Annotated in this window: 76 protein-coding genes and 5 pseudogenes (2 of these 81 cut by a window edge); 33 read left to right on the top strand and 48 right to left on the bottom strand. The window is 48.9% G+C overall.

Features of this window, described 5'->3' with window-relative positions:
- The 4 genes and pseudogenes from E5355_RS00890 to E5355_RS00875 form a co-directional block, all read left to right on the top strand.
- A protein-coding gene (locus E5355_RS00890) for a SusE domain-containing protein (protein ID WP_136008782.1) crosses the window boundary here: on the top strand, positions 1-407 show its 3' end. The gene continues 742 nt to the left of window position 1, outside the view; the window shows 407 of its 1149 coding nt (coding positions 743-1149); the start codon falls outside the window, past its left edge; it ends in the stop codon at positions 405-407.
- A 14-nt stretch (positions 408-421) separates the two neighbouring features.
- Positions 422-1555: a glycoside hydrolase family 76 protein gene (locus E5355_RS00885; protein ID WP_136008781.1), complete on the top strand. Its 1134-nt coding sequence runs from the start codon at positions 422-424 to the stop codon at positions 1553-1555.
- Between the two features lie 223 nt (positions 1556-1778).
- Positions 1779-3929: a GH92 family glycosyl hydrolase gene (locus E5355_RS00880; RefSeq protein ID WP_136008780.1), complete on the top strand. Its 2151-nt coding sequence runs from the start codon at positions 1779-1781 to the stop codon at positions 3927-3929.
- Between the two features lie 15 nt (positions 3930-3944).
- Positions 3945-6444, top strand: a pseudogene (locus tag E5355_RS00875) (glycoside hydrolase family 78 protein).
- 205 nt (positions 6445-6649) lie between these two features.
- Here E5355_RS00875 and lgt read toward each other — a convergent pair.
- From lgt to E5355_RS00845, 5 genes are all read right to left on the bottom strand, one after another.
- Positions 6650-7552: a prolipoprotein diacylglyceryl transferase gene (gene lgt, locus E5355_RS00870; protein WP_136008779.1), complete on the bottom strand. Its 903-nt coding sequence runs from the start codon at positions 7550-7552 to the stop codon at positions 6650-6652.
- 87 nt (positions 7553-7639) lie between these two features.
- On the bottom strand, positions 7640-8560 hold the full coding sequence (locus E5355_RS00865) for a ketopantoate reductase family protein (protein ID WP_136008778.1): 921 nt from the start codon (positions 8558-8560) through the stop codon (positions 7640-7642).
- 15 nt (positions 8561-8575) lie between these two features.
- Positions 8576-9679, bottom strand: a complete 1104-nt coding sequence (gene ychF / locus E5355_RS00860) for a redox-regulated ATPase YchF (RefSeq protein WP_136008777.1) — start codon at positions 9677-9679, stop codon at positions 8576-8578.
- Between the two features lie 131 nt (positions 9680-9810).
- The gene (locus E5355_RS00850; RefSeq protein WP_136008775.1) at positions 9811-10878 is read right to left on the bottom strand and encodes a sensor histidine kinase; all 1068 of its coding nucleotides are present in this window, start codon (positions 10876-10878) and stop codon (positions 9811-9813) included.
- Positions 10879-10884: 6 nt separating this feature from the next.
- Positions 10885-12219 carry a sigma-54-dependent transcriptional regulator gene (locus E5355_RS00845; RefSeq protein ID WP_136008774.1) on the bottom strand — a complete coding sequence of 445 codons (1335 nt, stop codon included), beginning with the start codon at positions 12217-12219 and terminating at the stop codon, positions 10885-10887.
- Positions 12220-12694: 475 nt separating this feature from the next.
- On the opposite strand from E5355_RS00845, the gene E5355_RS00840 reads away from it, so the two are divergent.
- From E5355_RS00840 to E5355_RS00825, 4 genes are all read left to right on the top strand, one after another.
- A complete protein-coding gene (locus E5355_RS00840; RefSeq protein ID WP_136008773.1) occupies positions 12695-14050 on the top strand; it encodes a TolC family protein in 1356 nt (451 codons plus the stop codon).
- 122 nt (positions 14051-14172) lie between these two features.
- Positions 14173-15411, top strand: a complete 1239-nt coding sequence (locus tag E5355_RS00835) for an efflux RND transporter periplasmic adaptor subunit (RefSeq protein ID WP_136008818.1) — start codon at positions 14173-14175, stop codon at positions 15409-15411.
- On the top strand, positions 15411-17816 hold the full coding sequence (locus E5355_RS00830; protein ID WP_136008772.1) for an ABC transporter permease: 2406 nt from the start codon (positions 15411-15413) through the stop codon (positions 17814-17816). The genes E5355_RS00835 and E5355_RS00830 overlap by 1 nt, the downstream gene beginning before the upstream one ends.
- A gap of 17 nt (positions 17817-17833) precedes the next feature.
- Entirely contained in the window at positions 17834-18502 is a 669-nt protein-coding gene (locus tag E5355_RS00825) for an ABC transporter ATP-binding protein (RefSeq protein WP_136008771.1), read from the top strand.
- A gap of 11 nt (positions 18503-18513) precedes the next feature.
- Here E5355_RS00825 and E5355_RS20200 read toward each other — a convergent pair.
- Positions 18514-18714 (bottom strand): annotated as a pseudogene (locus E5355_RS20200) (phosphohydrolase); the annotation flags it as partial.
- A gap of 188 nt (positions 18715-18902) precedes the next feature.
- Between E5355_RS20200 and E5355_RS00815 the strand changes: the two are divergent.
- Positions 18903-20483: a sulfatase gene (locus E5355_RS00815; RefSeq protein WP_136008770.1), complete on the top strand. Its 1581-nt coding sequence runs from the start codon at positions 18903-18905 to the stop codon at positions 20481-20483.
- Positions 20484-20614: 131 nt separating this feature from the next.
- Here E5355_RS00815 and E5355_RS00810 read toward each other — a convergent pair whose 3' ends face one another.
- Both E5355_RS00810 and polA read right to left on the bottom strand, forming a co-directional pair.
- Positions 20615-21007, bottom strand: coding sequence for a DUF3836 domain-containing protein (locus E5355_RS00810; RefSeq protein ID WP_136008769.1), 393 nt, complete (start codon positions 21005-21007; stop codon positions 20615-20617).
- A 278-nt stretch (positions 21008-21285) separates the two neighbouring features.
- A complete protein-coding gene (gene polA / locus E5355_RS00805) occupies positions 21286-24141 on the bottom strand; it encodes a DNA polymerase I (protein WP_136008768.1) in 2856 nt (951 codons plus the stop codon).
- A gap of 88 nt (positions 24142-24229) precedes the next feature.
- On the opposite strand from polA, the gene E5355_RS00800 reads away from it, so the two are divergent.
- Positions 24230-25204 carry a polyprenyl synthetase family protein gene (locus tag E5355_RS00800; protein WP_136008767.1) on the top strand — a complete coding sequence of 325 codons (975 nt, stop codon included), beginning with the start codon at positions 24230-24232 and terminating at the stop codon, positions 25202-25204.
- A gap of 86 nt (positions 25205-25290) precedes the next feature.
- Here E5355_RS00800 and deoC read toward each other — a convergent pair whose 3' ends face one another.
- The 7 genes from deoC to E5355_RS00765 all read right to left on the bottom strand — a co-directional run bounded on the left by deoC (position 25291) and on the right by E5355_RS00765 (position 32235).
- Positions 25291-26193: a deoxyribose-phosphate aldolase gene (gene deoC / locus E5355_RS00795; RefSeq protein WP_136008766.1), complete on the bottom strand. Its 903-nt coding sequence runs from the start codon at positions 26191-26193 to the stop codon at positions 25291-25293.
- Positions 26180-26518 (bottom strand): nucleotide pyrophosphohydrolase, encoded by a 339-nt coding sequence (locus E5355_RS00790; RefSeq protein ID WP_136008765.1) that lies wholly within the window; start codon positions 26516-26518, stop codon positions 26180-26182. Before E5355_RS00790 ends, deoC begins: the two co-directional genes overlap by 14 nt.
- Positions 26518-26970 carry a D-aminoacyl-tRNA deacylase gene (gene dtd, locus E5355_RS00785; RefSeq protein WP_136008764.1) on the bottom strand — a complete coding sequence of 151 codons (453 nt, stop codon included), beginning with the start codon at positions 26968-26970 and terminating at the stop codon, positions 26518-26520. Before dtd ends, E5355_RS00790 begins: the two co-directional genes overlap by 1 nt.
- A gap of 381 nt (positions 26971-27351) precedes the next feature.
- Positions 27352-29181, bottom strand: a complete 1830-nt coding sequence (gene uvrC, locus E5355_RS00780) for an excinuclease ABC subunit UvrC (protein ID WP_136008763.1) — start codon at positions 29179-29181, stop codon at positions 27352-27354.
- A gap of 123 nt (positions 29182-29304) precedes the next feature.
- The gene (locus E5355_RS00775; RefSeq protein WP_168354252.1) at positions 29305-29829 is read right to left on the bottom strand and encodes an adenine phosphoribosyltransferase; all 525 of its coding nucleotides are present in this window, start codon (positions 29827-29829) and stop codon (positions 29305-29307) included.
- Between the two features lie 56 nt (positions 29830-29885).
- Positions 29886-31760: a tRNA uridine-5-carboxymethylaminomethyl(34) synthesis enzyme MnmG gene (gene mnmG / locus E5355_RS00770; RefSeq protein ID WP_136008762.1), complete on the bottom strand. Its 1875-nt coding sequence runs from the start codon at positions 31758-31760 to the stop codon at positions 29886-29888.
- 262 nt (positions 31761-32022) lie between these two features.
- The gene (locus E5355_RS00765; protein WP_136008761.1) at positions 32023-32235 is read right to left on the bottom strand and encodes a hypothetical protein; all 213 of its coding nucleotides are present in this window, start codon (positions 32233-32235) and stop codon (positions 32023-32025) included.
- 363 nt (positions 32236-32598) lie between these two features.
- Here E5355_RS00765 and E5355_RS00760 point away from each other — a divergent pair, with 363 nt between their 5' ends.
- The 10 genes from E5355_RS00760 (at position 32599) to E5355_RS00715 (ending at position 52603) form a co-directional block, all read left to right on the top strand.
- Complete coding sequence (locus E5355_RS00760) at positions 32599-34416, top strand: glycoside hydrolase family 2 protein (protein WP_136008760.1); 1818 nt, start codon at positions 32599-32601, stop codon at positions 34414-34416.
- Between the two features lie 86 nt (positions 34417-34502).
- Positions 34503-38456, top strand: a complete 3954-nt coding sequence (locus E5355_RS00755) for a hybrid sensor histidine kinase/response regulator transcription factor (protein ID WP_136008759.1) — start codon at positions 34503-34505, stop codon at positions 38454-38456.
- A 302-nt stretch (positions 38457-38758) separates the two neighbouring features.
- Positions 38759-41809 carry a SusC/RagA family TonB-linked outer membrane protein gene (locus E5355_RS00750; RefSeq protein ID WP_136008758.1) on the top strand — a complete coding sequence of 1017 codons (3051 nt, stop codon included), beginning with the start codon at positions 38759-38761 and terminating at the stop codon, positions 41807-41809.
- Positions 41810-41832: 23 nt separating this feature from the next.
- Positions 41833-43407: a RagB/SusD family nutrient uptake outer membrane protein gene (locus tag E5355_RS00745; RefSeq protein ID WP_136008757.1), complete on the top strand. Its 1575-nt coding sequence runs from the start codon at positions 41833-41835 to the stop codon at positions 43405-43407.
- Positions 43408-43491: 84 nt separating this feature from the next.
- Positions 43492-46134 (top strand): family 43 glycosylhydrolase, encoded by a 2643-nt coding sequence (locus tag E5355_RS00740; RefSeq protein WP_136008756.1) that lies wholly within the window; start codon positions 43492-43494, stop codon positions 46132-46134.
- Positions 46135-46357: 223 nt separating this feature from the next.
- A complete protein-coding gene (locus E5355_RS00735; protein WP_005826146.1) occupies positions 46358-47326 on the top strand; it encodes a glycoside hydrolase family 43 protein in 969 nt (322 codons plus the stop codon).
- A 3-nt stretch (positions 47327-47329) separates the two neighbouring features.
- On the top strand, positions 47330-48304 hold the full coding sequence (locus E5355_RS00730) for a glycoside hydrolase family 43 protein (RefSeq protein ID WP_136008755.1): 975 nt from the start codon (positions 47330-47332) through the stop codon (positions 48302-48304).
- Between the two features lie 14 nt (positions 48305-48318).
- Entirely contained in the window at positions 48319-49335 is a 1017-nt protein-coding gene (locus E5355_RS00725; RefSeq protein ID WP_136008754.1) for a family 43 glycosylhydrolase, read from the top strand.
- A gap of 71 nt (positions 49336-49406) precedes the next feature.
- Positions 49407-51437 (top strand): hypothetical protein, encoded by a 2031-nt coding sequence (locus tag E5355_RS00720; protein ID WP_136008753.1) that lies wholly within the window; start codon positions 49407-49409, stop codon positions 51435-51437.
- A 29-nt stretch (positions 51438-51466) separates the two neighbouring features.
- Positions 51467-52603: an aldose epimerase family protein gene (locus E5355_RS00715; protein ID WP_136008752.1), complete on the top strand. Its 1137-nt coding sequence runs from the start codon at positions 51467-51469 to the stop codon at positions 52601-52603.
- A gap of 133 nt (positions 52604-52736) precedes the next feature.
- Here the strand turns inward: E5355_RS00715 and ybeY are convergent, their stop codons facing one another.
- From ybeY to E5355_RS00685, 6 genes are all read right to left on the bottom strand, one after another.
- Positions 52737-53150 carry an rRNA maturation RNase YbeY gene (gene ybeY, locus E5355_RS00710; RefSeq protein ID WP_005826129.1) on the bottom strand — a complete coding sequence of 138 codons (414 nt, stop codon included), beginning with the start codon at positions 53148-53150 and terminating at the stop codon, positions 52737-52739.
- Positions 53151-53210: 60 nt separating this feature from the next.
- Complete coding sequence (locus tag E5355_RS00705; RefSeq protein WP_136008751.1) at positions 53211-54443, bottom strand: nucleoside recognition domain-containing protein; 1233 nt, start codon at positions 54441-54443, stop codon at positions 53211-53213.
- A gap of 84 nt (positions 54444-54527) precedes the next feature.
- Complete coding sequence (locus E5355_RS00700; RefSeq protein WP_136008750.1) at positions 54528-55532, bottom strand: M20/M25/M40 family metallo-hydrolase; 1005 nt, start codon at positions 55530-55532, stop codon at positions 54528-54530.
- Positions 55533-55601: 69 nt separating this feature from the next.
- Complete coding sequence (locus tag E5355_RS00695) at positions 55602-57818, bottom strand: beta-N-acetylglucosaminidase (protein ID WP_136008749.1); 2217 nt, start codon at positions 57816-57818, stop codon at positions 55602-55604.
- 4 nt (positions 57819-57822) lie between these two features.
- Complete coding sequence (locus tag E5355_RS00690) at positions 57823-58236, bottom strand: hypothetical protein (RefSeq protein ID WP_136008748.1); 414 nt, start codon at positions 58234-58236, stop codon at positions 57823-57825.
- Positions 58230-58664, bottom strand: coding sequence for a DUF6078 family protein (locus tag E5355_RS00685; RefSeq protein WP_136008747.1), 435 nt, complete (start codon positions 58662-58664; stop codon positions 58230-58232). Before E5355_RS00685 ends, E5355_RS00690 begins: the two co-directional genes overlap by 7 nt.
- A 279-nt stretch (positions 58665-58943) precedes the next feature.
- Here E5355_RS00685 and ruvB point away from each other — a divergent pair, with 279 nt between their 5' ends.
- The 4 genes from ruvB to E5355_RS00665 all read left to right on the top strand — a co-directional run bounded on the left by ruvB (position 58944) and on the right by E5355_RS00665 (position 65108).
- On the top strand, positions 58944-59981 hold the full coding sequence (gene ruvB / locus E5355_RS00680) for a Holliday junction branch migration DNA helicase RuvB (protein ID WP_136008746.1): 1038 nt from the start codon (positions 58944-58946) through the stop codon (positions 59979-59981).
- A gap of 111 nt (positions 59982-60092) precedes the next feature.
- Positions 60093-61541 carry a lipopolysaccharide biosynthesis protein gene (locus tag E5355_RS00675; RefSeq protein WP_136008745.1) on the top strand — a complete coding sequence of 483 codons (1449 nt, stop codon included), beginning with the start codon at positions 60093-60095 and terminating at the stop codon, positions 61539-61541.
- 32 nt (positions 61542-61573) lie between these two features.
- The gene (locus E5355_RS00670) at positions 61574-62935 is read left to right on the top strand and encodes a TIGR00341 family protein (RefSeq protein ID WP_136008744.1); all 1362 of its coding nucleotides are present in this window, start codon (positions 61574-61576) and stop codon (positions 62933-62935) included.
- A gap of 37 nt (positions 62936-62972) precedes the next feature.
- Positions 62973-65108: a S46 family peptidase gene (locus E5355_RS00665; RefSeq protein ID WP_136008743.1), complete on the top strand. Its 2136-nt coding sequence runs from the start codon at positions 62973-62975 to the stop codon at positions 65106-65108.
- Between the two features lie 103 nt (positions 65109-65211).
- Here E5355_RS00665 and E5355_RS19615 read toward each other — a convergent pair.
- Positions 65212-66276, bottom strand: a pseudogene (locus tag E5355_RS19615) (glycoside hydrolase family 2 TIM barrel-domain containing protein); the annotation flags it as partial.
- A pseudogene (locus E5355_RS00650) lies at positions 66255-66554 on the bottom strand (alpha-L-fucosidase 1); the annotation flags it as partial. The pseudogenes E5355_RS00650 and E5355_RS19615, both read right to left, overlap by 22 nt.
- Before the next feature lie 261 nt (positions 66555-66815).
- On the opposite strand from E5355_RS00650, the gene E5355_RS00640 reads away from it, so the two are divergent.
- On the top strand, positions 66816-67115 hold the full coding sequence (locus E5355_RS00640; RefSeq protein ID WP_148356337.1) for a hypothetical protein: 300 nt from the start codon (positions 66816-66818) through the stop codon (positions 67113-67115).
- A 368-nt stretch (positions 67116-67483) separates the two neighbouring features.
- Positions 67484-69133 (top strand): B12-binding domain-containing radical SAM protein, encoded by a 1650-nt coding sequence (locus E5355_RS00630; protein ID WP_136008737.1) that lies wholly within the window; start codon positions 67484-67486, stop codon positions 69131-69133.
- Positions 69134-69974: 841 nt separating this feature from the next.
- On the opposite strand, the gene E5355_RS00625 is transcribed toward E5355_RS00630, so the two are convergent.
- The 6 genes from E5355_RS00625 to E5355_RS00600 all read right to left on the bottom strand — a co-directional run bounded on the left by E5355_RS00625 (position 69975) and on the right by E5355_RS00600 (position 75311).
- Positions 69975-71852, bottom strand: a complete 1878-nt coding sequence (locus E5355_RS00625) for a DEAD/DEAH box helicase (RefSeq protein ID WP_136008736.1) — start codon at positions 71850-71852, stop codon at positions 69975-69977.
- Positions 71853-71964: 112 nt separating this feature from the next.
- A complete protein-coding gene (locus E5355_RS00620; RefSeq protein WP_136008735.1) occupies positions 71965-72579 on the bottom strand; it encodes a DUF5043 domain-containing protein in 615 nt (204 codons plus the stop codon).
- Between the two features lie 36 nt (positions 72580-72615).
- A complete protein-coding gene (locus E5355_RS00615) occupies positions 72616-73233 on the bottom strand; it encodes a DUF5043 domain-containing protein (RefSeq protein WP_117878322.1) in 618 nt (205 codons plus the stop codon).
- Positions 73230-73622, bottom strand: a complete 393-nt coding sequence (locus E5355_RS19735) for a hypothetical protein (protein ID WP_246866854.1) — start codon at positions 73620-73622, stop codon at positions 73230-73232. The genes E5355_RS00615 and E5355_RS19735 overlap by 4 nt, the downstream gene beginning before the upstream one ends.
- Before the next feature lie 166 nt (positions 73623-73788).
- Positions 73789-74718 carry a carbohydrate kinase family protein gene (locus E5355_RS00605; protein ID WP_136008734.1) on the bottom strand — a complete coding sequence of 310 codons (930 nt, stop codon included), beginning with the start codon at positions 74716-74718 and terminating at the stop codon, positions 73789-73791.
- Positions 74706-75311 carry an SIS domain-containing protein gene (locus tag E5355_RS00600; protein WP_136008733.1) on the bottom strand — a complete coding sequence of 202 codons (606 nt, stop codon included), beginning with the start codon at positions 75309-75311 and terminating at the stop codon, positions 74706-74708. Before E5355_RS00600 ends, E5355_RS00605 begins: the two co-directional genes overlap by 13 nt.
- A 127-nt stretch (positions 75312-75438) precedes the next feature.
- Here E5355_RS00600 and E5355_RS00595 point away from each other — a divergent pair, with 127 nt between their 5' ends.
- The gene (locus E5355_RS00595) at positions 75439-76686 is read left to right on the top strand and encodes a M16 family metallopeptidase (protein ID WP_136008732.1); all 1248 of its coding nucleotides are present in this window, start codon (positions 75439-75441) and stop codon (positions 76684-76686) included.
- Positions 76687-76696: 10 nt separating this feature from the next.
- Here the strand turns inward: E5355_RS00595 and E5355_RS00590 are convergent.
- From E5355_RS00590 to E5355_RS00580, 3 genes and pseudogenes are all read right to left on the bottom strand, one after another.
- Positions 76697-77600 (bottom strand): annotated as a pseudogene (locus E5355_RS00590) (alkaline phosphatase).
- Positions 77601-77624: 24 nt separating this feature from the next.
- Positions 77625-78206: an epoxyqueuosine reductase QueH gene (locus tag E5355_RS00585; protein ID WP_136008731.1), complete on the bottom strand. Its 582-nt coding sequence runs from the start codon at positions 78204-78206 to the stop codon at positions 77625-77627.
- A complete protein-coding gene (locus tag E5355_RS00580; RefSeq protein ID WP_136008730.1) occupies positions 78206-79393 on the bottom strand; it encodes a DUF5009 domain-containing protein in 1188 nt (395 codons plus the stop codon). Before E5355_RS00580 ends, E5355_RS00585 begins: the two co-directional genes overlap by 1 nt.
- A gap of 56 nt (positions 79394-79449) precedes the next feature.
- Between E5355_RS00580 and E5355_RS00575 the strand changes: the two genes are divergently transcribed.
- The 5 genes from E5355_RS00575 to dcm all read left to right on the top strand — a co-directional run bounded on the left by E5355_RS00575 (position 79450) and on the right by dcm (position 88520).
- Positions 79450-81093 (top strand): DUF6377 domain-containing protein, encoded by a 1644-nt coding sequence (locus tag E5355_RS00575; RefSeq protein WP_136008729.1) that lies wholly within the window; start codon positions 79450-79452, stop codon positions 81091-81093.
- A 208-nt stretch (positions 81094-81301) separates the two neighbouring features.
- On the top strand, positions 81302-82552 hold the full coding sequence (locus E5355_RS00570; RefSeq protein ID WP_136008728.1) for a glycoside hydrolase family 5 protein: 1251 nt from the start codon (positions 81302-81304) through the stop codon (positions 82550-82552).
- Between the two features lie 331 nt (positions 82553-82883).
- Positions 82884-85109, top strand: a complete 2226-nt coding sequence (locus E5355_RS00565; RefSeq protein WP_136008727.1) for a glycoside hydrolase family 3 C-terminal domain-containing protein — start codon at positions 82884-82886, stop codon at positions 85107-85109.
- 259 nt (positions 85110-85368) lie between these two features.
- Positions 85369-86799 (top strand): Sau3AI family type II restriction endonuclease, encoded by a 1431-nt coding sequence (locus tag E5355_RS00560; RefSeq protein WP_136008726.1) that lies wholly within the window; start codon positions 85369-85371, stop codon positions 86797-86799.
- A gap of 2 nt (positions 86800-86801) precedes the next feature.
- On the top strand, positions 86802-88520 hold the full coding sequence (gene dcm, locus E5355_RS00555) for a DNA (cytosine-5-)-methyltransferase (RefSeq protein WP_136008725.1): 1719 nt from the start codon (positions 86802-86804) through the stop codon (positions 88518-88520).
- Between the two features lie 349 nt (positions 88521-88869).
- On the opposite strand, the gene uxuA is transcribed toward dcm, so the two are convergent.
- The 8 genes from uxuA to E5355_RS00520 form a co-directional block, all read right to left on the bottom strand.
- On the bottom strand, positions 88870-90042 hold the full coding sequence (gene uxuA, locus E5355_RS00550; protein WP_136008724.1) for a mannonate dehydratase: 1173 nt from the start codon (positions 90040-90042) through the stop codon (positions 88870-88872).
- A 239-nt stretch (positions 90043-90281) separates the two neighbouring features.
- Positions 90282-91094, bottom strand: coding sequence for an SDR family oxidoreductase (locus E5355_RS00545; protein WP_136008723.1), 813 nt, complete (start codon positions 91092-91094; stop codon positions 90282-90284).
- Positions 91095-91170: 76 nt separating this feature from the next.
- On the bottom strand, positions 91171-93618 hold the full coding sequence (locus tag E5355_RS00540; RefSeq protein WP_136008816.1) for a glycoside hydrolase family 2 protein: 2448 nt from the start codon (positions 93616-93618) through the stop codon (positions 91171-91173).
- A gap of 97 nt (positions 93619-93715) precedes the next feature.
- On the bottom strand, positions 93716-96082 hold the full coding sequence (locus tag E5355_RS00535; protein WP_136008722.1) for an alginate lyase family protein: 2367 nt from the start codon (positions 96080-96082) through the stop codon (positions 93716-93718).
- Positions 96083-96139: 57 nt separating this feature from the next.
- Positions 96140-98797: a glycoside hydrolase family 2 TIM barrel-domain containing protein gene (locus E5355_RS00530; RefSeq protein ID WP_136008721.1), complete on the bottom strand. Its 2658-nt coding sequence runs from the start codon at positions 98795-98797 to the stop codon at positions 96140-96142.
- Between the two features lie 130 nt (positions 98798-98927).
- On the bottom strand, positions 98928-100007 hold the full coding sequence (locus E5355_RS19730) for a RagB/SusD family nutrient uptake outer membrane protein (protein ID WP_246866853.1): 1080 nt from the start codon (positions 100005-100007) through the stop codon (positions 98928-98930).
- On the bottom strand, positions 99943-100902 hold the full coding sequence (locus E5355_RS19725) for a RagB/SusD family nutrient uptake outer membrane protein (RefSeq protein ID WP_246866852.1): 960 nt from the start codon (positions 100900-100902) through the stop codon (positions 99943-99945). Before E5355_RS19725 ends, E5355_RS19730 begins: the two co-directional genes overlap by 65 nt.
- 15 nt (positions 100903-100917) lie before the next feature.
- Positions 100918-104145, bottom strand: coding sequence for a SusC/RagA family TonB-linked outer membrane protein (locus tag E5355_RS00520; protein WP_136008720.1), 3228 nt, complete (start codon positions 104143-104145; stop codon positions 100918-100920).
- Between the two features lie 288 nt (positions 104146-104433).
- Between E5355_RS00520 and E5355_RS00515 the strand changes: the two genes are divergently transcribed.
- The gene (locus E5355_RS00515; protein WP_136008719.1) at positions 104434-107310 is read left to right on the top strand and encodes a ligand-binding sensor domain-containing protein; all 2877 of its coding nucleotides are present in this window, start codon (positions 104434-104436) and stop codon (positions 107308-107310) included.
- Positions 107311-107539: 229 nt separating this feature from the next.
- On the opposite strand, the gene E5355_RS00510 is transcribed toward E5355_RS00515, so the two are convergent.
- The 8 genes from E5355_RS00510 to mobV form a co-directional block, all read right to left on the bottom strand.
- A complete protein-coding gene (locus E5355_RS00510) occupies positions 107540-108169 on the bottom strand; it encodes a WbqC family protein (RefSeq protein WP_136008718.1) in 630 nt (209 codons plus the stop codon).
- A gap of 101 nt (positions 108170-108270) precedes the next feature.
- A complete protein-coding gene (gene lepB / locus E5355_RS00505; protein ID WP_136008717.1) occupies positions 108271-109203 on the bottom strand; it encodes a signal peptidase I in 933 nt (310 codons plus the stop codon).
- A 106-nt stretch (positions 109204-109309) separates the two neighbouring features.
- The gene (lepB, locus tag E5355_RS00500) at positions 109310-110803 is read right to left on the bottom strand and encodes a signal peptidase I (protein ID WP_136008716.1); all 1494 of its coding nucleotides are present in this window, start codon (positions 110801-110803) and stop codon (positions 109310-109312) included.
- A gap of 6 nt (positions 110804-110809) precedes the next feature.
- Positions 110810-111574 carry a 4-hydroxy-tetrahydrodipicolinate reductase gene (gene dapB, locus E5355_RS00495; protein ID WP_136008715.1) on the bottom strand — a complete coding sequence of 255 codons (765 nt, stop codon included), beginning with the start codon at positions 111572-111574 and terminating at the stop codon, positions 110810-110812.
- A 407-nt stretch (positions 111575-111981) separates the two neighbouring features.
- Entirely contained in the window at positions 111982-112398 is a 417-nt protein-coding gene (locus tag E5355_RS00490; RefSeq protein ID WP_081030712.1) for a zinc ribbon domain-containing protein, read from the bottom strand.
- A 35-nt stretch (positions 112399-112433) separates the two neighbouring features.
- Positions 112434-113162, bottom strand: coding sequence for a zinc ribbon domain-containing protein (locus E5355_RS00485; RefSeq protein ID WP_057281869.1), 729 nt, complete (start codon positions 113160-113162; stop codon positions 112434-112436).
- Between the two features lie 12 nt (positions 113163-113174).
- On the bottom strand, positions 113175-114299 hold the full coding sequence (locus tag E5355_RS00480; RefSeq protein ID WP_057281870.1) for an SH3 domain-containing protein: 1125 nt from the start codon (positions 114297-114299) through the stop codon (positions 113175-113177).
- Between the two features lie 496 nt (positions 114300-114795).
- On the bottom strand, positions 114796-115343 hold the 3' end of the coding sequence (mobV, locus tag E5355_RS00475) for a MobV family relaxase (RefSeq protein ID WP_057281871.1). The gene runs 820 nt beyond the window's last position; only the last 548 of its 1368 coding nucleotides appear in the window; its start codon lies off the right edge, out of view — the gene reads right to left on this strand; the stop codon is at positions 114796-114798.

Here is a 115343-nt window from a genome sequence, read left to right as displayed (position 1 = left end):
CCGTCAAGGAGGTGAGCAAGCTGGAATTCTACTTCTGCCCGAGCGGTTCTGCTACCTTTGAGTTGCCTTATGTAGGAAACGGTGTGTTCTGCGGTCAGGATAAAATAGAGTTCAAGCAAGAAGGATGGGGGCGCGACCAACGTTACAAGTTTCTGATGACCTATGCCGACGGCAGCATACAGTTCTGGGGAACCAAGAATACCACAGACTCCAATCCGGGCGCAGCCACTCCCGAAGATCCTTATTTCTATATCATGGAGACTCCCGACAACCAGTGGGATCAGAAGTGGAAGTTGAATAACGAGTTCGACGGTGCGGCCGATGGTCACAATCCGGGTGCCATCACCAAAATCAGCGTGATATTCAATGTGGAGAACTATACTCATAAAGTGGAATTGGCCAACTAATTTAAGAAGAGATTATGAAAAGAATATTATTTTGTCTGCCCCTGCTTCTTTTGGCACTTCAGTCGTGCGAGATAGAAGATGAGTACATGTATGACAAGGGGGGGTACACCATAGACTGGGAAGCGGCTGCCGACAGTAGTTCCGTGACCCTGATAGACCGTTTCTGGAATGCGAGCGAGCACTACTTCAACTACGGAAATGATGGTTCTATCAAGGATTTCCATTACTGGCCTCAGGCGCATGCCATGGATGTGATGATAGATGCCTATAATCGTACTGCCGACAGCAAGTACAGTGATTTGTTCGATAAATGGTACACCGGCATCAAGGCAAAGAACGGTGGCAGTTATTGGAACAATTTCTACGACGACATGGAGTGGATTGCCCTCACCATGATTCGTCTGTACGAAGCTACCGACGACAGCAAGTATCTGCAAACCGCTCAAGAAATGTGGAATGAGATAAAGACCGGCTGGAACGACTACGCAGGGGGTGGCATCGCCTGGACCCACGACCAGCCTTGGAGCAAGAATGCCTGCTCCAACGGTCCTGCCAGCCTGATTGCCGCACGGCTCTACAATATCAACAAGAACGAGGAAGACCTGCAGTGGGCCCTTGAGATTTATAATTGGGAGCGTGAGCACCTGTTCAACCCTGCCACCGGTGCCATCTACGACAACATCAACGGTGAGAGTGGTGAGGTCGGCTCCTTCTCTCTCTCTTACAATCAGGGAACATTCCTGGGTACCGCCTACGAGCTGTATAAGATTACCAAGGAGGTCTCTTACTTGAAAGATGCCCGCAAGGCCGCTAATTTCGGAATCAGTAACAGTGACATGATAGATACCGGAAACAACCTGTTGCGCGATGAAGGCGACGGTGACGGCGGACTGTTTAAGGGTATTTTCATGCGCTACTATGTGCAACTGATTATGGAGCCGGGCCTGGAACCTGCATACAAGAAAAAATTCATCACCTTCTTCAACAACAATGCCGAGACGTTGTGGCGCAAGGGCATCAACAAGCTCGACCTGTTGTATAGCACCAGCTGGGCGATGAACAACAGCGGCAACAACCACCTGACCACACAGACCAGCGGTTGTACATTGATTGAAGCCAAAGCCCTTTTTGAGAAGAGTCTGAAATAATTTGTGTAATTTGGAAACTGTTCAGGTTTTCTTTCGGCTTCCTTCTGAAAGCAAGTTCGGAAGGTGCCGGTAAGATTGAGAAAAGAAAATAGAAACGGTTTCTTAAAGAAGAGGATGCGTCAAGACTCTCTTATTCAGGAGTATTTTGATGCATCCTCTTCTTTCTTTATGAGCGTTTGATAAAGTGGAAACAGTAAAACAATACTTATAAAAAATGCAAACGATGAGACAGAACCGATACCTATTCCTGCTGTTTGTCCTGATGACTTTGACGGGTTGTGGCGGCACGCAGAAGAAACTGACAAGCTATGTCAATCCTTTTTTGGGAACGGCTACCTTGTGGGAACCCGAAGACCTGGGATATGTACGCAAGATGAAAGCGCGTACCTGGGGCGCTGAAACCTATCCGGGCGCTACGTTGCCCAACGCAATGGTGCAACTCACTCCTGTGACCCAATTCCGCAGCGGTGCGGGATACCAGTACGAAGATACCGTGATTTATGGTTTCTCGCACACCGCCAAGGGACACTGGAACCTGCTGCATGTTCCCATGTTGCCCGTGGTGGGGAATATCGCTCCGGGCGATTACTGCTCCGGGTTTAGTCACGAGAACGAGTCCGCACATCCGGGGTATTACCAGGTTTATCTGGAACGCTATAAAGTGAACGCCGAGTTGACCAGTACCTTGCGTTGTGCCTACCACAAATATACCTTTGCCAAGGAAGATGACAAGTCACTGTTAGTAGATATCCGCCGTTCCAACAATCACGTTCGCGATTGGAAGATTGAGAAGGTTGACGACAATACCTTCACGGGTTATCAGGATGGCGATGGTAAAATCTACTTTTACGCTAAGACCAACTATAAAATAGGCCAGGTGGAAATGGTAAAAGACGACAAACATGAAGTGGCTGTGCTGCGTTTTGTCGGCAGTAAAGGTGTTGAACCTTTGGAAGTGAAGGCTGGTTTCTCGTTTGTGAGTGCAGAGAACGCCCAAATGAATCTGAAGGCCGAGATGTTGAACAAAAGTTTTGCACAAGTGGCAGAAGAAGCCGATGCCGCGTGGGATGCACTCCTCTCCAAGATTCAAGTCGCAGGTGGCACGGAACGTGAAAAGAGATTATTCTATTCTACTTTCTTTCATGCTTTTAAGTGGCCGGCTTTGCGTAGCGATGTGAATCATGAATATACTGATGTCCGTGGCGAGGTAGTGAATAACGGCTTCCACTATTACACTGACCCTTCTTTTTGGGATGATTACCGCAACAAACTGGTGCTTCTTGGCATAATTTCTCCCGAAGTGACTTGTGACGTCATCAAGTCCATCACCGACAAGGGCGAGAAACGCGACGGCTACATGCCCACCTTCTTCCACGGCGACCACGCTTCCACTTTCATCTCTGGTTCCTGGTTGCGAGGCTTGCGCGACTTCAATCTGGAGCGTGCTTATAAGCTGATACTGAAAAATGCTACGGTGCCCGGTAAAGGAGGACGCCGTTATTTGGACGAGTATATGGAGAGAGGCTGGATTGCCGAGAAAGACACGGTGAACGTGCCCACGTGGGATGAGTACAAGGGAGCAGTGACAAAGACCCAGGAGTATGCCTACGATGACTATGCCGTGGCATTGGTGGCCAAGGAGCTGGGAGATGAGGCCAACTACAAACTGATGATGGAACGTTCCGACAACTACAAGACGCTATTCGACCCCTCTACCGGCTTTTGGAGAGGTAAGATTGACGATGGAAGCTGGATTCAGGATTTCGATCCGTATTATCCCTATTACCAGTACATGTACCGTGAGGCTAACGCATGGAATGCCCTCTTCTTCGCACCCCATGATCCCGAAGGCATGATTAAGCTCTATCCCGGTAAAGAGGCAGTGAACGATAAGCTGGACTCCTTATTCAGTGAACCGTGGAGAGGCTACGAAGCTCATAATCTGACCGGGTTCATCGGAAACTATTGCCACGGAAACCAGCCGGGACACAGCATTCCTTACACCTATTATTTCATAGACAAACAAGAGAAAGCCCAGTGCATTCTCGACAGCCTGATGAACCACTACTATGATATGGGTGCCGATAGGCTGGCCTATGCAGGGATGGACGATGCCGGCGAGATGTCTTCGTGGTATGTGTTCAATGCTATTGGACTTTACACTTATTCGCCTGCCGATCCGGAATACATTGTTACTGTTCCCTTGTTCGATAAAGTGACGTTCAATCTGGATGGTCGTCCCTTTACCATTGTGAAGAAAGGAAGCGGCAAGAAGATTATTGACATTACTTATGACGGTAAAAAGATTGACGGTTACTTTATCACCCATGACCAACTGAGGGAGGGCAAGGAACTGGTGATTACTACGGAATAGATAAACAATGGAGTTATGAAAAGAAATATACTGCTTCTATTTACATTCTTTGCTTGCATTACTGTACAAGGGCAGAATCCGGTTCGTCTGGTTGATCTGAGGAGCGAACATCTTGACAGACCTATAGGTGTGGACAATCCCGCCCCACGCCTTTCTTGGCGGATGGAAGATGGTAGGCAAGAAACTGCAGCCTTTCACTAAATATTATTGGAAAGTAATCTGCAGTGACATGAAACATAAGGAGACTGCCTCTCCTGTCTCTTACTTTGAAACGGGCATGATGGGGATGCAACATTGGCAAGGTGCTTGGATTGGCGATGGAAAGGATATTCATTATGGGCCTGCCCCTTACTTCCGAAAAGAGTTCAAGACCGGCAAAAAGGTAAAGTCGGCGCGTGCCTATATTGCCGCTGCCGGGCTATATGAGCTTTACATCAATGGAAAGAAGATAGGAGACCACTGCCTTGCCCCTCTCTATACCCGCTTTGACCGCCGCAACCTGTATGTGGCTTATGATGTGACCTCGCAATTACAGAACGGTGACAACGCCATTGGCGTACTTTTGGGCAACGGCTGGTATAACCATCAGTCCAAAGCTGTGTGGGACTTCGACCGTGCTCCTTGGCGCAACCGTCCCGCTTTCTGTCTGGACTTGCGCATTGCCTACACCGACGGAAGCGTGGAAACTATTCCCACCGATCTCAGTTGGCGGACAGCCTCGGGTGCAATCACCTTCAACAGTATCTATACTGGCGAGCACTACGATGCACGTCTGGAGCAGAAAGGCTGGAGTACTCCGGAATTTGATGACTCCAAGTGGCGCGGAGTAGGTTATCGGAGTGCACCCTCTTCCAATGTCACTGCCCAGCAAGTACGCCCCATCCGTAATGTAAAGACTTTCCCCGCCGTCTCTTTCCGCAAAGTGGACGAGAAAACATACATCTATGATTTCGGGCAGAATATGTCCGGTGTGACTTGTATTCGTCTTTCGGGCGAAAGGGGAACGGAAGTCAGAATCAAACACGGCGAACGCTTGCATCCGAATGGTCGCCTCGACCTCTCGAATATTGATGTCTACTTCCGGGGCGATAAAGAGAAAGAGCCTTTCCAGACGGATATTCTCGTTCTGAGTGGAGAAGAGGATGAGTTCATGCCCCGATTTAACTACAAGGGATTTCGTTATGTGGAGGTAGTGGCAGACAAGCCTGTTGAGCTTCACCAAAACAGCTTGACTGCCTGCTTCGTGCACAGTGATGTGCCGGCAGTGGGTAGCTTGGAATCTTCAACCCCACTGATAGGCAAGCTGCTCCATGCCGCCAATCACTCTTACCTTTCCAACCTCATGGGCTATCCCACCGATTGCCCTCAGCGCGAGAAGAACGGTTGGACCGGTGACGGTCATTTCGCCATTGAGGCAGCATTTTATAACTTTGATGGAATTACCGTTTACGAAAAATGGCTGGCCGACCATCGTGACGAGCAGCAGCCCAACGGAGTGTTGCCCGATATCATTCCCACCGGCGGATGGGGGTATGGCACGGACAACGGGCTGGACTGGACTAGTACTATTGCCATCATCCCTTGGAATATCTACCTCTTCTACGGTGATAGCAAGCCCTTGAGCGATTGTTACGAGAACATCAAACGCTATGTAGATTATGTGGAACGTATCTCTGACAATCATCTCACTACCTGGGGGCGCGGAGACTGGGTGCCGGTAAAGTCAAAATCCAATAAGGAGCTGACTTCTTCGGTCTACTTTTATGTAGACACCAGGATTTTGGCCGCTGCTGCCAGACTCTTCGGCAAACAAGCCGATTACGAATATTATAATGCCTTGTCGGAGGAAATAAAGCAAGCTGTCAATGATAAGTTCCTGAATCGGGAAACAGGCATCTATGCCGAAGGTTCACAAACCGAATTGAGCGTTCCCTTGCAATGGAAGATTGTGCCCGAAGAGTTGATAGGAAAAGTGGCAGCTAACCTGGCACATAAGGTGGAGGAGAACGATTTCCACTTGGATGTGGGTGTATTGGGAGCTAAAGCCATTTTGAATGCACTCAGCGAAAACGGCTATGCTGAAACAGCCTATAAGGTGGCTGTACAAGACACTTATCCTTCATGGGGTTGGTGGGTGGTGAACGGTGCCACCACGCTGCTCGAAAACTGGGACCTGCAGGCTACTCGTGACATCTCGGACAATCATATGATGTTCGGTGAAATAGGTGCCTGGTTCTACAAGGGGCTGGGAGGTATTTTCCCTGATTCCGCGCAACCCGGTTTTCAGAACATTCTGCTTCGTCCCCACTTCATAAAGGAATTGAAGCGGTTTGAGGCCCGTCATCGCTCGCCTTACGGTGAAATTGTTTCTCGCTGGGAATGGAAAGGGAAATGTGTGCATTATGAAGTTACAGTGCCCGCTAACAGTACAGCTACACTCACTTTACCTGACAAGGCCGAGAATGTAAGGGTGGTGAAACTGACGGCAGGAAGATATGAGTTTATTGTAAAGTGACCTTGTACTTCATTAATGTTTGCAGATACGTAATGAAGGTGTGTCAAAACCCTCTTTTTAACAAAATCACCCACCTTTCCGGTCTGGTAGTCTATTAAAGCTATTGGAGAATCCTCGCCGGAAGGGAATTATTGCAACGCTGCTTTCACTGTTGACTGGGGAGATGATACTACGGATGTTATCGGTTTTGACACACCTTCATGTTTTATTTTGCTTTCTTCTTTCCGTAGAAACACATGAAATATACTCCGACAATCACAAACGGGATACTGAGCCATTGGCCCATGTTCAGCGTCATGCCGTCTTCAAAGTTCACTTGGTTTTCTTTCAGGAACTCGATGAAGAAGCGGAAAGTGAAAATCTCCGTCAGGCAGAGTCCGAAGAAGAAACCGCGGTGATAGGGCAGGGAAGCTTCGGCTTGCACGGCAGTTGATTTTCTGTGGGTGGTGCTGAAGTCTGTTTCAAGCTTGATTTCTTGTTTTTTCTGTCCGCGTTTGTATAGCCAGACCATCCCTAAGAAGAAGATGAAGTAGGCGATGGCTTCGTAGAGCTGTGCCGGGTGGCGAGGCAACATGTCTTCCCGCTCGAAGATGAATGCCCAAGGCACGTCGGTCGGTTTGCCGATGATTTCGGAGTTCATCAGGTTGGCAAGGCGGATACAACAGGCTGTGATGGGGGTGGCAACGGCTATCGTGTCGAGCACGTCTATGTAGTGCATCTTCGTCTTGCGGCAGTACATCCAGAGGGCGATAATCAGTCCCAGCGTGCCGCCGTGACTGGCAAGGCCGGTATAGCCTGTCATTTTCCATCCCGCGGCTGTCTGCTTGATGGGGAGAATCATCTCAACGAAGTGGTTCTGGTAGTAGGCCCAGTCATAAAATATGCAGTGACCCAGTCGAGCGCCTATCAGTATGCCGAAGAAACAATAGAAGAAAAGAGGTTCGAATTTCTTTTCGTCTATTCGGCGGTCGCGGTACTGGCGTTGCACGATAAGGTAGGCAAAAGCAAGTCCGATAATCCATAACAAACCGTAGTAGCGGATGGATATGCCGAAGAAGTTGAATAGTTCGGGATCGGGATTCCAGTTGATGGTGAGTAGTGATAACATATTTATTGAAGAATTAAATTACTGAATTACGGGGTTGTTCGGGACAAAGGTATGAAATAATCTCGTTAGGCAATTCATCGTGGCGGTTTATTTGAACTTCTCCGCCACCATCCTATACGTCGGCACCTCAATCCCTTGTTCCTCTGCAGCCGTAATCATGTCAAACAACAAGCCTTGTACCTCGCTCTGATGTCCTTTGGCCATGTCTTTCTGCATGGAGGCGGTGCTTTCGGGAGCGAGTTTGTCTATTACTTTGAGGTTATACTCTACCATGTCTTCCTTGAATTCTATACCCGATTTCTTGCCCAAGGCTGCGCTTTCTTGTGACAGTCCGATAAAGGTATCGCGCACCTTGCCCGGTTTCTGGACTTCGCCCATAGGAACGTCGTAATAGGCTCCGGTGACAGCCATTGCCGAGATGAACGACCACTTGACGAATGTATCCCGGTTGATGTCGTCGGAGATTTCGGCTTTGATGCCGCTTTCCTGCAAATCGCGTTGTACGGCTTCCAATGTTTCACGGGAAACAATCGTGTTGCGGTGTGCTCCGTAGACGAGCCGGAAAATCTTTCCCATCTGCGTGATTTCTCCCCGTCCGGATACGAAGCCTACGATGTAGATGCAGCCGTCGAGCACCGTGACGCCGGGTACCAGCCGCTGGATACGCGGACCGGTTCCGTAAACATTCAGGATGGGGATTACCACTGTACGGTCGTGTGAGGCACGTTTGATGAGTTCCGTGATGGAGTCTACGGAATAGCCTTTGACGCAGACGAAGATGATGTCTGCTTTGCCTTGGAATTCTTCTGCGGTAAATGCCGCCACTTTCAGAGAATGTTCGCCTTTCAAATCGGAGTGCAGTTGCAATCCGTTTTCGCGTATGGCGGCAAGGTGTTCGCCACGTGCAATGCAAGTGACGTCTTTGCCGGATAATGAAAGAAAGGCGGCGATGCTTCCGCCTACGCCGCCGGTACCTGCTATGAGGTATTTCAGATTACTGTTTGCCATCTGGAATGAATATCATTACACATTGAACCTGAAGTGCATGATGTCTCCGTCCTGCACCACATACTCCTTGCCTTCCACACCCAGCTTTCCTGCTTCGCGCACGGCGGCTTCGCTGCCATACTTGATATAGTCCTCATACTTGATGACCTCTGCCCGGATGAATCCTTTCTCGAAATCCGTATGGATAACGCCGGCGCATTGCGGCGCTTTCCATCCCTTGCGATAGGTCCATGCCTTTACTTCCATCTCTCCGGCAGTGATGAAGGTTTCGAGGTTCAGCAGGCTGTAGATAGCTTTAATCAGGCGGTTGCAGCCGCTCTCTTTCAGTCCCAGGTCTTCGAGGAACATCTGTTTTTCCTCGTATGTCTCCAGTTCGGCAATGTCGGCTTCGGTCTGTGCGGAGATGATGATAAGTTCGGCATCCTCGTCCTTGATGGCTTCGCGCACCTGTTCCACGTACTGGTTGCCGCTGGCGGCGCTTACATCATCCACGTTGCAGACGTAGAGCACGGGCTTCGTTGTGAGCAGGAACATCTGTTTGGCGCATTGTTCCTCGTCGTCGTTTTGCGGAATGACGGTGCGGGCGCTTTGTCCTTGTTCCAGAGCATCTTTATAGCGGAGCAGGAGTTCGTATTCTATCTTTGCTGCCTTGTCGCCACCCACCTTGGCTATTTTCTCCACGCGCTTGATGCGGTTTTCCACGGTGTCGAGGTCTTTCAGTTGCAGCTCTGTGTCGATGATTTCCTTGTCGCGCACGGGGTTCACCGAGCCGTCCACGTGGACGATGTTGCCGTTGTCGAAGCAGCGCAGCACGTGGATGATGGCATCGCACTCGCGGATGTTGCCTAGGAACTGGTTGCCGAGTCCTTCACCTTTGCTGGCGCCTTTCACCAGCCCGGCAATGTCGACAATGTCACACACGGCGGGTACGATACGCCCCGGGTGAACCAGCTCGGCGAGCTTCGTCAGCCGTTCGTCGGGTACGGACACTTGCCCCATTTGGGCGTCGATTGTGCAGAACGGGAAGTTTGCCGCTTGTGCCTTTGCGCTGCTCAAGCAGTTGAAAAGAGTGGATTTTCCTACGTTGGGAAGGCCCACGATACCAGCTTTTAATGCCATAGTGTTATCTTGTTTTTTAGTTATTGTTCAGTTAATTGGATGCAAAGATAATGCAAACCGCGGGCAGAATAAAATGAACTTGTTCATTTTTTGTGCCGAGGGGTGGCTTAGCTTCGCTTTTCGGGTGTTTTTCATCTGCCCGGGCGGCGGGTATCTATGGGTAAGGAAATCAGGAATGAAGTCTCGCAATAAGGCTGTGAGGTAACGGACAGTTCTCCGCCGTGCATGCGTATGATTTGGCGTGAGAGGCTCAGGCCGATTCCCGTTCCGGTGGTTTTGGTCGTAAAGAAAGGGATGAAAATGTCTTCTGCCAGGTTGGAGGGGATGCCGGGTCCGTTGTCCGTTACGGTTATATACAGTTGCTTTTCTTGGGTCTCCACTCTTATCCGGATTCTTCTGTCGGTTTGCTCGTCAAGGGCCTGCATCGCATTCTTTATCAGATTAATCAATACCTGCGACAGCATTTTCTCATCTGCATGAATCTGTATCTCAGGTGGAAGGCAGCATACCGAGAATCCGATATGCCGAAGTTGCATCTCTTCCTGATACAGTGTCTGAATGTCCTGTATCAAGTCTGTCAGGGAAAAGAATCTGGCTTCGGGCTGTTTCAGGCAAGCAAACTGCCTGTAAGATTCGGTGAGATACATCAGGTTTTGTCCTTGGCTTTTTATTGTCTCCAGCCCGCGTATCGTCTTTCCGATGGTGGCATCAGTCATATCCTTTGCGCATTTGCGGACATTGTCTGCCTGAAAATAAGAAAGAAGCGTATCTGAAAGTGATACGACGGGAGTGATGGAGTTCATGATTTCATGCGTCAATACGCGCATCAATTTCTTCCATGATTCATATTCTTTTTGATAGAGTTCGCGTTCGAACTCTTTTTTCTTGCAGGCTGTCATCAATGTGTATATCCTGTTGAACGAGGCATGCAGATGGCACTGTTCGCGGTTGGTTGCATGCTCTGGAAAATAGAGCGTGGATTCGTTGTCGGCTATGGAATCCAGAAACAGTCTTATTTTTCTGTTGTAGGCGTTCAGATAATGCACAAGGGCTCCGATGAGCCAGGCGGCTGTGCAAAGGGCCACTGTTCCCAGGATGACGGCCCGTCCGGAAATGATGCCGGCAAATCCCGATGTGGCTGCCAGGACAATGAGTATTACGTATGATAGAATACGTACGTATAGACGAGTGCTGAACATATACGGTCAGAGATTGAAACGTTTTATCTTGTTGTACAGCGTTTGCCTGCTTACTCCCAATTGTTCCGCTGTCGCTGTCAGGTTTCCTTCGTTCTGGGAGATGGCTGCCAGAATGGCCTGCCTTTCCACTTCTTCCAGATTGGTCACTTTGTCGAAAGAATGGGTTCTGCCGACGTGTAGGGAAAGTTCGGAGGCTCTGATTACACTCTTTTCCGTCAGAATCACCGCTTTCTCAATGGCATATTGCAATTCCCTGATGTTCCCCGGCCAAGGGTGGCTTTCCAGTTTCTGAAGGGCTTGGGGATGCAGGGTGAGTCCTGGCCGCTTATACAAGTCGGCATATTTTTTCAGGAAATGATTGGCGAAGAGAGCGATGTCCTCTTTCCGGTGCCGCAAGGGGGGGATTTCTATTTGTATCGTGTTGATGCGGTAGAACAGGTCTTCACGAAACTGCGACTGCCTGACCATTTCTTGCAGATTGCGGTTGGTGGCTGCAATCAGCCGTATGTTAATCGGGATTTTCTTGTTGCTTCCGAGGCGCATGATTTCTCTGTTCTGCAAAGCGACCAACAGCTTTGCCTGCAGTCCCAGCGACAGATTTCCTATCTCGTCCAGAAAAAGCGTGCTTCCGTTGGCTGCTTCGAATTTGCCCACCCTTTTTTCATGTGCATCTGTAAAAGCTCCTTTCTCATGCCCGAACAGCTCGCTTTCGAACAGTGACTCGCTGATGGCCCCCATGTCTATCTGATACATCTCATGCGGACTACGGAGCGAGAGGCGATGAATTTCACGCGCCAGCATTTCTTTTCCTGTTCCGTTTTCGCCATAGACTAGTATGTTGGCATCGGTCTTTGCCACTTTGGTTACTGTTTTAATCAGTTTCATCATCGCAGGCGAACGGCCGATAATCATCGCAGGTCCGTGGGCGCTTCGTACGGACTTGGTGGGCGACTTGAGCCTGCTTTCCTGTAAAGTGGTATGTATCTTATTGATCAATTGTTCGTTGTCCCAGGGCTTCAGCACAAAATCCGCGGCTCCGTTCTTCAGTGATTTCACGGCTAGGTCAATATCTCCATAAGCCGTCAACATGATGACCGGCAATTCCGGTACGGTTTCGTGGATGCGCTGGAGCCAGAATAGTCCTTCATTGCCGGTATTGACTCCCACGGAGAAATTCATATCCAGAATGACCAAATCGATGGAATGTTTGTCCAGGACAGTGATTATCTTGTTGGGGTCGGATATCGTTTCCACTCTTTCAAACTCACCTTCCAAAAGCAGTTCAAGGGAGGTCAATACGCTTTTATTGTCGTCTGCGATTAGGATTCTTCCGGGGTGCATAGGTTCTTTTTGGGAATAAAGGTATGGGTTTTGCAAGTGCCCGGCAAAAAAACGTCTAATTATTTGACACTTTTGCAATTTAAACTGGTTATGTTCTTCGTAAAGACAGAAAGGCATTCTCAATATCGGGTATTTTGTTGCTGTTTGTATAGCGGTGATAATCAATTACTTCTAACTTTACACTTCTTTATTAAGAATAAAGTGTTACTGTAATGCTGATAAAGTGGTGCTGTAACACCGGTAAAGTGGTGCTGTAACACCGATAAAGTGTTACTGTAATACCGATAAAGTAGTCTCTGATACTCGGAATGAAGTGTCGGTTAAAGAATGTGTCAAAAGATTGGACGGTGCGGCGTCAAAATGATAGACGGTTTTTTGTTTGATTGATTTGCAATCATCTATTTATTAGTATGTTGTATGTTTGGCATGTGGTTTGTATTATGGAAATAAGTCTATAAGTAGCGAGTTGTTGGATATGAATGCGAGAATAACAATCAAACGTGGTTTATGGGTTCTGTTGTCAATCGGTATTTGGATGCCGGAGGTTGGCAGGGCACAGTCCGGTTGGACCGTAGAGGAGTGCATGCGTTATGCCGTCGAACATAATTTCCGGATACGGAACCGTCGGTTGGATTCGAAGATGGCCCGCACGGATGTAGCGGCGGGCTACGGAGATTTCCTGCCGTCGATACAGATTACCGGTGCGTCGGGCAAGCGGGAGGGACGTTCGGTAGATCCTCGCACGAACCAATATACTTCCGAGTCTTTTCTTGAAAACTCCTTTGGCCTGAACCTTTCTCTCTCTTTGTTTGAAGGGTTTGCGCGCATCAATAGATTGCAGTTTTATAAGCTGAATGGAAAAATGAGTGCCTTTACGGAAAAAATGGAAGAAAATGGGGTAGCCTTCAGGGTGCTTGAAGCGTTTTATTGCTATTGTTTCGACGAGAAACTGTATGAACTCGCCATGAAACAGCGGAAACAGAGTGAACGTTATTACGAGCAAATGCTTGCCTACATTGACTTGGGGTTGCGTTCCCGCTCCGACTTGCAAGAAGTGAAGGCACGTTTGCAAGCCGACATTTATCAGGAAACGGTGAAATCAAACAATTGTCGTCTCTCTCTATTAACCCTGAAGGAGTTGATGGGGCTGAAAGATACGGATACCTTGTCAGTCTGTGTGGCAGACGGGCAGGGCACACCGGATGCTTCCCTTTCTCTAAGCTTGGATGACCTCTGTGCAAGCGCCGAGTCCTCCCTTCCGGAGTTTAATGTAATGAAGATGAGAGAGGAGGCCTCTCATGAACTGGTGGCCGTGGCATGCGGTTCTTTGTGGCCTTCCGTCCGGATGGAGTTTAACCTTGGTTCCGGATATTATGATACGGAGAAGGAAGAGTCCGGAAAAACGGTGCCGTTCTGCGAACAATGGAACAATAACAAGAGCCGGTATATCGGAGTATGCGTATCTTTACCCTTGTTTGACGGATTGTCCCGGCTCAAGAATATAAGGAAGGAGAAACTCCGCTTGCAGCAAGTGCGCAATGAGAATGAACAGCAACGCCTGTCCCTTTATAAAGAGATGCATGATGCTTATTTTTCCTTCCGGGCTACGTCCGACGAGCGCCTTCGGGCCGACGAGCAACTCCGCGCAGCTGCTATCACGTGGGAAGAAAGCGAGGAGAAATGGAAGGAAGGCATGGTGTCGGTGTTCGAGTTGCTGGAAAAGCGGAACAGGTACATGCAGGCCAAAGCAGAAGTGGTGCGAACGGGCTTGCAGCATGACTTGAAAAGCAGGATGGTACGATTCTACCAGGCAGGGACATTTTTAGAATGAGTAACAAATTTCGGAAGTTGCTTGGATTTTGTTTAAACTTGGAAAATGCTTATAAGAAAATCCAAACAGCTTCTTATATTCAATAAAAAAAACGAATGATGAATTCTAGTGATTTCAACGGAATGGATACGAAAATAGAGCGGAAGAAGCGTTTCCCGTTTCAAGTCGTCCTAGGTTCGGTTCTGGGTTGCATAGGCTTGTTGTGGATGGTTTTCCGTGACACTTCTTCTTCCATGAACGTGGATAAGGATAGTGTGACGATTGCTGCGGTGCGAGAAGATGAATTCAACGATTACATCCGTGTGGTAGGGCAAGTCATCCCCGATCATATCATCTATCTGGATGCCATAGAAGGCGGACGTGTGGAAGAGCGACCGGTCGAGGAGGGAGCACAAGTGAAGGCCGGAGACGTGATTCTTCGGCTGAGCAATCCATTGCTGAACATCGGCATCTTGCAAAGCGAGGCAGATTTGGCTTATCAGGAGAATGAACTCCGCAACACCCGTCTCAACATGGAGCAGGAACATCTCCGCCTTCGCCAGGAGCGTATTACTTTGAACAAGGAACTGGTGCGCAAGGAACGCCGTTCCGGGCAGTACGAACGATTGTACCGGAAAGAGCTGGTGTCGCGCGAGGATTATCTGCAGGCCCGGGAAGACTACCGCGCGGCTTTGGAGCAGTTGGGAGTCGTGGATGAAAGAATCAGGCAGGATTCCTTGTTACGCGACAATCAGCTGCAAAGCCTGAATGAGAATATCCGGAACATGAAGAAGAGCCTTGTGCTGGTGCGCAAACGTCTGGAGAACTTGAATGTCAAGGCTCCCGTTGACGGGCAGTTGGGAAATGTGCAAGCTCAGGTGGGGCAGTCTATTTCGCAGGGCGAGCGTATCGGACAAATCATTACTCCGGAACTGAAAGTGGAAGCGCGGATTGACGAGCATTACGTGGAGCGCATCGTGCCCGGACTCCGTGCCCGCTTCGAACGTGAAGGGAAAAGCTATGACATGGTAATGGCAAAAGTATATCCGGAAGTGCAGAACGGCCAGTTTCGTACAGACCTGCACTTTGTTGCCGACCGGCCCGGCAATATCCTTGCCGGGCAGACCTGCCATATCGACTTGCAGCTAGGCGACCCGACGCAAGCTGTTATCATTCCGCGTGGAAGCTTCTACCAGACCGGTGGAGGCGGGTACGTCTACGTGGTGGACAAAGACGGAACGGTAGCCCACCGTCGTCCGATACGCATAGGTCGCCAGAACCCTTTGTACTACGAAATACTGGACGGGCTGCATTCGGGCGAGAAAGTCATAATCTCGGGATATGACTTATTTGGTAAGAACGAACGATTAAATTTACGATAATGGACTATTTCTCTCAGATTATGAAGAGCCAGCGGGTCAGAAAATCGCTTTCTGCCCTGAATGTATTGGGCCTTTCCGTGTGCATCGGTGCGGCTTTGCTGATTTTGTTTTATGTACGGTTTGAGTTGAGCTTCGATTCGTTTCACGACGGTGAACGAATCTACCGCGTGGAAAGCCGCCTTTATGAAGGAGAGGTGTTGACGGACAATTGGGCCACAACGGCATTTGGCCATGCACCCGTGATGCACCGCGAGATTCCCGGTATCGAGCAGTATGTAAGGGTTACCGCACAAGACCGTGAGCAGGAAGTGACGTACGGTGACCGTCAGTTCATCGAAGAACGTTATTGCTATACGGAACCCTCTTTTTTTGACCTGTTCAATTTTTCTGTCATTAAAGGAAAAGAAGAGGGACAGCTGGTTCGTCCGCATACGGCCGTGATTACGGAGAGTGCTGCACGTCGCTACTTCCGCGACAGTGACCCTATAGGCAAAATTCTCTCTTTCAAGACCCCTTCGTCGGAACAGCATTTCGAAGTTACGGGAGTCATGGCAGACATGCCCTGCAACTCTCATTTGCGTTATGATTTCTTGCTTTCCTATTCGTCCATTCCCGAAGCCCGGCGCGACATCTGGTATATTCACGGGGTATATACGTACGTGCGTTTGGAGCCGGACAAGAATCCGCGGGAGGTGGAAGAAGCCTTTCGTGCCATCTCCGGGAAATATAAGACGGCGGCCTTGAAGCACAAGGATTGGCGGGTGGAGCTGATTCCTCTGAAGGACATTCACCTGACCCCTCGCAAATCGTATGAAAAAGAGGAAAAAGGAAGTCGGACAGCCGTTCGTATCCTTTCGGTGATGGCCGTGGCCTTGCTGCTGATAGGGTGGGTGAACGCGCTGAACCTGACTATTGCCCGCTATCTGGAGCGTGGCAGGGAGTTCGGGCTCCGCAAGGTCTTCGGGGCTTCGCGCCGCCAGATTGTGGTTCAGGGCTTGTTGGAGTCAGGGTTGTTGAACCTGTCGGCTTTGTTTTTGGCACTTGGCTGGTTGGAAGTCTTGCTGCCGGTTGCTTGTCGCTGGGCCGGGCGGGATTTTGCTTCCGGTGTGTCGGCATCGCCGGAGTGCTGGGCCATGACAATCCTGATATTTGCCGTCGGGGTTCTGTTCATCGGGTTCTATCCCTCCTTTTTGCTCACGCATATCAAGCCTTCGGATATTATGCGGGGAAAGCTGCTGCATAGCCGCAAAGGCAACAGGATGCGTAAGTTGCTGATTGTCGTTCAGTTCATGGCTTCTTTCATGCTGGTATCGGGTACTTTTGTCGTGGTCCGTCAGATAGACTATATGCAACAGGCGACCGCTTCTGCTTCGTTGAGCCGGATATTGGTCTTGAAACATCCTGCTTTGGCAGATGAGATGACCGTCAGGATGCAAAACTTCAAGAAAAGGCTGGAGCAGGAATCCTACATCAGCGGAGTGTCCGTGTCAGGTGCCGTGCCGGGCGTGGAGGTGGCGAATTATTTTACCAACCGTCCTTACGGAAGCGACATTTCGGAAGTGAAGCTCATACAGATGTTTGCCGTCGATTACGACTACCTGACGCTTTATGCGCCGGAATTGCTTTGTGGACGTGGATTTTCCGAGGAGTATGGTAATGAACTCAACAAGGTGGTGCTGAATGAAGAGGCTGTTCGGTTGCTGGGATATACTTCTCCCGAGGAGGCTTTGGGCAAGCAGCTGGCCATGGAAGTGCTGAAAGAGCCGCTCGAAGTGATTGGTGTGGCAAGGAATTACCATCAGCAGTCACTTGCCGAACCCTATAAGCCCATTATGTTTTTCATGAAGGAGCGTGTTCCGATTATAGCCACTCCTTATATATCGGTCAAAATGGAGGCTGGGATAACTCCGGAAAGGTTGGCCGGGATAGAACGGATTTACCGGACCTACTTTCCGTCGGCGGTCTTCTCTTATTTCAAATTAGACGATTATAACTACGAGTTGTATAAGTCGGACTGCAATTTCAGTTGGATATTCACGTGTGCGGCTTTGTTGGCGATATTCGTGGCTTGTTTGGGCCTGTGGATCATGGCTCTTTTTTCTACCCTGGCCCGTGTCCGTGAGGTGGGAATACGGAAAGTGCTGGGGGCCGACAAGAAGAGTCTTTTCAAACTCCTGACCCGTGAGTTGCTGCAACTTACCGTATGGGCCGCAGTGTTGGGGACTCCTGTTTCTGTCATACTGATGAATGAATGGCTCAAGAGCTATGCCTTCCGTGTGTCGTTGCCTTGGTGGGGCTATGCCGTTGCCTTTGCAGGGATGCTGGGTATTGCCTTGCTGACGGTCAGCTATCAAGTCTGGCGTGTAATCCGGTTGAAGCCGATGCATATTTTGCGGAATGAATAAACTAAATACATAAAAAAATGATTAAGACAGAGAATCTATCTATGGTCTTCACAACCGAAGACGTACAGACCAGAGCACTGAGCGGTGTGAACCTGGTCATCAAGCCTGGTGAGTTCGTGGCCATCATGGGGCCGTCGGGATGTGGGAAGTCCACGTTGCTGAATATTTTGGGAACCCTTGAACTTCCGACCTCCGGCCGTTATCTTTTTGACGGCAAGGAGATGACCGGAATGAGTGAAGGCCGACTGACCGATTTCCGCAAGAAGCATATCGGTTTTGTTTTCCAAAGTTTTAACTTGATAGATGAGTTGACGGTATTCGAGAATGTAGAGCTACCTTTGATTTATCTGGGGATGCGGAAAGCGGACCGGAGGCGGAAAGTGACGGACGTGCTGCAACAAATGAACATCGCTCATCGTGCCGGACACTTCCCGCAACAGCTTTCCGGAGGGCAACAGCAACGGGTGGCCATTGCCCGTGCCGTCGTGACGGACTGTCCGCTGATTCTGGCAGACGAACCGACCGGCAATCTGGACTCCGCCAATGGACTCGAGGTGATGTCCTTGCTGCAAAAGCTGAACGAAGAAGGAACGACTATCGTTATGGTCACACACTCGGAAAGGGATGCGGGCTATGCCCATCGAATCATTTATCTGCTGGATGGCAGAATTGTGGAAAGGCAGTGATTGGTTTGCATTTATTGCTTCTCTTCTTCGAACATCCGGTTGAAGATTTGCCTTAACACATCTTTGTCCGCAAGGATAGCCCGGAGTTTCTTCAGCTGTTCCGCATTCTTGCCCTCGGGAAACCGGAGCTTCAGGTAACCGCCGGGGGCGTACTTCTCCGTAAGATGCCGGCAGAACCGCCGGTAGTGCCACTCTCTGTCTGCAGTGGGATTCGGGTATCATGCTTTTTCTGATTTATATGATGTCACGACGTCTTTCATTTAAAGGAATCAGAAGAGTTACAGGAAAAAATTGTAATATACTTTGCAAAAGTATGTATTTTCAGCTGTTTTCTGTTAATTTTGCGTGGGATATTTTGTATTTCGTGTTACATTAACATTACATTAAATCTATAGATAGTATGAATAAACTGACATCAATTCTCATGTATGGCCTTACGGGAACGGTGGCAACCGCCTCATTTTCTTCCTGCAAGAACATGAAAAAAGAAGAGGTTAAGAAACCTATGAACATTGTCTACATCATGTGCGACGATCATTCGTTCCAGACAATCAGTGCCTACGACCGGCGTTATATGCAAACACCTAACATTGACCGGATAGCTAACGAGGGAGTGCGCTTCACCAACAGTTTTGTAGCCAATTCGTTGAGCGGACCTAGCCGTGCCTGCATGCTTACAGGCAAGCACAGCCATGCCAACGGTTATACCGACAATGCCGACGGAAACATGTTTGACGGTAGCCAGCAGACCTTTCCCAAGCTTCTGCAGCAGGCCGGCTACCAGACAGCCATGATTGGGAAGTGGCACTTGGGCTCCGAGCCTACGGGGTTCAACCATTGGGACATCTTGGTAGGGCAGGGAGATTACTACAATCCCACCTTCATACGCAATGGCGAGAAGCTGAAGCGCGAAGGCTATGCAACAAATATTGTTACCGATGTTGCCCTCAACTGGATGGACAGTATTCGCGATGAGAACAAGCCTTTCTGCCTCTTCATTCACCATAAGGCACCGCACCGCACCTGGATGCCCGACCTCTGCGACCTCGACCTTTATGAAGATGTGACGTATCCTATGCCCAAGAACTTCTATGACAAGTATGAGGGGCGTATTCCGGCTTCCAAGCAAGAGATGAGCATTATCGAAGACATGGATTTGGTCTATGACCTGAAAATGGCCGACAAGGAGAATGAAATACATACCAATACCGGGCTGGAAGGCTACGGTCGCTATCTGTATAACGCCTTGAACCCCGAACAGAAAGCTGTGTGGGACAAACATTACGACCCCATTATCGCCAAGTTCAAGAAAGACAAACTATCAGGAAAAGCGCTGGCAGAATGGAAGTACCAGCAATACATGCACGACTACATGCGCGTCATACATTCCGTAGACCGTAACGTGGGCCGCGTACTCGATTATCTGGAAGCACACGGTTTGCTGGAGAATACCATGATTGTCTACACTTCCGACCAAGGCTTCTATATGGGCGAACATGGATGGTTCGATAAGCGATTCATGTATGAAGAGTCATTCCGTACTCCGCTTCTGGTGCGTCTGCCCGGTGGCAAGAAGGGGGATGTTGACGAGATGGTGCAGAACATAGACTACGGTCCCACTATTCTTGACCTGGCGGGCGTACAGGTGCCCGAAGATATGCACGGAGTTTCCTTCTTGCCGTTGCTAAGGGGAGAAGAAGTGCCCGAATGGCGTAGTTCCTTGTATTATCATTTCTATGAATACCCTGCCGAGCATTCCGTTTGCCGTCATTATGGCGTGCGTACCGACCGTTATAAACTGATTCACTTCTATAATGATGTGGATTGCTGGGAACTGTATGACTTGCAGGCCGACCCGAGCGAGATGAACAATATCTTCGGAAAGCCCGGTACGGAAGAGATTACGAAGCAGTTGAAACAGGAGATGCTGAAGTTGCAGGAGCGGTATGACGACCCGATAAGGAACCAATATAAAGACTGATATCACCAGCCTTCGGGGTGAACGGAAAAGGTAGAGAGCCGGAATACTTCGCGTACTCCGGCTCTCTATGTATAAAAAGGTTTTGGTTGGTTTAGGACTCGAATATTTTACTTTAAAAGAGAATTTGTCTGTTACATGTTGGGGTTGTCCATGATTACCGTCATCTCGGGAACCAGTACATATTCACCCTTCTTGCTGTTCCATTTATAGTACGTGGTAGTCATCGTCTTGCCTTGGTAGGCATAACGGATGCATATGTCGTTACCCCATGCATTCTTGGTGCTGTTCCATTTCAAGGCTTCGCTTTCTGTCATGCGGTTCTGGTCGTCGTACTTATAATTATACTTCATATAGTTGGCGAGCGTGTTTCCGTCCATCTTGTATACGGTCTCTGCCACTTTCATGCCATTTACTTCTTCCGAATTGTAAATGAAGTTGCTCTTATTGTCGGCTGATGCATTTAATCCGCAAACTAAGAGGAGTGCTGAAATAATCACTGTTTTTAAAGATACTTTTGCTTTCATGGCCTTATGTCTTTTTCTGTTTAACTTTCTATTTTCTATCAATATGTCATTTATTTCGCTGCAAAGGTACGTATTAAATTGACATAAATATAAATATTGGACTAAATTTTATCAATATGTCAATGTTGAGGAGCCCGGTATGCTTTCCTTTTGGCAAGATAGGTGAACAAAAAATATCCGGTAGCGAGGTTACCGGATATTCTGATGAGCAAACTGTATTTGAAAAGGATTGCTTCTGTTGCTTTCTGATTGTAAGTTAAATAAAGTTATTGGGCTGTTTAGTGTGCCTGCAACCAGTTGTTTCCCCACCCGCAATCGGCTTTCAGGGGTACGTGCATGCGATATGCCTGCTCCATCTCTTCGATTACGATTTTCTGTACAAGCTCCTTTTCCGCCTCCGGAACGCTGAAATTTAATTCGTCGTGGACTTGTAAAATCATCTTTGCTTTCAGATTGTAAGCTTGGAAACGTTGATAGATGTGTGCCATGGCTACTTTTATGATGTCGGCGGCACTTCCCTGGATGGGAGCATTGATGGCATTCCGTTCGGCATAGCCTCGGACTACTCCGTTTCTTGAGTTGATGTCCGGCAGAAAGCGCTTGCGGTGGAAGATGGTTTCCACATAGCCGTTTTCGCGTGCCACCTGGATACTTTTGTCCATATACTCCTTGACTTGCGGATAGGTTTCAAAGTATCCGTCTATCAGCTCTTTGGCTTCCTGGCGGGAAACATCCATGCGCTCAGCCAGTCCGAAGACGGAGATGCCATAGATGATGCCGAAGTTTGCCGTTTTTGCCTTGCGGCGCATGTCGGCGGTTACGTTGCCGATATCTACCTTATATATCTTGGCAGCGGTGGCGGCATGGATGTCGTGCCCGCTGAGGAAGGCGTCTATCATGTTCTTGTCCTCGCTGAGATGCGCCATGATGCGCAGCTCTATCTGCGAGTAGTCGGCAGAGAAGAATTCACAGCCCTTGTCGGGGATGAACGCCTTGCGGATTTCCTTTCCGTCTTCGTCGCGGATGGGGATGTTCTGCAGGTTGGGGTTGCTGGAGCTGAGGCGTCCGGTGGCTGTCACTGCCTGGTTGAAGGAGGTGTGGATGCGTCCCGTGCGCGGATTGATGAGTTGGGGCAGGGCGTCTATGTAGGTGCTCAGCAGTTTTTTCAGTCCGCGGTACTCGAGTATCTTTCCGATGATTTCGTGCTTGCTGCGGTAGCTCTGCAGCACTTCTTCGGAAGTGACGTACTGCCCGGTTTTGGTCTTTTTGGCTTTCTCCACGATTTTCAGCTTGTCGAAGAGCACCTCGCCTACCTGCTTGGCAGAGCTGATATTGAACGTTTCTCCCGCCATCCCGTAGATTTCCTTTTCAATCTCCTGCAGGCGGACGGTGAAGTGCTGGGACGACTGCTTCAATGCTTTCGTATCGAGCAGTACTCCATTGCTCTCTATATTGACAAGTACGGGCACGAGCGGCATCTCTATTTCGTAGAACAGATGTTCGGCACTTTGCTTTTTCAGCTCCTTTTCCAGTACGTTCTTCAGTTTGAGGGTGACGTCTGCATCCTCGCAGGCATAACGGTAGACGTCTTCGGGCGGAAGGTCGCGCATGTTCTTCTGTTTTTTGCCCCGCGCTCCAATCAGCTCGTCGATGTGGATGGTCTGGTAGTGCAGATAGATTTCCGCCAGATAGTCCATGTTGTGCCGGAGTTCGGGTTGAAGCACGTAATGGGCAAGCATGGTGTCGAAAAGCTTGCCCTTCACCCGGACTCCGTAATTCTGGAGGATAATCATATCGTACTTGATATTTTGTCCTACTTTCATGGATTTTTCGTTTTCGAGGAGTGGGCGGAACTCATTTACAATTTTTAAGGCTTCCTCTCGTTCAGCAGGCACGGGTACGTAGTACGCCCGATTTTCAGCGTCGCTGAAGCTCATTCCCACGAGTTCGGCATCCATCGGTTCGGTTCCGGTGGTTTCGGTATCTATTGAGAGAATTTTGCTTGTAAGTAACTTTTGAATAATTTTCCTTCTTTTTTCTTCTGTATCAATGAGTTGATAATCCACATCGAGCATTTCTAACCGCTTCAGATTTGAATTTTCGGAAGCGCCCGTCCACTCGCCCGCCAAATTTGCAAACAAATCGCCTTGAACAGGGACACTGTTTTCGGGAGTGGAGATTTGCGGCTGGGCAAACAGAGTTCCGGCAAAGGGGTCGGGGGCCGGAGAGGTTGGGGTGGGGGAGGAAGAGTCGCCGTTTCCTTTTTTGAGTACTCGGTCGATAAGCGTACGGAATTCCAGTTCCTCGAAAATCCTGCGGAGTTCTTCTTCGTTCGGCTCTTCCCGGACAAGCGAATTCATGTCGAGTCGGATGGGGACATCCGTTTTGATGGTGGCAAGGAATTTGGAGAAGGTAATCATCTCCCGGTTTGTTTCCACTTTCGTTTTCAGTGCGCCTTTCAGTTGCCCGGTGTGTTCCAGCAGATTCTCGATACTGCCGAATTCGGCAATCAGTTTCTGTGCGGTTTTCTCGCCCACACCCGGACAGCCGGGGATGTTGTCGGAAGCATCTCCCATCAGCCCGAGCATATCGATGACCTGCTCCGTGGACTGTATATTGAACTTCGTCTTTACCTCTTCCGTGCCCATAATCTCGAATCCGCCGGTGTGCTTGGGACGGTACATGAAGACATTGGCTGATACTAGTTGTCCGTAGTCCTTGTCGGGAGTCATCATATAGGTGGTGATGCCCTGCCGTCCGGCTTCGGTGGCAAGCGTGCCTATTACGTCGTCCGCTTCATAGCCGCCCACCTCGAGGATGGGGATGCGGTAGGCGCGGATGATATCCTTTATAATAGGTACGGAAAGGCGGATGGCCTCGGGCGTCTCTTCGCGCTGTGCCTTGTATTGCTTGTAGGCTTCGTGGCGGAAGGTAGGTCCCGACGGGTCGAAGGCCACCCCTATGTGTGTGGGATTCTCTTTTTTGAGTACTTCTTCCAGGGTATTCACAAAGCCTAGAATGGCCGAAGTGTTGAGTCCTTTTGAGTTGATTCTCGGGTTCTTGATGAACGCATAATAAGCCCGATATATCAGTGCGTATGCATCGAGCAAAAACAGTTTATCGATTGAATTCATACATTTAATCCTTTTTTTTCATGGTAAAAGTACAAAAAAATACCGTATTAACCGTTTTATTACTATTTTTGTGGGCAAATAGAGATGCATGGACTACTCATCACTTATACAATCTCCGATTTCTGAGGAATTGGAGGACTTCAAGAAACTTTTTGAATGTGCCCTCACCAGTTCCAACCTTTTGCTGAACAGCGTGATTGCGCATATCCGGCAGAAGAATGGAAAGATGATGCGCCCCATTCTGGTGCTTCTGGCTGCGAAGCTTTTTGGTAGGGTATGTCCTGCAACCCTGCATGCTGCGGTTGCGCTGGAACTTCTTCATAATGCAAGCCTTGTGCACGATGATGTAGTGGACGAAAGTACTGAACGCCGTGGACAACTCTCCGTTAATGCCGTTTTCAATAATAAGGTAGCCGTGCTGGCAGGCGATTATCTGCTTGCAACAGCGTTGGTGCAAGTGGGCATGACCCGTAATCATGACATCATTGACATTGTCTCCTGTCTGGGGCAGGACTTGGCGGATGGTGAGCTTCTGCAGCTCTCCAATGTCAGCAATCTCCATTTCTCCGAGGATGTCTATTTCGACGTTATCCGCAAGAAGACGGCCGTGCTTTTTGCGGCTTGTACGAAGGCGGGAGCTCTTTCGGTGGGAGCCGGCGATGAAATGGCGGAATCTGTACGTCTGTTCGGTGAATATATCGGGCTTTGCTTTCAGATAAAGGATGATATTTTCGATTACTCCGAGAGCAAGGAGATAGGCAAGCCTACCGGAAATGATATGGTGGAAGGGAAGTTGACTCTGCCCACGCTCCATGTACTCAATACCGTGAAGGATAAAACAGCGGAAGAGATAGCCGTGAAGATAAAGAACGGGGAGGCAACGACGGATGAAATAGCCCATTTAATCGAATTTACCAAACAGCATGGTGGTATAGAGTATGCCTCGCAAGTGATGTATGAATATAAGGAAAAGGCTCTTTCTTTGCTGGCTTCTTTGCCCGATACGGAGGTGAAGGCGGCGCTTGCCGGGTATCTGGACTATGTGGTGGAGCGGGAGAAATGACGGAGCTGTTTCCGGCCGATGATAATGATAAAGCCTGATGGAATCCAATCCGTCAGGCTTTATTCATAGGTAGATGCAGCTTCTTCTTAGAAGAATTTCATCTCTTCACCCTTGATTTCCGAAAGCAGCAGGTTGGCAAGACGGCTGGTTCCCAAGCGGAACAGTTCGTTGTTCAGCCATTCTTCGCCGAGCACTTCCTTGACGATAGTGTAGTAAATCAGTGCGTCATTCACGCAGTTGATTCCTCCTGCAGGCTTAAAGCCTACCTTGATACCCGTCAGCTCGTGATATTCCTTGATGGCCTGGCACATGACCAGAGCGGCCTCCGGTGTAGCTGCAGGCTGCTGCTTGCCGGTGGAGGTTTTGATGAAATCGGCACCCGAATACATGGAAAGGATAGAGGCTTTCTTGATGTTCGAAGCCGTTTTCAAGGCTCCGGTTTCGAGGATTACCTTCATGTGGTGCTCCTTGCAGGTAGCCTTGAGCTCCTGTATCTCCTCGCACATGCTTTCGTAGTCGCCTGCCAGGAACTTGCCCACCGAAATGACGATGTCTATCTCGTCGGCGCCTTCCATCAGGGCCATGGCGGTTTCTGCCACTTTCACTTCGACGAAAGTCTGGGAGGAGGGGAACCCCGCTGATACACATGCTATTTTTACATCTTCCACTTCCAGCGTGTCTTTTACGACTTCTGCAAAATTGGGGTATACACAGATGGCTGCCACATTCTTCAGGTCGGGGAACTCTTCGTCGAATTTATTCACTTTCTGGGTGAACTTCATGACGCTTTCGTCGCTGTCCGTACTGTTCAGCGTGGTGAGGTCGATGCAGCTGAAAAGGAATTTCTTTACTTCCGGTGTATTGTTTGCCGGCACTTTCTCTGCAATGATTCTGGCAGCTTGTGCAGCTATTTCCGCATCATCCAGCTGGGTGTTGTACTTTGCCAGGGCGGCATCGTACTTGCTTTGGGTAGGCTCATTTTTCTCCATAATCTTTCAATTTCGGGTTATTGATATGTCTTGTCTGGTCACGTCCGGTTTTCTTCTCGAGGTTGCGGTGAAAGGCTTCGGTAAGGTTCACTCCGGTCTGGTTCGCAATGCAGAGAAGTACCCAGAGAACGTCTGCCATTTCATCGTCGAGGTTGTCTTTTTCTCCCTCCTTGAAGGACTGGTCTCCATACTTGCGGGCCATGACACGGGCCAGTTCGCCCACCTCTTCGGTCAGGATGGCCATGTTGGTGAGTTCGCTGAAATAGCGTACTCCGTATTCCTTTATCCAGGAATCCACTTGTTTCTGTGCTTCTTCTAGCGTCATTATTCCTTGTTTTTTGTATCCATACAGATGGTCACGGGGCCATCGTTCATCAGTTCTACCTTCATGTCGGCGCCAAATTCGCCGGTACCTATTTCTTTACCTAAAGCCAGGCTCAGTTCTCTGCAGAATTGTTCGTACAGCGGCACGGATATTTCCGGCCGTGCTGCCCGTATGTAGGAGGGACGGTTGCCTTTCCTGGTGGAGGCGTGGAGGGTGAACTGGCTGATGACCAGTATGTCGCCGCCTGTATCAAGAATGGACTTGTTCATTACGCCGTTTTCGTCATCGAAAACGCGCAGGTTGACTATCTTCTTGCAGAGCCAGTCGATATCTTCCTTTCCATCGGATTCTTCGATGCCTACGAGTATCATGAGGCCCTTTCCGATGGAGGCTTTGCAGGTTCCGTTGATGGTGACGGAAGCGTGTCCGGCACGTTGTATCACTACTCTCATGTTTTTCTTGTCTTTTTGAGGCAACAAAGTTACGAATTAATTCGTTGCGTACATGGCTTTACGGGCCGATTTATCAGGCATTATCCGCGGCTTTTTCATTTGCAGCAGTTAGAGGATCTATCACTTCGCTCCGTCAGGAGCTAAAGAAGTTAGAGCCGGTACTCTTGCGTATGTACTTGCAGAAGTATCGGCTTAACCCCTGAGCCCGAAGGGCGATAACTCCCTTTACCTCCTTTAAATGAAACAGCCTTTGAATGAAATAGCCGTGAGCATTATCAGGCGTTTTGACAGATACTGGACCTTGTCGTCTCAGACGCCAGTGTCTGTCCGCTTGAACACCAGTGTCTGATAATGGCTGCTCAATACGCTGTAAATCAGTGCTTATTTTTCCGAAAAATAGGTCTGTATGATTCTTGCCTTTGCTTCTCCCACTACGGTTGCCAGCTCTTGGGCAGATGCTTCGCGGATACGCTTCACGCTTTTGAACTCCTTGAGCAACGCACTTTTTGTCTTTTCTCCGATGCCTTTTATCTCGTCCAGTGCAGAGGCTATCTGCCGTTTGCTGCGTTTGTCGCGGTGGAAGGTGATGGCAAAGCGGTGTACTTCATCCTGAATCTGCGTCAGCAACCGGAAGAGGGGGGTGTTCTGTTTCAATCCGATGGTTTGGGGAGGGAAGCCGTACAGCAGCTCGGAAGTGCGGTGTTTGCCATCCTTGGCAAGTCCGGCGATGGGGATGTTCAGACCAAGTTCGTCCATCACCTCTTTTACGGCGCTCATTTGCCCTTTCCCGCCGTCGGTGATAAGAAGGTCGGGCAGGGGAGCTTTTTCTTCTATGGCGCGCTGATAGCGCCGTTTTACGACTTCTTTCATGGAAGCATAGTCGTCCGGCCCCTCTACGGTCTTGATATTGTACTTGCGGTAATCTTTCTTGGAAGGTTTCCCCTTGACGAAGACCACGCACCCGGCCACGGGGTCGGAACCTTGGATATTGGAGTTGTCGAAGCATTCTATCTGCATGGGCAGGCGGTCCAGGTGCAGCTCTTGCTGTATCTCTTTCAGCAGACGTACGGTCCGTTGTTCCGGATTCAATTTTTCGGCTTGTTTCAGACGGTCGGCTTTGTACTGCTTCACGTTGAGGATGGAGAGTTCCAGCAGTTTCTTTTTGTCTCCCCGTTGCGGTATGGTGAAAACGACGTCTTTCAGTTCCATATCCAGCTCAAAAGGCACGATGATTTCGCGCGAAAGGCTTTTGTACCTCTCCCGCATTTCGATGATGCCGAGTGAGAGCAGTTCTTCTTTGGTCTCGTTCAGCCGCTTCTTGTATTCGAAGGTGAAAGCCTGGTTGATGGCACCGTTCGTGATGTGCAGGTAATTGATAAAAGCAGACTTCCCGTCACTGTCTTCTTCGATGGAGAATACGTCGATATTGTGCAGCACGTTACTTACCACTTCCGATTTCGCCCGGTAGTTTTCAAGCAGCAGGTATTTCTCCTTTATCTTCTGTGCTTCTTCAAACTTCATTTCGGCTGCCAGTTCCTGCATTTGTTGGAAAAGCATCCGTTCTATCTCCTGGGTATTCCCTTTGAGTATTTCCTTGATTTCAGCGATGTTTTTCAGATACTCCTCCTGACTTTGTCTGCCGATGCAGGGTCCTGCACAGTTCTTGATGTGATATTCCAGGCAGACATTGAACTTTCCGGCACGTATGTTCTCCGGAGAGAGGTTCAGGTGGCATGTACGCAAAGGGTACAGGTGCTTGATGAGGTCGAGTAATGCGTACATGGAAGGTATATGGCTGTAAGGGCCATAATAGGAGGAGCCGTTACGGATTATCTTCCGGGTTCTGAATACGCGTGGAAAGTATTCGTTCTGCACGCAGATGCTGGGATACGTTTTGTCGTCTTTCAACAGCACGTTGTAGCGTGGCTTGTATTTCTTGATAAGATTGTTCTCCAGCAACAGCGCGTCTTCTTCCGTATTCACCACGATATACCGGATATCTGCAATCTTGCTTACCAATACCCGTGTCTTTCCCGGTTCGTGCTCGCGGTTGAAGTAGGAGGATACTCTTCGCTTCAGGTTTTTGGCCTTTCCTACGTATATGATGGTTCCTTCAGTATTCAGATATTGGTAAATACCGGGGCTTTCGGGAAGGTTGGATACAATCCCTTTGAGGTAGTCGTTGGTTCGTAATTCAGAACTGCTTTCCATAAATTATCTTGTATCTATAACCTGATTTTGATTTCTTGTTCTCCATGATTGTTCTATCCCGTCCTTTGGTTTCCCTCCTTCCGGAAGGAGGAAAATTGGAGATGGCTTAAGGAGACGATTTGCTTATAATGAAAGCACCGTCTCTACCTCTACATCCTTGCCGAACACTTCTCTCCCGTGGAGGTCTTTCAGCTCGATGATGAAGTTTACATAAGTTTTCTTGGGATTTGTCTGTTTCACCAGCTTGCAGGCTGCTTCCATTGTTCCGCCGGTTGCCAGCAAGTCGTCGTGCAGCAATACTACATCGTCTTCGGTGATGGCATCCTTGTGCATCTGTATGGTGTCTTTGCCGTATTCTTTGTCATAGCTTTCCTCAATGGTTTCTGCTGGCAGCTTTCCCGGTTTGCGGATGGGAACGAAACCTGCCCCCAGTCTGGTGGCGAGAATTGGTCCCATAATGAAACCTCTTGATTCGATACCTGCTACTTTGGTTATTCCTTTGTCCTTGTACATCTCGTACAGCGTGTCCGAAAGTTCCTGCAAGGCGGCAGGTTCCTTGAACAGGGTGGTTACATCGTAGAATAGAATTCCCGGGATGGGGAAGTCGGGTATTTCCCGAATGCTTTTGGCAAGTGTTTCTTTACTCATAATCAGTTTATTTAATACATTTGTTGAATTCTTTGTTTCACGTGGAACTTCGTGTGCTATCGTCCGCAAAGCACCAGCAGTACGTTGATGTCGCTTGGAGATACTCCCGGAATGCGGCTTGCCTGGGCTATTGTTTCCGGGTCGATCTTCATCAGTTTCTGTCTGGCTTCGGTAGAAAGGGATTGGATGGAGCTATAGTCAAATTTGCCCTTTATCTTGATGCTTTCCAGCCTTGCCAACTTATCCGCGATAATCCGTTCGCGTCCGATGTACCCCTCGTATTTGATAAGTATTTCTGCCGCTTCCAGAATCTCTTCCTTTCTGTCGGAGATCTTATCCAGTTCCCGCTTAAAGGCGTTGACGTGTTCGGCAATATTATCAATCGTTACTTGCGGCCGGTTTATCAAATCAATCAGTTTGCATCCCTGGCGGAGCGGGGTAGTGCCAAGCTGTTCCAATGCCGGATTGATTAATGCCGGCTTCATCGAGTAATTTCGTGCGAAGTCTATGATTCGGTTCACGGCTTCACGCTTTTCTGTCAGCAGTCTGTAGCGGTCTTCCTTGGCGAGTCCCAACTTCCATGCTTTTTCCGTGAGGCGCATGTCGGCATCGTCCATACGGAGGAGGATGCGATATTCGGCACGGGAAGTAAACATGCGGTAAGGCTCGTCCACGCCTTTTGTTACCAGGTCATCGATTAAAACACCGATATATGCTTCATCCCTTGCTAGGACAAACGGTTCTCCGCCGTGGCAATTGATGTGGGCGTTGATACCTGCCATGATTCCTTGTCCGGCAGCTTCCTCGTAACCGGTAGTTCCGTTTACTTGTCCGGCAAAGAACAGATTCTTTATTTTCTTCGTCTCCAGCGTATGCTTCAGTTGCGTAGGGTCAAAGAAGTCGTATTCGATGGCATAGCCGGGGCGGTAGATGACCAAATCTCTGAATGCCGGTATCTTTTTCAACGCCGCAATCTGGATGCTCATGGGCAATGAAGAAGAGAATCCGTTCAGGTAGAGTTCTTGGGTTGTTTCTCCTTCGGGCTCCAGAAAAAGCTGGTGCTGCGGTTTGTCGGGAAAGGTCACAATCTTGGTTTCTATGCTGGGACAGTAACGCGGACCGATACTTTGAATCTGTCCGTTGAAAAGGGGAGAATCGGGGAGCCCTTCGCGAAGGATGCGGTGCGATTCTTCGTTGGTGAAGCAAGTCCAGCATGGAAGCTGTTTGAGGTGGCGTATGCCGGTGTTCATGAACGAGAATTTGTGGAAGTCGCATTCTCCGTCTTGGATTTCCATATCCTCATAATGCACGCTGCGTCCGTCTATGCGTACGGGGGTTCCCGTCTTCATGCGTCCGAATGTGATGCCATGTTTGGCGATGGACTCGGTTAATTGGTAGGATGCAGGTTCTGCCATGCGTCCGCCCGGAAGCATAGTGCGCCCCACGTGCATCAGTCCGTTGAGGAAAGTGCCTGCGGTGAGTACTACACATTTGGCACGGAACGTTACTCCCCAGAGGGTCACTACTCCCGTAATCTCACCGTTTTCAACGAGGATTTCCTGCACGGTATCCTGCCAGATATGCAGATTGGGGATGTTCTCCAGAATATCTCTCCATGCCCAGATGAATTTGTTGCGGTCGCACTGTGCGCGCGGGCTCCACATGGCAGGGCCTTTGGAGCGGTTCAGTATACGGAACTGTATGGCTGTCTGGTCTGTCACCAGGCCCGTATATCCTCCCAGGGCGTCTATTTCGCGTACTATTTGTCCTTTGGCGATGCCTCCCACTGCCGGATTGCAACTCATCTGACCGATTTTGTTCATATCCATTGTGATGAGACAGGTCTTTGAACCGAGGTTTGCGGCAGCAGCTGCTGCCTCGCATCCGGCATGTCCGGCACCGATTACAATAATGTCATACTTAAACTCCATTCGTTCCGTGTAATTTAAAACTGTGCAAAGTTACTAAAAAGTTGCGGTTTCGTCATGTGTTATCTTACAGAATACTTGTCTGTTTTCAATGTGTGTGAGGGGAGACTCCGGATGAAATATCCTGTAATGGTTAAAGAATTTAAATGACGGTGGGATAATTGAGAAAGCATTTGTCTGGTAACTTTATTATCAATTTCTTTACGACAACAAAAAGAATTTATTCCTCGTTGTCACGTCCGCAAGCGTGTTACTCCGTAGCAATTCATTCCTTTGTTTGCCTTTTAATCAGTGATACATAAATTTTGAGTGGATGAAGAACAAACAGCTTTCCGTTGTCCCTGCCTGTAGTGATTACACCAGCCAAATTGTTCTCCGAAACAACATCCATCAAAATATACGCGCTTTCGGGAGAAGTAGTGTCGGGTATCGCCTTGGCAGTCTTCTTCACTCTCTTTCTCTCTAATTTGAATACCATTAGTTCACTCGCTTTTTATCTATGCATAACGACCTTGGTATTGGCTTTAATATTGTCTCTCTGTTACTTTTGGCCGAAATATATTAAGTTGTTCCGTGACTTGAATGCTATTAAAGAATAGCTGCCAATTCTTTATTGACAATCCCGATTTAAATGTTGTTCTGACGTCGACGCCGGATTCGCGGGAATGGCGGAAAAGATAGATAGGCTGTTCGGTGCAGGAACCTGCAAATTTAGGATAATCCGGAAGTTTTAAGCGTCAGAAGGGATAAATGTGGCATTTATTGGCTCGAAATTTCTATTCTTTTTTTCAGAATCGGCTTATCTTTGCTTTCGTAGAAACCAATAAAAAGTTATAATACAATGAGAAGACTTTTCCTCATATCGTCATTCTTGACGTTGTTTGCAATCGGAAGCTCGGCACAATGGAAGCCGGCAGGTGATAAAATCAAAACAGACTGGGCGTCTCGGATTAATCCCGCAAATGTGTTGCCCGAATATCCCCGTCCCATCATGGAACGGAGTGACTGGAAGAACTTGAACGGACTGTGGAATTATGCCGTTATAAATAAAGGTGAGCATCTTCCGGCAGAGTTTGAAGGACAGATACTTGTTCCTTTCGCCATCGAATCCTCCTTGTCCGGAGTCGGAAAAAGAATCAATCAAAATCAGGAACTGGTCTACCAGCGCAGTTTTGAAGTACCTTCCTCCTGGAAAGGAAAACAAGTACTGCTGCACTTTGGCGCTGTCGACTGGAAAACGGACGTGTGGGTGAACGACGTGAAAGTTGGCAGCCATACGGGTGGATTTACCCCGTTCTCCTTCGACATTACTGCCGCCCTTTCCGCCAAAGGTGCCAATCAGTTGGTTGTAAAGGTTTGGGACCCGACGGACAAAGGACCTCAACCTCGTGGAAAGCAGGTCAGTAATCCGGAAGGTATCTGGTATACTCCCGTAAGCGGCATCTGGCAGACGGTATGGATGGAGCCGGTTGCCGGAAAGCATATCGAGAACCTCCGTATCACTCCCGATATTGACCGTAACATGCTGACGGTGAAAGCTGAACTGAATGCCGGATGTCCATCAGACCTTCTGGAAGTGAATGTGTATGACGGCAATCAACTGGTAGCCACCGGCAAAAGTATCAATGCAGAGCCGGTGGAGGTGTCCATGCCCCGGAATGCCAAGTTGTGGAGTCCGGATTCCCCCTTCCTTTATACGCTGAAAGTGACTCTGAGAAGTGGAGGCAAGGTAGTGGATAAGGTGGACAGCTATGCTGCCATGCGTAAGTACTCCACCCGTCGTGACGCGGATGGCATCGTACGCCTGGAACTGAATAACGAGGCTTTGTTCCAGTTTGGACCGCTGGACCAGGGTTGGTGGCCCGACGGACTGTATACAGCTCCCACGGACGAGGCTTTGCTGTATGATGTACAGAAGACGAAAGATTTCGGTTTCAATATGATTCGCAAGCATATCAAGGTGGAACCGGCACGTTGGTACACACATTGTGACCGTTTGGGTATCATCGTATGGCAGGATATGCCGAGCGGTGACCGTAATCCGGAATGGCAGAACCGCCGCTATTTCGACGGAACAGAACTGAAACGCTCCGCCGAATCCGAAGCCTATTATCACAAGGAATGGAAGGAAATAATGGATTGTCTCTACTCTTATCCGTGTATCGGTACATGGGTACCGTTCAACGAAGCCTGGGGGCAGTTCAAGACGGTAGAGATAGCCGAATGGACAAAGCAATATGACCCGACCCGTCTGGTGAATCCGGCAAGTGGCGGTAACCATTATACTTGCGGTGACATGCTCGACCTCCACAACTATCCCCAACCGGAAATGTATCTGTATGATGCACAGCGTGCCACGGTTTTGGGTGAGTATGGCGGCATCGGCCTTGTCTTGAAAGACCATATCTGGGAACCGAACCGCAATTGGGGATATGTTCAGTTCAACTCTTCCAAAGAAGTGACTGATGAGTACGTGAAATATGCCGATATGCTGTATCAGATGATAAAAAGAGGTTTCTCGGCAGCCGTCTATACACAGACCACGGATGTGGAGGTGGAAGTGAACGGCTTGATGACTTACGACCGCAAGGTGATAAAGCTGGATGAGAAGCGTGTGAAGGAGATAAATACGCGTATTTGCAATGCGTTGAAAAAATAACCGGGCAATAATTTCATAATGATGAGTGATTGGCGTAAATTGCCGGTCACTCATCATTGTTGTTGGGCTTAAAGCATATTGTTGTTATGAAACGATTGATTATAAAGCTTTTCCTTTGTCTGTGCATGGGAGCGGTGTTACCGGTCTGTGCGCAGGATGCCGTTCATTACTATTTCAGAACGATGGATATCCGGAACGGTCTTTCGCAGAACACCGTGTATCAGATTTTGCAGGATAGGAAAGGCTTTATGTGGTTTGGGACCAAGGACGGTCTGAACCGTTATGACGGATTGTCTTTCCGTGTCTACAAGAAGGAGAATTCCGGTTTAGGAAAGAACTTCATAACTGCGCTCTATGAAGACTGCCGGGGCAATATCTGGATTGGTACCGATGGAGGAGTCTTTATTTACGATCCCGTACTGGATTTCTTTACCGCTTTCGATGAGGCCAGTGATAGCGGCAGTGTTATCAGGGATTTTGTCACCATGATTGGAAGTGACGAGGACGACAATATCTGGATATCGGTAGAAAACCAAGGGCTGTTCTGCTATAGACTGGATGAAGGGAAACTTCTGAACCGTCTGCATGATTCGGGACTGCCCAACGTCACCCGCTTCTGGCTGAATGGGAATACTTGTTGGCTGGCTTTGTATGCGGATAATCTTTACTATACGAAAGCTGATTTTGAGACTCCTCTGCAGCCTTTCAAGGATGCGGAAGGAAATGAGATTTTCAAGAACGACATTATCAATTGGCAGGTCAGCGGACCCCATAACTGCGTATATATCGCTTCGCTGAACGGGTTGACAGAGATAAACCAGACTACAGGCAAGACGCGGAAGCTGTTGGACACCTATGTGAGGACTTTGCAGTTCAAATCTGACGACGAACTGTGGGTGGGTGCAGAGTCCGGTTTGTATATTTACAATCTGACGAATGACAAGATTACCCATTTGACCGTTCCCGACCAGGATGATTCGTATGCATTGTCGGACAAAGCCATTTATTCGCTCTGCTGCGACAAGGAGAACGGTATGTGGATAGGGTCTTATTTTGGTGGAGTGAACTATTGTCCTTATCAATGGACTTATTTCGAGAAGTTCTATCCGAGAGACAATCTCAGACATTTCGGCCGTCGTGTACGGGAAATCTGTGAAAGCAATGACGGCACCTTGTGGATAGGCACCGAAGACAAAGGCTTGTTTAATTACAATCCGGAAAACGGAAAGATAGTGCCCTTTGAGCATCCGGGTATTTATCAGAATATTCACGGCCTTTGCCTGGACGGGGATGATTTGTGGGTAGGTACGTTCTCTGGTGGCTTGAACCGGGTAAATCTTCCTACCGGGCAGGTGAGACATTATGCCAAGGGTGAGAGTGAGAATTCCATGGCCGCCAATGACGCTTTCACCATTTGCAGGACTACTACGGGAGACGTGTGGATAGGCACTACATCCGGTCTGTTGAAGTACAATCGTTCCACAGACGACTTTGTCCGGATTCCTCAGTTGAAGAATCTGTTTACTTACGACATTCTGGAGGACTTCAACGGGAATCTGTGGTTTGCCACGTTCTCTAATGGAGTGTTCTGCTACAATGTAAGAAGTCGGCAGTGGAGGAACTATCTGTCTAATGAGAACGATTCGACCTCTCTTTCCTACAATAAGGTTATCAGTATCTACGAAGACAGTAAGAAGCGTTTGTGGTTCACGACGCTGGGTGAGGGCTTTTGCCGCTACAATCGGGAAACGGACAACTTTACCCGTTATGACATGTCGAAAGGTTTTCCGAGCAATACCATCTACAAGATGGTCGAGGACAAGCGGGGAAACTTATGGATTACTTCCAATTATGGCCTGGTCTGCTTCAATCCCGATACGGAGAGCAAACATGTCTATACCACGGCAAACGGGCTGCTGAGCAACCAGTTCAATTTCCAGTCCGGTTACATTGACAAGAAGGGGCGCATCTATTTAGGTAGTATCAACGGATTCATAGCCTTTGACCCGGAAACTTTTGTGGAGAACACTTTTCTCCCTCCCGTAGTGATTACAGATTTTTATCTGTTCAACAAACGGCTTTCGGTGGACAGTCCGGATTCTCCTTTGGAGAAGAGCATCACCTATGCGGATGAGTTAGAATTGGATGCCGACCAGAATTCCTTCTCTTTCCAGGTTGCGGCCCTGAGTTACCAGGCACCCGAAATGAATGGTCTTGAATGTAAGCTGGAAGGCTTTGACCGCGACTGGTATACGGTAGGACGGAATTCTATCATCAACTATTCAAACCTTCCATACGGAAGCTATACATTGCGTATAAAAGGTTCCAATAGCGATGGCAAGTGGAACGTGGCGGAACGTGTGCTCGACATCCATATCCGTCCTCCTTTCTATCTTTCCACTTGGGCGTATGTCGGTTATGCGGTATTGGTGCTGTGTTCGCTGGTTGGCATAGTTATCTATTTCAGAAAACGGACCCGGCAGAAGCACCAGCAGGCTATGGACAAGTTTGAGCGGGAAAAGGAGCGGGAGTTGTATACTGCAAAGATAGACTTCTTTACGAATGTAGCACACGAGATACGTACTCCGCTTACACTGATAAAGAGCCCGCTTGAGAATGTACTGGCTTCCCAGTCTGTTTCGGATGACATCAGGGATGATTTGGAGACCATGGAGTTGAACACCAACCGGCTGCTCGATCTGGTGAATCAGTTGCTGGACTTCCGGAAGACAGAGACACAAGGTTTCCAATTGAATTTTGTGGAATGTGACGTGTCTGAGCTCTTGCAGAAGACGTATAAGCGCTTCAATCCCCTGGCACGTGAAAGGGGGCTGGCATTGAGTATAGAGACTCCCGAAAGCTTGTATGCTTCGGTTGACAGGGAAGGGCTTACCAAGATTATCAGCAATTTGCTGACCAATGCGATAAAGTATTCGGAGACCTATATACGCATCAGGTTATATTCGGAAGGTGAAAGACTGCTGCTTTCCGTATGCAATGACGGCCTTGTCATTCCGGCAGAGATGCGCGAGGAGATTTTCAAGCCGTTCATCCAGTATAAAACCGGTACGTTGCGCTCTGTGCCCGGCACCGGTATCGGGCTTGCGCTTGCCCGTTCATTGGCCGAGTTCCATGAGGGTACGTTGTGCATGGAAGATTCGATGGAGAACAACTGTTTCTTGCTGTCACTTCCACTAAGGCACGAGCAGACGGTGGTCGTAGAGCATAAAGAACCGGTAACGTGCGGGGAACCCTCCGAGGAAAGTGGTGCAGGTACTGCCTTGGAACAGCACCGGTATACCCTTTTGGTGGTGGAAGACAGCCCGGAGATGCAGGCATTTGTTGTAAAACAGTTCTCTTCGGAATATCGTGTGCTGACTGCCATGAACGGAGTGGAAGCTTTGAAAGTGTTGAAAGAGCATACCGTAAATCTTGTCATTTCAGACATAATGATGCCCGAGATGGACGGACTGGAGTTGTGCGAGCATCTGAAGTCCGAGCTTGATTGTAGCCATATACCGATTGTCCTGCTTACGGCGAAGACGACCCTTCAAGCCAAGATAGAGGGAATGAAGCTGGGGGCTGACGTATATATAGAGAAACCTTTCTCCGTGGAATACCTGAAAGTTTGTGTGGCCAATCTGCTGAATAACCGTGAGAAGCTACGGGCTTCTTTTGTCAATTCTCCTTTTGTGCAGACGGGCAGTATGGCAATGACAAAGGCAGATGAGTCTTTCCTTAAAACATTGAAGGAAGTGGTGGTTGCCAATATGCAGAATCCGGATTTCTGTCTGGATGATATGGCAAGCCTGCTGAACATGAGCCGTTCGAGCCTGAATCGGAAGATAAAGGGCATATTGGATATGACTCCCAATGACTACATCCGCTTGGAACGACTGAAGAAAGCGGCGCAGCTTTTGAAGGAGGGGGAGTGTAAAATCAATGAGGTTTGCTATATGACTGGCTTCAATACTCCTTCCTATTTTACCAAGTGTTTCCAAAAACAATTTGGTATTCTGCCCAAAGACTTCGTGAAATGATAGCATGGAATGCTTGTTAAATATAACAATCCAATCAAATGCCTCTGAGAGACACCTCAGAGGCATTTTTTTGGATTTATAATTGCATAGATTGAAGCGATATTTGCATTAATTTTAGCTTTATGCGGATATATTTGCATCCGAAAATCAACAGTATCATAATACTATGACCCCTATGCCTATGACGTAACAAATCCTAATCAATGTTCTATGATTGGCAGAAGTGACTAATCACTTTCTGCGGTGTATTTAAAAGGCGGACGTTAGTTTCCGCATAGTTTTAAAATCTAATTCTATAAAAAATGATCAAGAAAATCTTATTCTTATTCTTTGTTGTGTTTGCAGCTACCGCTTATTCACAAGATGTGACCATAACGGGAACGGTGACGGATGCAAATAGTGAGCCTTTGGTGGGCGTGAATGTATTGGTGAAGGGTACTACCACGGGTGCCATTACCGATATTGACGGTAATTTCTCAGTGAGTGGAAAGAAAGGAAGTACACTCGTTTTCTCTTATATCGGTATGCTTACGCAGGAAGTTGTCTATAAGGGAACTGCCTTGCGCGTGGTGATGAAAGATGATTCGAAAGCACTGGAGGAAGTGGTTGTCATCGGTTATCAGACTGTGAAGAAATCCGACTTGACTGGAGCGGTTGCCGTTGTTGATACCAAGGAAATGAAGAAAAGCGCTGCAGGGACACTGGCGAGCCAGATGCAGGGCTTGGCAACCGGTGTCAATGTTCGCAGCAGTGGGCGTGCAGGCGAGGATGCCGATATTCAGATTCGTGGTGTAGGCTCGTTGAGCAACAACTCTCCGTTGTGGGTCATCGATGGAATGATTACCAATCCGGGCGTTGACTTCAATCCGGCCGATGCGGAATCTATTCAAATTTTGAAGGATGCTTCTGCTGCTGCCATTTACGGTTCGCGTGCTGCCAATGGTGTGATTATCGTTACTACCAAGAAAGGTACGAAAGGTCCCATGAAAGTGAATGTAAGCGTAAAGGAAACATTGGAATGGAGCCCGAAATTTGATTTGATGAATGCGGCAGAATATATCAAGTATAATGATATTGCCTATAATGAAGCTATCAAAGATGGCATTGCTACTGTAAACAGCACTCAGAAACACTCACAGTATGATACCAATTGGCAGGATGAAGTGTTGAAGACCGCATTGGTGCAGGACTACAACGTATCACTCTCCGGTGGTGGAGACTCCGGTAGTTATTTTGTATCAGCCGGTTACTATAACAATGATGGCGTTTCTTATGGAAATACTTTCGACCGTTATAGCTTCCGTGTCAATACACAAGGTAAAAAGGGCTGGTTCTCTTTTGGTGAAAACTTGGCTTATTCACTTACAAACACAGACCCGAACCAGACAAATACCTACAATGACTTTTTGCGTATGATGCCTACCATTCCTATTTATGATGAGAATAATCCGGGTGGATATGGCTATGGTGATGCTGCCAAATACAATACTTTTGGTGTGAACCCGATTGCTCGTGAAGATTTGGAATATCGTCATTTCCGTCAGAATCGTTTGAATGGTTCTTTATGGCTGGAATTCAAACCGTTCGATTTCCTCTCTTATAAATTCAATGGGGGTATTGACCTTTACTTCTACGAGAACTCATGGTTCCGTGGCGAAGGTAATTGGACTCAGAACCAGGAGCACCGCGACCCGGAAGGGCAGAAGGCTCGTGACAATACCTACAACATGTTGATTGAACACACCTTGAACTTTAATAAGGATTTTGGCAAGCATCATGTGGATGCCGTGGTGGGTACAACTTACCAACACCATGAATGGGAAGGCCTATGGGCTTCTCGTCTCAACTTCCCGATGCTGGGCAACGGTGACTATCTGACCGTATTGAATGCCGGGCAGAGCAACCAGCAAAACTCGAACAGCATCAGTGAGAATGCGATGATTTCTTACCTGGGACGTGCGAACTACATCTATGATGATAAATACTATCTGACTGCCACCTTCCGTCGTGACGGTACTTCCCGTCTGGCTAAGGAAAATCGTTGGGGTAATTTCCCATCATTCTCCGGTGCCTGGAGAATTTCAAAAGAGGAATTCTTTGATGTGCCTTGGATTAATGATTTGAAGATTAGAGGTAACTGGGGGCGTCTCGGCAACTCTTCCATCGGTGATTGGGATTATATCGGAACCATCAACCAAAGTATTGTAACCGTGTTTGGTGGTGCCATCAATTCAGGTGCCGCTCAGGTGAAACTGGTAAATGCAGGTCTTGTTTGGGAAACAAAAGAAACAGTGAATGTAGGTTTTGATGCCAGCTTCCTTAATCAGCGCTTGACTGTCAGCGCAGAGTATTACAACTCAAAGACCAGTGATGTATTGGCAGAGACTCCGATTGCCATTTCTACCGGTAACCAAGGAGGTTCTCCATGGAAAAATGCTGCCTGCTTGCGCAACAAGGGCTTCGAGTTTACACTTGGTTGGAAAGATCAGATTTCGGATTTTAAGTATAGCGCTTTGCTGAATGTCACTACTATCGACAATGAAGTGTTGAGTTTGGGGCGTGACGGTAGCCGTAGAGATTATATCGATTCGGGGCAGGCTAGAACGAGGCCAGGTCATTCGTTGGCAGAATTCTATTTGAGACAAACTGACGGTCTTTTCAGAACACAGCAGGAAATAGATGAGTATGTGACGAAAGGAACGCATGTACCCGAAGGAACAGAGAATAAGGTGGAGGCAGGTACTCCTATTTTGATTAACGGAAAGCGTCCTCAATTGGGTGATGTGAAATACCTTGACTTGAATGATGACGGACAGATTACGGACAAAGACCGTGATTATTGCGGTAGCCCTTGGGCTAAGATGCAAATGTCGTTGGTGTTCAATGCGGAATGGAAGGACTTTGATTTCAGCATGATGTGGAACGGCCAGTTTGGCAACAAGGTGTTCAATGTGGCACGCTGGCAAGGTCGCCTGTTCTCGGACAACTCCAACTATATTCGCTTCAAGAGCGGTGAGGAGCCTTATCAGATAAATTCTAATTCCAATACTCCGCGTATCATTTATGGTGATGACCGCAACTCTGTTCAATCAGACCGTTTCTTGGAAAATGGTTCTTACTTCCGTATGAAGAACATTTCAGTCGGTTATAATTTCCGTCAGAAATGGTTGGCTAATCTGGGTATTGAGAAACTTCGCTTGTATGCTACCGGAAGCAATTTGATTACCTTTACCGGCTATTCCGGTCTAGACCCTGACTTTAAGGGAGTGAACTCTGTGTGGAACAGCGGTACGGACAGCTTTGCCTATCCTAATATGCGTTCTGTGATGTTCGGATTGGATTTGACCTTTTAACTTATAACTAATAATCAGAAATTATGAACAAGATATATAAAATGATGCTTGTCGGTGCCATGGGGTTGCTTTCAGGATGTAGTGCCGACTTGCTGGATATAGACAATCCCAACGAAGTGACTAACACTACCTATTGGAATAAGCCGGAAGATGCGACAGCCGGTGTCAATGCTTGCTATAGTTTTCTCTATAAGGAAGGTACTTGGATGCGTTGGCTCTCTTTCCGCTACGACTTGACATCGGACGAGGGTTGGAGTTCTTCTCCTTGGATTGAATTGGGTGACTGGACACGTTTCCTTTACAACAACTACAACTTTTATGAAGGGAATACAGTTCATTGGGAACATTTCTATGTAGGCATTTTCCGTTGTAACCAAGTGTTGGCCAATGTGCCCAACATAGAGATGGATGAAACCACGAAGAACCGCGTATTGGCTCAGGCGTCTTTCTTGCGTGCATTGTGGTATTTCCAAGTAAATCTGTTGTGGGATAAGGGTACCATGCCGTTGGAACCCACTGATGCCAATTATGTTCCGAAAGATGCTTCTGAACAGGAAATCTGGGACCAGGTAGAGAAAGATTTGACTTTTGCCATGCAGTATCTGCCGGAATCTTGGGATGCTGCCAATCTGGGACGTGCTACCAAAGGTGCTGCCAAGGCATTGTTGGGCAAGGCTTATATGCAACAACATAAGTATGACAAGGCAAAGGAACAATTGCAATGGTTGATTGATAAAGAGGGCTCTTTGTACGGTCTTATCGCCAATCGTGAAGATAATTTCACTGACTTGGACGAGAACAACAAGGAAGGTATCTTTGAGATTCAGTTTGATGACCAGAACAAGGGTGGTACGGGTAATGATGCCAGTATGGCATTCGGTTTCCAGCGTACTCAGTTCTATGCTCCAAGTGGTATAGGTTGGGGAGACGGTAAGGCACGTCGCTGGTTGGTAGACGAGTTCTTGAAAGAGAAACGTGTGGATGGAAAGAATGACTTGCGCTTGTACGGCAGTATCCTTTATCGTGGATTTTCGCAAGACTTCCCTGACCAGCCGAAGAAATATTATGGATTTGAAAATGCCGATTGGAATGACAATTGGGGAACTGACCCGGAAGACTGCTATATCCGTAAATACAATACTTCTTACTATCGTAGTGCAGAAGATTATTTTGCCCGTAACAACTATCGTATCATGCGTTACGCAGATATCCTGATGAACTATGCAGAGTGTCTTGTTGAAACGGGTACTAATCCTGCCGATGCTGCTGTTTATGTGGACAAGGTAAGAGAACGTGCCGGTCTGGCTCAGTTGAAAGACAGCCAATGGAAAGATTGCTTGAACTCTAAAGATGCCTTTATCAAGCGTCTGCAGATGGAACGTACTTTGGAACTCTGCTTTGAAGGTTGGCGTTGGGCCGACTTGAAGCGTTGGGGATTGCTTGATACCGAAGCGGGTATAGAGGAATTGGAAAAACGCGACAGAGACTTCAAAAACTTCGTTGTGGGTAAGCATAGACGGTTGCCTATCCCTAGAGATGAAGTGGATGTAAGTACCGTAAATGGAGAGATTCATCTCAACCAGAATCCAGGCTATTGATAACCAAAGAAGGCTATGCCTGGAAGCCTGTTCTCATTCAGGATGCTTCCGGTATAGCCTTTTCTTTCTTAAATCTTATACCATATGCTTGTCTGTAAAAAACTACTATTACCATTCGCTTTTGCTTGCTGCGGCAGCTTGTTTGCGCAGAACATCCAGAATCCGGTACTTCCGGGAGTGGCGGATGCCGGCGTAATGAAATATAACGGCAAATATTATATTGGCGGGGTCCGTACAAACGGGGATTTCTATGTGTCCGATGATTTGGTTCATTGGGGGAAACCTATCCATGTCGTATCCATGGACAATGACTGGACCAGAGGCAGCGGAGCTGGAGATGACCAGATTCATGCCAATGACATGTTCTATCTGAACGGTGATTTTCATTTGTACTGGTCAGTCAATTATTGGGGGAAGGACAAGCATGCCGTTCACATTGTACATGCGCAGAGCAAAGATGTCTTGGGCGCTTATACAGAACCGAACAAGAAGACATGGATGGATAACCGTATCGACCCCAAAATATTCAGAGATGATGATGGACAACTATACATGTATATGGTACGTTTTACTGATGGAAATACCATATGGGGACGTAAAATGAAGAACCCGGCAGAATTTGCCGGCGAACCGGTGTGCCAGTTCGCCTCATTGCCGGATACATGGGAAACGATGGATAACAGAGTAGCGGAGGGACCGTGGGTCATGAAGTATAGAGGCCGCTACTATATGATGTATAATGCCAACCACACCTCTACAGAGTGGGGCAATTATCAGTTGGGAGTTGCTGAGGCAGACTCTCCTTTAGGTTTTCAAAATGGTAATAAATATAGCTATCCGGTTGTAGGCTGCAATCAGACACAACTGGAGGAGAAGCAAGTGGATTTATTGCGGTATGGCCGCACGTATGAGCCGTTGTTTGCTTATACGGAGAGCAAGCCGGAGGGCGACTGGACAAAAGTGACCTACGATGACTCCGGCTGGGCGAGGGGGGAGACCGGCTTTTCGTCCCGTGAAGTGAAAGGTTCCACAACCCGGCATCTGGGCACCTTGTGGGATACGCCCTCCCTATGGTTGCGAAAGACTTTCTCTGCCGGCAGCGAAACCGGCAATCTGGCACTGCGTGTCGCTCACGACGGAGATACCCGGATTTATCTGAACGGAACAATTGTCTACGAGAAGCAGGGGCGTGATTATTGCATCGTAAACCTGGACAAGAAGCTGCGTGCTGCTTTGAAGGAAGGCACGAATCTGCTTGCCGTAGAAACAAACAAGGGACGTTCGCAATTCTTCGACGTTTCTCTGTTCGATATGAAAGACGGCATTGCCGACGATATTCTGATGACTCCCGGCCAGCCCAATATTCTGAGGGGGCCCAACGGATTTGAATGGTGGTTGATTTATATGGCAAACAAGAACGATGAGCATCGGGGACAATATATCAACCGTGTCCAGTTCTTCGACAAGACGTTGTTTGTGGACGGTATCACCGGCCCCCGCACGGCAGGTTATCATCCCGAACCTTCGATGCCTACCTTTGCGGGTAAAGGCGAGACAGTTTCGTTCGGTGTGTTGCAACAAGTACAGCCGTCCGTGGCCTACTTGTTCGAGACGGGAGTCAAGACCGAGGGTGGAGCCGGCGTCATTGCCTGGTGGAAGGATGCAGATAACTGTGCCTATGTAGGTTTGGATGCCGAGAACCGGAGTTGGTACCTGCGTACACTTGTCGGCGGTAAAGAAAACAAGGAATCCTATGTCCTGCCTGAAGATTTCCGTTGGGGTGTGTACCATCATCTGCGCATTGAGCGTAATGGTGGCTGTCTGAAGATTTGGCTGGATGAGATTCCCACACCGGGAAAACATGTCTTTGCAGAGGCTCTTCCGGCGGAAGAAGCGGGTGTTCCCGGAGTGTTTGACGAGACAAAGTCTGCCTTGTTCGAAGGGGCTACCTATACCATCGGCTTCGATGATGTGCATTTCCAGCTTTCGGAGAATGAGGAGTTGTTGAAGGGCGATTTCTTGAACGATTATGAATTCAGCTTCCAGTTGTCCGGCTTGTCCGGACAAGACAAGGCAGGAAGCTATCCGGTTTATGTGGATAAGGATAACTATGTGAAGGCTCAGTTCGATGGCATCACCCGTGTGCTTGAGGTGACAGCCGTGAAGAAAGGGAAAACTGCCTGGAAGAAGGAATTCCCGTTGGGATGCCTGCAAACGCTCTATCCGGATGTGAAGTATACCGACTTCATTGAGAAAGGTTATCGTTTTGCCGCACCTGCATGGTTGGATACACTTTACCTGAATCGTCACGAAGCAGGCAATAAATCCGAATTTGCGGATGACATGTTCGGCAAGTTCGACATAGAATACCTGAATGGCGGCGAATGGCATCCGATAGAAAACAAAGATAGGGGGATAGCAGAACATCCTGCATATAATTATTGTACCTTTACTCCGGTAAAGGCAGAAGGCATCCGCTTCATCAACAAGGAGGCGGAGGATTTGGAACGCCATATCTATAAGATAGGTGTACATGAATTGTGGAAGGAATCCTATAATTTTCGTGCCCTGCGTCGTGCAGACAAGCTGTATCTGTTTGTCGACGGCAGGGAGCTGGGAGCTTTGGATATACGCTACCCTGCATCCCGCATCGGATTCTGTTCGGAGGGCGGCTCTCCGGTTTATAGTGGTACGTTGTATTATCATGTAGGGCAGAGGCGCGATTAGACGCAATCGTGGGATGTGCCGTTCCGTATATATGTAATGAAAAATGTATATAGAAACCGGCGTCTGTATTTCCTTGTGAATCAGTGCGATGGACTGGGGGTGATTCAGTATACGACTGAATGTATTTCAGTATACGACTGAATAGGGTTCAATATACGGGTGTAACGGAACATCTTCTTGAAAGTAAATATTTATCATCATAACAATTGTTTAAGAAAGAATCATGAAAAAGAATTTTATATGTATGTATCTGTTTCTGTTGGCCACGCTGGCTTCCTGCCAGTCCTGCTCTTCAGACTATAAGGATGTGGACGATATTGTTGTCGAAGGAGTTGAAACGCCGGTGCTTTTGGGCGACCCGTTCATCATGTTGCACGATGGCACTTACTATGCCTATGGCACCCATGCGGATGACGGCATCGAAGTCTATACCTCCGATGATTTGAAGACTTGGAAGTATAAGGGCATGGCGCTCCAGAAGAAGGATGTCTGGGCCGATCGCTGGTTCTGGGCACCGGAGGTCTACGAAGTGAACGGGAAGTTCTATATGTATTACTCGGCAGACGAGCATATCTGTGTGGCAACAGCAGACTCACCTGCAGGACCATTTACCCAAAGTAAGAAGGAACCGATGATTGCCGATGAGAAATGCATTGACAACTCTCTGTTCATTGATGATGACGGCACGCCTTATCTCTTCTTCGACCGTTTCAACGACGGGCTCAACATCTGGGTGGCCGAATTGGAGAAAGACCTCATGACTATCAAGAAGGAGACCATGCACCCTTGCATCCACGTCTCTCAGGCATGGGAGGAAGTGTGGCCCCGCGTGAATGAAGGTCCGTTTGTCATCAAGCACAATGGACTCTATTATATGACCTATTCCGCCAACAGCTATGAGAGTCCTTTCTACGGCATAGGTTGCGCCACAGCTACCGATTTGATGGGTACCTGGACCAAATACGAGGAGAATCCCTTGCTGCAGAAACCCGGAGAACTGGTTGGGGTGGGGCACAGTGCCACCTTCACCGACAAGGCGGGCAAGCTTCGTATCGTTTTCCATGCCCATAAGGACAAGAGTAGCATCCATCCGCGCGCCATGTACATCAGTGACGTTTCTTTCGAGAAAGTGGACGGTGTGGACCGCATGAGAATCAGCAAGGACTATATGACACCCAAAATAGTAAAATAAGAGATGGATATGAAGAAGAATTATATATTGCTGCTGTTGCTTTGTCTTTGCTTTGCAGGCTGCAAGGAGAAGACGGTTGTAGAATCAGACTATCTGCCGATTGCCGACCCCTACGTAATGCTTTACGAAGGCAAGTATTATGCCTACGGCACCGGAGGTACGGTAGAAGGGGAAGGCTTTGCCTGCTTCTCTTCCGATGACTTGAAAAACTGGACGCGTGAAGGCCAGGCGTTGTCGGCTGCCGACTCCTACGGCACGTGGGGATTCTGGGCACCGGAAGTTTACTACATCGAATCGAAGAAGAAGTTTTATCTGTTTTATTCCACCGAAGAGCATATCTGCGTGGCAACGGCAGATGCTCCCCAAGGTCCGTTCCGTCAGGAGGTGAAGCAGCCGATATGGGATGAGAAGAGCATCGATACCTCTCTCCTCATCGACGATGACGGCACGCCTTACCTCTATTTCGTGCGTTTTACGGATGGCAACGTCATTTGGGTGGCAGAGATGAACGATGATCTGACCGGCATCAAGCAGGAAACGCTGACGGAGTGCATTAAGGTGGGAGAGCCTTGGGAGCTTTCGCAAGACAAGCCCGCCAAGGTTGCCGAAGGCCCTTCCATCTTGAAGAAAGAGGGTGTATATTATCTGGTTTATTCGGCCAATCACTTTGAAAGCAAGAACTACGGAGTGGGCTACGCCACTTCGGACAGTCCGACGGGACCGTGGAAGAAATACGAGGGAAACCCGATTCTGCAACGTGCCGACGGCTTGATGGGCACCGGACACGGAGCGCCCTTCCGCTGCAAGGACGGCAGCTGGAAATATATTTTCCATGCACACTGGGATTCCACGAAAGTACAGCCGCGCACTTCGTATATCAAGGATTTTGCCATTTCCGACCGGGGAACGGTTTCTATCGGCGGCCCTCTTGTCCGTCCGCAGGTATTGGGCAGCGCATCATCTGAAAAAGTAAAATGAAAAAAATACATAGTATGAAAAAGTTTCTTGTATTATCGGTGTTATGCTGCCTGATAGCATGCTCCTCGTCATCGGCCACAAAGGAAGACAAACCGGGTGAACAGCCGAATGAACAACTGAAGAATGTCTACCGCAATCCGGTGATAAACTACAGTTTGCCAGACCCTTCTGTGATAAAGGGCGGTGACGGTTATTATTATCTGTATGCCACCGAGGACATACGCAATCTGCCGATTCACCGTTCCGGGAATCTGGTGGATTGGGAATATGTAGGTACTGCCTTTACCGACCGTACCCGGCCTGACTTTGAGCCGAACGGAGGTTTGTGGGCACCGGACATCAACAAGATAGGTGATAAATACGTGCTCTACTATTCCATGTCCGTCTGGGGAGGCGAGTGGACTTGCGGCATCGGTTGTGCCACTGCCGATAAACCGGAGGGCCCTTTCAAGGACCACGGAAAGATGTTCCGCAGCAATGAAATCAATGTGCAGAACTCCATCGACCCTTTCTATATAGAGGATGGGGGAAAGAAATATCTTTTCTGGGGCAGTTTCCGTGGAATCTATGCGATTGAACTGTCTGACGACGGACTTTCTCTGAAGGACGGCGCCACACCGCAACAAGTGGCAGGAACCGCTTACGAGGGTACTTATATCCACAAGAAGGACGGGCATTACTATTTCTTTGCTTCCATAGGAAGTTGCTGTGAGGGGTTGAACAGTACCTACACCACCGTTGTAGGGCGTTCAGATAATCTTTTCGGCCCCTATGTCGACAAGAATGGCGGCAGCATGATGGACAACAAGCACGAAGTGCTGATTCGGAAAAGCAATACCTTTGTGGGGACCGGCCATAACTCCGAGATTGTGACGGACAATGCCGGTAATGACTGGTTCTTCTATCACGCGGTGAGTACTAAGAATCCCGAAGGCCGCGTATTGATGCTGGATAGGATTAGCTGGGAAGACGGATGGCCGACGGTAGAAGACTCCGTTGCATCTACGGAAGCGGAGAAACCGAAATTCTGATTATCATGAAAGTAGCCCGTCGGAATGGAATGAATGATATTTTTTCTAACAACAATAAAACAGATGTAACTATGAGACTAAAAAGATTGTTTTTGGGAGTAATGCTCGTTGCGGGCATTACGGGTGCGGGAGCGGTGAATGTTGCTTCGGAAGACATCTCCGCCTCTATTTCCTTGAAAGTGCCGGGGAATGATGCCAGGCAATATCAGCTGGCTTTGCAGAAGATGCAGGAGGGTGTGTACGGTTGCCGGGCTTCGGAGAAGCTGCCGCTGGAAATCGTCCGCCGGGTGGTGGACAAGGATGGCAAACAGCGTATTACTGTCACACTGAAAGCGCTGGAAGATGTGTATTTCAACTACGGGGAACAGATAAAGACCGGTTACAAGCATTCGGACTGCCAGTTCTACATGCCGGGCTTCTGGTATCGCCGCAACCTGCGTTCGCCGAAGGAAGCTCCTTCTTTCCACACATCGGACAGTTGGCTGGTGCGTGAGGACCGTTTGAGCACTCCGCTGACGGCAGCTTTCAATCCGGCAAGCGGTACGTCCATGTCGGTTATCCGTATTGACAAGTTCGACAAGGAAGCTTTGACCACTCATAAGGAGGGAGAGGTAATCTTGTCCGGCGAGACTTCCATCGGATATACCGGTTTCTGCAATGTGGATGGTGTGACTGTCTTGGCATACGGTTTCCCCTATAAGGAAGCACCGAAGACATATATCCGCAAATTGACGCTGGCTCCTGCCGTTGAGGCTTTCCAGTTGCTGCGTAAGGGCGATAGCATCTCCATGACCTGGGAGTTGTCCGAAAGGAATGCTGCCGATTTCTCGGAATGCGTACAGCGCACCTGGGAATATAGCTACGACACGAACAGCCCGAAACCGGTCGGCACACCTTACACGGTAGACCGCATGAAGGAGGTGATGAGCAACTTCTTTGTGGAAAGCTATGTCGGTAATACCCCCACTCATTATTATTCCGGTGTAGAGTTGGAGACTGCCACTTGTGCCAATACGGACGTTGCCGAAGTGGGCTTTGTGGGACGTACGTTGCTGAACGCTTTCAATGCGCTGGAATATGGTAAGCAGCAGAATCGCCAAGACTTGGTGGACAATGCCAATCGTATCTTCGATACTTATCTCCGGAACGGTTTCTCGCCTGCGGGCTTCTTCAACGAAGTGGTACACTACAACCGCGGCTTCAAGGAAACCAGACATAGCATCCGCCGTCAGTCCGAAGGCGTATATGCCATTCTGAACTATCTGAACTACGAGAAACAGCAGAAGCGTAAACACCCCGAATGGGAGAAACGCATCAAGGGCATGCTGGACAACTTCCTTAAGTTGCAGAACGAGGACGGCAGCTTCCCGCGTAAGTTCAAGGATGATTTCTCTATCGTGGATGCCAGCGGCGGCAGCACGCCTTCGGCAACCTTGCCTTTGGTGATGGCATCCAAGTATTTCAAGGACAAGCGTTATCTGGCAAGCGCCAAGCGTACGGTAGACTACCTGGAGAAGGAACTTATCTCCAAGGCCGATTATTTCTCGTCTACGCTGGATGCCAACTGCGAGGACAAGGAAGCTTCCTTGTATGCTGCTACGGCTGCTTATTATCTGGCTTTGGTTACCAAAGGAGAAGAGCGTGCACACTATGCCGGTCTGGCGAAGAAAGCAGCTTATTTTGCCTTGTCGTGGTATTATACCTGGGATGTTCCTTTTGCCGAAGGTCAGATGCTGGGAGATATCGGCTTGAAAACCCGTGGTTGGGGTAATGTGTCGGTAGAGAATAACCATATCGATGTGTTTATCTTCGAATTTGCCGATGTGCTGCATTGGCTTTCCTGGGAGTACAACGAGCCGCGCTTCTCTGACTTTGCCGAGGTGATTTCCACTTCCATGCGCCAGTTACTGCCGTATGAAGGACACATGTGCGGCATTGCCAAAGTAGGCTATTACCCGGAAGTGGTGCAGCATACCAATTGGGATTACGGACGTAACGGAAAGGGATATTACAACAATATCTTCGCTCCGGGCTGGACGGTTGCTTCTTTGTGGGAGTTGTTCACTCCGGGACGTGCGGAGCAGTTCTTGTTGAAAAAATGATAGTCTAAACAGTAACCAATATTGTATTTATGAATAAGATGATGACTTTGTTGGCAAGCGTGATGCTGTTGGCATCGGCTTGCACAGGCAAGCAGGCGAGCGAAAAGACTGCCTCGGGACTGGAACCTGCCAACTTCCGTACGGAAGTGGATGGCAAGCAGACAGACTTGTTTGTTTTGAAGAATAAGAATGGTATGGAAGTTTGCATTACGAACTTCGGCGGACGTATTGTATCGGTGATGGTGCCGGACAAGGATGGCGTTATGCGTGATGTGGTGCTGGGCTTCGATTCCATTCAGGACTACATCAAGTTCCCTTCGGATTTCGGCGCTACCATCGGACGTTATGCCAACCGTATCAATCAGGGTAAGATTACGGTGGATGGGGTAGAGTACCAGCTGCCGCGCAACAATTACGGTCATTGCCTGCATGGAGGTCCCAAGGGATACCAATATCAAGTGTTCGATGCCCGCCAGTTGAGTAATCAGGTTCTGGAGCTGACTTATCTGTCGAAAGACGGAGAGGAGGGCTTCCCGGGTAACCTGACCTGCAAGGTCACTTTCTCGCTGACAGATGACGATGCCATCGACATTCGTTACAGTGCCGAAACAGACCGTACCACCGTCATCAACATGACGAACCATTCTTACTTTAACCTGGACGGTGACCCCTCCAAGTCCAACTCGGATTATCTGCTCACTATCGATGCAGATGCTTATACCCCCGTGGACAGTACCTTCATGACTACCGGTGAGATTGTTTCCGTAGAAGGTACGGATATGGATTTCCGCACTCCTACTGCTGTTGGCGCCCGTATTGACAATGACTTTGAACAGTTGAAGAACGGCAAGGGCTATGACCACAACTGGGTACTCAATACGAAGGGTGACGTCACCCGCCCGTGTGCCACCCTCGAATCTCCCTCAACGGGTATTGTGCTTGATGTCTATACCAACGAACCGGGCATTCAGATTTATGCTGGTAACTTCCTGGATGGCACACTGACCGGAAAGAAAGGTATCGTGTACGGTCATCGTGCTTCTGTCTGCTTAGAGACGCAGAAGTATCCCGATACGCCCAACAAGCCGGAATGGCCTTCGGCGTTGCTGAAGCCGGGAGAGAAGTATGACAGCCATTGTATCTATCGCTTCTCGGTGAAGAAATAAATGAGGGGATGTCAAAACCCTCTTATGGGATGGATATAAATATGACAAGAAGCCTGAAGTAACCTGTTTTTCTTAAATACTCTGTCTTGGTAAAATCAGCACTTTATCAAGACAGAGTTTTTATTTTTTGGAATTACCGCATCGCCAGCGCCTTATTCTCCGCCTCCTCCATAATCTCCCGTTCTCCCGGCCCTTTGTCATTGATTCCGCAAAGGTGGAGGATGCCGTGGATGATGACCCGGTACAGTTCACGTTCGTAGTTGTTATCGGCGAACTGTTCCGCATTGGTGCGTACGGTATCGAGGCTGATGAAGAGGTCACCGCTAAGGCGGTTGCCTTCACAGTAGTCGAAAGTGATGATATCTGTGTAATAATCGTGTTGCAGATATTGGCGGTTCACTTCGAGTATCTTCTCGTCCGAGCAGAAGATGTAGGCGATTTCACCGACTCTTTTTCCGTAAGTGGCGGCTACGGATTTTATCCATTCCGTGGTTTCACGCTTCTTGATGGAGGGCATTTCAACGCCGTCTGTCTGATAACTAATCATTTTATTTACAATTTTACGATTTACGATTGAAATTACATTCCTGTGATTAAGACAGTTTCTTTAGAAGAAGAACATATAACTGATAATAATCGCTGCAATGATGCCGGAGAAATCGGCAATCAGCCCACACGTCACGGCATTCCTCGTTTTGGTGATACCTACGCTGCCGAAATACACGGCAAGGATATAGAACGTAGTATCCGAAGCACCGCGTGCCACGCAACTCATGCGTCCTACAAATGAATCGGCGCCATACTGTTTCATGGTGTCAATCATCAGTCCGTTGGCACCGCTGCCGCTCAGTGACTTCATCAGGGCAGTGGGCAGGGCACCTACAAAGCTGGTATCTACACCGAATAGTCCTACTACATAACCGATACCGTTCACCAGTATATCCATGGCGCCTGAAGTGCGGAAAACGGCGATTCCAACGAGGAAGGCAACCAGATAGGGAATGATGCGTACAGCGGTGGTGAAGCCTTCTTTGGCTCCTTCGATGAAAGCATCGTATACGTTGATTTTCTTCCACAGCCCCCAGAGGATGAACAGCAGGATGATGGAGAACAGCAGTATGTTGGCAATCAAAGTGGAATATACGCCCATTTCATCGCGACTAATCTGTGTGAACAGATAAATGAGCGCGGCAAAGAAAAGGCTGATGCAGCCAATCAGGATAAGTATGGGCTTGTTCAGCAGGTTGATGCGCTGTGCAATGCTGACGGCGATGACACCGACAACGGTCGAGATGGCGGTCGTTATCAGTGTGGGGATAAAGATGTCCGTGGGCTGGGAGGCACCCATCTGCGAGCGATACATCATGATGCTGACGGGGATAAGTATCAGTCCCGAAGTGTTGAGTACAAGGAACATGACCATCGGATTGGTGGCGGTGTCCTTTTTCGGGTTCAGCTCCTGAAGTTCCTTCATGGCTTTCAGCCCCATCGGAGTAGCGGCATTGTCCAGCCCCAGCATGTTGGCAGAGAGATTCATGAATATGGATCCCATGGCAGGATGTCCTTTCGGTATGTCGGGGAAGAGGCGGCAGAATACCGGGCTCAGCCAACGTGAGAGGGCGTTGATCATACCGCTGTTTTCGCCTATCTTCATCACGCCGAGCCAGAAGGCAAGTATTCCTGTCAGCCCCAGGGATATTTCAAAAGCTGTTTTGGAAGAGGAGAAGGTGGAGTTGACGAGTTCCGTGAATATCTCCACATCACCCATAAAAATGAGTTTGCAGAGGGCCACGATGAATGCGATGACGAAGAAAGCCACCCAGATGTAATTTAAAACCATTTTATTTTGAGTTTTTTAGTTTGCGAACTTTTGAGTTATGGACTGATGTGAAAACCGCAGGCTGCCAAAGGCAGCCTGTTGCGGTTAATACTTCTTTTCGTTGGCAAGGTTCCAGACATTGAGGAACGAGGCCTTGGTGATTTCCACAACCTTTTCCCAGTTCAGTCGGTCGGCATGGTCCGAGGGTTGGTGGTAGTCGGGGTGTCCGTCCGTGTGATACCAGATGATGGGAATGTCCAGCAAGGCAAAGGTGGCATTGTCGCTGCCACCCACTGGGCGGTCCCAGGCGCGGCTGTCGGGTTGCAGTTGCAGGTTGTAGCGTGCGATGTCCTGTTTCAGCCAGTCGCCGAAGGCGGGATGGGCGGCAGTGTAGAAGTAGACTACATGTTGCGGTTGTTCCGGCTTGCTGTTGCGTCCTATCATGTCGAAGTTGAGGTAACCTTTCACTTGGCTGATGAAAGGGCAGCTTTGCGCGAAGTGTTTCGAGCCGAGCAGGCCTTTCTCTTCTCCGTCCCAGAAGGCGAAAATTACGTTTCTCAACGGTTTCTGACCGCTGGCCGCAAAGGCACGCGCTATCTGCAGGACGGCGGACACGCCCGAGGCATTGTCGTCCGCACCGTTGTATATCCGGTCGTTGACCAGTGTCTCGTCCGTGCCCAAGTGGTCGAAGTGAGCGCCTACAATGACATATTCGTCGACACGTTGGCCGGGAATGAATCCCAACACGTTGTCCATCTGTAAGGAGCGATGGGTGCCTTGCTTCAGGGCAGCGATGGAGTCGGGATGCACGTGCCACCGTCCCCGTTGCTGCCTCTCCTTGCTGCATGCTTCGAAGGGCTGGTAATACCCCTCCTTGTAGAGCGGTGCGATGCCGGCTTCTTTCAGGAGGGAGGCGATGTAGCGGGCTGCCACTCGTGCCCCGTGGGTACCGGCTTCGCGCCCTTGCAGCTCATCGTCGGCCAGAAAGCCGACAATGGCTTCGGCCGAAGCCCGGTTGATGCTTTGCAATCCTTTCTCGAGTGGTTGCTGCGCTTGTAGCGACAGTGTGAAAAACAGGGAGCAGATGGCTCCTAAAACAGCTTTATACATGTTATATGTTTTTTAAAGGTCGTTTGGCATTCGGTTGCGGTGTCGGAGATTGCTCTTCTTGATACGAGGTCACTCTTGCTCTGTCAGCCTGAATGCTTTGAAATATACTTTCTGTTCGCTTCCGGAGGTGTTGGTCAGCCTTATCTTCAGTACTTTTTGTCCTTCCACATCCGCTTTCTGCATGGTGTATCCTTTCCATACGCTCTGCAAGTTTGCGTTTCGCCACGTTTTGCCGTCAAGGCTTGTTTCCAGCCTGAAGTGCGTGTATCCTTCTTCCTTTGTCCCCAAGTCTATCCTCAGCGTGGCAAGCACGCGCGGACGGTCCATGGAGAGGGTCAGAGAGCCGCCTGCCTGCCAAAGGATGACTTCGTTGGAGGGGGCGATGCTGCCTTCTTTTCCCTTCTGCTGCGTGGGGAGCAGGGCGAGCTGTTGCACGTTGCTTTCCAGCGTGTAGGGCGAGTAGACGGCACGGGCGTTCAGTGCGGTATGGAACCGCTGGTTGTATTGCTTCGTGGAGGCCTCGAACAGGGCGTCGAAGGTGGGCATCAGTTGTCCGCTTCCGCTCTTCACTCCTTGCGGATAGCGGGCATCGTTGTCCGTCATCAGGGTTTGCAAGGCTTGTGCGTGGGCATGGCCGGGCAGGAAGGCTTTTTCCTGTTGTGGCAGGCGCATCATTTCCAGCACAGTCTTTCCGTATTCGCCCACCAGTTTGAATTGAGTGAGCCAAGGTCTGATTTCATCGATAAGAGGGCGGTTCTCGTTGCCGGAGGCAAGCAGCATATCGGCAGAGAGGATAATCTTGCGGCACTCTTCGTCTACTTGGTTGTAGGCGGTTTCGTCTATCTCGCCTTTCTCCAGATAGCTCTTCAGCAGTGCGGAAAGGGCAGGTTGCAGACGGATGGATTCCTCGCGTCGGAAGCCGTGTCCGTTCTTGCCCAAATCGGAGTTGTGGGCGGCAAATGTTTCCAGATATTCGGCATGGAGTGGCATCAGGTCTTTGATGGCGTGTCTCCAGGAGGTGTCGCTGTCAAATTTCTCCATGTTCCAGGTGTAATCGGCCACGCTGTAGAGGGAAATCTTGGAAGCTTCGGCATGTTCCATGGGGTTGGAGACAAAGGCGGACATGCCGTCTTCGATGTCGAGTCCGTTTCCGTAGACGGGCCCCATCAGCAGGTGGTCGCGTACATAGTCGGACACAGGGAAGTTCCACCAAATGTAGGCTTTGCGTTTTATCAGCGGATTGATGAAGTCCAGGGTAGGCCGGTCTATGGTGGCGATGACCCGGTTTCCGGTCCACATGATTTGGATGTCCTTGTTCAGCTTCTCGCCAAGAGTGGTGAGGTAGCCGCCTTCCACCTTGGTCCATGACTTGTTGTATTCCGTGGGGCACATCACCAGTGGGGCGACGTCTTTCTTGACCTGTACGAAATGGTTGTCGATGTAGTTCAGCAGTTCGGCTTGTTTGTCCGCTTTGGTTCCTTCGCCGGAGATGTCGTCGAAGAAAACGGCAAATCCGCGCACGCCCAGCTGGTACATGCTTTCAAATTTCTGCAACAGCAGCTCACGGTCTTCTTCGTTCCAGCGGATGTCCTGTCCCGGATGGATGGCCCAGTAGAAGATGACGTTGTTGTCGCGGGCTCTGTCCACGAGTTGTTTCAGCCGTTCGGCTTCTTGGGCAGGGTAGGGCTTGCGCCAGTGGGGTGTGCTGTGGTAGGGGTCGTCTTTAGGACCGTAGAGGTAGACATTCATCTTGTTCCGTCCGTAGAAGTCCAGTTGGCGTATGCGGTCTTCCTGGCTCCAGGGGGTTCCGTAGAATCCTTCTACCACACCCCGGTAGGGCACATCGGGATAGTCGGCCACTTCGGCAAGGGGCAGTTTGTCCAGAGTAAGCAGTTGGGCAAGTGTCTGCACGCCGTAGTAAGTTCCCCGTTCGTCGGCTCCGGCAATGATGATGCGGTCTTTTTCTATTTTCAGGAAGTAGCCTTCGGACTTTTGCGGAATCCGTTTCCGGTAGCTGCTTACCACCTTGTCGCCTTTTGTTCCGATGTAGATGCGGAATGCAGCATCGGGGGCCTCTTCCGGCATCAGCGAACGGAGCAGGGGCAGGGCGGTTCCGTTGTTCAAGGAGTTGCCTGCCATCAGCCGGTATTGCCGGGGGATGCTGATGGAGTCGTCCTGTTGTACGGTGTAGTTCTGGGGAGTGGGTTGCAAACGGAACTCTTGTGCATGGATGGTTGCAGTTGCCAGCAGGCTGATGATTCCGAGCAGCAATGGTTTTCTTTTCATAATGTTAAGTAGATTGAGAGGTGAATATTGCCGCAAAGATGGGAAAAATAATGGGAAATGCGGCATATGCTTTATTAACTTTTGAGCAAATATCGTATTTTTGCTTGCTGACGAGGGATTTCCTTTCGATGTTCCCTCTTCTTCCTGTTCCACGCCGCAAGGGGAACCGTGCCCCGGGTCGTAAAGCTGTGCGGCCGACATGCTGACGCCGTTCGGGCGGCTGATGGCTGATGCCCGAAGACAGAAAGTCCGGCAATGGCATCGCGTTTCTTGCCTGCTTGCCGGCAAGCTTTTGCCAGTTTGTTGGCAGGCCGTTGCCTTCGGACAGGCAAGGTGTTGCCTGTTTGTAGGCAATGTTTTGCCAATAGGTTGTCGTTGTCTTGGCAAAATAAGTCCAAGAGAACGAGTTTGTTACCATGCGTAGCCCTCTACGTAAGCATCAAAAGCCGATTCTATGTTTGCTTCAGGCTGTCCGATGATGTTCAGCACGGTTCGTTGTTCGTCCGGTGACAGCAGGCGTTCTCCTTTGCGTATGCGGTAGTAGGTCCGTTGTCCGAAGCGGGCTATCAGGAGGCTGATGACGGTTCTTCGTTTGTTGTAGGGCAGGTTGTCCAGCAGGTTCATGAAGCCTTTGGCGTAGCGCACCTTTTCGCTGGTTCGGAAGAAAGGACAGTCTCCCTTCAGGGCGGCAAGCCGTTTGGGGCTGACGATGTTCCAGTACTCTTTGTCCGCCGGCATGCTTTGCACGGACAGTTGGCGGAGGCAGTTGGCTGCCTTGGGGCATTCATGGTCGAGGCACAGGGCGTAGTCGAAGGGGATTTGGGAGAGGGCTGTTTCGGGGTTCATGGCATGTATGTTTTATAGGTTTTCATTTGGGCGTAAAGATAGGTTTTCTTTGGGGGAAGGGCAAATCTTTTTCTGTTTCCGTACTTTTTACGAAAAAAATCAGTTCTTTTGCAACAGGAGGTAAGCATGATTAGCTTATGGATGATTTTAAGAACTGTATGAATGAGTTTTTCTTTCATGCAGTTCTTTTTTGGTAGGGGATATAGCCATGAAAAAAACAACTTCTGTCGCTTATCTCAAAATAAATTAGTTATTTTGCAGAAAACAAAGGAGTCTGGAATGGAACAAGAAGATTTTGACATACGCAATCAGCAACCCGTTACCAGCCGAGAGCGTGATTTCGAGAACGCTCTCCGTCCGTTGAATTTTGAGGATTTCAGCGGGCAGGACAAGGTGGTGGACAATCTGCGCATATTTGTAAAAGCTGCCCGCCTGCGTGGCGAGGCGCTGGACCATGTGCTGCTTCACGGCCCTCCCGGATTGGGAAAAACGACACTCAGCAATATCATTGCCAACGAACTGGGGGTAGGTTTTAAAATAACCTCCGGTCCGGTACTCGACAAGCCTGGAGACTTGGCGGGAGTGCTTACCAGCTTGGAGCCGAATGATGTGCTTTTCATCGACGAAATACACCGGTTGAGCCCTGTAGTGGAGGAGTATTTGTATTCGGCCATGGAGGATTACCGCATTGACATCATGATAGACAAAGGCCCTTCGGCCCGGAGCATACAGATTGACTTGAATCCTTTCACACTGGTAGGAGCTACTACTCGCAGCGGTCTGCTGACAGCTCCGTTACGTGCCCGTTTCGGTATAAATCTGCATCTGGAATATTATGATGACGACGTGTTGAGTGGCATTATACGCCGTTCGTCCGGCATTCTCGAAGTCCCTTGTTCGGTGAGGGCTGCCGCCGAGATTGCGAGCCGCAGCCGTGGCACGCCACGTATTGCCAATGCACTGCTGCGCCGTGTGCGCGATTTTGCCCAGGTGAAGGGCACCGGAAGCATCGATACGGAAATCGCGCAGTTTGCTCTCGAGGCTCTGAATATTGACAAATATGGTCTGGACGAGATAGACAACAAGATACTCTGTACCATCATCGACAAGTTCAAGGGCGGCCCGGTAGGACTTACTACCATTGCCACTGCCTTGGGTGAAGATGCAGGTACGATAGAAGAAGTCTATGAACCGTTTCTGATAAAAGAGGGTTTCCTGAAACGCACTCCGCGCGGACGCGAAGTGACAGAGCTTGCCTACAAGCATCTGGGACGAAGCCTCTATAGTAGTCAGCGTACCTTGTTTGGCAATGAGTGATTCATTTAAAAAAACGAACACAGAGATACGGAGTCACAAAGTCTCTCTTTCCTCTTATCCTAAAAAGTTCTGTGCCTCGGTGCCTTTGTGTTCATAACAACCATTAAAGAAGTGGCCGGATTAAAATCATTGGCAAAAGAAACTGCCATTTATGGGTTGAGCAGCATTGTGGGGCGTTTCCTCAATTACCTGCTGGTGCCCGTATATACCATGGCGATGTCCGCACAGAGCGGAGGCTATGGCGTAGTGACGAATGTATATGCATGGGTGGCGCTCATGCTGGTGTTGTTGACGTGCGGCATGGAGACCGGTTTCTTCCGCTTTGCCAATAAAGGGGAAGATAATCCGATGCGGGTGTATTCCACGACATTGCTCAGTGTGAGTATGGGGGCGCTTGCCTTCCTTGCATTGGGGTTGTTGTTTCTCGAGTCCATTGCCGGATGGATGGAGTATGGTGACCATCCCTGGTACGTGGGCATGATGATGATTGTGGTGGCGATGGATGCCATCCAGAGCATTCCTTTCGCTTATTTGCGCTATAAGAAGCGTCCCATTAAGTTTGCGGCACTCAAGCTGCTGTTTATCTTCCTGAACATTGCACTGAATCTGGTCTATTATGTAGGGATGAAAGGGGATGATGTGGGCTATGCCTTCTTTTTCAATCTGATATGTACCTCTACCATCATGCTTTGCATGATTCCGGAGCTGCGCGGATTTGCATACGTACTGGATAGAAAACTGCTGAAGCGTATGCTTGCTTATTGTCTGCCGTTGCTGGTACTTGGCTTGGCAGGTATCCTGAATCAGGTGGCCGATAAGATAATTTTTCCTTTTGTCTATCCGGATGAGGCGGAAGCTTCCGTGCAGTTGGGCATTTATGGAGCTGCCAGCAAGATTGCCATGGTGATGGCGATGCTTACACAAGCCTTCCGCTATGCATACGAGCCTTTTGTCTTCGGGAAGAGCCGAGACAAGGATAACAAGCAGGTATATGCGCAGGCTATGAAGTTCTTCATCATCTTTACACTGCTGGCATTCCTGGCTGTCATGTTCTATCTGGACATCCTGCGTCATATTATCGGTCGCGACTACTGGCCGGGGTTGCGGGTGGTGCCCGTCGTGATGGCTGCCGAAATCTTTATGGGTATCTATTTCAATCTTTCTTTCTGGTACAAGCTGATTGATGAGACACGTTGGGGTGCTTATTTCTCCCTGATAGCTTGCACGGTACTGGTAGTGATGAACATACTTCTGATTCCCCGATACAGCTATATGGCTTGTGCCTGGGCAGGCTTTTGCGGTTATGGCATAGCCATGCTGCTGTCTTACTTCGTGGGGCAGAAGAAGTATCCCATTCAGTATGACCTGAAGGCCATCGGCTGTTATGTATTGCTTGCGGCAGTTCTCTACCTGGCTGCCGAGTATGTCCCGGTAGATAATATCTACCTGCGTATGGCATACCGAACTATATTGTTGCTGGTCTTTGTGACCTACATTGTGCGGCGTGATATGCCTCTCGGCAGTATCCCCGTCATCAACAAGTTGATAAGGAAACAGTAATCTCAATCATAAATCGTCAAATCGTAAATATTATGGATTCTGATAATAGAAATACCTTCGCCATCAAGACCTTTCTGAAAGAGTATCTTGATTTGCGCAAAGACAAGGACAATGAACTTGAAACCGTAGACTCCATTCGCAAAGGAGTGGAATTCAAGGGAGCTAACCTTTGGATTCTGATATTCGCCATATTCATGGCTTCGTTGGGGCTGAATGTGAATTCTACCGCTGTGATTATCGGTGCTATGCTCATCTCCCCGCTGATGGGGCCTATCATGGGTGTGGGGCTTTCCGTGGGATTGAATGACTTTGAACTGATGAAACGTTCATTGAAGAGTTTCCTGATTACTACCTTATTCAGTGTGACTACGGCTACCATATTTTTTCTGGTCAGTCCGGTTGCCGAAGGACAGTCTGAATTGCTGGCACGTACTTCACCCACCATTTATGATGTATTCATTGCCCTGATGGGTGGTTTGGCGGGGGTGACGGCACTCTCCACGAAAGAAAAAGGAAATGTGATTCCCGGCGTTGCCATTGCCACAGCGCTGATGCCGCCTCTCTGTACGGCAGGTTACGGGCTGGCAACGGGCAATCTGATTTACTTCCTTGGTGCATTCTACCTTTATTTTATCAATTCCGTATTTATCAGTCTCGCTACTTTTGTGGGGGTGCGTGTGATGCACTTCCAGCGCAAGGAGTTTGTGGACAAGAATAGGGAGAAGAAAGTGCGCAAATATATTGTCCTGATTGCAGTGCTGACCATGTGTCCTGCCGTGTATCTGACGGTCGGCATTATTCAGGATACCTTGTTTGAAAGCGCGGCCAACCGTTTTGTCAATGAACAGCTCTCTTTTGAGAATACGCAGGTATTGGACAAGAAGATTCACCGCGATGGCAAGGGCCATGAGATACGTGTAGTGCTGATAGGGCAGGAGGTGCCCGAAACCTCCATTGCCATTGCCCGTAGTAAGATGAAAGACTATAAGCTGGACGATACCAAGCTGATTGTGCTTCAGGGCATGAACAACGGAGCGGTGGACATATCTTCCATCCGTGCCATGGTGATGGAAGATTTCTACAAGAACAGCGAGCAGCGCTTGGTGGAGCAGAAACAGCAGATTGAAACTCTTGAACAGAGTCTGGAAAGATATAAAACCTTCGATGAATTAGGCAAAAAGATTATCCCCGAGTTGAAAGTGCTCTATCCGTCGGTAAAGACAGTGTCAATCTCTCATGCGATTGAACTGACAGTGGATTCGGCACGGGTGGACACAGTGACCCTTGCCGTATTGAAATTCGGTAGGCATCCGAATGCACACGAGAAGGAAAAGATTGCCGAATGGCTCAAGGCACGTACGGGAGCCAAACAATTGCGGTTGATTGCGGAATGACAACACCCCCTGAGGGGTAGAAATATATTTATTGGGCATGAAATTAAGATTTATACTGATAGCCGTCTGCTTCCTCTTCTCTCTGCCGGGACAAGCGGATGAGGGAATGTGGATGCTGGGAAATTTGAACAAGCAGACATGCCGGACTATGAAAGAACTGGGTTTGCAGATGCCTGTGAGTAAACTGTATAACACGAAACGTCCGTCGTTGAAGGATGCGGTAGTCAGCTTCGGAGGCTTTTGTTCCGGGGTGGTAGTATCCGGGGACGGACTGGTATTTACCAATCATCATTGCGGCTTCAGCAGCATACAGCAGCATTCGTCTGTGGAGCACGACTATTTGAAGGATGGCTTTGTGGCACATAATCTTAGTGAGGAACTGCCCAATCCGGAGCTTTACGTACGCTTTCTCTTGCGCCAAGAAGACGTGACCCGCCGCGTGCTTGGGGCGGTAAGGCCGGATATGGATGAGGCTGAGCGTACAAGTGCGGTCGATTCGGTGATGCTGGCTATCGGTGAAGAGGTTTCCCGCAAGGACTCCACGCTGACGGGCATTGTGGATGTTTACTATGGAGGCAACGAGTTCTGGCTTTCCGTTTATCGCGATTACAATGATGTTCGTCTGGTGTTTGCGCCGCCTTCCTCGGTAGGCAAGTTCGGCTGGGACACTGACAACTGGGAATGGCCGCGCCATACCGGTGATTTCTCCGTATTCCGTATCTATGCCGATAAGCATAACCGGCCTGCCGATTATTCTCCCGACAATGTTCCCTACCGTCCCGAATATGTAGCCCCGATTTCCCTTGACGGCTACCGTGAAGGTTCCTTCTGTATGACGATGGGCTATCCGGGCAGCACGGAACGCTACCTCTCCTCTTTCGGTATCGAAGAGATGATGAATACCACCAACCGGGCACAGATAGACATCCGTGGCGTGAAGCAGGCCATCTGGAAGCGTGAAATGGATAGCCGCGACAGCATCCGCATCAAGTATGCTTCCAAATATGACGAAAGCTCCAATTATTGGAAGAACAGCATAGGGGTGAACCGTACCATTAAAAAATTGCATGTGCTGGATAAGAAGCGTGCTCTGGAAACCGAACTCCGCCGCTGGATACAGCAGACTCCAAAAGAACGGGAACACTTGCTGCACCTTTTCTCCGATTTGGAGTTGAACTACAAGAGCCGCCGTGAGGTCTATCGTGCCAGGGCTTACTTTGCCGAGTCTTTCCTGAACGGTCCGGAACTGGTACAGCTCGCCTTGTCCATTCTTAACTTCGACTTTGAGGGAGAAAAGAAAACGGTGGTTGCCAATCTGAAAGCCATTGTTGAGAAGTATGCCAATCTGGATTTGGGCATTGACAAGGAAGTGTTTGCAGCACTGCTGAAAGAATACCGTTCCCAAGTGGATTCAGCCTACCTTCCCGAACTCTATCAGACAATTGCAACAGAATACGGAGGCAACGAGCGTACCTATGTAGACAGCCTTTATGCCCGTTCGGAGCTGACCACGCCCCGTGGATTGAAGCGCTTCTTGGAGCAGGACACCACCTATCAGATATATAACGACCCTGCTATTGGCCTGGGCATCGACTTGATTACAAAACTGTTCGAGATGAACATGGAGGTCCAGCAAGCCTCCGGTGAAATCGAGCGGAATGAGCGTTTGTTCAATGCTGCCGTGCGGCGGATGTACGCATCCCGCAACTTCTATCCCGATGCCAATTCCACCATGCGCTTGAGTTTTGGAACTGTGTGCGGCTATGCCCCGTCCGACGGAGTGGAATATGATTATCATACCACTACGACGGGCATTCTGGAGAAAGTCAGAGCCCATGCAGGCGATGTGGATTTTGAAGTGCAGCCCGAATTGGTATCCCTTCTTTCCTCCGGTGACTTCGGCAGATATGCCGATGAAAAGGGCGAAATGAGCGTCTGCTTCATTTCCAACAACGACATTACGGGAGGCAATTCTGGCAGTGCCATGTTCAATGCCAAAGGGGAGCTTCTGGGACTTGCCTTCGATGGCAATTGGGAAGCCATGAGCAGTGATATTCTTTATGAACCGAAGATGCAGCGCACCATCGGGGTGGATGTGCGCTACATGCTGTTCATGATTGAGAAGTATGGAAAAGCGGGGAATCTGATTTGGGAATTGAAACGTGGCAACTAGCTGGATATTCCCCGCTTCTGCATATATTGCAGTCTTACTTCATAGGTTCTATACGGAAGACATATTGATAAGTGCTGTCAGACTTGATTTCATATTTCGGACGAGGACCCGGGCCGCAACTGGCGTTGCCCAGCGACCAGAAGATAACGGAAGGAGGGTTCTTGTCACGCTGTGCCATGCGCACACCACGATTTACGAATGCAGCTTCCCACGAGGGATTGTCAGTCAGCGAATGGTTGCCGTGGCACTCCTGGTCGGCTTCGTCCATCACATAGAGTCCGTAGTAATCATACAGCCCGTACATCTTGGGGTCGTTGGGGTAGTGGCTCGTGCGGACGGTGTTCAGCTTGTGGCGCTTTCAGTAACGAACTGTTTCAGTTGCTTTCCTTGGGCATCGAGCAACGAGATGCGCAGGGAAGCGTTCTTCATGGCTTTTCCATGGTTTCTTACCATGCTCTTCACGTTCAGTTCTGCACGGTCGTAACGCGGGCTGAGGACTGAGGCCAGGTGCAGGTCGCGCAATTCGAACGGGTATTTCGGCCCATGCCGACACATCATATCCGGGCTTGTAGAACTCTTTCGGACGCTCTTCGGGTTGTTTCACCCAATGGAACTTCCAGTTACCGTTCAGCAGCTGGTAGCGGCTGGAGCGGGTACGTTCCCACGGGCGGCGATAGGCAGGGTCGGCTTTCATCTCTGCGGCATTGGCAAAGGGGATGAAGATGGCGTGTCCGTCTTCCTTGTTGATGGCAAAGACGTGCTGGTTCTCCCACTCATTGTCGCTATGGGTCTTTAGCGGCTCTACCTTGATTTTCACGTCTGACTTCACCAATACCCATTGTTGCCTTTCCTGACCGGCATCGGGTTTCAGCTGAAAAATGGGCTCACCTACCAGTCCGGCATCGGGAAATCCCATGTTATATCCGTTGGCCTGGCAAGTGAAGACGTAGTTGCCGTTAGGAAGTTGCGTGACTTTCCAGTGCTGGTTGCCGTTGGAAGGGTCGCTGCTCCATTGGATGACGCTTTGTTCTTTCTCTTTGTCTCCACTGTTGTCTATGGCTTGTTGGGAAAGGGGACTGACGATGAGATATACGTCATCCTTCACCGGTACGAATTGCCATACTTGCGCTCGATACGTAGACGTACATGTTTGGCTGTGAGGATGGCGGCCGGGATACCTGCTGCTTTCAGGGTCTGCATCCATTGCCCGCCATCCAGTGCGGTGGGATTGAAGATGGCGGTTGGTGCTTTTCCGTCTCTTTCGTTGGCGAAGTCTTCAAAAGTGTTGATGCCGAAGTGGAAGAAGGCTATCATTTCGCGGTTGTACCATTCTATTTGTCGGGCACTGGGTGTCAGTCCGCAGGGTTCAGGTGCTTTTTGGGCCATTGTTGATAAAGTAGCCGTGGCAGTGAGCCCGGCAGTCAGAAAAATTTTCTTTAATTTCATGGTTATGCTTGATTTTAAAAAATAATGGATAATAATAAAACTGTGTTTGTTTCAGAACCGAGACAAAGATTGGTATAAAAAGTTAGAATTGGAGAATGTGATGTTCGTCGAATGCGAATCGAATCTGAATGTACAATCGTGCCTGAACGATGCGCAAGGTTATCAGGTAAGAAACATTCCCGTCACACTGACACCCAAAGATGCTTCGTACAAGGGCTCGCTTCGCAAAGAGCTTACTATCGTTTCATTACTGGAGTGCGTATGGTTCTCGACAACAACAATTACGCTAAAGTCATGCAAGAAGGACGGTCGGTTACAGACGTGCGCCGTCGCCGCGAGATTCTGAAGTTCGTAGAAGACTTCCGCTGTTATTACAACGAAAAGAACATCAACGCACTTGAGAAAGTTTTCAGTGAGGATGCCCTCATCATTACAGGCAGCGTAGTCATGAAGAAGAATATGGGAGATTTAAGTGGAGGTAATATGAAAATAAGATACAACAAGAAGACGAAGCAGGAATACATCACTTTTTTGTCAAGAACCTTCGATTCTAATGCATGATTTCGAACTGTAATGATAAAAGCTATGATACACAAAAGAATAGAATTGCTTCTCATCTGCATCAGTTTCTGCCTTTCAGTTTTCTCACAGGAATGGAGCATCCATCATTTTGAGAAAGTGACTCACGGTTTCTTATTTTTAAAAAATACAGAATGTATCCTGTGAATTGTATGAGCCGCTTTACTAAATTCAGACAGATTGATTGAACCTAAAGCTGAGACAAGAAAATTGATTCTTCTTTGTAAGAACTCTCCGATAACTCCTTTGAATAAAAGAGCTGTGGAGTGGGGGACTTGACTTTTTCTTATATCCCTGGCACATAAATCGCAATTTATATCTAAATTTGCGAAAATGAAATTCAACCGGACATGAAAATTCTTTGGATAGACCTCAATAGCTCGTATGCGCACTCTTCGCTGGCACTTCCTGCACTGCACGCACAAATGGTCAAGAACAATTCCATAAAATGGGAGAGTGTATCTGCCACCATCAATGAAAACATAGGAATGATTGTGGACGAAATATACCGGCATCAGCCCGATATCATTGCTGCAACAGCATGGTTGTTCAATCATGAACAGCTACTGCACATCACAGCAAGATTGAAAGCATTGCTTCCCGATAGCTGTTTCGTCTTGGGCGGGCCTGAATTCTTGGGAGACAATGAGGATTTTCTGCGTAAAAATCCTTTCATCAACTGCGTGTTCCGAGGAGAGGGAGAAGAAGTATTTCCTCAATGGCTGGCTTGCTGGAACCGGCCGGAAGAATGGGGCAATATTCCGGGGATTTGCTATATAAGTCCTCAAAAGCAATATATAGACAACGGCATAGCCCGTGTTGTTGACTTTGCCCGGCTGGTGCCGCCGGAAAAAAGCTGTTTCTTCAACTGGAGCAAACCATTCGTACAACTGGAGACTACCCGGGGATGTTTCAACACATGCGCATTCTGTGTCAGCGGTGGAGAAAAACCGGTGCGCACACTGTCCATTGAAAGTATTCGTGAACGCCTTCTGATTATCCACAGCCATGGAATAAAAAACGTACGCGTCCTCGACCGGACCTTTAATTATAATCCGCGCCGTGCTAAAGAATTGCTGCGGCTTTTTCTGGAATTCTACCCGGATGTATGCTTTCACTTAGAAATACATCCTGCACTATTATCCGAAGAGCTGAAAAATGAATTGAAGAAGCTGCCTGAAGGACTGCTCCATCTCGAGGCCGGTATTCAGAGCCTGCGCGAACCAGTCCTGCTGAAAAGCCGTCGGATGGGAGGTCTGGAAGATTCACTGCAAGGTCTTCGTTTCCTGTGTTCTCTGCCCAATATGGAGACACATGCCGACCTCATTGCCGGATTGCCTCTGTACCGCCTGTCCGAAATATTTGAGGATGTGCGTACACTTGCCGGATACAATGCCGGTGAAATACAGCTGGAATCCCTGAAGCTGCTTCCCGGCACAGAAATGAGAAGAAGAGCGGAAGAACTGGGCATCCGATACTCTCCCTTTCCTCCTTATGAAGTACTTCGGACGAATGAAATCAGTGTCAACGAACTTCAGACGGCCCGGCAGCTGTCACGTCTTCTGGACGGATTCTATAACACAACCGCTTGGCAAGCTATCACTCGCAGACTTATTCTAGACGACCCCGATTTCCTGCATCGTTTCTTGGAATTTCTGATTGATAAAAATCTTATAGACCAGCCCATGAGCCTGGAAAAGCGAGGTCTTGTACTCTATGAATTCTGTAGCATGCATTATCCGGCATACCAAATCATGGTGACCATTGCTTGGATAGAGGCCGGCATGTCATTAAAGAAAAAACCGGCTGAGAAGGTCAAGACCAAGCGCCAGACGCCACCGGAATATTGGGAAGTAATCTATGGAGACTACAAAGAAAGCCTCCGCTTATGTTTTCTGCCTATTGACGACGATACCTCAAATGGTTGTTGGTTCGGCTTCGAATCGGAAATACAAAAGGCAGAACCTGTATTCAAAGCTAAAGGAATGGCGAGGATATGACGGAAAACACAATTACTGCAGATTGCCACAGATAGAGAAATGAATGCCGACTAATCATTTATTGCCATTCCATAGTTGAATGTCCTATTTCACATGAATAGAAGGTACTTTTCGGTTATCCGCATTTTACCCGCCATATGAATTCGCGCTGAATGCAAACGCTATCCGTTTTTTGATTTTTCGTCATTTTGCCAGCACTCCAGCACCGACTGCCTGTATCGCCCTGTTCATTGGCATTACAGCAGTGACGGCAAGAGTGCTGGCAAAACGGTTGCCAGCACACTGTTATCTCTCCCTTGTCCGGATTCAACTATCTGACAACAAGAACTTAAAGGTGATTTCTTGTCCATTTCTTAATCATTCTGAAATAATATTTATTAACGTAGATATAGGGCCTCTTCTCTGCTTCCCTCGTACAAATTGGGGGCAAATCCCATTGCATGCAGTGCCGGAAGTGTGGATTTTGCCCTCTGGATGCAGGTACTTTTTCTCTTTATGCTTTATGTGTAATGCAGAGAAGCTTGATGCATAATTCCCGAATTCTTATTACAGAGGGGATGTGTCAAAACACCAAAAATATGAAAATCACCCCTGTCACAGATATCTGTAGCAAGGATGATTTTGTTAAAAAGAAGGTTTTGACTCCCCCTCTTTTGCATGAACCTCTGTGATAAAAAGTATGGGACATACGCGGATTCTGCTTATGCTTGCTTCCGGTTTTGCCCTTATCCGGAGGACGGTCTATTCATTGATGTATGGGGTCAGGGCGAAACGAAACATCTCTTCCCCTTGTGGTAGGAGAAGAGATGTTTCACTACGTTCTGTATGCCAGACTATGCATTTACTTTTTCTTCTTGCTTCTTTTTGCCCAACCTTCTTCGCTAAAGTTGGGTTCGGGATCTTTGAAGTCGTTGTTTCCTTGGAAGAACTGTTTCCAGTCATCTTTCTTGCCGCGGGCTTTGGTATAGCCGCGTTCTTCGCGTGTGGGCTTGCTCTTTTTGGCAGTAGGGGCGTTTTCGGGTTTCTCCTTGCGCCGTGAGGCAGGGGCTTCGTTTCGTTTTTTGCCTTTGCTTCGTGTGGTCTCTTTTCCTTCCTCTCCGGCAATCTCTACCGATACCTTGCGTCCGTTCCAGTTGGCACGGTTCAAGGCTTTCACTACATTACCGGCTTCCTTTTCCTCTACTTCGAAGAAAGAGAATTTCTGCATCAGGTCGATGCGTCCCAGTTCAATGCGTCCGCGGGTGTTCTTGTTCAGCAGGCTGATAAGCTCACTGGGGAAGAAGTTGTCCATCTTGCCCAGATTGATGAATAGGCGCTTGTAGCCCGGTTCGGCCTGGCGGTTTCCGCTGCTTCGGCGTTCACTCCGCTCACCCTTGCCGCGTTCACTTCCGGTGGCTGCCTCTATCTCTTCGCGGTCGCGGTAGTAGTCCAGAAAGCGGTTGAACTCATGCGATACCATGCGTTTTATAAGGTCTTCCTTGCTCAGCCAGTCCAGCTTGCGGTAGATGTCGGGCATGAAGTCGGCTATATCTTCCTCGTTCACCTTCACTTTCTCGAGGTCGTCTATCACCTTGAGCAATTGTTTTTCGCATATCTGCTTGCCGGTGGGCATTTCGCCTGCAACGAATTTCTTGCCGATGATGTGTTCTATGGCACGCATCTTGCCTTTTTCGCGCAGGTTGATGATGGCGATGGAAGTTCCGGTCTTGCCGGCACGTCCCGTGCGTCCGCTGCGGTGGGTATAGCTTTCGGTATCATCGGGCAGTCCGTAGTTGATGACATGGGTCAGGTCGTCCACATCCAGTCCGCGTGCGGCAACGTCTGTGGCAACCAGCAGTTGCAGGTTGCGGATGCGGAACTTCTGCATCACGGCATCGCGTTGTGCCTGGCTCAGTTCGCCGTGCAGCGAGTCGGCGTTGTAGCCTTCCTGCATCAGCTTGTCGGCTATCTCCTGCGTCTCCTTGCGGGTGCGGCAGAAGATGATGCCGTATATCTGCGGATAGTAGTCTACAATACGTTTTAGGGCTGCATATTTGTCTTTGGCATGGACGCAGAACACCACGTGTTTCACGTTGTTGGTACTTTCGTTTTTGCGTCCGATGGTAATTTCTTTGGCATCACGCAGGTATTTTTTGGAGATGCGTGCGATTTCCGGGCTCATGGTAGCGGAGAACAGCAAGGTGTTGCGTTCTTGCGGCACGTCGGCCAGGATGGCGTTGATGCTGTCCGTGAATCCCATGTTCAGCATTTCGTCCGCTTCGTCCATCACCACGTTCTGTATGGTGGCGAGCGATACGGTTTTGCGTTCCATCAGGTCCAGCAGTCGTCCCGGTGTGGCTACGATGATGTGTACACCTCGTTTCAGTGCACGTATCTGGCTTTCGATGGACGAGCCTCCGTATACGGGCAGCACTCGCAGGCCGTCGATGTATTTCGAGTAATCGTTCAAGTCGCCTGCTATCTGCAAACAGAGTTCGCGGGTGGGGCAGAGGATAAGGGATTGGGGGATTCTGTTGCCGACGTTAATCTTTTGTATGAGTGGCAGGCCGAACGCGGCAGTCTTTCCTGTTCCTGTTTGTGCCAGTGCCACTACGTCGTTGTTTTCTCCTAAAAGGTATGGGATTACTTCCTCTTGTACCGGCATGGGTTGCTCGTAACCCATTTCTTCGATGGCGCGGCGTATCTCCGGCGACACACCGAGCTCTTCAAATGTCTTCATTAAAATTCTGTCTATCTTTATATTTCGGGCGCAAAGATAGGGCTTTTCAGTGGATAATCGGTAATGGATGGTTGATAAGTTACCATTTGGGGTTGTTAATTTTATATGTTACTTACATTAGCGAACCGGGAGGTGGTAATGGGGGGAGTTTTCCTTTGGGTTTCTGCATCCACGACAACATGATATGGTTGAGTTGTTTTCCTACTTCCCCTGGTTTGTATTGAATTTGTTCTTTCAGTTTTACTTCGATTTCTCTATAGACATACAGTGGTACTCTAGCGTATGGATTAAAGGTCGTAAAATTGAAATATACTTCGATTACTTTTCCTGTGTCTGGGCTTAGTAGCATGGTTATTGATAACTCATCTTTCCCAATTTCATCTGCCATGGCTTTGGTGAATGCTTGGTCTACAATGAAGTCTTCTTGCCAACTCATGGAGCTATCGTATTCAACCACCTTACTGTTCCAACTACCAATATATGCTTTTTCCGTGGCTTTATATACAATATCTTTGTATGTTAATTTGTTCTCCTTATTATAAAGAGTCACAAATTGGCTACCGTCATCTACATCGCATTGATACGTATAACCGTCTACATCGAAAGTAGTAGTCTTTTTATAAATAATAGTTTCCCAAAGTGATTCTTCTGTTCTGATAGGTTTGTCCTGTGCTACACAAGGGTAGATGTATCCTATAAGCAGTGTAATAAGCAATAGTCTTTTCATTCGTCACAATTTTTAGTTGTTAATTTTGTATGTTGCTTACATTAGCGAACCGGGAGGTGGTAATGGGGGGAGTTTCCCTTTAGGTTTTTGTCTCCATGATAGCATGATGTAATTGAGTTGTTTTCCCACTTCTCCGGGTTTAAAGTGTATTTGTTCTTTCAGTTTTACTTCGATTTCCCTATAGACATGCAGTGGCACTCTGGCGTATGGGCTAAAGGTTGTGAAATTGAAATTCACTTCTATTACTTTCCCCGTATCCGGACTGAGAAGCATGGTTATTGTGAACTCACGCTTTCCGAGTTCATCTGCCATGGCTTTGGTAAAAGCTTCGTCCACAATGCGGTCTGCTTGTTTACTCATGAAGCTATCGTATTCAATTACTTTTTTTTCATTCCAGCTACCGATGTATATTTTTCCTGTGGCTTTATATACAATATCTTTGTATGTCAACTTGTTCTCTTTGTTATGAAGAGTCACAAACTGGCTGCCGTCATCTACATCGCATTGGTACGTATAACCATCCACCCTAAAAGTGGTAGTCTTTTTATAAATGACTGTTTCTTCGAGCGTTTCTTCTGTTCTGATAGGTTTGTCCTGTGCTACACAAGGATAGATGTATCCTATAAGCAGTGTAATAAATAATAGTCTTTTCATTCGTTACAATTTTTAGTTGTTAATTTTATGTTGGGAAAAATATTGGTGATATCCGAATACTCTTTGAATGGATAATCTTCGTATCCTTCCTTACGGAAAGCATTAACAACATTATTAGATATGTAGGTTTCAAAGAAATCTTCCACCCTGCGTAGTGCGGAAATCACGGCTTTTAGGGTAGAGTCGGTGTAGGCAAAGAAGTTTCCTGGCTTGAATAACGCTTGCCGGGTCAACGGGACATCGTTTGCCGGTAATCGGGGTTGATAGAAGGATTCTTCTGTTTCGCAAGAGGCGAGTATTCCTAAAAGAATGCACAAGGCAAGGCAGATGTTTTGCCATTTCTGCTTAGGAGGGGTTGGAGAGTGCTGTCTGTTTCCTTTTCTATTCATAGCGCGAATGCTTAAGGTATAAAGGATAGACAAATAAAGCAAAAAAAAAGCAGAAATGAAAGGAAAAACAGGAGAATTTTGTTAATCCGGAAGCTGTTCTACCACAGATTGCATGGATTTTTAGACCGTGTAATCTGTGGTGGACACACCCTGCTGCAAGGGGCGGTTATGGCTGGAATTGCCGTGCTTCTGCAAATTCCCTGGATACGGAATTGCTGAAACTCCGGCATACCTCGGCGGCAAACTCGATGCCGCACCGGATGACCTTGTCCCAAGTAGTCTCGTCCATGGTATCAAGGTCCTCGTAGCGTACATTATATTTCAGCAGCCCGAAGATGATACCTGCATTGAAGTTGTCGCCCGCGCCGATGGTGCTGACGGCTTCCAGCGGAGGAATGGAGTATTCCTTGGAGATGGTGCCGGTGCGCAATGACACCTGCTCTGCACCGGCCGTGCAGAGGAAGTTACGGCAGTAGAACTTCACTTTGTCCTTGTATATCTTGTCGGCCTCTTGCAAGCCCCACATGTAGAAGAAGTCTTCTTGCGAACCACGCACGATGTTGGCGTATTCCAGATTCTCGATGATGGTGGGAGCCAGCTTGATGGCCTCCTCTTTATGGGACGAACGGAAATTGGGGTCGTAGTAGATAATGGCGTGCATGTCGTGGGCGCGTTCCAGCAATTCCTGCACTTTGTCGCGCAATACAGGGTTCAGGGCATAGTACGAACCTATGATGATGATGTCGTCTTCCTGAATCTGCGGATATTCCACGTCCAGACGCTGCTTGGGATAGTCTTTGTAGAAGATGTATTCCGCATCGCTCCGGTCGTTCAGGAAGGCGAGTGATACGGGTGACTTCCCGTCGGGGAACACGTTGACATGGTCTGTGGGGATATTGTTCTCGCGCATGAAGTTGAGGATGATATTACCCACGTGGTCATTGCCCGTTTCACTGATAAAGCAGATAGGGACGCCGATACGTCCCAATGAAACGATGCCGTTGAATACCGAACCACCCGGAACGGCTGCTGTGGGCTGTTCGTCACGGAATATGATGTCCAGTATGGTTTCTCCGATACCTATTACTTTACGCATAATGATCTTGATTTTTCTCCGAGGTAACCACCATGATGGCGTTTGGAGTAGTCTTCAATGGTGAATCCGGTTTCTTTCATGGTCTGTACCACCAGTATATCGCCGATGACGGTCATGGCAGTGGTCGAAGTCGTGGGCGTCATGCCCAATACGCATACTTCTTGGGGTTTCCCGGTGCTGAGGCATACATCGGATTCGTGTGCCAGGGGGCTATCAGGGTTTCCGGTGATGACAATAAACTTCAGTTCCGGGTTCAGGTTATGTGCCAGCCGTGTCAGCTCCACAATTTCACGAGTTTTGCCCGAATTGGAGATGAGTAATAACAAGTCATTCTCCTGAAGGATGCCGAGGTCACCATGCTGTGCTTCGCTGGGGTGCAGGAAAACGGACGGAATACCGGTAGAGCAGAAGGTGGTAGCGATATTCATGGCTATTTGTCCGGCTTTGCCCATACCCGAAGTTACCAGTTTCCCTTTTTTGCGGTGCACTTGTTCTACGATGAGTTCTACAGCTCTTTCATAAGCGTCCGTCACTGGAATGTTCAGTACGGCTTGTGCCTCTTTCTGCAAAAGCTCTTGAATGGATGCAATCATACTTACTTAATGTGCTAATTTGATTAATGTACTTAAAATTATAGCAATTGCAAATATCTGCAATTTTCTATAAACGGCAATAAGTTTTATTGTATTTTTGTCGCCTCAAATAGTTTGAAACGTCAGAATGAAGAACTTAAAAGAAAATTTACCGTCCACCTTCAATCAATATATCCTGTCCAACGGCTTGCGCATCATTCATGAACCCTCAGCCTCTAAAGTGGCTTATTGTGGTTTTGCCGTAGATGCGGGTACGCGCGACGAGCTTGAAAACGAGCAGGGTATGGCGCATTTTGTAGAGCATCTTATATTTAAAGGTACCGCCAAGCGTAAGGCATGGCATATTCTGAATCGTATGGAGAATGTAGGCGGAGACCTCAACGCCTACACCAATAAGGAAGAAACAGTGATTTACTCTGCTTTCCTGACCGAGCATTTCGGTCGTGCCGTTGAGCTTCTGACGGATATTGTATTCCACTCCACTTTCCCGCAACGCGAAATCGAGAAAGAGACGGAGGTGATTATCGACGAGATACAATCCTACGAAGACAACCCTTCCGAGCTTATCTTCGATGATTTCGAAGACTTGATATTCAGAGGGCATCCCCTGGGACGCAACATCCTGGGCAATCCCGGGCAACTGAAGATGTTCCGCAGTGAGGATGCCGCTGCATTCACTTCCCGCTTCTACTATCCCGGCAATATGGTTTTTTTTGTTCTGGGCAATCTGGATTTCAGGCAGGTGGTGCGATGGGCGGAAAAACTCCTCGCGGATATACCTGCCGTGGCAGTGGACAACCACCGTACTCCACCGCCCCTTTATGTACCCGAGCATCTTGTAGTGCATAAGGATACCCACCAGGCACACGTCATGATTGGCAGCCGGGGATATAATGCGTACGATGACAAGCGTACTGCACTCTATCTGCTGAACAATGTCTTGGGCGGGCCGGGCATGAACAGCCGCCTGAATGTTTCTCTCCGCGAACGTCGCGGACTGGTCTATAACGTGGAATCCAACCTGACTTCCTATACCGATACGGGAACTTTCTGCATCTACTTCGGTTGCGACCCTGCAGATTTGGACTACTGCACCCGTCTGGTATACAAGGAACTGAAACGCTTGCGTGATGTCCGGATGACTTCGTCGCAGCTTGCGGCTGCCAAGAAGCAGCTTATCGGGCAAATCGGTGTAGCCTCGGATAATAATGAGAACAATGCGCTGGGTATGGGAAAGACTTTCCTGCATTATAATAAATGCGAAACTTCCGAAGCTGTGTTCCATCGCATTGAACAGCTTACTTCGGAAGCTCTGTTAGAGGTGGCAAACGAGATGTTTGCCGAGCACTATCTTTCGACGCTCATTTATCGTTGACCGTTTTCTTTTATTTGAAGACCTGCAACATAGGACGTCCTATCCATACTTGCGGTTGTTTCAGCCCGAAGATGTGGGCAATAGTGGATGCAACGTCATACTGCATCATGCTTTCGTGAAATTCGCCTCCTTTCTTTATGTCCTTTCCGGAGATGATGAAGGGAGTCTGCATCTCCTGCATGGTCTTGCCGCCATGTCCTTTTTCAATGCCTCCGTGGTCGGCAGTAACGATAAAGATTGTTTCTTTCAGCATACCTGCCTCTGTGACGGCCTGGATGATGCGACCCACATAACCGTCGAGTTCTTTCAGTTTGGCGTAATATTCAGGAGTATCGTGTCCGGCTTGATGGCCTACGTGGTCGGGGTTGTCGAAGCAGACAGCAAGCAGGGTCGGATGTTTCTCCTTGATATACTTTTCTGCCATGCCGCATAGGGCTTCGGGATGTTTGTTGTAGTCGGGTGCTTGTGCATGGTGGTTCAGAGAAAGGGTATCCACCAGATACTTGATGCCGTCCTATTCATACAGACAGCCTATTTCTGCTTCCGGCCGGGCATCACGTAGCAGCTGGAAGATGGTAGGGAATATGCCGTGCTGGTTCAATACGCGTGACGGGAGTTCGGGAGTCTTGGAGCCCCATTGCGTATATCCGTGCAATTCAGGACCAGCCCCCATAAACATGCTTGCCCAGTTGACGGCGCTGGAGGAGGGGAGTACAGTCCGTTTTTCTAATGTATAAGAACCGTTTGCCATCAGTTGCTTGATGTGGGGGATTTCTGCTTTGGGAACGCTATAGGCGCCCCAGCCGTCAAGACCGATGAAAACTACGTGTTTGGCTTTTCCCTTAGCATTGCAGGGAAGAAAAGAGGCATGCCGCTGCCAGAGTGATGAGTAATGTAAAAGTCAGTTTCTTCATGTTATCTTTAATTTTCGTTTAACGTTATTTGTTCTTTTCCAGTCGTTGCATGCTGAATTCACAGCCACAATACTGCTGATTGTAGAAATCATACACTTTCAGCAGTTGGTTGCGCCGGTCTTGGAGCCCGCCTTTCCGCCAATTCTGTTCCCAGAAGAGGATACCCGGATAGAGCGCGGCGGCACGGCGTCCTGCTTCATTGATTTGTTCCAGGCTTTTCCAGCGCGAAGAGGCGAGGGTGGTGGTGAATACGGAGAAACCATGTTCGGAGGCATAGCGCGCAGTCTCCGTGAGGCGCAGCGTGAAGCATTTCAGGCATCGCCCGCCGCGCTCCGGTTCGTTTTCCAATCCTTTTATAGAGTGCAGCCAGTGTGCATAGTCATAATCTGCATCGATGAAATCGAGGTTTTTGGAGGTTACGAAACGGATAGCCTCGTTTTTCCTTATCTCATATTCTGCCTGCGGATAGATGTTGGGATTACAGTAGAATACGGTGGGGCGTATGCCGTTTTCCAGCATACACTCGATGATGGCAGAGGAGCAAGGTGCGCAGCATGAATGCAGCAGCACCTTGTGGTCACCGTTGGGTGTTTGAACTTTCAACATTATACTTTCAGTTTAATTTTTCCTTTCACCAGCAGGCCGGTCAGCCCCACAACGACAAGCGAGAACACGAGAGACTTGAGCAGCCCCGGTACACCGCTTCCCAATGCCTCGGGATAGTGCAGATGCAGCAATTGCTGGACAGCATACCAGATGTAAGGAATGATATAGCAGGTCAGCGTTGCCGTACCTGCAGGTTTGATGATATCGAACCGGTTGGCCTTGCCTTTCACGTCCGTCAGCCAGTAGAAGAAACCGAACAGTGGGAAGAACATGGCGAGGCAGTAGAACAGCCATGTCGGTGTGGCTTGTATCTTGGATATAATCCAGAACGGGTGTGAGACGAGGGCAAGGACAAGCATTCCTGCGCCGAGGGCACAAAGTATGCCGATGAACCGTCCCGGCCGTTCCCGGTCGGCATAGCGTTGCATAAGCAGGGAGGTCAGTACGCCGGACATACCGAGGGCATGCAGCGTCCAGTCGCTCGGAATGAAGGGAAGCAGAATAATCCGGCTGCCGTACTCTCCCGGTATCAAGTCCGAATGGCTGACTACGGCAAGCAATACAACCACAAACCAGACAACGGCATTCTTCCGCAGGTTCTCGCGGGTGAACAGGTAGATGCCTGCGCATACCGCATACGTCCAGCCGATAAGTCCGAGGATGCCCCACCAACCTATTTGGAAGGGTTTCCCGTTCATGTCCTTGTAGATGACGAGGAAGGCGAGCAGCAGCACGCCTGCCGTTTTCATTGCGGTGAAAAGGGCCTTTTTCGTTCCTTCCGCTTTGGGATATACCCCCCAAGTGAGGAAGAACCCGACGACCATCAGGATGGAGAACCATTGGTGCGAGAGGCCGCCTTCAATTCCTCCGCTGTTAACTGAAAACAGTCCCATGGCAATCAGCGCCACTGTCCGCCGGAAGATATGGGTCACGACTTGCAGAGTGTTGTCTCCCTTCCTGTACCTGTTTTGTATGGCAAAGGATACGGACATTCCCATGCAGAAAAGGAAAGCAGGGAAGATGGTGTCGGAGAATCCCATCATGTCTTCGTCCATCTTGGCATGCATCAGCCAGTGTGGCACGTTTTTCAGCCCGGGAATGTCGTTGACGAAGAGCATGAGGAACATGGTGAGTGCGCGGAATACGTCTACCGCGATAACTCGTTGGGGGGGTGTTAAGCTTTTCATGATAGACAATCTGTTTGGGGGTTTTTAAATGCAAATATAGGGAACTATTCTTTCCGATGCTATTTCTTTGCAGGATTTCTTCGTATATTTGCATGAACTTTATGGTCATGGAAAGGAGATTATTTACTTTTTGTTTTCTTGTCGTCGTGATATGGCAAAGTGTGGCTTTGGCTGCCGGCACGCCCTCCTTTACTGCACTCACCTCCTCTTTGGATGAGGCTATCGAGGTGCACCGGCACTATGCCGCCCAGCGTGAAGGACGCATTGCCCGGCTGAAGCGTCGATTGCTGGATGCCGATACCACCAATCTCTCTTTTTTCCGATGGAATGGGGAAATCTACAAGGAATACAAGGCCTATGTCTGCGATTCGGCCATCCATTACCTCCACGTCAATCTGAATTGGGCAGAGCGCTATGGCCAACGGAATGCAGCGCTCGAGACAAGGCTGGAACTCGCCCACCTGATGGCTTCGGTAGGCATGTACGAGGAAGCCGCCGAACTCTTGAGGCAGATAGACAAATCCTCCTTTCCCGCTCATCTGCTGCCGGATTATTACAATTGTTATCATAAACTTTACACGGAGCTGAGTTTCTATACGCTGGACGATTCTTTCAAGAAGCGTTATCAAGCCTTGGCTGTCCATTATGACGATTCTTTGATGCAGGTACTTCTGCCTTCGTCGCCTCTCTACCTGGAACGTATGGAGACGCGGGAGGCTGCTGCCGGCCACCTGGACGAAGCCTTAAGTATCAATGACGCGCGCCTGGCACATGCAGAACCTAATACTCCCGAATATGCGCTGGTGACCTATCAGCGCTCATTGCTCTACCGACGGCTTGGCAACCGGGAGGAAGAGAAACGCTACCTCGCCTTGTCTGCACTTACCGATATCCGCCTGAGTATCACAGACCATGCTTCACTCTGGAATCTGGCGGAACTTCTCTATGAAGAAGGAGACATGGAACATGCCTATCGCTACATCCGTTTCTCGTGGGACGAGACCAACCGCTACAACGCCCGTAGCCGCAGCCTCCAGACTGCGGGTATCCTTTCGCTGATAGACCTTACCTACCAAGCCATGCGCGAGCGGCAGAACGACCGGCTCCGCTTGTATCTCTGGCTCATCAGTACCCTGATTGTGCTGCTGGCCGTGGCGGTGGTCTTTATCTATCGGCAGATGCGTCGCCTCTCTGCTGCGAGGAATAATTTGGAGCAGACCAACGAGCAACTGCAACTCTCAAACAACATCAAGGAGGAGTATGTGGGACGTTTCATGAACCTTTGCTCCATCTACATCAATCGCCTGGATACCTACCGGCGGATGGTCAACAAGAAAATCTCTGCCGGCCAGATGGACGAGTTGCTGAAAATGGTACGCTCCCGCGAAGTGCTGGACACCGGATTGAAGGAACTCTATGAAAACTTTGATATCGCCTTCCTGCATCTTTTTCCCGATTTTGTGGATAAATTCAACGACCTGCTGCAACCGGAAGAACGCATCGTGCTTCGTAAAGGTGAATTGCTGAATACGGAACTCCGCATTTTCGCCTTGATTCGTCTGGGCATCGACGACAGTTCGCAGATTGCAGAATTCCTTCGTTACTCCGTAAACACCATCTATAATTACCGCGCCAAAGTGAAGAACAAAGCGCGTATCTCGCGCGAGGATTTCGAAATGAGGCTGATGCAGATACGTTGACAATACGTCAGACAGATTATCCGAATCCACTTTTTAACTTTCTCCATCCCAGTTTATGTTTTTGGTTATTAGATATTTATGCTATTTTCCCTTTTCGGTTCTCCACCTATTCCCAATTCGCCGGCATGGGATATTCTTATCTTTCCTAACTTTGGGGAAGTAAAAATAAATATCGCGACTAATACTATAACCCCAAAAAATAATTACCATGAAACATCTATTAGCTACAAGCATTTCCATCGCCTTGCTGTCTTTGGGCGTTGCGGGATGCAGTGAGAAACAAGCGGCAAAAGAAGTAACTCAAGATGCATTCGTAACCATTCAGGGCCAAGACCTGATAAAGCCCGACGGAACCAAACTCTTCATCATGGGCACCAACCTCGGCAATTGGCTGAATCCGGAAGGCTACATGTTCAGGTTCAGCAAGACCAACTCGGGCCGTTTCATCAACGAGATGTTCTGCCAGCTGGTGGGACCGGACTTTACCGCCGACTTCTGGAAGGCATTCAAGGACAACTACATAACGCGCGAAGACATCCGCTTCATCAAGAGCCGGGGTGCCAACACCATCCGTCTGCCTTTCCATTACAAACTGTTTACGGACGAGGACTATATGGGGCTGACCACCGCCCAAGACGGCTTTGCCCGCGTAGACAGCCTTGTAGACTGGTGTCGTGAGTCGGACTTGTATCTCATCCTCGACATGCACGACGCCCCCGGCGGACAGACGGGCGACAACATCGACGACAGCTACGGTTATCCCTGGCTGTTCGACAGCGAAGCCAGCCAGCAACTCTATTGCGACATCTGGCGCCGGATAGCCGACCGCTACAAGAACGAACCGGTCATCCTCGGTTACGAACTCTTCAACGAGCCCATTGCCCCTTACTTCGAGAACATGGAAGAACTCAACTCTAAGCTGGAAGATGTATATAAGAAAGGAGTAGCCGCCATCCGCCAGGTAGACAACAACCACATCATCCTGCTGGGCGGCTCGCAATGGAACGGCAATTTCAAGCCTTTCAAAGACTCCAAGTTCGACGACAAGATAATGTACACCTGCCACCGTTACGGAGGCGAACCCACCCAGGCTGCCATCCAGACGATTATCAACTTCCGCGACAGTGTGAACCTGCCCATGTACATGGGTGAGATAGGCCACAATACGGACGAATGGCAGGCCGCCTTCTGCCAGACGATGCGCGAGAACAACATCGGCTATACCTTCTGGCCCTACAAGAAGATGGACGGCTCCTCTTTCGTCGGCATCACTCCGCCGGAAAACTGGGCAAACATCGTATATTTCTCCGAAGCGCCGCGTGCCACGTACAAGGAAATCCGTGAGGCACGTCCCGCGCAGGCCATGGCCCGCAAGGCGATGACGGACTTCATCGAGGCATGCAAACTGAAGAATTGTGTGGTTCAGGAGGGCTATATCCGGTCATTGGGAATGAAGTAGCGGGTGCTGCCTTGCTCCAAACCGGCTGCAAGCATATTGCAAGCAGGCTGCAAATAGGCTGTAAGCAGTACGTATCAAATCCCGGAGGTGAGATGCCGGGACTAGCTGCGCACACCATAGGACTGAGTACCCCAAAACACCCGGGCTTAAAGACCTCAGTTCCTATGTGGTAGGGGCTAATTCATATTCCCTTCTATATTGGGAATTATCAATAGTACGGACTGATAATGCAACAACCTGATTATACGGCAACCTGATTATATAACAACCTGATTATATAACAACCTGATTATATAACAACCTGATAATGCAACAACCTAATTATCCAACAATGAGAAAAGTATTATTCGGCTTGGCTCTGGCTGCTGCCGCGCTTCCTCTTTCGGCGCAACAGCAGCCCGTCTATCTGGACGCAAGCAAACCTATCGAAGAAAGAGTGGAAGACGCATTGAGCCGTCTGACCCTGGAAGAGAAAGTAAAGCTGACCCATGCGCAAAGCAAGTTCAGCAGTGCAGGCGTGCCCCGTTTGGGCATTCCCGATGTATGGACGGACGACGGTCCTCACGGCATACGTCCCGATGTGCTGTGGGATGAGTGGGAACAGGCCGGGTGCACCAACGACTCCTGCGTGGCTTTCCCTGCCCTGACCTGCCTGGCAGCAACCTGGAACCCCGAAATGTCTCTCCTTTACGGGCAGAGCATCGGCGAAGAGGCGCGCTATCGCAACAAGTCCGTCTTGCTGGGGCCCGGTGTCAACATTTACCGTACACCGCTCAACGGACGCAACTTCGAGTACATGGGCGAAGACCCCTATCTGGCCGGAAAGATGGTGGTGCCTTATATCCGGGGCGTGCAGCAGAACGGCGTGGCTGCCTGCGTCAAACACTTTGCCTTGAACAATCACGAAGTGAACCGCCATACCACCAATGTGATTGTAGACGACCGTGCCCTTTATGAGATTTATCTGCCGGCCTTCAAGATGGCCGTGCAAGAGGGTGGAGCGTGGAGCATCATGGGTGCCTACAACCTATACAAAGGCCAACATCTTTGTCACAACCAATACACATTGAACAATATATTGAAAGGCGAATGGGGATTCGACGGTGTAGTCATCTCGGACTGGGGAGGCACGCACGACACCCGGCAAGCCATTACCAACGGACTCGACATGGAGTTCGGCAGCTGGACCAACGGGCTCTCGAACGGTGCCAGCAACGCATACGACAATTATTACCTGGCAAATCCCTATCTGAACCTTATCCGCGAGGGCAAGGTAGGCACCAAGGAGCTGGACGACAAGGTGCGCCGCATCCTGCGCCTTATCTTCCGCACGGCGATGAATCCCCACCGTCCGTGGGGAAGCATGCTCTCTGCAGAGCATTACGAGGCTGCCCGCCGCATCGGCGAAGAGGGCATCGTGTTGCTGAAGAACAAGGGCAATCTGCTTCCGATAGACCTGAACCGCGCCGAAAAGATTCTGGTAGTGGGCGAGAATGCCATCAAGATGATGACCGTAGGCGGCGGCAGCTCTTCGCTGAAGGTGCAGCGCGAGCTCTCTCCGCTGGACGGCATCAAGCAGCGTGTGGCCGGCAAGGCCGAGGTGGTATATGCCCGCGGCTACGTGGGCGATGCAAGCGGCGAATACAACGGGGTGGTGACCGGACAGAATCTGAAGGATGACCGTACTCCCGAAGAGCTGATAGCCGAAGCCGTGAAAGAGGCCCGGGATGCCGATTACGTTATCTTCATCGGCGGCCTGAACAAGAGCAACGGCCAAGACTGCGAGGACTCCGACCGTAAGGGTCTGGGCTTGTCCTACGGTCAGGATGCCGTTATCTCCGCACTGGCCGGGGCCAACAAGAACCTGATTGTCGTCAACATCTCCGGCAACGCCATCGCCATGCCCTGGGTAGACGAAGTGCCTGCCATCGTGCAAGACTGGTATCTGGGTTCCGAGGCCGGCCACTCGCTGGCAGCCATTCTCATGGGCGATGTCAATCCCAGCGGCAAGCTTCCGTTCACCTTCCCCGCGAAGCTGGAAGACTGCCCCGCCCACAGCCTGGGCCAATATACCGGCAAGCGGAGCAGAGACATCATCGACATCAGGTACAATGAGAGCATCTTCGTGGGCTACCGTTGGGCCGACAAGCAGAAGAACCTCAAGCCCCTCTTCCCCTTCGGCCACGGTTTGAGCTATACCACTTTCGAATATGGCAAGCCGACGGCCGACGCCACCACCATGCAGGCCGACGGCAAGCTGACCGTGAAGCTGACCGTAAAGAATACCGGCACGCGCGAAGGGCAGGAAGTGGTGCAGCTCTACATCAGCGACAAGAAGTCCTCTCTGCCCCGTCCCGTCAAGGAGCTGAAAGGCTTCCGCAAGGTGAGGCTGGCTCCGGGCGAAGCGAAGGAAGTCACCTTCACCATCGACAAGGAGGCGCTTAGCTTCTTCGACGATGCCCGCCATGCCTGGGTGGCCGAGCCGGGCAAGTTCGAGGCTGTCATAGCAGCATCGGCGGCCGATATAAAGGGAGTGGTTCCTTTCGAATTGAAATAAGGCAGGTTGCTTTTGGGTATATAATACCGGAGTAATTGAACGCGGAGACATTAGGGTACAGAGTCCCTTTGTGTCTCTGCGTTTCTCTTTTCTGCATCTCGTCTGCATTTTAGAGAGAAAGATGATTCTATTGAAATCCGAACCATATTAGGTAAAGAAACAGATGGGTTATAGTAGGTAATTACTAAAATTCCTCTAATTTTGCATGCTTCGTCTATGATGACTAAAGGTTGCACTTATATAAAATCAAAAAAATCTCATGGTTAGTAACATGAATTGTAACAGTTGTCCGGAAAAAAATGCGCTGCCGTATGATGCTGCAAATGCTACCAGTATATTCGAATATAGCAAGGGACTGTTAGGCAAAACACTGCGTGAATTTGCTGACAAGGGATATGAACGTAGAAAAGGTAAGGGGGGAATTGGTCAAATGGTTGAGAACCTTTATTTTTTACTTGAGACCAATAATAATCCCGAAGCGGATTTTTCGCAGGCTGGAATGGAATTGAAATGTACTCCCTTGAAGCTCGGAAAGAATAAGGACTATCTTGTCAAGGAACGCCTTGTTTGTAATATGATAAACTATTGTGATGTTGTAAATGAAGATTTTGAACATTCGCATTTTTATCTCAAATGCCAATTGATGTTGTTATTATTCTATCTATATCGCAAGGGTTATGATAATCTGGATTTGGAGTTTGTCTTTTCTGTATTATGGAAACTTCCGGAGAAGGACTTGTTGATTATTCGACATGATTATGAGTTGATTGTAGATAAGATTAAACGTGGTGAGGCACATTTGTTATCCGAAGGTGATACGATGTATCTTGGAGCTTGCAGGAAAGGACAAAAAGGAGATAGCCTGATGGCACAGCCGAATTCGGAGGTTAACGCTCCACGACGTGCTTTTAGTTTGAAGATGGCCTATATGCGTACTGTTTTGCAGTATGTCGTGAATGTAGGCGAAAAGGCTGTGGCAAATTTCGGATTGTCTGAGAATCCATTGCTTACTTCTCAGGATTTGAGTAAAAATAGCTTTGATGAGATTGTCTTAAAACGTTTCAAACCGTATATGGGTAAAAACTATGAGGCTATTGCCAAAGATAAAAAGGTGGACATTTCAAATAATCCAAAGAATAAATTTGCAATGATTGCCAATGCTGTCGTTGCATCTGGCAAATGCTCGAATGTCAATCGTTCTGAAGAGTTTCTGAAAGCCGGGCTTATGATGAAAACTGTCCGAGTGCAGGCCGATGGTATTATTAAAGAAGCCATGTCGTTTGAGAATATTGACTATATGGAGGTTGCCGAATGTGGGAATTGGTATGAATCCAGGCTCTATGAGTTATATTCAAGTCGATTTTTATTCGTTGTTTTCAGAGAACGGCATAAAGGGAAAGGGGACTATGAGCTTGATGACGCATTTTTTTGGACTATGCCCCAATCCGACCTGGAATGTGCTGAGGTATATTGGGAACATATCAAGAAGAATATCTTGGAAAGTCATATCTCAGAGGACTATTGGTGGAAAGCTTGCGATAGAAAGAAGTTCCATGTACGGCCAAAAGCCCAGAAAGCAAAAGACATTGCACCTACGCCTGACGGGAAAGGTGCAAAGAAGTTTTGCTATTGGTTTAATAATGACTACGTAAGAGAGATTGTAGAACAAAGACAAGACGAAAAACGGTAAAAATGAGTAATCAGATACGTGTTGTAGAACTTTTTGCAGGTGTAGGAGGCTTCCGGATTGGCTTGGAAGGTGCGTCGGATGCTTATCAAACCATTTGGAACAATCAATGGGAACCATCGACCAAACGTCAAGATGCTTCATTGGTGTATAAGGCCCGTTTCGGCTGTAAAGGGCATTCGAATCGTGATATAAATACAGTGCCGACAGAGGAGATTCCCAATCATGACCTTTTGGTAGGCGGTTTCCCTTGTCAAGACTATTCTGTAGCTGCCACTTTGAGCCGCTCCGGTGGTATTGAGGGGAAAAAGGGGGTATTGTGGTGGCAAATCTATCGTATTCTTGAAGAGAAAGGCGAGAGTCGCCCTGATTATATTTTCTTTGAGAATGTAGATAGGCTGATAAACTCTCCGGCAACCCAACGTGGCCGTGATTTCGCTATTATTCTTGCATCGTTGTCCGACCTTGGCTATGTGGTGGAATGGCGGGTAATCAATGCTGCCGATTATGGAATGCCGCAACGTCGGCGCCGGACTTATATTGTGGGGTATCGTAAGGGTTCGGTCGTGGCAAACCGGATTGAAGGAATGGAGGATTGGGTACTATATGATGGAGTAATGGCTCAATCTTTTCCTTTCAAACAGAAAGAGAAGACATTGTCCGCCTTTGATATAAAGGGGAGTGTCCAGGAAGTTTCTGCAACTTTCAATCAAGGAAAGAGAGAGAGTCCTTTTGGCAATGCAGGTATGATGATGGACCGGCATGTGTTTTCTGTAGATGCTGTAGCTATGTATGAGGGTACTTTCCAGACATTAGGCGACAATTTGGTCAGTGAAGAATTTGTTCCGGAAGACTTTTTTATTTCTGAAGAAGAATTGCCTAAATGGCAGTACGAGAAAGGGGCGAAGAAAATAAACCGTGTCTCCAAGGAGGGATATGAGTATGTTTTTTCTGAAGGTGGAATGGCTTTTCCCGATAGTTTGGACAAACCGTCGCGTACGATGATTACCGGTGAAGGAGGAGCTGCCCCGTCCCGTTTCAAACATGTGGTGCAGACTCCGTCCGGGAGGTATCGTCGTCTTATCCCCATTGAATTGGAACGGTTGAATATGTTCCCCGATAATCATACGTTTCATCCTGAAGTTTCGGATGGACGTCGCGCTTTTCTCATGGGGAATGCACTTGTATGTGGTATCGTTGAACAAATAGGAAAAAGCCTTTATCGGTTCATTTATAATGAAGCGCCTGTATCTTCACGTCCTATTCATATACAACGTGATGCACATCCGACGTTGGATTTGAATTTATTCACTGAGGAAACGAAAAAAATTGCTGCAAATGCTCCAAGGAAAACATATATCCTTGATGGAACGAAACGGCTTCTTATTGGGCTGGTCAAATTAGACAATCAAGATTATTTCTTGAATGGAACTCCCACAAAGATATACTATACGGGGAAGGCAAAATCTTTTCCGTCCACTATTTCTTTGAATAAGCTTTATTATTTTATGCCTTATATAAAAGGTAAGGGGGTTCGTGATCTCTATCTTATCCGTATAGCCCGGATTGGAAGCAAGGCGGAAATTTATAAAGAGAGTGGGGATACTGAACCGAGATTGGTATTGGAATTGGAATTTCTGGAAAGTTTGCCCGAATATAAGCTTATCAGGCTTGCTATATTCAATACATATACAGATACTATCTTAAACCGAGTGATTGAATGATTTGAAGTTCTTGCTATTTACTCCCTCTTGTTGTTTCGTTCCTGATATATTGGGGATTGAACGCAGAGATACAGAGGAAGCTGCTTCATGCTACGTTCAAGGCTGCTTCAGTATGTTTGAGAAGACGTTTAATCCCTTACACCTGATATTACCTTCCAAGTAGGATGAGAGTGCCTCGTACCCTATCTTAAGCATTTTTGATGCCATAGGTTTGCCTGTTGTTGTCTTGTTCATTTTCCGGTAGCTTCAGACAAACAAGAAAAGGTATTTGTTTATATAAAGGAACCGTTGAACTACAATATTGTTTGCAGTTCAACGGCTTCTTGCAGAGTATATAAGAAAAGAAATCTTATTCCTCCATCGACTTTGCAATGCCCATCTCCAGTCCGCGCAGCTCTGCCAGTCCGCGCAGGCGGCCGATGCAAGAGTATCCGGGGTTGGTCTTCTTCTTCAGGTCGTCCACCATTTGGTGTCCGTGGTCGGGACGCATCGGGATGGAGACGCCACGGCATTGTTGCAGTTCAAGGAAAGCCTTCATCACGTGATACATGTCCACGTCGCCTTCCAGGTGATTGGCCTCGTGGAAGTTGCCTTCGGCGTCGCGTTGCGTGCTGCGCAGGTGCACGAAGTGGATGCGGTGGGCAAACTGCCGCATGATGGCCGCACAGTCGTTGGCGGCGCTCACGCCGAGCGAGCCGGTGCAGAGGCAGAGGCCGTTGCTCTTGTTGGGGACGGCGTCGACCAGTGCCTGAAAGTCGGCAGCGCAGCTCATGATGCGCGGCAGGCCGAGGATGGAGCAGGGCGGGTCGTCCGGATGGATGACGAGCACGACGCCCGCTTCGTCGGCCACCGGGGCGATTTCCTTCAGGAAGTAAATCAGGTTGGCGCGCAGACGCTCCGGAGTGATGTCTCTGTAGCGGTCCAGTTCGTGCTGAAACTGCTCCAGGGTGAAGCTCTCTTCCGAGCCGGGAAGCCCGGCAATGATGTTGCGCACAAGCAGTTGCCTGTCTGCCTCCGTCATCTCCTCGAAGCGGGCACGGGCCTTGGCCTTTTCTTCGTCGGTGTATTCGGCCTCGGCACCGGGGCGGCGCAGCAGGAAGAGGTCGAAGGCGATGAAGGCGGCGCGTTCGAAGCGGAGGGCGCGGCTGCCGTCGGGCAGTTCGTAGGCAAGGTCGGTGCGCGTCCAGTCCAGCACGGGCATGAAGTTGTACGTGACGGTGTTGATGCCACACTTGCCCAGGTTGCGCAAGCTTTCCTTATAGTTGTCGATATACTTCCGGAAGTCTCCGGTTTGGGTCTTGATATGCTCGTGCACGGGCACGCTCTCTACTACAGACCATCGCAGGCCGACGGATTCAATCATTTCTTTCCGTTTCCCGATCTCCTCTACCGTCCATATCTCTCCGTTTGGAATATGGTGCAAGGCGTTCACAATGCCGGTGGCTCCGGCTTGTTTTATGTCCCAAAGGCTTACCGGGTCGTTGGGACCGTACCAGCGCCAGGTTTGTTCACAAAGTATCATAATGTATGTAAGTTTGCCTCCCCGCCCCCTTGAGGAGGAGGGGTGAGTGTATGTTTTCTCGGTTCTGTTCATGTATTCTTCAAAACGGACTCTCGAAAGAGCGCTGAAAAGGATTCTTTGAGCAGGGGGCCTGAGTGTATGTTTTCTCGGTTCTGTTCATGTATTCTTCAAAACGGACTCTCGAAGGAGCGCTGAAAAGAATTTCCGTTTCCCTCCGGGGGGATGCTACATGGCGGATGCTACATGGCGAATGCGTTGAATCCTCCGTCTACTACGGCCACCGTGCCTGTGACAAAGGCCGAGGCATCGCTGATGAGGTATTGTATCGTTCCGCAAAGCTCCTCGGCACGGCCCATGCGTCCGAAGGGAGTTTGGCGAATCACATCTTGCCCGCGTTCCGTGTAGCTTCCGTCCGGGTTCGTCAGCAGGGCTCGGTTTTGCTCCGTGAGGAAGAATCCGGGGGCGATGGCATTCACGCGGATGCCTTCGCCAAACTTCCTGGCAACTTCGGCAGCCATGAAGGCGGTGAAGTTCGAGATACCCGCTTTGGCGGCGGCATATCCGGCCACGCGCGTCAGGGGGCGGAAGGCTGCCATGCTGGAAAAGTTGACGATGGCGCCGCGCTTCTGCTCCACCATCGGGCGGAGGAAGACTTGTGTGGGCAGCACGGTGCCCGTCAGGTTCAATTCCAGCACCCGTTGAAACTCCTCTGTCTTCAAGTCGAAGATGGTGCCCGTGGGGGCGATGGTGGCGCCCGGCATGTTTCCGCCGGCGGCGTTCAGCAGGGCGTCTATGCGGCCGTAGGCGGCGAGTATGTCGCTCAGGTTCTGCTCCAGGCGTGCGCGGTCGGTCACGTCGGTGGTCAGGAAGAGGGCTTCGCCGCCGGCTGCCTTGATGTCTGCCGCGAGGGCGTGTCCCACTTCGGCTTTGCGGCCCAGGATGACTACTTTGGCGCCCTCCTCTGCGAGGTGCAGGGCGATGGCCCTTCCCAATACGCCCGTTCCGCCGGTGATGACCACTACGCGGTGTTTGATGTCGAATAGGTTTTTCATACGATGTTTTGTCTACTGATTTTGTATTTTTCCGGTTCGATATTGCAAAATTATGGAATTCTCTTTAGAGTTCTCCTTATTTTCCGACTGAAATGAAGGCGGTGCCGCATATTTCTTCCTTGCAGCGGGCGCTTACCACTACCGGAACGTGGCTCTTGACGTAGATGCCTGCCCGTCCGCCCGTGGCTTGCAGGAGTTGCGACCCGTGGGCGGTTCCTTGGTTTCGGAGCAATGCTTCGCTGTCCGTGCAGCCGAATTCGATGAAGTGGCAGGCGTCGAGGCAGGGGATGCCGTCCTTGTCCAGCAGTTCGGCCTGTACCAGTATGGTTTCTTCGTCCACCTTGGCCTGTGTCAGGCGTATTTGGGCGGGGGCACCCCAAGGCTGTGTCTGGTAGGTCTGGTGTATCTTGTCGCGCAGGCAGGGCTTGTTGTCGCGGTAGGCGATGGCTTCAATTTCGTTTTCTCCCTCCTTCAGCACGGCGTTCCAGTGGAATCCGGCGGCAGGATAGTCTTGGCTGTCGCGCTTCTTCCGTCCTAAGGAGATGCCGTTGACGAAGAGTTCTGCTTCGGGGCAGTTGGAGTAAACGAGGATTTCCTTCGCCTCGCCCGCCTTGCCCCACCGCACAGGCCAGGAGTGCCCGTAGATGTGCAGCATCGGTTCGTGGCTCCAGTAGCTTTGGAAGACGTAGTAGCTCTCTTTGGGTGTGCCGTCGCGCTGCACTACGCCCTTTTGGTTGACGTAGGGGATGGGGTTCAGCGGGCGTAGCGGGGTGGAGAAGTCCTTGAAGGTCCAGAAGGCGCTTCCGGTGAGCCAAGGCATCTGCTCCTGCTCTTTCAGGTGCCAGTCGAAGAGGCGGACGATGTACGATTCGCTCCAGTCGCCGTTGCGGTCGCCCGCTTCGATGTCGAAGGAGGAGCCGTGTTTTGTCATTTGCTCCTCGGCGTGGCGTCCGGCGTGGCTGTCGCCGCCCCATTCGGCATGGATGAAGCGGGGCACGCTCTCGAAGCCCGCTTGTACCATCTCGCGGTAGTTGCGGAAGCACCGCCCGTACCAGCCTGCCCAGATGCTGGGCGAATACACGTCCACGATGTCGCGGCAGAAGTCGCAACGGCGGATGACGGTGGGACGGGTGGGGTCAAGTCGGTGCGCGAGGTCGTTCAGTTCGCCCATAAAGGTGCGGATGCTGTCCGTGTCGAACTCCTCGAAGTCGCCCGGCCAGTCGTTTTCGTTGCCCGTGCCCCAAAGGATGACGCAGGGGTGGTTGCGGTGCTGGCCGATCATATTGGTGAGCATGCGGCGTGCCTGTTCGCGGTACTTCTCGCCGCCCAGTCCGCCACGGCACCACGGAATCTCTTCCCACACCAGAAGCCCCAGCTTGTCGCAGAGGCGGAGGATGATTTCCGACTGCTGGTAGTGGCCCAGGCGGATGAAGTTGGCGCCCATTGCCTTGATTTGCTTCATTTCGGCAATCATCATCTCTTCGGTGAGGGCGGCACCTACCCCGGCGTGGTCTTCGTGGCGATGGGTGCCGCGTAGCAACAGCCGTTGCCCGTTGAGGTAGAAGGGTCCTTTCTCCTCGAAGCGGATGTGGCGGAAGCCGAAATGCTCCGTGTGGGTCAGCAAGGTGTCGGTGCCTCCCGCAATGAGTTGGGCCCGGAAGGTGTAGAGGGCGGTGCTGTCGGGACTCCAGAGCGTGGGGCTTTTCAGGGCGAACCAGGCGCGGCAGGTGTCTTGCAGCGGGTAGCAGTCTTGGTAAATCTTCCTTCCTTCGGGCGAGAGGACGGTAATCATCAGTTCAGGCACTTCTTCGGACGGGGAGGCGGAGAGGGGACGTTCGGTAGTGACCTGCCACTCCACCTTGCCCAGCTTGTCGCCGGGAGTTGTCCGGGCGTTTATCTGCACTTGCCCGATGGAATGTGCGGGGGTGTAAACCAAGTTGACATAGCGGTAGAGACCTCCGTAGAGGTTGAAGTCGGACATGTCGGAGGGAATTGTTTCCGTGTCGCGGCTGTTGTCGCAACGGATGGCGACGGGTATCTTCCCACCGAAGCGTTCGCGGCAGGCGGGGTTGGAGCGGAACTGTTCCACAGCTTCCGTGATGTCGGCTTTCCATTCGTCGTATCCGCCGGTGTGCGAGGCCACAAGGGTGGTGTAGACGTAGACTTCGGTGTTCTGTCCCGCGCCTTCAAACTCCAGGTAGATGCGCCCGTCTTGATAAGGGCTGTTTATATGGAGGGTGGTGCGATACCATCCGGCGCCTTGGTAGTAGTTCGTGTAGGGGTCTACCGCATCTTCGGCGTTGAAGCAATGGGGCAGGGTCACCTTCTGCCAGAGGGGGACGGCTTCGGGTTTTCCGGTTCCGGGCACGGGGCGCATCACTTCCCAGATGCTGCCCATGTCCTGACGGATGAACTCCCAACCCGTCGTAAGACGTTGTTTGCGGTCGGTGGGGATGAGGGCGGAAATGCTGTTTGCCCATAGGCAGGCAAGCAACAGGCAGAGTAGGTTTTTGAGTGTCTTCATATAGGGGTATATTGTATGATTTGTCAAACACCGGACTCTGACACGACAAAGTCCGGTGTCTGACAATTGATGTTAAGCTGTTGATAATCAGAGGTGGTTATTCCGCATCCAGTGCCCTTTTCCGTGCCAGTGCCTCCAGATAGTAGTAGTCGGCATAGTTCAGCGGCACGTCTATCTCGCTTCCGCCTGGGTGGTGTCCGGTGGAGTGGAGAAGGAGGAAGCCGTAGTGCGTGCCCGGCTGTGCCTGGTAGTGGCTGTTGAGGCTGGCAACAATCTTGTCGGCTGTGGCACGGTAGCGGCGGCCCTTCTCGGGAGCCACGTAGGTGCAGAGTTCGTACAGACCGGAGGCGATGAGTGCGGCCGCGGAGGCGTCGCGCGGCACGTCGGGGTTCACGTTGTCGGGCGTGAGGTTGTTGATGTTGTCCATCTTCATGTCCCAGTAGGGCACGCCGTCGGCAGGCATGTGGGGCAGTGAGAGGAAGAAGTCGGCTATGTTTTCGCTCTGCTTCAGGTAGGCGGGGTTGCGTGTGAAGCGGTAGCACATGGCGTAGCCGTAGAGGCCCCAAGCCTGTCCGCGGCTCCAGAAGGAGTCGTCCGAGTGTCCCTGGTGCGTGCATTTCAGGCGGACGTCGCCCGTTTCGGGGTCATAGTCCACTACGTGATAAGACGAGTGGTCGGGCCGGAAGTGGTTCTTCATCGTGGTGTTGGCGTGGTCCACTGCCACCTTCCAGTAGACGGAGTCGCCGGTGAGCTGGGTGGCGCGGAACAGCATTTCGAGGTTCATCATGTTGTCGATGATGACGGGATACTTCCACTTGTCGCGGTTGTGGTCCCACGAGCGGATGCTCTTCACCTTGGGGCTGTAGCGGGTAATCAGCGTGCGGGCGCTCTGGATGACTACATCTTTATAAGACTGCTCACCCGTCAGTTCGTAGGCCTTGCCGAAGCTGTCGTACATCATGAAGCCCAGGTCGTGCGTGCCTTTGTGCCATTTGGCCTCTTCGATGGGCCAGGTCCAGGAGATGGCCGACTGCCGCCAGAAGTCGCTGTGTGTGTAGGCATACATCTGCCACAGGGAGCCGGGGAAGAAGCCCGAGCACCAGTCGTGGGGGGGTATCATGGCCAGCGAGCCGTCTTTGGCAATGGTACGTGGCACTACGTGGCGGCGTGCGGCGTTCTTCTGCTCCTTGCGTGCCTTGTCGGCGCACTGCATGGCGAGTTGCAGCTGTCCGGCGGCGAAGGCGTAGGCGTGGTCCACTTCGGTGGCTTGCACGTAGAGCAGGTTGAAGCGGTCGCTCAGGTCCAGCGTGCGGCAGTCGTTGTACAGGCGCAGGTAATCCTTGCGTGTGGGGTTGAGCCAGGTGGCGGTGCGGTAGAGGTCGCGGCAGAAGTTCTGTTGTGCTTCTTCCCATCCGCTTATCTGCCGGTAGGGCCATGTGCCCGAATCCTTGCCCATGTATTGTGCCAGAAAGTCCATCGCCTTGTAGAAGCTATGCCCGTCGTGTGCGGCAAGGGCTTCGGTGTCCATGTTCAGGTTGCGTGCCATGGTGAGGAGGTCGAGGATGTGGGTCAGGTTGTACTGTGAGTAGTGGAAAGCCAGTGTGCGGGTCAACTCGTGGGGCTGCTTGCCGTCCGTGTCAATCTGCTTGGCGATGCGGCGTGCGGGCAGGGCGTTGATGATGTCGATGGCTTGCTGCTGTTTGCCTCCGTAGAGCGAGAAGGCGGCTATCTGCACGTCGTAGGCGATGCTGTGGTTGTTCTTGCATTCCGCCTCTTCCTTGCCTTGCGGGCTGGAGAGCATCCAGTGGGTCAGTTGGGCGAACCAGGCCTTGAGTTGTTTGCTGTCTTTGGCGGTGAATGCTTTCGATGGTTCCAAGAGGGCCACGGCATCCAGCATCTCTACAAAGGAGTAGGTGTCTATCAGGCCGTAGGAGCGTCCTTTGTCGTTGTTGTGGCCCGGTGTCACTTGGGCATATTCCAGATTGGGGTTCATGCGGGTCTCTTTGTTGAGGAACCACACGCGGAGCAGTTCCGTAGCCTTTTGTGCGTAGCGCTCTTCTCCGCTGAAGTACCAGGCGAGGGCAAGGGTGGTGACACGGTTGGCGGTGGCTCCCAGACGGTTGCGGTCCAGCTTGTTCAGTTCGGGGTTCGATATGCCGTCGCGGTTGATGTAGGGCAGTCCGTGGGGTTTGGCGGGGTCGGGCCAGTAGTAGCGGGCCTGGCTCATGTAGTCGTGCTTGTCTCCGCTGGCAGGAGTCTTCTCCTTCATCATCACGGAGAGGGGTTCGGCATCCAGCAGACGGGTGGCTTCGGCTTTCAGTGCCTGGTAGGAGTGGGCATAGAAAGGCTTGTCGATGGATTGCTTCACGCTTTGCAGGTGGTCGGTGTTCCAGATGGACTGGGCTTGTGCGCCCGGCATCCAGAGGAGGAGGGCAAGTGCCCATTTGGTTGCTTTCTGTTTCATGGGTTTATGGGTTTTGTTATAAGTTTGTTTTCTGTGGGCGGCGCGGGTTCTTGATGTTTAATTCCTGTGCCTTATCTTGATTCCGTTCAGGAAGCTGTTTCCGCTTCGGGCATGGAATTTGATTTCGAGATGGTCTGTATCGTTGTCGACGATGTATTTCTTTCGCAAGGCGCGGAAGTAGCCGCTTGTGCGGCAGGGGGAGAGGGCATCTTCCACGGTCTTTCCGTTGATAGTGATGCGGAAGGCGTTCTCGCGGTTCTCTTGCTGCCTCTCGCGGCCCAGCAGGTAGGCTGTGGAGCTGTTCCGGCGGTAGATGTCGGTGAAGAGCAGTTCTACTTCGTAAACACCTTGGGGCACGTCGAAGCGGTAGCCTTCAAGGCCGTTGCGCAGGGTCTGGAACAGCGGGCCGTCGGTCGTCAGGCCGATTTCGGTCTGCGTGCCCGCTTCCTTGCCGCCGAGATGGCCCCAGCTGCCCGGGGTGTAGGGTTGGTCGGGAACCCAGGTCAGGTGACTCTCGTCGGAGGTGAAGAAGCAATGGCTGCCTACGTTGACGGCAAGTTCCAATCCGTTCAGATTGGTTTTGTCCAGCCTGTCGGGGATGGGGGTGAAACCTACCCGCAATCCGTCCGTCACCGGCTTGCCCTGATAGGTGGCGTGTGCCGAAAGGAAAGGTTCTTTCCGGAGGAACGGCACCTCGAAGAGGGCGGTGAAGTTCTCCGTCTTTTTCTTGCCTACGGATGTCCCGTCGATGAAGAGCTCCACTTCGGGACAGTTGGAGTAGACCTTGACGGGCAGCATCACCGGCTTGCCTTCCTGTTGTACACCGCTACGGCGTGTCCAGTCGCGGCTGGCAATGTGCAGCACGGGGATGTCGCTGCGCCATGCCGCTTTATAATAATAGTAAACGTCCTTCGGCGTGCGGTCGGCATAGACCAGCCCTTTGTTGTTGATGCGTGGCATGGATTCGTCTCTCAGTGCGGATGAGAAGTCGATGAAGTTCCAGTGTGTGCCGCCGCAGACGTAGGGCGTCTCTTCAAGCACGGGGAGGTAGTGCTCCAGGTATTTCTGCTGGTACTCGATGCTGAAGTCGAAGGCGCGGGGAGCGAGTGTGTGCAGCCGTCTGTCCGAACCGGCACCGTACTCGCTCACAATCATCGGGTGAGCGGGGTAGTTGCGGTGCTGTTCGGCGAGGAACTTCTCGAAGCCTGTGACGTCGCCTCCGTACCAGCCCTGGTAGAGGTTCCAGCCTACGATGTCGGTAATCTGGCTCAGTCCGGTTTCGTTGTAGCTGTTGCTGCCGTGGAAGGCCATGGCGCTGATGCGTGTGGGGTCTTCCTGCTTCAAGGCATTCTCCAGCCGGCGGGCAAGGGCGAGGGTACGTTCCAGTACCGGTTTCAGTGCGTCGCCTTTGTGCTTGCGCTGTGCTACGAGGAGGATTTCGTTCATATATCCCCACGTGATGATGCTGGGGTGGTTGTAGTGCTGGCGAATCATCTCGCGCAGGTTACGTTCGCAGTTTTCCGCATACTCCGGTGTGTCGGGCACGATGTCTATGACGGGAATTTCTTCCCAGGCCAGCATTCCCAGCTTGTCACACATCTCTATGATAGCGTCGTCTTGTGGATAATGGGAAATTCGGATGAAGTTGGCTCCCATCTCTTTCATTAGTTTCATGTCACGGCGGTGCATTTCGTCCGTCAGGGCTACACCGATAGGTTTCTGGTCCTGGTGGCGGCAGATGCCGCGCAGCTTGTAGGGCTTGCCGTTGAGGAAGAAACCTTTGTTGGATTCGAAATGGAACCAGCGGAAACCGGTATGGTGGTTGCTTTGGTCTACGACGGACTTTGTTTTGCAGTTGAACAAGGTGGTTTCTACTCTGTAGAGGTAGGGCGTTTCCGGAGTCCATAGCAGTGGTTGGAGGATAGGAGATATATTGCTGTCAAAGTTTCGTGTCTCTCCGGCTTTGAGCTGTATAAACTGCTTTTGCGTTTGGAGGAGGGTTCCATCAGGGTGGTAGATGGAGTGTACCAGTTCGAGTGCTGCTTTTTCCCGGGCATCATTCCTTATTTCGCCATGGATGGACAAGGTGGCTTGTTGCTCGGATACCCGGGGAGTGGTGATGAAGATACCGTCGGAACCATGATTTGTCAGATTGAAATGTTGGCTGGGTACGGCGATGAGCCATGCATCTCTATAAATACCGCCGAAGAAGGTAAAGTCACCCGAAATAGGCGGAATGTCCATTCTGGCATTATCCACGCGGATAACCAGCATGTTGGGTGAGTTGAAGGAGAGAAATGGAGTAATGTTGAGTGTGCTTGCAGTGTAACCTCCAGTATGTTCACCGACTTTCTTTCCATTGATATAGATACAAGTTGCTTTGCTGGCAGCATCCAGTTTCAGAAAAACTTGTTTTCCTATCCAGTCTTGTGGCAGGATTATTTGTCTACGGTACCATCCCATACCCCGATAATAATCCTTCTCGGTATATGCGTCGGTATTCCAAGTATGGGGCAGGTAAATATCCTCCCATTCGTCATCCTTGAAAGTGCTGTCTAAGGCAGCGGTACATTCGCCTTTTCGGAACTTCCAACTGTCGTTGATGGTTTGGATTTCCCGTTGTGCATAAAGACTGGACGGAGCCAGGATAGAAAAAATAATTATTGTAGCAATTGCCCGACAGACCGGTTTGTGTATATGCTTGAAGATTCTCATGACAAAAGATAAAGTGTTATAGAACTGTGATGCTGACAAAGATAATGAAGGGGGATGCGAAAATAAAGATAAATGTGATATTTTCGCTTCCCGGTTTAGAAAACAACCTTTTTATTCCAGAGGCATGTGGTTATCTGTCAGCGGATTCGTTAGCTTTGATTGGCCATCCCGGATTCTGGTAAATGGGGGAGGTGCTGGTGGTTTCACCGTCTGAAGCTGTAATCAGGAAATGACTTTCGGCTATCGGGCTGAGGTAGTGTGCCTGGCAGAAGTTCAATCCATTGTAGTACAGTCCGGTAGACGCTACTTGGTAGGGGCGTACATATTTGCTTAATTCCGGTGATGAGATGGTGTTTTCTTTATCGCTTTTACCGTAAATTAGTTTGTCGGTCAGTCCTGCTGTTTCATAGTCTTTAATCATGGGACCCCACAGCTTGATTCCTTCTATCTGGAAACCATTCAGCTGGTCCATGGCACGCCAACGGATCAAATCGTTGTAACGGTAGCCTTCTCCTATAAATTCATTGCGGCGTTCGCGGCGGATATTGAACAGTGTTTTGTCTATTAATTGTCCGGTGGAATAGGCTCCCCAATCATATAGTTTTTCTTGCCCCATGTCGGTAGCGGCAATGGTCTTGTTGTAATCGGGATCAATACCGGCACGAGTACGCAAGGCACGCCAGTATTTGTCGGCTTTGTCATCCAGTTTATGGTTCTTTTCGTAGTAGGCTTCAATGTAAGTAATGTAGGCTTCTGCTGCCCGGAACATGATGGCGGCAGTCTGGTCTTTGTTCAGATCCTGGTCTTTCAAGTCGTGGGAGTAACCTTTACCCAGCAGGTATCCTGTGGCAGTAGAGTACTTCACGTCATCGGAATAGACCATCGGGGTAGTGGAGAAGTATTCGGGACTGGTAGTGTTGATGAATGTTTTTACTTCACCCGGAGCCTTCATGAAGAGGCGCCAACGGTCATCGCGGTCTATCTTGGTATCACCGATGTAGTCGTCGCCTTTGTAACCGCTACCTTCTGCATAGACGGGCAGACCGTTCTTCATGAGAAAGGAATGTTCCATCTGGTGTGTATAGCCACGGGCATACCCGTAGTAAATGTGATGGTTGTAGTCGGTACCTATGCTCAAGTCACGGTTATAGGGGCGGTACATCAGGACTTCGGGATATCCGTTCGGGTTCTGGGTAGCCGTTGGCGGCATCGGCAGCAGATTGCTGTATACTGCCGTTGTTGGCGGTCAGTGCCACGGCATCTGCTACGGTCTGGGAGGCGTTGATAGCCTGGTCGAGGAAGAAGTTCACTTCCGCTTCGGGGCTTCCACTGGGGAATTGATATCCTTTATTATAATCTTTTTCAGCTCCTGGCCATCCCTTACCGTTTGGAACTAGTGCAGTCCCGGCATGGTATTTTTCCCAGGTTGCTTCGAACAAGGCTACACGGGCTTTCAGCACAAGTGCGGCATTTTTTGTAATGCGCGCTTTGCCTCCGTCAGGATTGTTGGTCAAATATTCGGTTGCTTTGTCCAGGTCTTGCAGAATGAAGCGGGCTACTTCATTGCGTGGCCGCCGCTTGGAAGCTTCGATAAGTGCTTCTTTGTTATCGGGCAATACTTCTTTGATGATGGGGAAATCGCCCAATTTGCGTAAACGGTAGAAATATTGGTAGGCCCGTAGGAAATAGCCTTCACCAATGTAGTGCTTGATGTTGGTTGAGTTTCCTTTGATACTTCCGGTTTCCAGATTCTTCTCGGCAGATTGGATGAAATAATTCAAGGTATAAATGTTGTTGAAGTTCCATTCGCCGCCACTTGCCGGAGTTTTCCATTCGCCAATTAGGTAACGGTTGCTGGAGTTGCGGGTGGTGGCGTTGTCCGTAGCCATTTCGTCATCTCCATATAAGCTGTTCAGTGAAGGGAAGTTATCCGTGTAATAACGGATAGTATAGGCAGCTAATTGACTCTCTTCCACCAGATAGTTTTCGGGAGCTACGTTAGAGGGAGGGGTGATATCCAAGAAATCATCACAACCGGTTCCGGTCATGAGCATGCATCCCAAAACGATTCCTTTTACGATATGTTTATACTTTAATGTTTTCATATTCTTTTTTTTGTTTTAGAAGTTAACACTTAATCCGAATGATATTGTCTTTGCCAGTGGATATACCGTACCGTTTGCTTGTTCGTTGCTTTGGTATCCGGCACCACATGTTTCCGGGTCCATGGTGTCGCTGAGGCTGGTAATGGTCAATAGGTTTTCGCCGGAAACAAAGATGCGCAGATTCTGTAGCATAAGTTTGTTTATCCATACTTTGGGGAAAGTATAGCCAACCTGTATGTTTTTCAGACGCATGTAGGCTGCATTCTGCAGATAGCGGGTCTGGCTTTTGTTGTTTTTTGTATTAAAAATCGGTCGTGGGTAATAGGAATTTAGATTCTCTCCCAGTGGATTTTCGGATGTACGGAAGTAGTCGAGATGCTCTTTGAACGAGGTAGACCACCATTCACCGTCCGTTACACCCCAGAAAGTCATGTTTTTATCGCCCGGCCACCAGTCGCGCTTCAGTACGCCCTGCCAGAACATTTGTAAGTCCCATCCTTTGTAGGCAGCATCCAGGTTGATGCCCGTCATGAAACGGGGGGTACTGTTACCGATTTTTTTCATGTCACCCATATCATTGATGGTATAACTTCCGTTATTGATTTTACCATCTCCGTTGAGGTCGGCATACATGATGTCTCCGGCCGCCCATTGGCTGCCTAACGCACTTTGTCCACCGTTGGGTAGTGAAGCGAGATGCTGCTGCATTTCTTCATCGGTCTTGGCAATGCCGATGGTTGTGTAACCGTAAATATTACCGATGAGTTCGCCTTCCACATATTTGGAAAGGGAACCGGTAGGGTTACCATAGCGTAGAATCTTGCTTTGCGAGTCGGAAAGACTTAGTTTGGCTCCATATTTGAAGTCACCGATTTGGTCACGCCACCCGATTTGAATTTCCCAGCCATAGGTCTTCATATCGGTATTATTGGTAGGGGGAACATTGGTACCAAGTGCGGCGGGTAATTCAATGCCGGGTCCCATCATGTCTTCTGTTTTGCGTATGAAATAGTCGAAAGAACCGGTCAGACGATTGTTGAGAGCAGCTACATCCAGACCGATATTGGTACTTTTGATCTTTTCCCAAGTAAGTGAAGAAGAAACCAGTTTCGGAGCTTCGGCAGTATTGGGCTTGGCATTGTTGATAAGCCAGTTGCCATTTGATGCTTTTACATTCATTGTCTGATAAGTGGGATACCAGTTATAGATGTTGGCATTGGCCAGTGTGCCGTAAGATACTCTTAACTTTAAGGTAGAAATTTTTTCTGCCAGAGATTCGAAGAATGCTTCGCGGGCAATATTCCAGCCGAGTGAGAAGGAAGGAGTTAGAATCCAGCGGTTACCACGGCGGAAGCGGGAGGAACCGTCGTAGCGGAGGTTACCTTCTACCAAATAACGCCCGGCATAATCATAGTTGATGCGGCCAAAAAAACCTGCACTGGCCCACTCTTGCACAACACCTGAAATGCCGTAAGATTGTGAACTGGTAGTCAAGTTGAGAACTGGAAGGTCGGTAGAAATCATGTCAGCGCGTTGTGCGCTTACATCACGATATTTTTGCCGTTCAATCTGCATACCGGCTGTGGCTGCAATGGTGTGCTGCCCCAGGGTGATGTCGTAGTTGGTATAAACATTGGGATTCAGGAAGAGCGATTTGTAGGCGTATTCGTACACCTTGTCTTCACTTGGCCCGGTCATGGTAGCTACATATGTTTTCTCTGGATCGTTGGCCATGTGTGAGTATACACGCTTGTGTTCATAATGTGTCCAATTATTGTCGGTCTTGATGTTGAGTTCACCGATGATATTCCAGTTTTTCAGTGGGGTAATGGTAATACGTACTTGTTGGGAAAGCCCATCGTTGATTTCGTTCTGACGACCGCCGTTTTGCAAGGCCTCGATGTAGTTGATGTCGGACATGTAGTAGCCGTTGGGGTCTTTCAGGGGACGTACCGGACGGCAGCGACGGAGTACATTGTTATAGAAATCATTCCATAGTATACTTGGGCGGTCATAATCGGTGCGTGAATAACGGGTGGAATAGTCTACCTTTACATAATCTGTAATTTGGGCGGAAATTTTTCCTGTCAAGTTATTGCGCTTGTTGTGGTCTGTGCCGTAGCGCATGAAGCCGCTTTGTCCCAAATAATTGGCTGACATGTAGTAAGTAAACTTTTCTGTACCTCCACTGATACTGGCATTATGTTCTTGTGCAGTAGACCAGTTACGGTAGTATTCTTGTAGCCAGTCTACATTGCCCCAGGTATAGTCATAATTCCATTTACCGTTGCCTTGTGCTTCGGCGACGTCATTAGGGGCAAGTTTACCGTCAACATAGTCTTTCACTTTCTGCTTGTACTCTTCTGTATAGTAGTGTGTGCTGTTTTTGTTGAACATGGCTTCATCGTAATAGTTAACGTATTCCCATGCATTCATCATTTTGGGCATCTTGATGGGGGTGTTGAAACGGAAACTGTTGTTGTAGTTAATTACCGGGCGACCGGATTTACCGGATTTGGTGGTTACCAATACGACTCCGAAAGGCGCGCGTGAACCGTAGATGGACGAGGCTGCTGCGTCTTTCAATACGGAGATACTCTCAATATCTTGTGGATTAATGGTATTGAGGTCTCCTTCCATACCATCAATCAAGATGAGCGGTGAACCGCTGGCATAGTCATTATTATTAGCGTCTTTGCCTACGGTACCATTGCCACGAATGTTGATGGATTTGCTGGCATTCAGTTCACCACCATGCCCACTGTTTGAGATATTCAAGCCAGGGATAACACCTTGCAGTGCTTGTACGGCACTGCTCACGGGGCGGGCTTCGAGATCTTTGGCTGAAGCAGTAGCCACAGAACCGGTGAGGTTTACTTTCTTTTGTGTACCGAATCCTACAACAACCACCTCATCCAGTGTTTGTGTGTCCTCTTTCAGTCTGATGGTTCCTTTTACATGGTTGACTGGAATTTCTTGAGTAACATACCCGATGTAAGAAATTACAATAGTTGAATTGAGGGAAGCCTGGAGACTGAAATTACCGTCAATGTCGGTAATGATTCCATTATTTGTCCCTTTTTCAAGGATTGAAACCCCGATAAGGGGCTCACTGGTAGTTTCATCTACCACTTGTCCTTTAATAGTAATACTACTTTGGGCAAAAGTTCCCAAACTGGTAAGAAGCATACAACAGAAGAAAAGTAGCTGTACCAGCTTTCGGAAAAAGATCTTTTTTCTCATAATACGTAGATTTAATTAATTGTAAGTTATGTATTTTGTCAGGGGCAAAAGTAGTCTTCTCTTATATTCACTAAGGCAAAAGGGCTACATCAAAACTTTCTCAATCATGTGTTATGACTACATCAAAGCTTTCTCTTCCATGATATAAAATTTTTATAATCAGTTGAATAAAATGTAAAAATGGTACATCTTGCGATTTTGCTATATGCTCTTATTTTTATATATATAAATGTCTTTACTGCAAAAAGGTATTATCTTTGTGTTTGTAAAGAACAAATATTAACCGCTATGAATCGAGTGTTTATTCTGACTTGTATTTTTCTGCTGTTGTTTTCGATTTCCTTGAGGGCCGATTGGCAACGGCCTATCATGAATTATACGAGGCATACTTATAAAGCTGGTAATCAGAATTGGAATATTCGGCAACATGACAATGGTTGGATATATATAGCCAATAATAAAGGCTTGTTGGAGTTTGATGGTGTAGCCTGGAACACGTATCCCATTAGGAACGCTAAAACACGTGCTCTGGAAATTGGAAGTGATAATCGGATTTATATCGGTGGAATGGGGCAGTTTGGCTATTTTTGTCCAAGTCCTTTAGGTGGTTTGGATTACACATGCTTGTCGGACAGTTTGCCGTCGACGGTATCTGTAGGGATAATCTGGAATATTCTGTCGGATAAAAATCGAATTTGTTTTCAGTCAGATCGTCGCTTCTTTTGTTTGGAAAATGGCAAGATTAGCCAGATAGATGTTTTTTCGGATATTTATTCTTCATTGGTAGTCAGGAATAAATTCTATATGACTTCTTCCAAAGGATTGATGATATTGAACGGTACGGAGTTTATACCGGTAGATAACACTTCTGACATAGGAAGTACGGTGAAAACAGGTGGTTTACTGTCCTATCAGGATAAATTGATTGTTGTAAGTAGGGATAAAGGATTGTTTGTTTATGATGGTTCCGTTTTGCGGAAGTATGCAACGGCGGCTGATGACTTTTGTAGTCGGAACCAGCTTTTTTGTGCTGCTTTGAAAGACTCCTTGTTGGCATTAGGGAGTGTTCAGAATGGAATTTGTTTGCTGAATTTGAAGACAGATGAAGCGGAAGTCATATCTACAGGTAATGGATTGCAAAACAAGACTGTACTAAGTATGATGTTTGATGAGGCTGGACATCTATGGTTGGGCTTGGACAATGGAATTGACTGTATTCATCTGAATGCACGTGTTGCTTCATTGTATGGGGGCAGGTCTGTTATAGGTTCAGGTTATGCGTCGTGTCATTATCAGGGACGTTTTTATTTGGGAACCAATCAGGGATTGTATTGTACAACTTTTCCCAGGCGGTTGAATAAGGAATATCCGGTGGACTTTGTACCCGGTACAGGTGGGCAGATATGGTCACTTCGTGAATATGACAACAAGATGTTTTGCTGTTCGGACAACGGTATATTCATTGCAGATGATAAACGGATAGAACATCTTGACGGTCTTAAGGGAGTATGGGATATTGTAAAGCTGGCTGGGCATGAAGATGTATTGTTGGCAGGTACATATAGTGGGTTGTATCTTCTTGTGAGAAAAGGTACACATTGGAGAGTAGAATGCAGGATTCAAGGATTTCCTCGTTCATGCAAAGATATGTTGCCGGAAAAGTTAACGGCGAATACTTTGTGGATAGCCAATAAGGAAAACGGAGTATCTAGGGTTACTTTATCCGAGGATTTGAGGCAGGTAAAGAAGTTCAAAGACTATAACAGCAATGCTTTCCCGCTTGGTTATGATGCTTGTTTGTCGGAGGTGGATGGTGAAATCGTTGTAACTTCCCATCACGGTTTGTGGAGTTATGACCAGACGCGTGATTGTTTGGAGAGATTTACACGTCTAGAGAATCTGTTGGATGGAAAAGTTTACACTTATCTGAAGGCAGACTCTTTGAGGAATATATGGTACGTAGCGGATGGCCGGTTGAAGGTTTTACGTTATGACACCGCTGAAAAGAAATATTATCGGATAGAACATGAAACGTTCCTGCGTGAATCACTGATTGAGAATTTCGAAGATGTCTATTTCTGTAATCAGGGGCAGATTGTGGCCGGTACCGAAGAAGGTTTTTCACTCATTAGGCTGGATAATCAGCCACCGTACCGTTCTCCGTTTACTTTGCAAATCAGGAAAGTATATATGACGGGACAGCGTGATTCGCTTGTTTATGGCCGGAGTTATTCATATGATGATAGCCCGGTGATAATTCCCTATGCTTATAATTCTCTTCGTATAGAGTATAGTGCCAATAACTATAGTAAAATGCAGACAGTCCTTTATTCTTATAAGTTAAGTAATGGCAGTGAGGAAGGTGAGTGGAGTGAGTATAGCGAAAATACCAAGAAAGAGTTTACTGGTCTGCATGAAGGAAAGTATATATTCAGTGTAAAGTTGTTTACGGATAAGGACACGGCTCCTATAGTGACATCTTTTGCTTTTGAGGTATTGCCTCCATGGTATCGCACTTGGTGGAGCTATCTGGCATATAGTATAGCTCTCGTTCTATTATTGTATTATATGTATTATCGCATTGCTGCCAGTCGTAAGCATTTGCTGATGCAAAAGGAGTTGGAACTTTATCGGCAGAAGCAGGCATTCGAGGAGGTCAGCGACTTGAAAGATAAGAAGATAGACTCCTTGAAAGAGGCTAATCTGCAGGCCGAACTGCAGCATAAGTCAGAAGAACTGGTCTGCACTACATTGAACATTGTGCGTAAGAATGAGATGCTGATGGATATCAAGAAGGAGGTTTTAGGCATCTCGCATGCTGTCGGTGAAGAGAATCTGGTTGCCCTTCGCCGCAAAACACTCCGTCTGTTAGGACAGATTGAAACGAACATCGAGCACGATGGTGATTTGCAGGCTTTTCAGACTACTTTCGATTCGGTACATCACAACTTCTTCAGCAGGCTGGAAGAGGCTTATCCCGAATTGAGTAATAAGGAAAAATTGCTGTGTGCCTATATCAAGATGAATCTGCTCTCCAAAGAGATAGCCCCGTTGATGAATATCTCTTTGCGCGGGGTTGAAATCAGCCGTTACCGCTTGCGGAAAAAGTTAGCTTTGGGTGAGGGGGAGAATCTTGCAGAGTTCTTGCAAAAGTTTTCTAAATGAATATCTTAAATAATTCGTTACGGAATAAATCCCTCTTTTCTTGTACCGGAGTCTGAAACATGCCTGCTCCGTATAAAGTGACTCATGTGGAGAAAATACAATATTACTTTATTAGGATTACAGTATTACTTTATTTTGAATAAAGAAGCGTAAAGCGTGAATCCGTTGATTATTAGTATAATGCAATTCTCTGGTAACCTTTGTACATAAGCATGATACTCCCTGCGATTTATCTTTGCTGCAACACCAGCAGGCTTTCAGGTCCCATATTGAACAGTAGGTCTATGATGCTCAGGTTGGGCAGAAAGCCAAGTCTCTCCTGAAATACCTGATAATAGGGCTGTGGTGAGAACTCCGTGTCTTCCAGCCTGAAGTTCTTTTTGGGGTGGATTCGCTCGCGGAAGTCTACCTCGTCTGCGGCAAACTCGGTACGGTATTCCACAGTGCGTTCCATGTCAGGCTGTATATCTATGAGCGAGCAGACAAGACGGCACAACTCTTCGTTGAAGTCTATCAGAAACTCATACTTCTTTTCATAGAAAGGACGGAAATCGTCTTTATAATATTCAAAGAAAGGGGTATGGTTATAGGCCGACTCTATGGCATTCCAATGCAGGTGCCGCCAGTTGCCGTGGTCGGAAATACGTATATCCCGCATCGGACATTTCAGCGTGTCCGGCTTGACGGTGGGAATGGAAAGTGCCAATTCACCGTCCGGTGCGGCAATGGTGCAACGGTTGCGGTAGGTCTGCTTCATATAGTGGTCGTGCTGCTCGATAAACACTTTGTCGTATGCCAGCAATTTGGTGTAATACTCTACGGGGGCCAGATAGGCGGAAGAAAGAAATACGGTTTTCATCAGTATATTTAGGATTGGGCGATTTATGATTTGCAGTTGAAGTTACTGTTCATTGTTTATTCTTTCATTTTTATTCTTTCATTTTTATTCTTTCATTTGTGTCATTCCACTCTTTTCCACATTCTGTCCCAGCGGTAGCCGTTGAAGAGTCCTGTTCCTTTCTTTTTGGAAAACCAGATGACGCTTGCCTTGCCTATTATATGGTCTTGGGGTACAAAACCGAAGAGGCGGGAATCTGAAAGGTTGATGGAATTGTTGGCGTTTACCCAATAGTAATCTTTGCTGAAGTAGCAGTGTTGCACGGGCTTGCCTTCTATAAAGAGGGTGTCGTTCTTTATTTCAGCCTGCTTCTTTTCGTGAAGTACCAGTGTGTTTTGCAGCAAAGTTCTGTTCCACGGATATACGCGTATGGCTTTGCCTTTGCTGGGGATTATCAGCGGTTTCAACGTTTCCATGGACTCTTCCTTGACAATCGGTTCTATCCAGCAATTTCCGTTCATGGCTTGTTCCAGCAAGTAGTGTTCATAGCGGCTGAAACTACGTATATTCTTTATTAAGTCCTGTCCCAATAGTTTGCCTCGAGCGATGGAGAGAATGGAAAGCAATGAATCCAACTGTCGTTCCCGTTGTCTGGGATAAGAGTAAAGGAACTTCTGGTCGGGTGCATTTTTCTTCGAAGGAATCACCGAAAAGAGCGAATCTATCAGTAAAGTGTCTCCGGGAGTACCGATGCAACGGCCGATAAAGACTTCCCGCCGGTCAATCATGGGTTCTGAAAGATTGGCCGGGTTGTTGAATACGAGAATATCTTCTTTCCGTACCGGACTGTCTGCCCAGCGATGATACCCCCATAACTTCATAAAAGGAAGTCGCAGACCGTAGCTCCACTTGTTCACAAGAATACGCTCACCTTGGTATAGTGAGTTTTCCATACCGGAAGAAGGGATAAGATAGGAAGTTGCAACACAACCTCGAAGCAGCACTACGACGAGTGTCACTCCAACTATTGCAATTGCTATTTTCCAGCCTTTCATCCTATCGTTCGAAATTAAAGAATGAAAAAATTAAAGAATTAAAGAACGAAAGGTTTGCAATCGTTTCCCCCCTTCCCCTTTAATTCTTTAGTTTCTGATTATTAATTCATTTAATGCCGTCCACCCACTTGAATATCCGGTTCCAGCGTATCTTGCCGTCAAACCAGTTGCGGTCTTTGTCTAATGACAACCATACTACGATAGGCTTTCCTACGACATGGTTTTCCGGTACAAAACCCCAGTAACGGGAGTCGGCGGACTTGTCGCGGTTGTCGCCCATCATCCAATAATAGTCCATATTGAAAGTATAGGAGTCGGTCTTTTCACCGTTAATGTAGATGCCGTCTTCCTTGACCTCCAGCTTGTTGCCTTCGTAAGCAACGATGCAGCGTTCGTAGATGGGCAGGTTGTCTTCGGTCAGCTTGATGGTGGCGCCTTTGGCGGGAATCCAGATTGGGCCGTAGTTGTTGCGGTCCCATTTGGTGTAAAGGTTCAGCGGATACATCTGTCCCGAGAACTCTCCCGGCTCAATGATAATCTTGCTGATTAGCTTCTTGTTGCCCGTAAGGGTCTCGTACATCTTTTTGGTAAGCGGGAGATGATAGACCGGCGCCAGCCTGCCTTGGGCATCCCGGTGGTCCAGTCCCATTTCAATCAGATTCTCTTCCCAGCCCAGACCGTCGGTCATCAGAGTCTGGTCTTCTTTGCTGATGCCCAGTTCACGGAACATACCATCAGTGATATAAGGTCCCGTAGTTTGTACAAAGTAGTTGAACTGCATTTCCGTAGGGTTTTCGGTAGCCTTGCCGTCAATGTATACTTGCCCTTTCTTGATTTGCAATGTATCTCCGGGCAGGCCTACGCAGCGTTTTACATAGTTTTCACGACGGTCGACGGGGCGTATGACAATGTCACCGTACATTCTCGGGTTGGAACGGATAAGGTTACGCCCAGCATTGTAGTACAAATCATAGACAGTACGTTGCTGCTTGCGTGTCAGGCTGTCCATATTCACCTTGTTGGGATACACGCGTTTTCCTTCTTCGTAAGCAAGGGTATAGAAATCTGTCTGTTGGAAATTGGTGGCTACCGTGTCGCCTGCCGGGAAGTTGAACACCACAATATCGTTCAGTTTCACTTTTCCGAAGCCCGGCACACGTTTATATTCCCATTGAGGCCATTCGATGTATGATTTGGTGTTGAATACCGGCAGCGTATGCTGTGCCAGCGGCATGGAAAGCGGCGTATTCGGCACGCGCGGACCATAGCTCATCTTGCTGACGTAAAGGAAATCGCCTACCAACAAGGATTTCTCCAGTGAGGAAGAAGGTATCTGATAATTCTGGAACACATAGATATTTACGAAGTAGACGGCTACCAGCGCAAACACGATGGCATCTATCCAGCTCATGATGCTGCGTACGGCAGCGTTCTCCGATTTCTTCCAGAATCCCCAAGGTATCTTCTTGCTGATGTAGATGTCAAAAATGAAGGGGAGCACAATCAGTCCCAGCCAGCTTTTTACCCAGACCAGAAAGGCAAGGTAAAGTAGGGTGACTATGCTGAATTTAATCCATTGGATACGTGTTGCTTTTCTCATGATGTTTTAGTCTTTTAAGAATGGAAACAGGTCACTCATTCCCAAAGCACCTTCGTGCTTGGCGGTATATTCGGCGGCAAGGACGGCTCCCAGGGCAAATCCCCTGCGGTTCTTGGCATCATGGGTGATAGTGATGCTGTCGGCCTCGGAGTCGTAGCGGATGCTGTGGATGCCCGGTACTTCCCCTTCGCGGATAGAGTTTATTGGCAGTTCATCGGCCGTACATTCTGCAGAGCCCGAAACAGTCCCGTCGGGAGCTTGGAAAGTTCCTTCTACCCATTTGTCTTTGCGGTCGAGATTCTCCAGAATACCTTCGGCAAGCGTGATGGCCGTACCGCTCGGGGCATCCATCTTATGGATGTGATGCGTTTCGCTCATCCTCACGTCGTAGGCAGGGAATTGGTTCATTATCTTTGCGAGGTACTTGTTGACAGCAGAGAATATGCTTACTCCCAGACTGAAGTTGGACGACCAGAACAGCGTTTTGCCACCTTCGGTGCAAAGCTTCTTCACTTCGTCTCCATGTTCTGCCATCCATCCCGTACTGCCGGATACCAGTTTGACTCCGGCTTGGAATGTTTTCATATAGTTGTTGTATGCAACCATGGGATTGGTGAACTCTATGGCAACGTCGGCGCTCTTGAAGGCTGCCGATTCAAAGTCTTCCTGATTGTCGACATCGATGATGCTTACAATTTCGTGTCCGCGGCTGAGGGCTATCTTTTCGATTTCCTTGCCCATTTTTCCATAGCCGATTAATGCGATTTTCATTATTTCTATCTGTTTTAATTTAGTTTATCAACAAACTATAGGTTGCAAAGATAATCTTTTTCTTACATTTGTGCTCAACATTAACGTCTTGTTAAAGCAAAATATTTACTTTCTTATTTATAAAACACTGATAATATTTGAGTTATATAAAATATTTGTTTTAATCCTTATTCTTCTAAACATGCAATTTACATACAAATAAAATAATATTATGCAAACAGAAGTGCAGAAATACTAATATGAGAATGAAAATAATGAAACCTCTTTAGCTCTACTTTCTTTTGTTTTCCATATAAAAGTAACAAAACAAAATATGCTGGCAAAAAGAATAAATTCGCTTTTTGCCAGCACCACTTAATTGGTATCTAAAATTCTTAAACGATAGAACCTTTTATGTATAACGACCATTAACTAAAGAGCGAAAAGGCTCCAATAGACCCAACGACGAATACAACGACAATCACCCATATAAATGAGATAATTAAACCTGCAATGGCGCAGCCACGCGGACTTTTGAATAAGCCGATGAAACTAAAAAGCGCACCAAGGAACCAGATAATCCACCCAAGAATAGGTATCCACCCAAGAAAGATTCCAAGAATAGCGAATACCAACCCGGTAGTGCCGATACCATTGGACTGCTTGCCGGGAACATTTACGTAAACCGACTGTTGCGTAGCATTTGTGTTCTGCTGGAACGGCTGCTGAGCTGTTTGAGGTTGAACCTGAGGTTGTCCTGCTTGCAGGACTGCATTACAATGAGGGCAGGTAGTGGCTTTGTCCGAAACCTGCTTTCCACAATGGGAACAAAAAATGAGTGCCATAATACAAAATATTTTAGCGTTAATAAATAAAAAAACTATTCTAGGTGAGTATGTTGTTTGGAAACGTACAGTACAAGCCCCTTATAATCAATCTTATAAAAGCCTCCTACTTCTCCTAAATAAGGGAACCGTTCACCTTTCTCTGGGTGGCGGTTGGTTCCGTCAGCCCACTTGTATGTTTCTGCATCCGGCGATGGTGCATACCGTAAACGTAGGTTGACACCATCAATCACCACTTGTTGCGAAGTACCTACGACAGATTCCAATGTAGTGTTCTTATCCTTAAAATAATCGGTCGTATAATAAAATATGCCGAAACTTACTAACAGCACCAATACAATACCACCAATAAACCAATATAAAGCCCTGCTCCTTGGGGGAAGGGAAAGTTCCTGCTCTTCAACCTCTATAGGAGATGTTGTCTGTGTAATGGATACCGGAGGGATAGGTGAAACGGCAATCGGTGCGGCTGGCACAACGGGGCATCCGCATTGCGGACAAACGTGTACGGAATCAGCCAGCTCAGCACCACATTCATGGCAATGACGATTTTTCGTGGCAGATATGGGACATCCGCATGTGGGGCACGATGTTGCTCCAGCAGGAATTTCGGTTCCGCATTCACTACAGAGAGCAGTCTGTTCCTCTTCCGGACAACGTTCACTGATATTGCCACATTTCGGACAGAAACATTCCTTTTGATAAGCATCATGTGTAAATACATGGTGGCAAGAAGTACACTTGAATTTTATTTTAGCAGTCATAAGCAGTTGTTTTTAGTTGAAATACTTTATAGTTTGTGTCTCGATACGCTCCGGCTCGGTTTCGGTTTTAACAATATCCTCACCTCCATCAACATACTCTGTCACCTTATTGGTACGGACAACTTTCCGCTTTAACCAATTCCCATGCTTGTCCACTTCCAGATACTCATACCTATCTGCAGTAAGATAATCTCCTGTTTCATCGTAATCGTGCGAATTTCTGCTGTCGGGAAGAAGGTTCGTTCCGGTGTAAGTGTATGTTTCTGTGAGGTAAGTCATTCTTACCTGATTTTTACGTTCTATGATTCTGTCCTGCTCGTCAAAAAGATATTCTACAGAACCTTCCATATCGGATTCATTTTTACTCATATCGCTCCGCTTATGGTCGCTGTATGTGATGGTGTAAGAGCCCCAATCGCTTCGGCTGTATTCTGTACGGTTGTCATTGTACTTATAAATCAGAGAATATTCTTCCCCTTTACTGATTTCCAGTATATTCCCAACCTTGTCAAACCGAGTGGTTTTCCCTTCACTATCAGTCACACTTTCTACATTCCCATATATACAGAGACCTTTGCGTGCCGACAATGGATGAGGAACTCCAGTATCTTCAATAACGGAAACCGTATTTGAGTCTTCATCCAAATCTACAGCCTTGAACAGTGCCCCTTCAAAAATAAATCCTCTTTCTACGGGTGAATAATACGCAGTGTAAGGTTCTATTTCCTCCAGCTCTGATGGAGCAAGGGAGTCCAAAGTCAAATCAAAGCGTGACAAGCTACGTGTGAAGACCAGTCGGTTTCCTTCTATCTTTCCATAATAGATTGTTGCTCCTTGGTAAACCGATTTCCAAAGGTCTCCATCTTCTGGCACGGAATTGTAGGCTCTCGCCATAAATACATTATTTCCATCTACCCTGAAGGACAGGTCGCCATATTGAACTCTAGGCTCTGCCAAAGGGAAGTACGATTCAAAAGCCTCCTTCGGAATAGAATCATGGGATAGCACTTTGGAGAATTCGCTGTTGACATAGCCCTCTTCACCTGTACGTAGCCGCACTTTATACCATCCGTTGACCGAATCTACCAGTTCGCACATTTCTCCACGTTCAATAAGCCCTACCAGCTTGCCTTCCATCGGTTCCTTTTTGACACTAATGTCCGACTTTATTGCAATTACATACGAGTGGTTTGGATTCTTTGAAAAAGAGGGAGATTTTTGCTTAGGAGAGTCTTTGCAGGCCACGAATAACAAAAACGTACCGCATAAAATAAATAGGTGACGCACATTCATAATATTTCAAATAAATTTACCTCCCTCAGCCTCTCCGGGGGCCATTCAACATAAAAGCGTGAGACTGCAATGCCACGTTCTGGTTGGAGGTCCTAGGAAAACCTTGTACACGGATATGGTTATAGCAGCCCACGCTATATGCGTGAGAACCACTATGCTATCCTTGTGTACAATTGCGAATTTCCTAGGTTCCCAACCACAAGATAAGCATAACGCTTCTTCAAATTCTAAAATGTCTTGAAGGGAGTTTCCTCTCTTCAAATGCAAAAATATGAAAAATGCAGGAAGCGCAATAATATTTCCTACATTTTTTATGTTGGCACATAAGTATTTATAATCATTACAGTTTGAATCCCTTGTTTTTCCGTTGCGGTTGCTGTATCGTTGGCCGTATCCGTCGGAGCAGCCTCTCGAACTGCTCTCTGAACCAGTCGAGGATGTTCTTCCCGTTGATGCGCAGGACAAAGCGTTTCCCTCTCTCTCCCTGCTCTATTCCCATCTGCGCAGTGGCACCTGTCACGGAGAGGGCTCTCTTGTGTTCCTCGGAGTAAAGGTTCCCGCTGTACTCCAACGGCTGGAACGTGAAAAGCCGGTCCGTCTGCTCGGGCGTGAAGCCTGCCGAACGGCAGTACCTCTCCATGCGCATCGCGTCGGCGAAAAGAGGAAACCAGCCGCACGCACGCTCCGTCCATTTTTGCAGATATGCGGTCCGCTCCTTTTCCCTTTCCAGTTTTTGGATGTAGTCGGTCTGCACCGTGGCAAGTTCCCTGCCGTGCTGTGCCCGCTGCCGTTGCAGACTGGCCTGCAAGTCCTCTATGCTCTCTTCACGGGCAGCTATTTCGTTTTGCAAGCTGCGGTTGTCCGCCTCCAGCTCCTTGATTTTCCCAC

It is taken from the genome of Bacteroides muris (ex Afrizal et al. 2022) (assembly GCF_004793475.1).
GTDB lineage: Bacteria > Bacteroidota > Bacteroidia > Bacteroidales > Bacteroidaceae > Bacteroides > Bacteroides muris.
The sequence above is the reverse complement of the archived record's forward strand: the minus strand, read 5'-3'. Positions and strand labels throughout refer to the sequence as shown.

Excerpts from the sequence above, each read along its gene's own strand:
- E5355_RS00885 (WP_136008781.1), top strand. The coding sequence starts at position 422 with ATGAAAAGAATATTATTTTGTCTGCCCCTGCTTCTTTTGGCACTTCAG.
- E5355_RS00880 (WP_136008780.1), top strand. The coding sequence starts at position 1,779 with ATGAGACAGAACCGATACCTATTCCTGCTGTTTGTCCTGATGACTTTG.
- lgt (WP_136008779.1), bottom strand. The coding sequence starts at position 7,552 with ATGTTATCACTACTCACCATCAACTGGAATCCCGATCCCGAACTATTC.
- E5355_RS00865 (WP_136008778.1), bottom strand. The coding sequence starts at position 8,560 with ATGGCAAACAGTAATCTGAAATACCTCATAGCAGGTACCGGCGGCGTA.
- ychF (WP_136008777.1), bottom strand. The coding sequence starts at position 9,679 with ATGGCATTAAAAGCTGGTATCGTGGGCCTTCCCAACGTAGGAAAATCC.
- E5355_RS00850 (WP_136008775.1), bottom strand. The coding sequence starts at position 10,878 with ATGTTCAGCACTCGTCTATACGTACGTATTCTATCATACGTAATACTC.
- E5355_RS00845 (WP_136008774.1), bottom strand. The coding sequence starts at position 12,219 with ATGCACCCCGGAAGAATCCTAATCGCAGACGACAATAAAAGCGTATTG.
- E5355_RS00840 (WP_136008773.1), top strand. The coding sequence starts at position 12,695 with ATGAATGCGAGAATAACAATCAAACGTGGTTTATGGGTTCTGTTGTCA.
- E5355_RS00835 (WP_136008818.1), top strand. The coding sequence starts at position 14,173 with ATGGATACGAAAATAGAGCGGAAGAAGCGTTTCCCGTTTCAAGTCGTC.
- E5355_RS00830 (WP_136008772.1), top strand. The coding sequence starts at position 15,411 with ATGGACTATTTCTCTCAGATTATGAAGAGCCAGCGGGTCAGAAAATCG.
- E5355_RS00825 (WP_136008771.1), top strand. The coding sequence starts at position 17,834 with ATGATTAAGACAGAGAATCTATCTATGGTCTTCACAACCGAAGACGTA.
- E5355_RS00815 (WP_136008770.1), top strand. The coding sequence starts at position 18,903 with ATGAATAAACTGACATCAATTCTCATGTATGGCCTTACGGGAACGGTG.
- E5355_RS00810 (WP_136008769.1), bottom strand. The coding sequence starts at position 21,007 with ATGAAAGCAAAAGTATCTTTAAAAACAGTGATTATTTCAGCACTCCTC.
- polA (WP_136008768.1), bottom strand. The coding sequence starts at position 24,141 with ATGAATTCAATCGATAAACTGTTTTTGCTCGATGCATACGCACTGATA.
- E5355_RS00800 (WP_136008767.1), top strand. The coding sequence starts at position 24,230 with ATGGACTACTCATCACTTATACAATCTCCGATTTCTGAGGAATTGGAG.
- deoC (WP_136008766.1), bottom strand. The coding sequence starts at position 26,193 with ATGGAGAAAAATGAGCCTACCCAAAGCAAGTACGATGCCGCCCTGGCA.
- E5355_RS00790 (WP_136008765.1), bottom strand. The coding sequence starts at position 26,518 with ATGACGCTAGAAGAAGCACAGAAACAAGTGGATTCCTGGATAAAGGAA.
- dtd (WP_136008764.1), bottom strand. The coding sequence starts at position 26,970 with ATGAGAGTAGTGATACAACGTGCCGGACACGCTTCCGTCACCATCAAC.
- uvrC (WP_136008763.1), bottom strand. The coding sequence starts at position 29,181 with ATGGAAAGCAGTTCTGAATTACGAACCAACGACTACCTCAAAGGGATT.
- E5355_RS00775 (WP_168354252.1), bottom strand. The coding sequence starts at position 29,829 with ATGAGTAAAGAAACACTTGCCAAAAGCATTCGGGAAATACCCGACTTC.
- mnmG (WP_136008762.1), bottom strand. The coding sequence starts at position 31,760 with ATGGAGTTTAAGTATGACATTATTGTAATCGGTGCCGGACATGCCGGA.
- E5355_RS00765 (WP_136008761.1), bottom strand. The coding sequence starts at position 32,235 with ATGGTATTCAAATTAGAGAGAAAGAGAGTGAAGAAGACTGCCAAGGCG.
- E5355_RS00760 (WP_136008760.1), top strand. The coding sequence starts at position 32,599 with ATGAGAAGACTTTTCCTCATATCGTCATTCTTGACGTTGTTTGCAATC.
- E5355_RS00755 (WP_136008759.1), top strand. The coding sequence starts at position 34,503 with ATGAAACGATTGATTATAAAGCTTTTCCTTTGTCTGTGCATGGGAGCG.
- E5355_RS00750 (WP_136008758.1), top strand. The coding sequence starts at position 38,759 with ATGATCAAGAAAATCTTATTCTTATTCTTTGTTGTGTTTGCAGCTACC.
- E5355_RS00745 (WP_136008757.1), top strand. The coding sequence starts at position 41,833 with ATGAACAAGATATATAAAATGATGCTTGTCGGTGCCATGGGGTTGCTT.
- E5355_RS00740 (WP_136008756.1), top strand. The coding sequence starts at position 43,492 with ATGCTTGTCTGTAAAAAACTACTATTACCATTCGCTTTTGCTTGCTGC.
- E5355_RS00735 (WP_005826146.1), top strand. The coding sequence starts at position 46,358 with ATGAAAAAGAATTTTATATGTATGTATCTGTTTCTGTTGGCCACGCTG.
- E5355_RS00730 (WP_136008755.1), top strand. The coding sequence starts at position 47,330 with ATGGATATGAAGAAGAATTATATATTGCTGCTGTTGCTTTGTCTTTGC.
- E5355_RS00725 (WP_136008754.1), top strand. The coding sequence starts at position 48,319 with ATGAAAAAGTTTCTTGTATTATCGGTGTTATGCTGCCTGATAGCATGC.
- E5355_RS00720 (WP_136008753.1), top strand. The coding sequence starts at position 49,407 with ATGAGACTAAAAAGATTGTTTTTGGGAGTAATGCTCGTTGCGGGCATT.
- E5355_RS00715 (WP_136008752.1), top strand. The coding sequence starts at position 51,467 with ATGAATAAGATGATGACTTTGTTGGCAAGCGTGATGCTGTTGGCATCG.
- ybeY (WP_005826129.1), bottom strand. The coding sequence starts at position 53,150 with ATGATTAGTTATCAGACAGACGGCGTTGAAATGCCCTCCATCAAGAAG.
- E5355_RS00705 (WP_136008751.1), bottom strand. The coding sequence starts at position 54,443 with ATGGTTTTAAATTACATCTGGGTGGCTTTCTTCGTCATCGCATTCATC.
- E5355_RS00700 (WP_136008750.1), bottom strand. The coding sequence starts at position 55,532 with ATGTATAAAGCTGTTTTAGGAGCCATCTGCTCCCTGTTTTTCACACTG.
- E5355_RS00695 (WP_136008749.1), bottom strand. The coding sequence starts at position 57,818 with ATGAAAAGAAAACCATTGCTGCTCGGAATCATCAGCCTGCTGGCAACT.
- E5355_RS00690 (WP_136008748.1), bottom strand. The coding sequence starts at position 58,236 with ATGGTAACAAACTCGTTCTCTTGGACTTATTTTGCCAAGACAACGACA.
- E5355_RS00685 (WP_136008747.1), bottom strand. The coding sequence starts at position 58,664 with ATGAACCCCGAAACAGCCCTCTCCCAAATCCCCTTCGACTACGCCCTG.
- ruvB (WP_136008746.1), top strand. The coding sequence starts at position 58,944 with ATGGAACAAGAAGATTTTGACATACGCAATCAGCAACCCGTTACCAGC.
- E5355_RS00670 (WP_136008744.1), top strand. The coding sequence starts at position 61,574 with ATGGATTCTGATAATAGAAATACCTTCGCCATCAAGACCTTTCTGAAA.
- E5355_RS00665 (WP_136008743.1), top strand. The coding sequence starts at position 62,973 with ATGAAATTAAGATTTATACTGATAGCCGTCTGCTTCCTCTTCTCTCTG.
- E5355_RS00640 (WP_148356337.1), top strand. The coding sequence starts at position 66,816 with ATGGTTCTCGACAACAACAATTACGCTAAAGTCATGCAAGAAGGACGG.
- E5355_RS00630 (WP_136008737.1), top strand. The coding sequence starts at position 67,484 with ATGAAAATTCTTTGGATAGACCTCAATAGCTCGTATGCGCACTCTTCG.
- E5355_RS00625 (WP_136008736.1), bottom strand. The coding sequence starts at position 71,852 with ATGAAGACATTTGAAGAGCTCGGTGTGTCGCCGGAGATACGCCGCGCC.
- E5355_RS00620 (WP_136008735.1), bottom strand. The coding sequence starts at position 72,579 with ATGAAAAGACTATTGCTTATTACACTGCTTATAGGATACATCTACCCT.
- E5355_RS00615 (WP_117878322.1), bottom strand. The coding sequence starts at position 73,233 with ATGAAAAGACTATTATTTATTACACTGCTTATAGGATACATCTATCCT.
- E5355_RS19735 (WP_246866854.1), bottom strand. The coding sequence starts at position 73,622 with ATGAATAGAAAAGGAAACAGACAGCACTCTCCAACCCCTCCTAAGCAG.
- E5355_RS00605 (WP_136008734.1), bottom strand. The coding sequence starts at position 74,718 with ATGCGTAAAGTAATAGGTATCGGAGAAACCATACTGGACATCATATTC.
- E5355_RS00600 (WP_136008733.1), bottom strand. The coding sequence starts at position 75,311 with ATGATTGCATCCATTCAAGAGCTTTTGCAGAAAGAGGCACAAGCCGTA.
- E5355_RS00595 (WP_136008732.1), top strand. The coding sequence starts at position 75,439 with ATGAAGAACTTAAAAGAAAATTTACCGTCCACCTTCAATCAATATATC.
- E5355_RS00585 (WP_136008731.1), bottom strand. The coding sequence starts at position 78,206 with ATGTTGAAAGTTCAAACACCCAACGGTGACCACAAGGTGCTGCTGCAT.
- E5355_RS00580 (WP_136008730.1), bottom strand. The coding sequence starts at position 79,393 with ATGAAAAGCTTAACACCCCCCCAACGAGTTATCGCGGTAGACGTATTC.
- E5355_RS00575 (WP_136008729.1), top strand. The coding sequence starts at position 79,450 with ATGCTATTTCTTTGCAGGATTTCTTCGTATATTTGCATGAACTTTATG.
- E5355_RS00570 (WP_136008728.1), top strand. The coding sequence starts at position 81,302 with ATGAAACATCTATTAGCTACAAGCATTTCCATCGCCTTGCTGTCTTTG.
- E5355_RS00565 (WP_136008727.1), top strand. The coding sequence starts at position 82,884 with ATGAGAAAAGTATTATTCGGCTTGGCTCTGGCTGCTGCCGCGCTTCCT.
- E5355_RS00560 (WP_136008726.1), top strand. The coding sequence starts at position 85,369 with ATGGTTAGTAACATGAATTGTAACAGTTGTCCGGAAAAAAATGCGCTG.
- dcm (WP_136008725.1), top strand. The coding sequence starts at position 86,802 with ATGAGTAATCAGATACGTGTTGTAGAACTTTTTGCAGGTGTAGGAGGC.
- uxuA (WP_136008724.1), bottom strand. The coding sequence starts at position 90,042 with ATGATACTTTGTGAACAAACCTGGCGCTGGTACGGTCCCAACGACCCG.
- E5355_RS00545 (WP_136008723.1), bottom strand. The coding sequence starts at position 91,094 with ATGAAAAACCTATTCGACATCAAACACCGCGTAGTGGTCATCACCGGC.
- E5355_RS00540 (WP_136008816.1), bottom strand. The coding sequence starts at position 93,618 with ATGAAGACACTCAAAAACCTACTCTGCCTGTTGCTTGCCTGCCTATGG.
- E5355_RS00535 (WP_136008722.1), bottom strand. The coding sequence starts at position 96,082 with ATGAAACAGAAAGCAACCAAATGGGCACTTGCCCTCCTCCTCTGGATG.
- E5355_RS00530 (WP_136008721.1), bottom strand. The coding sequence starts at position 98,797 with ATGAGAATCTTCAAGCATATACACAAACCGGTCTGTCGGGCAATTGCT.
- E5355_RS19730 (WP_246866853.1), bottom strand. The coding sequence starts at position 100,007 with ATGCCGCCAACGGCTACCCAGAACCCGAACGGATATCCCGAAGTCCTG.
- E5355_RS19725 (WP_246866852.1), bottom strand. The coding sequence starts at position 100,902 with ATGAAAACATTAAAGTATAAACATATCGTAAAAGGAATCGTTTTGGGA.
- E5355_RS00520 (WP_136008720.1), bottom strand. The coding sequence starts at position 104,145 with ATGAGAAAAAAGATCTTTTTCCGAAAGCTGGTACAGCTACTTTTCTTC.
- E5355_RS00515 (WP_136008719.1), top strand. The coding sequence starts at position 104,434 with ATGAATCGAGTGTTTATTCTGACTTGTATTTTTCTGCTGTTGTTTTCG.
- E5355_RS00510 (WP_136008718.1), bottom strand. The coding sequence starts at position 108,169 with ATGAAAACCGTATTTCTTTCTTCCGCCTATCTGGCCCCCGTAGAGTAT.
- lepB (WP_136008717.1), bottom strand. The coding sequence starts at position 109,203 with ATGAAAGGCTGGAAAATAGCAATTGCAATAGTTGGAGTGACACTCGTC.
- lepB (WP_136008716.1), bottom strand. The coding sequence starts at position 110,803 with ATGAGAAAAGCAACACGTATCCAATGGATTAAATTCAGCATAGTCACC.
- dapB (WP_136008715.1), bottom strand. The coding sequence starts at position 111,574 with ATGAAAATCGCATTAATCGGCTATGGAAAAATGGGCAAGGAAATCGAA.
- E5355_RS00490 (WP_081030712.1), bottom strand. The coding sequence starts at position 112,398 with ATGGCACTCATTTTTTGTTCCCATTGTGGAAAGCAGGTTTCGGACAAA.
- E5355_RS00485 (WP_057281869.1), bottom strand. The coding sequence starts at position 113,162 with ATGACTGCTAAAATAAAATTCAAGTGTACTTCTTGCCACCATGTATTT.
- E5355_RS00480 (WP_057281870.1), bottom strand. The coding sequence starts at position 114,299 with ATGGAAGGCAAGCTGGTAGGGCTTATTGAACGTGGAGAAATGTGCGAA.